This window comes from Haloarcula sp. 1CSR25-25, assembly GCF_032027985.1.
Lineage (GTDB): Archaea > Halobacteriota > Halobacteria > Halobacteriales > Haloarculaceae > Haloarcula.
This window is the reverse complement of the sequence record NZ_JAHYBW010000003.1, coordinates 107269-215655: the sequence shown is the minus strand read 5'-3', so window position 1 is coordinate 215655 and position 108387 is coordinate 107269. Positions and strand designations below refer to the sequence as shown.

Genomic DNA, 108387 nt, shown 5'->3' with positions numbered 1-108387 from the left:
GCGACGCCGGGTCGATTTCCTGGACAGAGGCCAACAACCAGGTCATCAACGGCGAGGCGGCGTTCCTCCACCAGGGCGACTGGGCGGCCGGAACGTACATCACGAACGACCTCACCTACGGCGAGGAGTGGGACCACGTCACGTTCCCGGGAACCGACGGCTACTACGCGCTCAACATGGACTCGTTCCCGTATCCGGTCAACAACCCGTCGCCGGAAGCGACCACGCTGTGGTGTCAGTTCGTCGGCACGGCCGAGGCACAGGAGATATTCAATCCGATGAAGGGGTCGATTCCGCCACGCACCGACGTGAGCACCGACCCGTTCAACGACTTCTCGAAGGACCAGATCTCGGACTTCCAGGACAGTTCGGCCCAGCCGCCGTCCGTCGCACACGGACTCGCTGCGCCGCCGGCGGTCAAGTCCTCGCTCGAATCTGCAATCTCGTCGCTGAACTCCGGTGCGGAACCATCGGACGTCGTCTCCCAGATGTCAAGCGCCTACCAGTAACGCGACGACCCCCGAAGTTTTTTCGCCGTGATGACACCAACGAGCGGAGCGCTCGCTGGGTCACACCTGTTGTAACGGAGCGAAGCTTCTTGTGATATAACCTCATGAGTAGCCTGTCAAATGTCCTGAAACTATCGCCCCAGTACAGTGCCGAAGTTCTTAGTACTCGACTCGCAAACGGCCCCATATGTCTAGTGACGACTTGGAAGCATCGCTCGAGCAGGTGATTGCGCGGTTCAATCTCGGCGAGTACGAGATTTCAGCCTATCTAGCCGTGCTGCAACACGGTGAGCTGACAGCGTCGGAGATATCGGAGAACACGGACATTCCACAGCCCCGGGTGTACGATACGGTTCGGAGCCTCAGCGACGTCGGGCTCGTCGAACTCAAGGAGTCCCGTCCGATGAAGGTCCTGGCTATCGACCCGCGGGAGGCGTTCGAGGGGATTCAGGACTCGCTTGATGACCTCGTCGACGAGCTGTCTTCGCGCTACACAGCACCCGCACGGGAGCCCGAAGCCGTCTCGCTCGTCAAATCCCGGCCGACGATACTCCGGTACCTGGAGGACATCATCGAGACGGCCGAGTACGAGCTGACCCTGTCGCTGACCCCGGCCCTGTTAGAGCGGTTCGAGGACAGGCTCGCAACCCGGAAGAAGTCCGGAATCGCTATCGAGATTCTCATCTCGCCGGGCGTGGACGCCCCCGACCCGGCGCGGTTCGACTACGAATCCATCGCGACTACGGTGAAGGCCCGTCGCGGTATCACGACGCCGGTCGTCGCTGTCGCCGACGGGAACTACTCGATGTACGCGACCCGCGAGAGCATCCGCGGCGACACGGACCGGTACGGGGTCATCTTCAACCGCTCGGAACTCGGGTTTCTGGTGTCCGGGTTCCTCAACACGGTGCTGTGGACGACGGCCGAAACGATTGCCAGCGACGGGGATGGACTGCCGTTTCCGCGCCGGTATGGGACGATCCGGCGGTGTATCTCCGATTTGGTGACCTTAGACGGGGAGTTCTACGCGACTATCGAGGGGCGGGACGTGGAAACGGGCGACCACCGGGTCGTCGAGGGCAAAGTGGACCAGGCGTCGTTCAGTTCGAACCGCGAGGTCGCGACGCTGGTCGTCGAGACGGCCGAGGGGCCGGTCGAGGTCGGCGGGCAAGTCGCTGCGTTCGAGGACATAGAGGCGTACGAAATCCGCATCGGGACGGACGGACCGCCGGAGAACTGATACGGGCACATCTGGATGAGTAGACAGCGGAGACAATGAGCACCGTGGGCGGGCAACCCACGGTGATTGCATGACCCTACGGGCTGGCGAATTATGTCAGAGGCACGATATCGCCGGGCCCGAACGTGGCAACTCCACAGGACCGACGTGCTCCGTCGCGTTCAGCGGGGACGTGGTCGTAGGTGGACAGCAATGGTGTATCCGGTGTGAGAGATAAAAAAGATGAACACATTGTCTGCAATAATATCCAATCTGTGGAAGAGTAATACAGATTACGAAGAGTATTCCATTACAAATGGAAACTGATATGTGCGCGAGAGATGACCCACAGGTCATAGGGACAGTATGGGCGTGAAATCTGTTATTCAGTACGTTCGGACGTCATCCGTCCGGACGGACATCATCGGCTCGCTGTGTCCCGGAACCAAGCCCACAGACGAACTGCTGTCGGCGGTCGACGCGAGCGAGTCGGCTATCTACGATGCGCTCTCGAATCTCGAAGGCCGTGGCCTGCTCACCTCGACGGACGACGGCTGGGGACTCACCGGCACCGGCCGTCTCGTCGCGGACACGATTCACCGCCAGCGAAGCCTTGAGGACCTCTTCGCCATCGACACCCAGTACTGGGAGCGCCACGATACGTCAGTGCTCCCACAGCCGTTGCGATGTCGCCTCCGGGAACTTGACGAGTACACGGTCGTCCGGGGCACCCAGACCGACATCAACCGGCCTGTCCGTGAAGTCGTCACCCGCGTCGAGAGCGTTCCGAACTGCGATGTCGTCTCGCCGGTCTATCACCCAGAGTACGAGGCGGCGATGCCCGACAACGCCGAGTCGAGGCTGATAGTGAGCTGTGCCGTCATCGACGAACTGCTCGACTCGGGTTCCGTTTCGGTCGACACGGCCCAGTACGAGGAAACTGCCGTCCGCGTCACCCCGATCCCGTACGCGCTCGCCGTCGCCGACGACTGGATGATACTGACGCTGCCGGAACTAGACGGGTCCTGGCCGTCGGCGAAAATCGTGTCCGAGACGGACGGCGCTATCTCGTGGGCGCGGGACCTGTTTACGCGGCTCTGGGCCGACGCGACCCCGCTGAAAACCTATCTCGCTGACATCTAATTTTGGCAAACCTAAACATTCAAGAACCGTCGGTACTGACCGATGAGCAATGGCAATTCAGGGTCCACGCGTCGACGAATCGGACGATTACACGTTCGACGACCTCGCGGTCGTCATGGGGACGTACAACGAGGAAGCAGCGATCGGGACCGTCCTCGACGATATCGATGCAGTGACCGACGGGCGCGCCGAAGTCGTCTGCGTCGACGGGTCCAGCGACCGGACGCCGGAGATCGCCCGCGAGCACGGCGCGACGGTTATCGAGCAGGAGCCACAGGGGTACGGTGTGGCGGTCCGCGAGGCCGTGCTGACGCCGGACCGCCCGGTCGTCGTCACGACGGACTGTGACGACACGTATCCGATGGAGCGCCTGCCCGATTTCCTCGCGGAGATAAACGACGGGGCCGACGTCGTCAGCGGTGACCGACTGTACTACGGGGCCGACCAGATGTCGGCCATGAACAAACTGGGCAACGAGCTGTTCGCCCTGCTCGCGAGCGTGCTCATGGGCAAGCGCGTCCACGACACGACCACGGGGATGCGCGCCTACCGCCGCGAGGTGCTCCAGAAGATCGTCTGGACCGAGAACACCGGGCTCTCGGCCGAACTGCTCATGCGACCGGTGATGCGTGGCTACGACGTCCGCGAGCGCCCCATCGAGTACGACGAGCGGAAAGGCGAGACGAAACTCGACCCGTTCTCGGGCGGGGCGGCCATCGCCAAATCCATCGTCCGGGTCGCCCTCGAAGAGCGGTTCCGGTAGCGCCCGAGATCCGAAGCGAGCGGCCCTATCGTCCGTTTGGCGGCTGCTGATAGCTACTCGTTCCGCCGGGGTGACCCTGCGGGTTCTCGATGCCGACGAGTTCGCCGCCAGTCGGTGAACTGTACAGCGCAAACAGGAGGTCGTTCACGAGGTAGTAGCGCACGCGGTGCCGTGGGTCGCCGTGTGGGTCCGGGTCGCTGGCGTGGACGCCCATTCCCCGAAGCGTTTCTTCCCGTGTCGCACCGTCTAGCGCCGCGAAGTCGGTGTCTTCCCACTCTCGGGTGTACGCGTCCAGGTCCGCAACGGCAGCCGCCATCTCCGCCGCTCGCTCGGGGTCGGCCTCGGTGCGCCCGGCGAGGTAGCTGTCGACGAACTCCCCGACACCGGCCACCTCGCTCGGATAGACGATGTCGGCGACGGCCAGGTACGTCTCGCGCTCGTGCTCGCCGAACGCCGGTTCGGTGGCGTCGGTGCCGTCCTCGCTACTCTCGACCGGTTCGTCCCCGGACCGGTCCCAGGTGAGCGCCGCCGCGCCGCCGGCGACGGTGACCCCAGCTGCGCCGAGTGCTTTCAGTGCGTCGCGTCTGGTGAGTTCGTGGTCAGTCATCGGTGAGTCTCAGGTATCTTCGGCCGTGGTGGTCGCGTTCATGGTGATTCCCTCGCGGTGCGTGCCCGGGACGTAAGCCGCTTCGCCGCCACAGCGGCGCTGGTCCTTGCAGACTTCGAGCCGCGGCGTCAGCGTCCGGACGCCCTCGTCTGTCTGGTCCACCGGGAGCTCTGCCCGGTACTCGAACCCCGCGCCGGTGCCGTAATCGACGAACATAATAAGCGTCACCGTCCCCTCGTCCGGTGTCGGCACGCTGACCTGGTCCTCGACGCCGTCACCGGTGAGCCGCGTCCGGTTCCGGTCCGTCGAGAGCTGTAAATCCAGCCGGTCGGTCCCGGTGACGGTCGCGTAGTCGTTCTCGCCCTCGCTGGTGAGCCGGATCGAGACCAGGGCGGCCTGCTCCGGGACCGACGCCGACACGTCCGTCCGGACCGTCCCGCCCTCGGCGACCGACACCGGCTGGAGCCGCGGCTCGACGGGCAGCCCCAGATACGGGACCCACTCACCGCGGAACACGTAGCGGTAGTACGTCCGGTCGGGGTAGGCGTCGAGTACCTCGAACTGGCGGTGTTGCATCGCGTAGACGGTGTCGCCGTCGAAGCCGGGGTCGTTGCGGACCGACTGGAACGGGTGGTTGAGCCAGTCGCCATAGGGCGTCGGGAGCAAGACGAGACTGTTCTCGAGGTCACGCTCCTCGAACGGTTCGTAGGCCTGTTCGAGCTGCTGGGTCACCTCGTAGTTGTCCGAAATCGGCTCGGCCGCCACCGTGACGGCCGCGCCGCCACCCACCGCCGCGCCACAGAGCGCCACGGCGAGCAGGACCGGACGGAGCCGGTCGGCGCTGACCCGTTCGGTGACCAGCCGGCGCGTCCACCGGGCGACCGCGACGACGCCGACGGCACCGAAGGCCGTCAGCGGGACGAGCATGTCGACGTGGTAGAACGGGCCCAGGAAGGCGACCAGACCGTCGGTCGGGTCCGAGAGGTCCCCGAGCATGTTCACGGTGCCCCAGAAGTAGCCGTTCCCGAGCGGGACCGACAGCAAGACGCCGGCCAGCGCCGCCTGACGGCCGTCCAGCCCCCGGCGCGCGACGGTCCCGAGTCCGACGGCGGCGGCCACCGTCCCCAGTGGGCCGGCGACGACCCACTGCGTGAGGAGTTTCCGGAGGAGTTCGGCGTTCGCGTCCAGCGACATCGCCGGCGTGAACACCCGAGAGTAGCCCAGAATCTCCCGACGCCCGAAGCCCGGCCCGTCCTGCGGGGCGAACACCTCGTACGGGAAGAGCAGGGGAGAGCCGGTGACGAGGCGGTTGTACGCGAGCGTCGCGGCGACGCCGGCGAGCCCGCCGGCCGCGGTCAGCGACAGTCGCTTGAACCGCGCCGGATCGCGCGTCCGGAGCGTCCACAGCGCGTGGAGGATAAACGGCGTCGCAAACAGCACCGCCGTGTACGGCCGCGCGAAGAAGGCGACGCCGATAGAGAGCCCGGCACCAGCCGCAGTCCTGTGGCTTCCGGTCCGGTCGGCGTGGAGATACGCCGCGGCGAACCCGAGGTTCCACAGCGTCGCCGGCACGTACGAGAGAAACACCGAGGCCTCGACGAGAAACAGCGGCGACCCGAGCATGAGGACGGTCGCCACCACGCCCGTCCGGGCGTCGAAGGCCTCGCGGACGGTGTGGTAGGTCAGCGCCAGCACGCCGGTCGCAATCAGCCCGAGCGCGACGCGGTACCCGCCCAGCAGTTTCCCGACGGCGAACATCGCCGCCGGAACCGGGGCGTACTTCGGATACAGGCGCTCGCCGTCGGCCACGAAGAACCACGGCCGGAACGTCTCCTCGACCGGCGGGTACATGAACAGTTGCCCCTCCAGCAACATCGCGGCCTGCTGGAGGTAGACGCCCTCGTCGTGGTTGGTCGTGTGATGGGGGAAGACGACGTGGGCGAGCGTGAAGACGACGAGCCCGCCGAGCAGCGCCACCAGTCCCGCCTGTACCCCTGGCCGGCGCAGGCGGCTCATTCCGTCGGATACCAGGCCAGGTCGTGGTCCGCGACCAGGTCGACCTCGACGGGCTGGCCCGGCTCGAACGTCTCGACGTGGTTGTGCATGCAGTGGACGACGTCGCCGCTGTGGAGTTCGACCCGGTAGACGAACGAGGGGCCGTTGTACTGGCGGTGGACGACGTAGCCGTCGGCCTTGGACTCGTTTGTCGGCATCGCCTGCAGGTCGTCGGGCCGGACGAGTACGTCCACCATCGCACCGTTGTACGCCTCGACCGGCCCGTTCAGCAGGTCCACATCGAACGAGCCGAGTCCGGTCTCGATGCGGTCGGTGGTCACCCGGGCCGAGAGGAAACTCGCCTGTCCGAGGAAGCTCGCCACGAAGCGGCTCTCGGGGTTCTCGAACACCTCGGCGGGGTCGCCGATCTGGGCGATGGTCCCGTCGTTCATGATGGCGACGCGGTCGCTTATCGACAGCGCCTCCTCCTGGTCGTGGGTCACCGAGATGGCGGTGACGCCGGCCCGCTTGAGGATCTTACGGACCTCCTCGCGCATCTCGACGCGCAGGCGCACGTCCAGGTTCGAGAACGGCTCGTCGAGCAGGAGGACGTCCGGCTCCGGGGCCAGCGAGCGGGCGAGCGCGACGCGTTGCTGCTGTCCGCCCGAGAGCTGACTCGGCATCTTGTCGTGGTGGGCCGCCAGGTCGACCAGTTCGAGCAGTTCGTCGACCCGCTCCGCGACAGCGTCTTCGGCCATCTCGGTCAGGCCGAACGCGATGTTCTCGGCGACGGTGAGATGTGGGAACAGGGCGTAGTCCTGGAAGACGATGCCGACGTTGCGCTCCTCGGGCTTGCGGAACGAGGAGCCGTCGGCGATGACCTCGTCGGCGATGGAGATCTGCCCGTCGGAGGGGCGTTCCAGCCCGGCAATCATCCGGAGCGTCGTCGTCTTCCCACACCCCGAGGGACCGAGCAGCGTCAGCAGCTCCCCGTCTTTCACGTCGAGCGAGAGGTTCTCGACGGCGACCTCGTGCCCGTAGTCCTTGGAGACGGCGTCCAGTTGCAGGACAGTGCGGTTCGGGTTCGCTACCGCCGCGTCCACGTCGTCGAAGTCCGATGTTTGCTGTGTGCGTGTTTGTCGAGACATTAGCTTGTGTCCTCCCGTCGAAGAATGACCAGCATTGAGAGTCCGGAGAGGCCGACGAGCACGAGGGCCGGGACCGCCGCCTGTCCGTAGTAGCCGGCACCCTGGACGAGCCAGATGTACGTGACGAAGGTTTCGAAGCCCGTCGGGCGTAACATCAGCGTTGCCGGCAATTCCTTCATGGTCGTCAGGAACACCAGCGCGGCCCCGGCGGCGATACCCGGCGCGACGAGCGGTAAGACGACTTTCCGGAACGCCGAGAGCGGGTGATAGCCAAGCGACCGCGCCGCTTCGATGTACTGTGGGTCGACCTGGAGAATCGATGACTCGGTCGTCCCGACGGCCTGCGGGAGGAACCGAATCACGTAGGCAAACACCAGCAGGATGACGCTCTGGTACAGGAAGGGGACGTACCGGAGCCCCAGGTACACAAGCGCCAGGCCGAGGACGACGCCGGGGACGGCGTAGCCGACGTACGTGGCCCGCTCGGGGAGCGACGAGACGCCCGACGTGCCCCGTGCGGCGAGGTACGCGATCGGGAGCGCCGCCACGACGCAGATAGCGGCCGCGGCGGCGGCCAGCCCGACCGAGTTCCAGGCGTAGGACGCCTCGAACGCGAAGCCCCCGCTGCTGTAGCCTGTCCCGGAGCGGAGGAGCCACTGGAGCAGGATGCCGACCGGAAGCACCAGACACAGCGACGCGATGGCACCGCAAAACAACAGCGCCGGCGCCTTCCAGTAGCCGAGCCTGATGAGGCCCGGCCGGCGCGACCCGCTGCTGACGTAGGCGCCGTCACGGCCGGCGCTGAGGCGGGACTCGACGGCGAGGATGCCGAGCGCCATCACGAGCAACAGCATCGAGAGCACGGAGGCGTAGTCCAGTCGGCGGGCACCGAACTCGTTGTAGATCATCCGCGTGAACACGTCGTACTGCATGATTGCCGGCGTCCCGAAGTCCGAAAGCGCGTACAGCGCCACCAGCAGCGCGCCGGCGGCGATGCCCGGTGCAATCTGTGGCAGCGTGACGCGGCGGAACGCCTCCCAGCGGGTGTGGTTCAGCGTCCGGGCGGCCTCGACGACGGTCCCGTCGAACGACAGCAGGGACGCGCGCGTAGTCAGAAACACGTACGGGTACGTAAACAGCGTCAGCACGAGTATCGCACCGTGTAAACCGTAAATCGTCGGTATCTGCTCGACGCCGAGCGGCGAGAGCAGGTCCGCGAGCTCACCGCGGGGGCCAAAGGCCGAGACGAACGCGAAGGCCCCGATGTAGCTCGGGACGACCAGCGGCAGCGCGGACGTGATCGTCCAGAACCGCTTGAACGGCAGGTCGGTCTGGGCGGTGAGGATAGCGAGCGGGACGCCGATGAGAATCGACGCGGCGGTGACGCCGGTCACCAGCGCGAGGGTGTTCAGCGTCACCGAGACGGTCGTGTCGCTGGTCAGCAGTTCGACCGCACGCGCGAACTCGATCTCGCCCGCCCGGAGAAACACCCACACCAGCGGCGCCAGTAACAGCAGCGAGATGGCAAGCGAGACCACTGCGAGCAGCGTGTGCGGAGACGAGTCTCGCTCCGACGTCGTCGCCTGCTCCCGGAGCCGCTCGTAGCGGTCTCTCGTGCCCATATTAGAGGACGCCTGCGTCCCGAAGTAGGTCAACGGTTCCGGCCACGTCGGCCAGTTCGGTCAGGTTGATGTCCGGCGGGTTCAGCTCGTCGATGCGCGGCAGGTCGCCGACCGGTGCGACGCCCGGAATCATGGGATACGCGAACGTCCGGGTGGCGAAGAACTCCTGGGCCTCCGCCGAGAGGACGTGCCGGACGAAGTTCGCTGCCAGTTCCGCGTTGTCGGTCCCGTCGATGATTTCCAGGCCCGAGACGTTGACGAGCGCGCCGGCGTCGCCCTCGGTGAACGCGAGGCCGATAGGCGCGTTCTCCCGGGCGGACTGGACCCGAAGCGTGTAGTAGTGGTTGGCGAAGCCGGCGGTGAGTTCACCGTCGGCGCAGGCGTTCGAGACGCGGAACTCGTCAGCGTAGGTCTCGATGCCGTGGTCCTGCATCGCCTGGAGCCACGCCCGCGTCTCGTCGTCGCCGCGGATGAGCCGCATCGCGGTGACAAAGGACTGGAACGCGCCGTAACTGGGGGCCCAGCCCATGCTGTTTCCGAGCGCCGCCGTCTCGGGGAACTCCCGGACCGTCGACGGGATGTCGGACTCGGATATCTGGTTCGTGTTGTACGGAATCGCCCGGGCGCGGCCGGCGATGCCCACCCAGCGGCCTTCGCTGTCCTGGTACGCCTCGGGGACTGTCGAAAGGGCTTCTTCGGGGAGGCTCGCGGTCGCGCCGGCGTTTGCCACCGCGCCGAGCGAACCGGCGTCGATGGACATGAACACGTCGGCGGGACTGGCGCCGGCCTCGTTTTCCTCGATGATGGTGTTCGCGAGGTCGCTGGAGGCTTCGAGCCGGTGGTTCGCCGAGAAGTCCGGGTACAACTGTTCGAATAGATTGATGAGGTCGAGGTAGAGGCCGCCCTCGCCACCGCCGAGATACAGCGTCAGTTCGCCGCTGAGGTCCGGCAGTTCCTCGATGGAGGTCCCGCCGGGGGCGTCCCGCTGTGCCACCAGTGGGCCGGAGCCACGGAAGTCGGACAGTGAAATCTGTCCGGCTCCAGCACCAGCCCCGCTGTCGCTTCCCCCGTCACTGCCGGCGCCACCGCTGAGAAGACCGGAGCAGCCTGCCATCGCTGTCGCGGCCGTTGCGCCGCCGAGAGCGAGGAAGCGACGACGCGAATGCGGTACGTTGCGTCCTGTCGTGTCGTTAGAATCACTCATTGTTTGATTTAGGGTTGCCTAAACAACTTAGGCCTTTCTAGTCGTCGGCGGCTGCGGGAACCTGTCCCGTCGTGGCGGCCTCCAGTTCGTCGAGACAGCCCAGCCAGTCGAGCATGAACTCGCCGCAGTAGTTGAGGAAGGCACCGTTTTCCCAGTCGCTGAAATCGCCGTCGGCCATCGCCGCCGCGATGGCCTCGAACACCTCGGCGTAGGAGTCGGCGTCCGAGCCGGCGTCGTCCACGATCTCCCAGACGTGCTCGTTGAGTTCCAGCCCGTGGACCTCGTTGGTCAGGTCCGAGAACGTCGAGCGGGGGGCCTTGTTGTGCTCACACAGCGGGTCGCCGTTGTATATCTGCTTGCCCAGCACGTCACAGGCCCGCTTGAGGACGACGCCCGACCAGATGTCGTCGAAGCGGCCCACGTCCCACTCGTTGTCGTCCATCGGGAGCTGGTAGAACGCCGGGATGACCTCGCGGCGGAAGGCGAGGTTCATCGAGCAGACGGTGAGGTACTGGCCCTCGGCGGCGACGAAGTCATCGCCGAAGTCCTCGGCAGTAGTGCGGGTCTGGGCCTGGCCCCGGAGGTCGCCGTCCATCAGGATGCGGACGGCGTCGAGGTCCGGTACGTTCGTCCACAGGCCCTGCGAGGCGACCACGTCGTCGACCTCGGTGGTCTCGGTCTCGACCGTCTCGTCCATCGCGGCGTAGGGGTATCCACGCGGGTAGAGGCCGTGGTCGTCCTCGTTCTGATAGAGGACGTTGACCCACTGCTCGTCGGAGCGGACCGTCTCGACCTCGCCCTCGTAGGCGAGATTCTCCATGTGCGTGCCGAAGAAGTCCGCGTCCTCGTGGGGGAGCGTGTCGTCGTCGATGAACACGCCGTACTCGTAGCCGTTGGCCCACATGTAGAGGAGGCCAAACGACGTCTGGGCGTGGCTCGCCTCGGGGATGAGATGCGAATACTCGCTCGCGCCGTGGTTCTCGAACCACGCCTCGCGGCCGGCCCCGTCGTAGACGGCCCCGTCGACGCCCTCCTCGTCGAGCATCCGTTCCATCGCGTCGGTGTCACAGAAGTCCTCGGTGATGAGCACCACGAACAACCGGTCAAGGTCGAATCCGTGTTCCCGGGCGTTCTCGAAGTACGAGCGCATGCACTCGTGGTTTCGAATCGTCGGCACCATCACGCAGATGTCGGCTGTCATGTACTGCCTCCACCTCTTTAGGCCATCCTAAAAAATTTGGCGTTCTCCGTCTTATTTCCCTCGTGAATCCTTTTCCATACTGTCATTTTCTGTGAAGGTGGATTGTCATTATATTTTAAATCTGGTATTTAATGTTGTATTAGGAGAACTGTTAATTGGCTGTGCTTTGCCAGATAAGGTGATGAGCGTACGAAGCAACAGGGCTCCCCTCAACTACAAATGAACCTGGATAATCAGACCTGTGTCGTCACCGGGTCCTCGCGCGGTATCGGCCGCGGAATCGCCAAAGACCTCGGTGCCCACGGGGCCAACGTCGTTGTCAACTACCGTTCCTCGGAGGCGGAAGCCCGTGCCGTCGTCGAGGACGTCCGCGAAAGCGGCGGCACCGCTATCGCGGCACAGGCCGACGTGGCGAAGCTAGACGAGGTCCGGGCGATGCGTGAGAAGGTGGCCGACGAGTTCGGACCCACGGACGTGCTCGTCAACAACGCCGGAATCACCATCGACAAGAAGTTCGAGAACATGACCCGGGAGGACTGGGAGACGGTTATCGACGTCAATCTCGGCGGCGTGTTCAACGGGACGAAGGCTTTCTACGACGACATCCGCGAGTCCGACCACGGCCGACTGATAAATATCTCAAGCGTTGTGGGCCAGCAGGGCAACATCGGACAGGCCAACTACGCGACGACGAAGTCGGGCCTGTTCGGCTTTACCCGGACGCTCGCGCTCGAACTGGCACACACGGGCTCGACCGCGAACTGCGTCGCGCCGGGGTTCGTCAAGACGGACATGCTGGATGAGGTGCCCGAACGCGTCCAGGAGAAGATTCTGCGGGAGATTCCACTCGACCGGTTCGCACGCGTCGAGGACATCGCCGGCATCGTCAGGTTCGTCGCCAGCGAAGAATCGAGTTACATGACGGGACAGGTACTCGGCGTCAACGGCGGCATGGAGTGGTAACATGAGTCAACAGGAAGAACCAGAAGACGAGACCGAGACACCTGACGCGGTCGAGGAGTTGCGACAGAAACGGGCCGCGGCAGAACTCGGTGGCGGCGAGGCCCGTATCGAAGCACAACACGAGAAGGGCAAGATGACCGCCCGCGAGCGCATCGACTTCCTCGTCGACGACGGCACGTTCAACGAGGTCGACCCGTTCGTCGAGCACCGGTCGACGAACTTCGGCATGGAGGAGAAGCGCTTCGCCGGCGACGCGGTCGTCACCGGTTACGGGTCGGTCGACGGCCGGAAGGTGTTCCTGTTCGCCCACGACTTCACCGTGCTTGGCGGGTCAGTCGGCGAGGTCGTCGCCGACAAGATCTGCAAAGTGATGGACAGGGCCATCGAGAACGGCGTCCCGGTCATCGGACTCAACGACTCCGGCGGCGCACGTATCCAGGAGGGCGTCGACTCGCTGGTCGGGTTCGCCAAGATATTCGAGCGCAACACGAAGGCCAGCGGACTCATCCCCCAAATATCCGCGATTATGGGGCCGTGCGCGGGCGGGGCCACCTACAGTCCGGCGCTGACCGATTTCACCTTCATGGTGCAAGACACCAGCCACATGTTCATCACCGGGCCGGACGTCATCGAGACGGTGACCGGCGAACAGGTGTCGAAAGAGGAACTCGGCGGCGCGGGCTCCCACTCCACCAAATCCGGCGTCGCTCACTTTTCGTACCCTTCAGAGGAGGAGGCCCTGGAGAACATCCGCCGCCTCCTGTCGTATCTCCCGGCGAACAACATGGAGGACCCGCCGCGGGTCAAGCCCTGGGACGACCCCGACAGGGAACTGCCCGGCGTGACCGACATCGTCCCGTCGGCGCCGCGCAAGCCCTACGACATGACGAAGGTCATCGACGCCATCGTAGACGAGGACTCCTTTTTCGAGGTGCACGGCAACTGGGCGCGCAACGTCGTCGTTGGCTTCTCGCGGATGGACGGCCAGTCGGTCGGCGTCGTCGCCAACCAGCCTCGCGTGAGCGCGGGGACGCTCGACATCGATGCGGCGGAGAAGGCGGCCCGGTTCGTCCGGTTCTGTGACTCCTTTAACATCCCCATCCTCACGCTCGTCGACGTGCCCGGGTTCATGCCCGGCACCGACCAGGAGCACAACGGCATCATCCGCCGGGGGGCGAAGCTGATCTACGCCTACGCCGAGGCGACGGTGCCGCTGCTGTCTGTCGTCGTGCGGAAGGCCTACGGCGGCGCGTACATCGTCATGTCCTCGAAGTTCCTGGGCAGCGACGTGAACTACGCCTGGCCCGGCTCGGAGATGGCGGTGCTGGGCCCGCGGGGAGCGGTCAACATCCTCTATCGGAAGGACATCGCGAACGCAGACGACCCGGACGCCAGGCGGCAGGAGCTGATGGACGAGTTCCGCGACGAGTTCGCCAACCCGTACGGGCCGGCGAAACGGGGCTACCTCGACGACGTCATCGAGCCGAAGGACACGCGCAAGCGGCTCATCCAGGACCTTGACCTCCTGCAGCGCAAGCGCGAGGACACCCCGCCGAAAGACCACGGCAACATCCCACTGTAAGATGGCGACACGCGACACGTCAGCGCCGAACGCGGAGACAGCCCCCGCCGCTGACAGCACAGAACCCGAGGAGCTGTCGCTGTCGGTCCCGGCCGACGCCTCACAGGCCGAGGCGGCAGCTATCACCACCGCGGTCGGCGCTCACCTAACCGACCGCAAGCGGGCCGCGGTGGCACCGTCACAGCGTCCCACGGTCGAGTACGCCGACGAGTGGACGCTGGCCGGACGGCTGGCGAGTGTCGGGAAACGCCGCCGCCCGGACAACGTCGAACGGGGCGAGGAGTGGAAGGCGGCGGCGCGGGCGCGGTACTAGCCGTCGGTGAACTCCTGCAGTACTTCGAGGTCGCGGGCGGTTCGCATGAACTCCGACAGTGGGCGCTCGGTCCCGCAGTCGTCACAGACGAACTGCGTCTCCGGGGCCGAGAGGTCGGACACGCGCTCTTCCCAGTCAGCTGAACACGCCGGACATCGCAGTTGTAGCCAGGCCTCCTGCATATCCGGGTGTGATTAGCACACACAGATATATCTTGTGTGGATTTTCAGTCCCGGAGACTGTGGTACCGGTCGCCGGTTCGAGATGTTTTGGCCCGCCTAAATATGGGAAGATTTAAATTAATTAGGCGAGCCTAAACCGACGTGAACCGACGAGAGTACATCGTCGCGACCGGCGTCGGGCTGGCAGGCGTCGTCGCCGGCTGTTCAGGCCAGTCAGACCCCGAACGCGGCGGCGACGGCGCGACTGACGACACGACGGAGTCGACCGCAACAGCGACCACGGAGTCGACGGACTCGGCCTATGCCGTCTCGATGGAGCCGGTGGGCGAGGTCTCCTTCGAGTCAGTGCCAGAGGTCTGGGTCGCTAACAACGGGAGCTGGGCCGATATGGGAGTTGCGCTCGGCCTCGACCCACCGGAAGGGGTCTGGTTGCCGTCGCGGTATCACACCCAGTACTACGACGAGATTCCGGGCGTCAGCGTCGACGGTAGTTCGATCCGGGAACTGTGGGGCGACAGCGGCGTCGGCAAGGAGCAGTTCTACGAGATGGACGCCGACGTCCACGTCATGGACCCGAACTTCCTGACGAGTCGGGGGTCCTGGGACCAGTCCGATATCGACGAAATCGAGTCCCGGATCGCCCCGTTTTTCGGTAACAGCATCTTCTCGACCGGCTACGAGTGGCACGACTACACCTACTATTCGCTGTACGAAGCCTTCGAGAAACTATCCCAGGCGTTCCGGCGGACTGACCGCTTCGACGCGTTCCAGGCGCTCCACGAGGAGTTCCAGACGACCCTGGAGGACGTCGTTCCGGACTCGGCGTCCGAACGGCCGGAAGTAGCCATCGTGTGGGCCGGCAGTGACGAGCCCACCAGCTTCTCGCCGTACCTCATCGAGGACGGGACCAGCTTCAAGCAGTGGCGGGACCTGCGGGTGCACGACGCGTTCGCGGAGACCGGCGTCAGGGACTTCCACTCCGATCGGAGCGAGGTGGACTTCGAGACCCTGCTGGACATCGATCCGGAGTACCTGCTCCTGCGCGGACATGAGAACAAGGCGCAGGCGGAGTTCGAGGACACGGTCGTCCGCTCCCTCGAAGCGGACTCGACCGGACGGGAACTGACGGCGGTACAGAACGGGAACGTGTACCGCGGTGGCTCGCTGTACCAGGGCCCGATAACGAACCTGGTCCTCACGGACCGGGCGACGTCGCAGGTGTACGGCGTCGACCGGGACCTGTTCGACCGCCAGCGCGTCGCCGATATCGTCGCCGGGGACCTGTAGGTGACCATGGTCGGACGAACACTCGCGGACATCCGTGACAGGCTCTCGGCACTCGGCGTCGCTGTCGGCCCGTACCGCGTCGTGAGCGCACGGACGGGCACGCCGCCGTTCCCGGTGGCGGGGATGCAGTTCCCGGACCGCGAGACGGCCGCCGAAGCGGCCAGCGTGGCGACGGCCTACCGGAGTGCGCTCCGGCGCTATGACCCACGTGTCACCGTTCACGGCCTCATCGTCTGTGAAGCGCCGTGGGGGACCGACGCCGTCGGGACTGGGGCCTCGTCACTCCCGGAGTACTGTCACGCTGTCGCCGGGGCGCTGTTCGAGGCGCTGTCGGGCCGCCATCGGTCCGTCGAGCGAGCAGTCATCGACAGCTACCTCGACGCGGCCGAGGAGACCGAGGACCGCGAGCGACTCTGTCTGGCGATGCTCGAAAGCATGGCCGAGGCGCTCGCGGACCACCTCGACCCGGCGGTACAGGCGGACACGCTCCGGGAAGCCGCCGGACAGCTACCGGGAAAGCCAAGCGGGCCCGAACCGGTCCGGGACGCCCTCTCCGACCTCGAAGCGGCGGGTCTGGTCGACGAGACGGCAATCGACCCCGCAGCCGCCGACGTTGGCCGTCGTCCGAGATATATCACATTACGGAACTATCGCCCGACGCTGTCGGCCCTCCGCTGTCCGGTGTTGCCGATCGCCGTCGAGCTGTTGCGACGGACGGGAATCACGCCACAGATGGCAGACGGGGAGCGGACTGCGGACGGCTGGCGGCTGCTCGTCTCACTGGCCGGCGACCGGCCCGCCGAGGGAATGTCGGTCGTCACGACGACTGCCTGAACATTCCGCTCGTTCTATAGGTCAGACCGTAATACATACACGATACCCCTGTGACGGCACAGGTATGGGAGTCGCAGTAATCGGCGCGTCCATGACGAAATTCGGGCAACGCGACGCCTGGATCCGCGAGTTACTCTCGCAGGCCGGCGAGGAGTGTCTCACGGACGCCGGCGTCGCGTCCAAGGAGGTAGAGCACCTGTACGTCTCGAACATGGCAAGCGGGGAGTTCGAGGGTCAGACGGGAATCATGAACATGCTCGCTCACGACCTGGGCGTGCTCCCGGCCTACAGCGAGCGGGTCGACCAGACCTCGTCCTCGGGGGGGGCCGGTATCTACGAGGCCTGGCAATCGGTCGCCAGCGGTGCCAGCGAGATGACGCTGCTGGTCGGCGGCGAGAAGATGACCCACAAGACGACGGGCCAGGCGACCGACATCATCGCCTCGATTTCCCACCCCGACGAGTACAAACACGGCGTGACGCTCCCGTCGTTTGCCGGGATGACCGCCCGACACTATCTGGAGCGGTTCGACGCCCCGCGGGAATCGCTCGCTCGGGTCGCGGTCAAGAACCACAGGAACGGCGTGGACAACCCCAAGGCGCAGTTCCAGAAGGAGATTACGATGGAGACGGCGCTTGAGTCGCCCATCATCGCGGACCCGCTGCGGCTGTATGACTTCTGTCCGATTACGGACGGCAGCGCCGCGCTCATGTTCACGACAGAAGAACGAGCCAGGGAGATAAGCGACGAGTACGCCCTCGTCTCCGGCATCGGCGGGGCGACCGACACCCACGTCGTCCACGAGCGCGACGACCCGACGGTCATGGGCGGGGTCGTCGAGTCGAGCGAGCAGGCCTACGAGATGGCCGGCCTCGGCCCGGACGACCTCGACGTGGCCGAGCTACACGACATGTTCACTATTCTGGAGTTCCTCCAGCTGGAAGGCATCGGGGTCGCCGAACAGGGAACGGCCTGGGAGTTAGCGATGGAGGGCGCGACTGCCAAGGACGGCGAGTTGCCGATCAACACCTCCGGTGGCCTCAAGTCCAAGGGCCATCCGCTGGGGGCAAGCGGCGTCGCTCAGGGCGTCGAGATCTACGAACAGCTCGTCGGTGGGGCCGGGCCGCGGCAGGTCGAGGCCGACACCGCACTGGCGTGTAACGTCGGCGGGTTCGGAAACTGTGTCATCACCACCATCATGGAGGCCGCAGAATGACGCTGGAAGCCGGACTGTGCCCGAACGGTCACGTCTCGTACCCCACGCACCCCCGCTGTCCGGAGTGTGGCGAACCACAGGAGGAGACCTTCGACCTCTCGGAGAGGACCGGCGAGGTCGTCACCTGGACCCATTCGACGGCGACGCCGCCGGGCGTTCGCCAGCCCAACACGCTGGCTATCGTCGAGTTCGACATCACGGACGTCTCCGGTGCGAGCGACGAGTTCGTCCGCGCGCTCGGACAGGTGACAACGGACGATGTCCAAACCGGCGACACAGTCGAACCCGTCTACGTCGAGGAGCTCCGGGACCCCGACGTGGGTATCAAGGTACCCGAGAGCCAGGACTGGGACGGCTACCGCTGGGACCCGGTCTGATCAGCTCTCCCCGCCCTGTCTGGTGATGCGGCCCTCCGTCGTCGGCGAAATCGTCCCCTGTGCTTCGATGGTCTTTATCACGAGGTCGGAGAGGAGCGCTCCCTCGTTCGACGAGACGAGGACGGTTGCGTCACTGAGCATGCTGTAGCCGTCGCCGCCCCCGGAGACGAAGTCGTTGGTTGCGAGCGTGTACGTCGCTTCCGGGTCGATCGGGTCGCCACCGGCAGTCGCCTCGACGATTCGGTCACCGCCCTCCGCGGTCGGGTCGTAGGTGTAGGTGATACCGCTCACCTGCGGGAACCGCCCGGCCCCCTCCTCGACGCGGCTGACGCCGTTTTCCAGCGCCGCGAGCAGTGTCTCGCCGGTGACCTCCAGTTCGACCACGTTGTTCGGGAACGGGAGGATGTCGACGACGACGCGGCGCGTAATCTCGACCGGATTGTCCTCGCTCGCGTCCTCGAAGTACAGCCTGTCGGTCCGAATACCGCCGCCGTTCATCAGCGCAGTGTCGGCCTCGACGTCGGCCCGAATCGTATCAGCGACGAAGTTCCCCATGTTCGACTCGCGTGCCCGGACGACTGACTGCCTGGTGTCGAGCGGCTGGGTGGTTTCCCCGATGACGACGTCGAGTTGCCGTTCCAGCTGCGTCTCGTAGTGGTTCTGGACGAGTTTGACGAACGGGTCCGTTCCGGCGGACGACGCGCCGACGTCGTGCAGTGCGAACTCGTGGCCCGTGACGCCGTCTCCGTCGATACCGAGCGCCAACTCCCCGATGTACTCGTACTCGTCGCCGACGAACGAGAGGACGGTGTCGTTGACCACCGCCGGCTCTTCGAGTACCGACGCGGCGTGGTCCCCGATGATGGCGTCGACACCGTCGACGTCCTCTGCAACGGTTCGAGCGGTTTCGCCGGCGAGATGGGAGAGCACGATGGTCGCGTCAGCGCCGTCGGACTGCATCCGCTCTGTCACGTCCTGCAGCGCCGACGCCGGCTCCAGTACCTCGGTGTTCTCCCCGATAGAGGTTATCGCGGGAGCTTCCGGCGTTATCAGACCGGTGATACCCAGCGTCGCGTCCCCGACGTCGGTGAGGACGTACTGCTGTGCGCCCTGGTCGGCGGCGAACACGTCCCCGTCCTCGCGGACGTTTGCACTGACCCACGTGAACAGACTGTCGGACACCCGCTCGCGGAGGGTCTCCGGCCCCATGTCGAAGTCGTGGTTGCCATACGTATCGAAGTCCAGCCCGCCGGCGTTGAACGTCGACACGACGTGTCGCCCGTCGAACACCGCAGACAGGACCGACGACGCCAGGTCGTCACCGTTGCCGACCCGGAGCGTGGTGTCCGCGCTCTCGGTGATATCGTTCATCAGCCCGAAGTAGCGGGAGACGCTCAGGTCCGGAGCGGAGGCGTTGGTGAACCGCCCGTGGACGTGGGTGTCGTGGAGGAACGTGACAGTGGTTCCGTCGGTCTGGAGCGCGCCGCTGGCGGTCGCTGAGCCGACTGCGAGGCTGCCGAGGATGGACGCACCGGTTCCGAGCAGGTCGCGACGTGTCACCTGATATGTCATATCAGTAAAACATATCTGTTGAACAGAACTTGATGGTTTGTGTCGCGGCAATTGTACAGGTGGGGCTAGAGAGGCGGTTCGCGGTGCGCTGACGGTCTATGCGGTTGAGACAGTTGTCGAAGAGGTGTCCGGCACAGTCCCCGTCTCGGCGAGTTCCGCGATGCATTCCCCCACGGATTCCGTACGGCCCGCGTCGGCGAAGGGGGCGACCTGCACGAGGTCGCCGTCCTCGTAGACCGCGAGACAGACGGCCGGCATGACGAGTTCCCGGCGCTTCTCGCCCGTCGTGGAGCTGTAACAGAGCCGGGTGTCGAAAAACGGCGCGAGGCAGACACCGGCCTCGCGGGCCCAGTCCGCGAACTCGTTGTACAGGTCCCGTTCGGCCCCGTTCCCGGGTCCCTGCAGCGGGACGCGTTTCTCCCATTCGACTGTCTCGACGCCGTCGAGTACGTCACGGCACACCAGCTCCTGTAGCTCACATTCGATAGCGTTGCAGTGCTTCTGTGACGGCGCAGGGAGGTCAGACCGGACGAACAGGGTCGCCCGACGACCGCCCGGAGCGGTAGAGCTGGACATCGGTACCCGTATCTAGACCTGTTCAATAATAAATCATTATGTTTGATATAACATAACTTTCACACCGCACTGGAGTTCTTTACTCCTCGTCGTTCCCGTCCCCGTTTTCGTTGTCGGCGTCGCTCGTGTCAGAACCGTTGATATCGTCCTTAATCGACCGTAACTCGGCATCTACGTCCACGGGAACGTCAGTAACCTGGTCGGGTTCGGCGTCCGCACTTGCCGCTGTTTCATCAGTCAGCCTATCCTGTATCTGTCGTCGTAATTGTTGGGCTTCCTGAATGAGTTCGCGGGCCTCCTCGTCTTCGGGTGTCCCTTCGACAGCCTGCTGGAGGTCCGTCAGCGCTCCGTCGAGACGGGAGAGCGTGGCCCGGCTCAGGTCACTCGCACGCTGTCGCACTTCATTGGAGGCGGAGCCGGTTGCAGTCGGCCGCCCCTCGGCCATGCGGAGAGCACGCCTGAGAATCTTCAGCGCCTCGATGTTGGTCTTCAGGACGAGAATGATAGCGGGAATCGTCACGTCGCTGGTGAACCGAAGGAGCTCACCGGGCGTGGGCGGCCGCGGCAGGCCGCTGTCGGTCGTGGGCTCGACCTCCGTCTCTAGCTCCTGTAGCGTCGTGACGAGGTCCGTAATCAGGGCGGTAAGGTCGTCGTCCGAACTCATGTCTCTCTCTTGTCGCCTCGGGTACTAAAGGCCGCGCCGTCCCGGCGGACCTTTCGACTCCGTTGTCGGAGCAGGGCCCGTGTCCACGGATGATTAGGCTTACCAAAACTCTTTTAGCTTTAGGGGTGCCTAACTCAGGTAATGCCATCACAGACGGACGATGCCGAGACCTCCGAGGACCGCCCGGACGTTGCAGCACTGGACAGCGGTGCTGACAGGACCGTGTTCACCGAAGACGGAAACCGCGACGGCTGGATTTCGACCGACATAACTGTCGACCTCCGACGGTAGTCCGTTCGCCCGCCCCCGCATCGCCCCCTTTTCGGTTCTTCAACTACTTTCTTCTGGAACGGTTCACATCACGCTGTTTGCAAGGTAGCGACGCTACCGAACCCGGAAAAACTGAGAGAGAGTGCGGTACAGCGAGTCAGTCCAGCACGAGCGTGTCGTCTTCGAGGTAGTGCTCGATGTGGTGGGCGTCTTCCTCGGTCTGGACGATGATTTCACGCAGGATCTGTGCCGTGGCGTGGTCACCGAGGTTCTCCGCGAGGTCGATGTGGTCACGGAGCGACTCGATGATGTCGCCGTACATCTCGAGGTCGTTTTCGAGCGACGTCCGGATGTCGTACACGTCCTGGCCTTCCGGCTCGACCGACGCGTGCTCTTCCTGTGCCTTGCCGCCGGCGACGGGTGTGCCACCGAGGGCCTGGGCCCGCTCTGCGAGTTCGTCGGCTGCCTCTTCGGCGTGGCCGGCGGCGTCGCCGAGGAACAGGTGGAGGTCGCGGAACTCGGCGCCCTCGACGTTCCAGTGGTGCTTCTTGACCTGATGATACAGTGTGTACGTGTCAGCCAGGTCCTGATTCAGCGCGTTGATTACCTGCTCGGACTTCTCCGTATCGAGACGGAGTTCGTTCTCTTCGACGGCTCCGAACTCGCGTCGCACGTGCTCTTGAGTTGCCATAGTCATCTCATTGTACACATGGGAGCCACTTAAAGATTGTTTTGTGAAAATTTGTTTTCGGGAACCCAAAAAAATATATTCTAAGATAGAACAGCCGATTACCTGAGCGGAAATATTCTCCGCTATTGACAATCGTAACTCCGGCCGATTCTCCGGCGCCTGATATAAAAAGGAACGGGCGCTACGACGGGGAGGGTCGGGAAGCGACAAGCGCGACGGCGTCCGCGTCGATGTCGCTGCTGTCGACGGCTGTTTCGCGGAGGACCTGCTCCTGGTGGACTGCGACCACTGCCGCGAGCAGGTAGTCGTCGATGCCGAGATGTGCGCCGTACTCCTGCCAGACGGATTCTCTGACAGCCATGAAGAACGTCTCGGGCGTGCGATGCAACACTGCGTCGTCGAACCGCTTTCGCCACTCGTAGACGAGGTCCTCGACGCCCGGGTTCTCACGCATCGTTCGCTGGTGGTCGGCGAGCGCGGACCGCAACTGTTCCTCGTCGACGCTGTTCGTCCCCGCAACCGCGCGGATCACTTCGTCGTCAAACGGTGCCAGAAGCGTTGCTTCGTCCATCGGAAGCGGCTACGGCGGTGACGGACAAAAACGTCGCCACACCGAAACTGCGGTAATGAATCGTCTATATTCCCGCCCGCTGGGAGTTCCCCACAGCTATATTCCGACGCCACTGTAACCTTCGAATAGAGGCATGGGACGATTATCGACGTTATTTGCGCCGGAACGTGTCGCAGTGGTCGGGGCGACCGATTCGGAGGGGTCAGTCGGTCACGCGGTCACCACGAACCTGCTCGATTCGTTTACAGGGGAGGTCGTGGCCGTAAACCCGAACAAAGAGACAGTGCTTGGATTGCCGTGTTACGACAACCTCATCGACCTGGAAGACCCCGCGTCGGTCGACGTGGCCGTCGTCGTCGTGCCGCCGACGGTGGCGGTCGAGGTCATCGAGAACGCCGGGGAAGCGGGTATCGAGAACGTCGTCGTCATCACCGCCGGGTTCGGTGAGACCGGCAGCGACGGGGCCGAGCGCGAGCGGCGACTCCGCGAGGCGGCCCGCGAGTACGACCTGAATCTGGTCGGACCGAACAGCCTCGGCGTGATGTCGACCCCCGTCGGGCTCAACGCCACCTTCGGCAACGAGATGGCCAGTGACGGCGCCATCTCATTTATGAGCCAGTCGGGTGCGTTCATCACCGCCGTGCTGGACTGGGCCGCCGAGCGCGACGTCGGCTTCAAGGACATCGTGTCGCTGGGCAACAAGGCGGTGCTGGACGAGAGCGACTTCGTCGCCGAGTGGGGCGACGACCCCGGCACCGACGTCATTCTGGGCTATCTGGAGGATATCAACGACGGGTCCTCGTTCGTCCAGACAGCCCGGGAGGTCACACAGGAGACACCGATCGTGCTCGTCAAATCCGGCCGCACGGACGCGGGTGCGAGCGCGGCGGCCTCCCACACCGGTGCGATGGCCGGTTCGGAGCGGGCCTACGAAGCTGGCCTCGACAAGGCCGGAACGCTCCGCGTCGAGTCCGTCCAGGAACTGTTCGACTACGCACAGATTCTCGCCGGCCAGCCGCTCCCGGAGGGTGACGAGATCGCCATCGTCACCAACGCCGGCGGTCCCGGCGTGATGACGACCGACGCCGTCGGCGACTCGGGCCTGAAACTCGCCCAGTTCGGCGACGAGACGTTCTCCCGACTCCGCGAGGAGATGCCCGAGGAGGCCAACATCTACAACCCGGTCGACATCATCGGGGACGCCCCGGCGGAACGCTTCGAGACCGCGCTCGAAACGGTACTGGCGGACGACAGCGTCTCGATGGCCGTCGTCGTCGCCTGTCCGACGGCAGTGCTTTCCTTCGAGGAGCTCTCGGAGCGCGTCGTCGAACAGCAGGAGCGGTTCGGGAAACCCGTCGCGGCGACGCTGATGGGCGGGAAGTCAGTCGACGCCGGTGCGACGGTCTTGAGCGAGGCGGGCGTCCCGAACTACTTCGACCCGGCCCGCGCCGTTGGCAGTCTGGACGCTCTCAGACGCTACCGGGAGATCAAGGCGACCGAGTACGACGAGCCCACGACGTTCGACGTGGACCGCGAGCGGGCCCGCGAGGTGCTCGAATCCGGCGCCCGACGCGGGTCGAACCGGCTCGGCGTGGAAGCGATGGAACTGCTCGACGCCTACGGGATTCCGACGCCACAGGGCGAGGTCGTCTCCTCGCCCGTCGAAGCGGAGGCCGTCGCCGAGGAGATAGGCGACGACATAGTCATGAAAATCATCAGCCCGGACATCCTGCACAAGTCCGACATCGGCGGTGTCGAGGTCGGTGTCTCCATCGAGGACGTACGCGACACCTACGAGGACCTCGTCGTCAGGGCACGCAACTACCAGTCGGACGCGACGATTCTCGGCGTCCAGGTCCAGGAGATGGTCGACTTAGACAGCGGCGTCGAGACGATACTCGGGATGAACCGCGACCCGCAGTTCGGACCGCTGCTGTTGTTCGGTCTCGGCGGCATCTTCGTCGAGGTACTCGAAGACAACACGGTAAGCGTCGCCCCGGTCAGCGAGAGCGAGGCAGAGGGGATGCTCGACGATATCGACTCCGCGCCGCTGTTGCGCGGTGCCAGGGGCCGCGACCCCGTCGACGAGGCCACGCTGGTCGAGACCATCCAGCGGCTCTCGCAACTCGTCACTGACTTCCCCGCTATCGTCGAACTGGACATCAACCCCCTCGTCGCGACGCCCGACGGGGTGCAGGCGGTCGACCTGCGGCTGACCCTCGACCAGGAGCAACTATGACCGACACGAACACGCTACTCGTCACGTCAACGGAGGAAGGTATCGGCAAGACGGCAATCACGCTCGCGCTGGCGACCCGCGCCCACGACGCGGGCTACAGTGCCGGCTACATGAAACCGAAGGGGACGCGGCTCCGGAGCGCGGTCGGCAAGACACGGGACGAGGACCCGATGCTCGCCCGCGAACTGCTCGGCCTGGAGACCGACCTCCACGAGATGGAGCCCATCGTCTACTCCCCGACGTTCATCCAGGAGGCTATCCGCGGGCGCGAGGACCCCGACGAGCTCCGCGAGCGACTGCAGGAGAGCATCGAGACGTGTTCGGACGGGACCGACCTGCTCCTCGTCGAAGGGGCAAGCGACCTGGCGACCGGCAGTATCGTCGACCTCACGGACATCGACATCGCGGAACTGCTCGACGCCCGCGTGTTGCTCGTCACCGGGTACGACACGCCCAGTGACACGGACCAGATCCTGTCTGCGGCCCGGGCGATCGGCGACCGACTCGACGGCGTCCTGTTCAACGGCGTCACCGACGCGACGGTGGACGAACTCGCCGACGACGTGGTTCCGTTCCTCGAAAGCGAGGGGATTCCGGTCCACGGGATTTTGCCGCGAGACCGCTCGCTCGCCGGTGTCACCGTCGCCGACCTCGCGCGGAGTCTCGGCGCGGACATCCTCACCGGTGACGCCAACACCGACGTGCACGTCGAGCGGTTCAGCGTCGGCGCGATGAGCGGCAGCAGCGCACTCGAACGCTTCCGGCGGACGCGTGATGCCATCGTCGTGACCGGCGGCGACCGCTCGGAGGTCCAGACCGCGGCCCTCGAAGCGTCCGGCATCAAGGCGCTCCTTCTCACGGGTGGGTTCCAGCCTGCCAGTGCAGTCATCGGCCGGGCGGCCGAGAAAAACATTCCAGTGCTGTCAGTTCAATCGGACACGCGGACGACGATAGACAGAGTCGAGGAAGTCCTCCGCACCGGTCAGACGCGCAACGAGGCGACAGTCGACCGTATGCGGACGCTACTTGACGACGGCGTCGATATCGAGGCTCTCCTGTCAATAGAATTATAACACCGTCGTTTCGGCTGGGCGTTAGTCCGTTCCTAACGGAACACGAGCCCTTACAACGACGAAATCTCCAAATGAAACATGCCTTACTATTTTAGTGATTGATAGAGTAGTAACCCATGGAGCCTTACTGGCTCCGTAGTGTCACACGACGGGGGTTTGCCCCCGTTCCATCCCCTTGGTTCGGCTCTCTATCGACAGCTACCGCTCGACAGCCGGGCCTAAAATCGACACCGGGAGGTTCGTACTGACCCCGTCGACCACGCTGTCGGGCGACTCGGTGTCAAGCGGCGGGACGGGCCAGACGGCGCAGTCGGTCATTCGCTGGATGACTGCTGGATTCGTCCGTTCGGCGGTCGTCGCGCCCTCGTACTCGTTTACAACGACGCCGACGACGGGTACCCCCTGTCGGCGGAGCGCCCGGACAGTCAGCGCCGTATGGTTGAGCGTCCCCAGGCCCGAGCGGGCGACGACCAGAGCCGGAAGACCCACATCCGCGACGAGGTCGATGACCTCTCGACCGTCCGCGAGCGGGACGCGCAGGCCGCCGATTCCCTCGACGACAGCCGCCTCGCTCGTCGCCACGATATCGGTGACGCCGTCACGGATCTGCTCGTAGGAGAGCCTGACGTCGTCGTCCGATTCCCTCGCGGCCACTTCTGGGGCCAGCGGTGGCGACAACCGCTTCAGACAGACCGCGGCGTCCGCCGTACCACAGACGCCCTCGACGAACGCCGCGTCGTCGTCCGGCGGATACCCGGTCTGGCAGGGCTTGACGGCGACAGCCTCCGTCCCTTCCTCCCGCAGCCAGGCCGTCAGCCCGGCGGTCACGACCGTCTTGCCGACGCCGGTGTCGGTGCCGACGACGAAGACGCCGTCCTCAGCGATGCGGTCGGTCCCTCGCTCAGGGCCAGAGCCCGGCGTCGTATCACTCACAGCACGCCCACCTCCTCGCCGGCGGTTCGGAAGGCGTCGAGACACTGTGCGATGTCCTCGGCGGTGTGGGTCGCCGTCGGCGCGACCCGGATGCGGGCCGTGCCCTCCGGCACCGTCGGCGGTCTGATAGCCGGGGCGACGACGCCGTGGTCGCGCAATCGGTCGGCCAGTTCGAGGGCGTCCCCCCGGTCACCGACGACGACCGGGAGTATCTGTGTCTCGCCAAGCACCTCGTAGCCCATCGCCTCCAGGCCGTCCCGGAGCGTTGCGACGGTGTCCCAGAGTGCCGCCGCGCGGTCGGTTTCGCGGGCGACCCGTAGCGCCTCGCGGGCCGCCGCGGCGCTGGGCGGCGACAGCCCGGTCGAGAAGACGAACGACCGCGCGGCGTTCAACAGGTACTCCACGAGCGCCTCGTCGCCGGCGACGTAGCCGCCCTGACTCGCCAGGGCCTTCGAGAGGGTGCCCAGCTGCACGTCGACGCGGTCGCTCAGCCCCTCGCGCTGGACGAGGCCACCGCCGCCCTCGCCGAACAGCCCCGTCGCGTGTGCCTCGTCGACCATCAGCCACGCCCCGAACTCGTCGGCGACGTCACAGATGGCCGACAGCGGCGCGACATCCCCGTCCATCGAGAACACGGAGTCGGTGACGACGAGCCACCGCTCGTCCTCGTCCGCGCCGGCCGCTCGCCGTTCCATCTTCGCCCGCAAGTCGTCGGATTCGCAGTGGTCGTAGACGACCGTCTCGCTCGCCCCGACCCGGCAGCCGTCGATTATCGACGCGTGGTTCAGTTCGTCCGAAAAGACGACGTCGGGGGCCAGCGCGTCGATGGTCCCGATGTTGGCCGCGTAGCCCGACGAGAACACCAGGGCTCGCTCGGTCCCCTTGCAGGCCGCGAGGTCGCGCTCTAGCCCGCGGTGGACCCGCGTGTCGCCGGTGACCAGGCGCGAGGCCCCCGCGCCGGTGCCGACGGTCCGTGCGCCCAGTTCGGCCGCACACTGGACCCGGCCGTCGTCGGCCAGTCCGAGGTAGTTGTTCGAGGCGAAGACGACGGCCTCCTGGCCGAACTCCGCCGGGCCGCCTTTCGGGTCGTCGGCGAAGCGGGTCCGCGCCGAGACGGATTCGGCGACCTCCAGATGGCGGCGCAGGTCCTTCGCTTCGCGCTGTTCGAGTCTGCCGTCCAGATCGAAGCCGTGAGACATGAAAGACAGACCGTCTCAGAAGCCGGGCATGAGATCGGCGGGGCCGAACACGCCGTAGTGGCCGGCGCGGTTGTTGCGGACGCCGGCTTTCAGGTAGCCAAGCGCCGGGCCGTTGACGTTCGCTTCCATGCTCGTCGCGTCGTCCAGTTCGAAGGTGTTCGTCCCCCTCTCCCCGTCGAAGGTCCTGCCCGTCACGCTGACCGTCGTCGTGGTGGGTTTCTCGTCGGAGCGAACGTCGAGGACGCCGCCGACGTGGACGTCCTCTGCGTCGCAGACACCGGCCCGCTCGAGGAGTACGTCGTCGGCGTGTTCCATGTCGTGGAACTCCAGCACGCCGTCGTGTTCGTCGATGAGCGCCTCGATTTCTGCTTCGCTCATCTCTCGGGCCCGTTCGATGTCGTAGCCGTCGAGGTGGGCGATGTCCTCCCGGACGGTTCCGCGGTTGTCCTCGTAGCCGGACTTGAGGCCGACGCCCCACCAGATCTCGACCTCCTCGACCTCGACGAAGGACTGGGCGGCCAGCGCGGCCGCGCCTGTCAGGAACCCCGGCGTCGCGCCGGCCCCGCAGACGAACGTGATGCCGGACGCTTTCAGCAGGTCCTCGCGGTCGTCGAGCATGCCGATGACGCGGGAGCGTTTGAGCACGTCGATCATCACGCCCTCGTAGTCGGCCGCGGCGAAGTGCTCTGCCACGCGCGGGATGAAGTCGTGTTCGAGGTTCGGCAGCGCCAGCAGGACGGCGTCGACGGCGTCGCTCTCGGCGATTATATCGTCGATGGGCGTCTCCGAAGGTTCGCCCTGCTCGCTGGCGACGACGCCGGCCCCTTCCCCGTGCTGTTTGACGCCGCCGCCCTCGACAGCGGCCGCGCCGCCGTCCGAGGCGTAGTCGTCCGTGGGTGTCGCGGGCGTCGACCCGGACGCGTCGTCGGGGCCGCTTTGCGGCCCGCTCGCGATGTTGCCCTCCGTCGCCTCCAGCAGTTCGTCCACGTCCAGTCCGTCGTGGTCGATAGCCACGCCGTTGCGGTCACAGGCCGCGACAGCCGTGAGGCCGTCCTTGTGTCGTGACACGTCGAGCGTCCGCCGTCCGATACCACCGGTTCCGAGCACTGCAAAGCGTATGTCGTCCATTGTCAGTCGTCGGAGTTGAGCTCTGATTTGGTCTGTGCTGTCCCTGCCGCCGTCTCGGTCTCCGTCCCGTCGGCCGCGCGCTCTTTGACCGCTTCGGGGTCGAACTCGTTGGCCTCGGTGTTGGGTTCAAGCCCGGCCGCGTCCATGATTTCGAGGTCGTCGGCCGCCGACTGGCCCTCTGTGGTGAGGTAATCCCCGGTGAGGATGCCGTCCGCGCCGGCCTCCAGAGCGGCTACCTGCCCGTCCGTGTCGAGGTTGACCTCGCGTCCGCCGGTCAGGCGCACGCGGGACTCGGGGTGGAGCAGGCGGTACACCGCGATGGTCTTGATAACTTCCTCGGTCGTGATGTCGGGCAGCCCCTGTTCGGCCAGGGGGGTTCCCGCGACCGGGTTCAGGATGTTGACCGGGAGCGAGGAGATGCCGATGTCCTGCAGGGCCATCGCCGCGTCGACCCTGTCGGTCGGCGATTCGCCCATCCCGAGGATGACGCCGGCACAGAGGTCCATGCCGGCCTCTTTGGCGACCCGGAGCGTCTCGACCCGCTTCTCGAAGGTGTGGGTCTGGACGATCTCCGGGAAGTACCGCGGCGATGTCTCGATGTTGTGGTTGTAGTGGTTCAGCCCCTCGTCGGCCAGAATCGCCGCTTCCGCTTCCGTGAGGATGCCGAGGCTGGCGTCGACCTCAACGTCTGTCTCGTCACGGACGAGGCGGATGGCTTCCAGTACCTCGTCCCACTCCTCGGGGCGGTTCTCCTTCGAGACGCCCTTCTCGGCGACGACGATACCAAACCGCTGTGCGCCGTCGCGTTCGGCGCGCTTTGCGGCCTCAAGTATCTTCTCGGGGCCGAGAAAACCGTAGTTGTCGATGCCGGTGTCGAAGTGGACCGACTGGGCACAGAAGCCACAGTCCTCCGCGCAGTTCCCTGCTTTGGCGTTTACGATCGAACACGCGTCGACGGTATCGTCGCCCAGTTGCGTGCGCACGTAGTCGGCCCCGGCCGCCAGGGCGTCGACCGGCTGTGCGATGAGTGCCAGTCCGTCCCGGCGGTCGAGGCGCTCGCCGTCCAGCACCCGAGCGACGGCGTCGTCTACCGTTCGGTTGCCCGTCTCGTAAACCACACTCTGGCTGTCGGTTGACGGTTTGATAAAGATTCGGGTGGGGCCGGCAACAGGCGTGTCAGTCACGGGGGTACCGTTTTACCGGGTCCGGTGTTACGTGTTCGCATGGCTGGTTCGACGGAGACGGCAAGCGAACACGCCGCCGAAGACGGTCACGAACACCGGAGTCGGTGGCCGCTGATCGCTGCAATCGGTGCCGCATCGCTGTATCTGGGTGTCGGATTGGTGTTTGTGGGGCTCGACCTGGTCCCGGCCGCAGTGCCGCTCGTGCTGGGCGTGCTGGGTGCGGGCGGACTCGTCGCCGGACTCGCCGGCTGGGCCAACGAGGCGTTCATCGCGGAGTACCTCCAGCGTCGGGCGGACGCCGGGCCGGAGCTGTACACCACGACGATGGTCCTGTTTCTCGTCTCCGACGTGGCGACGTTCTCCGCCGGCTTCGTCTACTACGCGTTCATCCGGGCCGGGTCGTGGCCGCCGGCCCACCTCCCGCCGCTGCTTGGTTCGCTCGTGGTCGTCAACACGGCGTTGCTGCTCGCCTCCAGTGTGACGCTCCACTACGGGCACGAGGCACTCGAAGGCGGGAACCGGCGGCGGTTCCTCGGCCTGCTCGGGGCGACGCTCGGACTCGGCGTCGTCTTCCTCGCCGGACAGGTGTACGAGTACTACGAGTTCGTCTCCGTGGAGGGCTTTGGCATCGGCTCGGGCGCGTTCGGGAGCGCGTTCTACGGCCTGACCGGCCTCCACGGCCTCCACGTCGCGCTCGGCGTCCTGCTGCTCGCCATCGCATTCGGGCGCGCGCTTCGGGGCCATTACACGCCCGAACGGGACACTGCTATCCGGACCACGTCGCTGTACTGGCACTTCGTCGACCTGGTGTGGGTGTTCCTCGTCGTCGTCCTGTACGTGGGCGCTGCGCTCTGAACCCACGGCCGGGGGCATGGGACCGCTAGTTCGACCGGCCGGCCCGCTGTTCCAGGCGCACCAGCCGCCGATACAGCGGCGGGGCCAGGACGCCGAGGAACCCGAGCGCGATTGCGAACACCCCGAGCGGGAACTGTAGCGGCGCGGCCGCGAAGCAGGTGTTCTCGGCGACGAGGGTCACGTAGTACTGGTCGCCCTCGTAGGTCACGATAGCCCCGCGGCGGAAACTGTCGGCGTTGGGCACGTCACCCACGACCTGCTCCTCACCGACCGGGTCGTCGACCGCCTCCTGAAACGCCTCCCGCTCGGCCGCCGAGAGGTCTTCGAAGGTCAACTGCGGGAGCCGCGGTCCGGGCTCGTCCCCGCCAAAGCGCTCGGCCGTCTCCTCCGGGCCTTCCACGCCGATGGTCGGGTTCCCGCAGTTCTCCAGGCTCGGCTCGATGAGCGCGTACCCGCCGGGCACGGCGCCGGCGATGCCGACCGCGATGAGGAGAACGCCGACGAAGGGCGCGACGTACTGGAAGACGAACGAGTCAGACCCGGCGCTCATCCGTCAGGTTCCTCCTGTGCGGTTGCGGAGCGTCTCGTCGGATTTGAGATACTGGAAGGTCACGGTCAGCCCGACGCCGTACGCCCAGTGGGAGACGAGCACGAAGGTGAGATACCCGACGAACGCGAGCCCGCTCTGGCCGGTGTAGAAGGCGATAGCGAACCCGGTGGATATCAGCGTCGCGAACACCAGCCCGGTCTCGAACAGCAGGCGACCGGGGAGGTAGTCGGAGAAGGCAAGGAACAGGAGCGGCCAGGTGACGGTGCCCCCAACGAGGAACAGGACCGCGCCGATGGCCGGGCTCGCGGGCAGACCGACCAGTTCGGCTATCTCACCGAAGGAAACCGGGTCGAGGACGCCGACGAGTATCGCCGTGATGAGCCCGCCGGACATCAGGACTGTGCCGACGAACCCGCCGGCCGCGGCCATCCAGGCGTTCCGGGAGACGGTCTGGGCGACGGTGCCGACGCCGCCGGCCAGCCCGGTCGGCTCCCCCTCCGGCGCGTAGGAGCGTCGCGTCGTCTCGGGTTCGGCCGGCTCCACGTCGTATTTGTCTATCATACGCTGTTCGAACCACTGCCACTCGCGGGTGAACTGGTTCGTCGCCTTCAGGCCCCACGGGTCAGTCGTCGTCACGGGCGTGCCCTGCCAGTAGGAGACGAGCATGTTGTACAGCCACAGCAGCGCACTCAGGCCGATGATGTAGCCGCCCACGGTCGCGATCTGCTGGGCGAGCTGGTACTCCGGCGGGTAGATGGCCTGTCGTCGCGGGAGCCCCAGCCCGCCGATGACCAGCAGTGTCATGAACGTCACGAACGAGCCAAAGACGATGAGCACGGACTGGAATTTCGCCAGCCGTGTGTCGTACCACCGGCCCGTGATGAGCGGGTACCAGTAGTAGCTCGCGGCGATCATCAGGAACGGGATGATGCCGACGACGATGAGGTGGAAGTGCCCTACGACGTAGTAGGTCCCGTGATAGAGGATGTCAATCGGGATGACGGCGAGGAACACGCCGGTGACGCCGCCGATGATGAACGTCCCGATGCCACCGGCACAGAGGATAAACGGCGCGGTCAGGCGGATGTTCCCCTCCCACATCGTCGTGATCCAGTTGAACACCTTGATGGCGCTCGGGACGGCGATGGCGATGGAGACGGCCATAAAGGAGAGTTTGACCCGCGGGTCCGCGCTCGTGGTGAACATGTGATGCGCCCAGACGCCAAAGGAGAGGACGCCAAGCCCCAGCGTCGAGTAGACGATGAACTGGTAGCCAAAGAGCTTGCGGCCGACGAACTTCGGCAAGATGAGGCTCATCAGCCCCGTCGCCGGGAGAAAGAGGATGTACACTTCAGGGTGGCCCCAGAACCAGAACAGGTGCTGCCAGAGGATGGCACCGCCGCCCTCCGTCGCGAAGAAGGCCGTTTCGAGGTTCCGGTCGAGGAGAAGCATCACGAGCGCGCTCCCCAGCAGCGGGAACGCGAACAGCGCAATCCCGCTCGTGATGAGCATGTTCCACGAGAAGATGTCGAGGTTGGCCCAGGTGACGCCCTCGCCGCGCTCGTAAACCACAGTCGAGATGAAGTTGATGGCACCGACCGTGGTAGCGATGCCGCTCAGATGCAGGCCGAGCAACAGCAGGTCTATCTGCGGATTCGGTTGCTGGACCGACAGCGGGGCGTACAGCGTCCAGCCGACGCTCACCTCGCGCATCGTGAGGAAGAACCGGATGGCGTCCGCCGGGAGGACCAGATTCAGGACCTGGCCGAGCACCTGAATCATGAGTCCCATCCGGACCAGAATCAGCGCCGGCGGCAGGAGCCAGAACCCGATGGCGTTGACTCGCGGGAACGCCATGTCGTCGGCCCCGATAAGCAGCGGCAGGACGTAGTTCCCGATACCGAAGAACACGGGCAGGACGAAGAATATCAGCATCGTCAGGCCGTGGGTGGTAAACAGCGCGTTGTACGTCTCCGGCGTCCAGATGTCCGCCGGCGGCGTCAGCAGTTCCGTCCGGAGCATCATCGCGTCGACGCCGCCCCACAGGCCAGCGGCGGTGCCGAAGAAGATGTACAGCAGCCCGATGTCCCGGTGGTCCGTCGTCGTCAGCCAGCGGTACACCTCGGATTGGACCCGACCGATTTCGAACTCGATTTCCTCCCGCGTCGTGTATCCGCCGTCGCTCTCGGGTCGAGCCTTCCGCCGTTCCCAGACCCACACGACAAGCACCGACAGCGCCAGCACGGCCAGGGCAGTCCCCTCGACGATAGCCCTGTTCAGCATCTGTGTGTAACCGGTCGTGCCGGAACGAATGCTCGTGTCGTCATGCTATACGTTACCAACCACTGACACGCCCACGCTCATAAAACTACGCTGGGAACCCGGTGCCTGTAGCGGTCATCGGCTGACTGTCGCGGGTTTGGGAAAGTTATTTGACATGCCACTTGTTACAGTGTGACAATGCGTCTCAGACGACGCCTCGTTCGGGCGTGTCTCCTCGTGGTCGGGCTCTCGCTGTTGGCCACGCCAGCCGCGGCACAGTCGCTCAACAGGGCGGCTATCGACGAACTCAACGCGCAGCTCCTGTATGTCGCCCTGCCGCTGACGCTGTTCGTCGAGCTCACGCTCGTGTACGCCATCTACCGGTTCCGGAACAACGACGACCCGCGGCCGACGGTCGACGACCCGGCGCTAGAGGTGACCTGGACGGCCGCGACGGGCGCGATACTCGTCTTCGTCGGCATCTCGGCGTTCGTGGTGATGGCCAACCCCTACATCACACCCGCGGCGGCCGAGGCAACCGCCGACGGGGACGCCTTCGCGGACGATACGGAGATCGACGTGCTCGCCTACCAGTGGGGCTGGGAGTTCTCCTACGCCGAGGCCAACGTCACGACGGAAGAACAGCTGGTGCTCCCGGCCGACGAGAACGTCACGTTCAGGCTGCGGACGACGGACGTGATTCACGCCATCTACATCCCGCAACTGGGCGTCAAACAGGACATCTTCCCCGGCCGGACGATGACGGCCCGCACGCACGCGACCGAACCCGGGAAGTACCGGCTGTACTGCGCCGAGATGTGCGGGGCCGGCCACAGCAAGATGAACGCCACCGTGGTCGTCAAGAACCAGTCCGCGTACGACGCCTGGGTCGAGAATCAGACGTCCACGGCCGGGTAAGGGGGTGTCTCGCGGCGAAGGGTCAGTACAGGTCGTCGAGTTCGGCCTCGGTGTGGCTGTGAGAGTCGGCCGGGAACTCGCCGGATTCGACGGCGTCTATGTACTCGTCGACGGCGTCGGCGACTTCCCCACGAACGTCGCCGAACTGCTCGGCGAAGGGCGGGCTGGACTCGGAGAGACCGACCACGTCGGTGAACACGAGCACCTGGCCGTCGCAGTCGCCACCGGCACCGATACCGACCGTCGGGATGTCGACGGCCTCGGTGACCTGGGCGGCGAGGTTGGCCGGGATGTGTTCGAGCACCAGCGCGAACGCGCCGGCGGCCTCGTGTTCGAGCGCGAGGTCGAGGATCTCTTCGGCCTCCTCGCGCCCGGTCGCCTGTCTGGTGTAGCCGGTCTGGTTTACGCTCTGGGGCGTGAGCCCGAGATGGGCCATCGTCGGGATACCTAGGTCCGTCAGCCGCTCGGTCAGCTCGACCGTGTGTGGCCCGGATTCGAGCTTGACCGCGTTCGCGCCCTCCTCTTTCAGCATCCGCCCGCAGTTCCGTATGCTCTCGCTGTCGTCCGCGCCGAAGGAGAGAAACGGCATGTCGGCGACGACCAGGGCGTCGTCCGCGCCGCGCGCGACCGCTCCGACCCGTGAGGCCACCTCGTCGAGTGTGACCGGGAGCGTGTCGTCGTGGCCGAGGACGGCGTTCCCCATGCTGTCGCCGACGAGAATGACGTCGACACCGGTGTCGTCGACGATGCTCGCAGTTACAGCGTCGTACGCAGTCAACATCGTGATCGGCTCCTCGCCAGCCATCGCCTGCAGGTCCCGGACCGTTGGCATATCCGAGCGGGGGCGCGCCTGCACCTTACCTGTTCGGATTATATCGAAACCGCAAGGCGCTTGCCGACCCTGGTTGTAACGACGGCTGTGCCAACAGTCGAGAAGACGAACCCGGACGGCGTGGACTTCGGGTGGGTGATGCAGGTCACGTTCGTGACGACGATCCTCGTCGGCTCGCCGCTCGTTGTGCTTGCCTCGACCGCGGTCACACTCACGACATGGACCGCGCGGGCGATGTTCGCGGTCCGCGTCGGCGCGCTCGTCTGGTTCCTGACGGCCGTCTGTGTCTACCTCTACGCGCGATACCGGGCCTGATCGAACTCGCTCGCCCACTCGAAGGTCATTCCGGCCCGCTGGGCGGCCGTCGCGTCGCTCTCTGAATCGCCGACGAACACGGTCGCTTCGGGGTCGACGCCGATCTCTTCGGTAATCGTCAACAGGCCCTCCGGGTCCGGCTTCGAGGACGCAACGGTGTCCCGGCCGACGACTGGGCCGACGTAGCTCTCAAGGTCATGGACCGCCAGGGCTGTCCGACACGCCACCTCGGCGTTGAGCGAGCAGACGCCGACGGGAACGCTGTGTGGGAGCCCGTCGGCAAGCGGCAACCATTCTGAATCGTGTGCCCCGGTCCGCTCGTGGTCGGTTATCGTCGCTTCGACAGCGTCGCGGTGGCCGGTCTCAGAAGACAGGGTCAGCATCTCCCACAGGTCGCAGTTCTCGGGGTCGACGTCTCGGTCACGTAGAACCGCCGCGACTTCGCTGGCTACTCTGTCCCAGTCGACAGCCAACCTGACGAGCGTCCCGTCGAGGTCGTAGATGACGGCGTCGTGTGTCACACTCCGTGATAGGGCCGACGCCCGCAAAACCGCTTCGCCCCGTCTCACTCCAGTAAGTCCCGTGCGATGATGTTCTGCTGGATCTCGCTGGTCCCCTCGTAGATGGTCGTCACCTTCGCGTCGCGGTAGAACCGCTCGACGGCGTAGTCAGTGGTGTAGCCGTACCCGCCGTGGATCTGGAGCGCCTCGTTGGCCACGTCGACCGCCGTCTCGCTCGCGAAGTACTTCGCCATGCTCGCCGTCGCTCTCGCCCGCTCCCCGCGCTCCAGTTGCTGTGCGGCGTCCCACGTCAACAGCCGCGCCGCCTGCACGTTCGTCGCCATGTCCGCGAGCTTGTGCCGAATCGTCTGGAACTCGCTTATCGGCCGGTCGAACTGCTCGCGCTCCCCGGCGTAGTCCAGCGCCTCGTCGAGGGCTGACTGTGCGAGTCCGACGGCCTGGGCAGCGATGGCGACCCGGCCGGTGGTGAGAATCGACAGCGCCGCGGCCAGTCCCTCGCCTTCCTCGGTCAGCCGGTAGCGCTCGGGGACGCGGACGCCGTCGAACTGGAGCGCGGTCGTATCGCTCGCCCGCAGCCCGAGCTTGTCCTCCTTGTCCCCGACGGTGAGCCCATCGGCGTCTTTCGGAACGAGGAACTGCGTTATCGAATCCGGGTCCTCGGGGTCGGTCTTCGCGAAGACGATGACGACCCCGGCCCGCTCGCCGTTGGTAATCCACTGTTTCTCGCCACCGATGACGTACTCGTCGCCGTCGCGGGTGGCGGTGGTCGCCATCTCCCGGGGGTTCGACCCGGCCTGTGGCTCCGAGAGCGCGAACGCGCCCACCGGGCGGCCATCGACCATTTCGGGGAGCCAGTCCTCCTGGACCGCCGCGGAGCCGAACTGTGCGATACACGAGGTCGCCAGACAGTGGACCGAAAGCGCCGTCGCGACCGCGAGGGAGCCGTACGCGAGTTCCTCGTTGACCAGCGCGTACGTCGTCTCCTCCGCGTCGAAGCCGCCGTGTTCGGTCGGCGTCGTCAGCCCGGTAATGTCGATGTCCGCCAGCCCGTCCCAGCAGTCCTCGGGGAAGGCCTGCTCGCGGTCGGCATCGCCGGCGCTCGGACGGATATCCTCGATGGCGAACTCCCGGACGGTGTCGCGGATGGCGCGCTGCTCGGCGGAGAGGTCCATACCGACCGTTACGTCGGAGTCGGCAAAATATTCGGGGTCAGCTGGACTCGACGAGCTCGATGTCGAGGTACTGTTCCAGCGCCTTGATCGTCGAGCCGCCGACGTTCGCCTGCGTCGCGCGCCCCTGCTCGACAGCGAGGATGTCCGCTTCCTCCAGATCGAGTTCCGCGGCCAGTTCGCCCGTCTGGAGCCCCGCGTCCTGGCGCGCCTCTGTCACACGCTTGCCGTACTTGCTGACCAGATACGGGAGCTGGTCGTCGTCGTAGTCGGCGCCGTCCTCCCAGTGGGAGGCGTCGGCCGCCTGTGCGTCCTGTATCTTCGCCGCGTTCTGTGCGGCCTTGCGCTTGCGGTTCTGTTCGTCGCGCGAGCTGTCACTGCCCGTCGTTTGCTCGTTTTCCCCGTGGTCACGCGCACAGCTGTCACACACCTGCAGGGTCGCACCAGCGACGTTAGCGGTCCGGAGGTCGCCGCCGTCGCTACCGCAGAGCTCACAGCTCCCGCCGGCGCTGTCGCCGCCACTGCCGGTCGAGTATTTGGCCATGCCCCCCGTAGCGGTTTCGTGATATTTCAAACGTCCGGTTCGAGAGAGTGACACACCCTCCCGGGGCGCGCCCAAACGAAAGCGCTTTTATTGACCCACCGGGAACGGTTGAATGCACTAAGCAAGAGCGCGTGGGTAGCCAAGCCAGGCCAACGGCGCAGCGTTGAGGGCGCTGTCCCGTAGGGGTCCGCCGGTTCGAATCCGGTCCCACGCATTTCTACCGAGCGTGAACCTATCGTGAGCGCTCTGTAAACCGAACGGAGCGAATTCGAACCACGGGAGTCACAGCGGCCGAGTAACGCGAGGCCGCCCGTCTCTATTCGGTTCGAATCCGGTCCCGCGCGTTTTGCGGCAAACAGCCCGTGAGAGCCGTGATTCCGACCCTCGAGATTTCCCCGTTACTGCCCGCAAAACCACGAGCAGACACCGAAACGACTCTCTGAGGGTCACGAGATTACTGGTCGGGTTTGGGTACGTCTGACACAGAGCAAGGACGAAATGTAATAAATATCTTTCCTACCCAAATTTTAAAGTAATTATGATTATATACATTGCACGTCATGTCTGATAAGACCAGCCGTGATAGATCGACCAAGCGTCGTCAGTTCATCGCATCCGTCGGTGCGGCCGGGGTTCTCGGCCTCGCCGGGTGCAGTGGTGACGGTGGCGACGGCGGCGGTGGTGGTGGTGACGGGAATAGTGGCGACGGCGGCGATGGTGAAACCATGGACGACGGTGGTGACGGCGGCGATGGTGGAACCACTGACAGCGGTAGTAGTGGTGGTGGCACGATCACACTCGGCGCGCTCAATCCCTTCAGCGGTGGGCTCGGATGGATCGGCGGGAACGCCCGGCGCGGCTATAACACGGCGCTACACCAGATCAACGACAACAGCGATGGCGTCCTCGACGGGATGACGATCGAAATGAACGAACAGGACAGCCAGACCAATCCGCAGGAAGCCCTCAGCGGCTTCGAGACGCTCGCCGCGAACGACGACATCCCCGGTATCGTCGGTCCGTCCAGCTCTACGGTGCCGAACCTCGTCCAGCCGGTCCAGGACGCGGAGATCCCGTTGATCACAATCATGGCCGGGACGATCCAGCTCGACGATGTCGGCGGCGAGTGGTTCTGGCGGAACGTCCCGAGCGACGGAGTCGGCGGTCGTGCCGCCGCACGGTACAGCTACGAAGAACTCGGCCACGAGACAATGGCACTGGCGTTCAAAGACGACCGCGGATCACAGAGCTTCTCGCTGGCGGTCGGGGAGTTCTTCGAGAACCTCGGCGGAGAGGTCGTCAACGAAACCCCCCTCGCGCTCGAGACCGATTCCTACCGGAGCGAGATCCAGACGTTGATCGACGCGGATCCGGACATCGTCCAGATGACGGCCGGGACCGAGATCAGCTCGCTGTTTATCAACAACTACACCGAACTCGGTGCGGGTGAGGAGTTCAACCTCACCCTGTCGAACGACGTCCTCACAGCGGACTTCATCGAGACCGTCGGCGCTGACGTCATCGAGGGGATGGTCGGTCAGGCGCCCGCCCCGGGGCCGTCCTACGAGCAGTTCGCAGAGGCCCACCAGGAAGTGACCGACAGCGCTCCCGGAACGTTCGGTGCGAACGCGTACGACGCGGTCAACCAGTTTGCTCTCGCGTGGGAGGCACACGGTGCCGTCGAGCGCCAAGCGATCCCGGCCCAGCTCAGGAACATCTCCAACCCGCCGGGGACGAAGGTGTCGACGTTCGCCGAGGGGAAACAGGAACTGGCGAACGGCAACGACATCAACTACGACGGCGCGGGTAACCCGCAGGACTTCGACGACAACGGGAACGTCCTCGGTCCGTTCCAGGCGCTGCAGGCCATAGACGGGGAATGGACGCCACAGACAACCTACTCCGCTGAGGAACTGGCCGAGTAAGCTCGGGTATCCTCGGGGGCGACCCCACCACGTCGCGGTGGCGCCGTAGCGTCGAGCTGCGGCGGTCCCGCGCAGGCGAGCGCAACATCTCCTCGCCCGAACCAGCCGCAGGTAGTCTATCCGGCCGGAGTTGCCGGGCAGAACGAAACATCACAATTAATAAATAGAGACAATATGGAACGTGTACCACAGTACCGGAACCCAGAGGCAACTGAGAGGGTATCGGGTGTATCCACCGAACCACGGGTGAGCAGTACGAAACTGCAGAGAGTGACTTCGAGTATGGCTATCAACAGACACGAACGGACGGAGGCTGTATAGCATGGCTGTGTCGTTCTCCCTGATCATGGTTACGCTGATTATCATCGGGATCTACGCGATTCTGGCAATCGGCATGAACATGCACTGGGGGGATACGGGCCTATTGAACTTCGCACACGCCGGCTTCTTCGCGGTGGGGGCGTACACGTCGGCGATTCTGACGACGCCGGTGGGCGACGCCGGATTGCTCGCCAGTCGGACAGTGGGGTTCGACTTCCCGATCGTCGTCGGGATGATCGCCGCACCGATTACAGCAGGGCTGTTCGGACTCCTTCTGGGCGTCACGAGCATCCGACTTGAAGGGGACTACCTCGCGATTGTCACGCTCGCCGGAGCGGAGACGGCGCGGCTGATAATCTCGAACGAGGCGTGGCTCACCAGCGGGGAACAGACGCTGAAGAACATTCCACGGCCGCTCGATGGGAGTCTGCCCGCAGTAGTTCCCTACGACGTGTTCTACTTCGGGCTCGTTCTCCTCGTGTTGCTCGGGAGCTACGCGCTGTTCAGACACTTCGCGAACGCGCCGTTTGGCCGTGTCCTCCACGCGATCCGCGAGGACGAGGACGTCCCGAAGGCCCTGGGGAAAGACACCGGCCGGTTCAAGCTCAAATCCTTCGCGCTCGGTGCCGCTATCGCCGGATTGGGCGGTTCGCTCTGGGCACACTACGTCTACGCGATCCAGCCGACCATGTTCCTGCCCAATCTCACGTTCTCGATCTGGGCGATGGTCATCATCGGCGGTGCCGGGAGCTACATCGGCGCGATAGCCGGTGCCGTCATCGTCACCGGGATCCGACAGATAACCCGGTTCCTGCCGGGGGACATCCCGCTCGGGAACGAACTGCCGTACCTCCGGCTGATCGTCATCGGGGTGCTTCTCATCGGCGTGCTGTACTACCGGCCCTACGGGATGTTCGGAAACAAGGAGCGCTCGCTTGCTGGCATGAGCGGAGGCGGTGACTGACGATGGTCATCGATCCACAGTTCATCTGGAACGGGCTGGTCGTCGGCAGTCTGATTGCGCTTGGCGGACTAGGGCTGACACTTCTGTTCGGACTGCTGAACTTCATCAACATCGCCTACGGCGACTACATGGCGTTTGGCGCGTACTTCGCGCTCGCAGCGAACGTCGGGTTAGGCCTCCCGATTGTCGTCTCTGTACTGATCGGTGCAGTCGGGGGTGGCATACTCGCGGTCGCCGTCCACAAATTCATTTTCAGCAAGTTCATGGACCGCGACCCCATCGTACTGCTTGTCGTCTCGATCGGGATGGCCTTCATCCTCAGAAACGTGATACGCATCTTCTGGTCGACGGACCCGCAGTACTACGCCGTTCCGGTCGAAGAGGGGCCGTCGTTCCTCGGCGTCACGTTCCTGCCGGAACAGGTGGCTATCATCGCGATGAGCCTCGTCGTTCTCGGCCTTCTGTTCCTGCTGCTTCACCGGACCCGTATCGGTATTGCGATGCGGGCGGCGTCTGACGACACCGACCTCGCACGACTTCGGGGAATCGACACCAAACGGCTGGTGATCTACATCTCGCTGGTCGGGGGAATCATCGCCGCGTTCGCGGGCATCATGCTCGGTCTGGACTCGAACCTGCGGCCGAACATGGGGTTCATCGCGCTCATTCCTATTTTCGCCGCGGTAATCCTCGGCGGAATCGGCGACCCGACCGGAGCCGTCATCGGCGGCTACGTCATCGGGATCGGACAGGAAGTGAGCGTGGCCTTCATCCCCTCGGAGTACAAGCCCGTCGTGGGTCTCGTCCTGTTGATTATCGGATTGCTCACCCGGCCAGACGGACTGTTCGGAGAGGCCACACGATGAGCGACAGTGTGCCCATTCTGGAGACGGAAAACGTCACCAGGAGTTTCGGCGGACTCGTCGCCGTCGATAACGTTTCCGTCTCACTCAGGCAAGGGGAGATCACCGGCCTCATCGGGCCAAACGGCGCCGGAAAGAGTACGCTGTTCAATCTGGTGAGCGGCTTCCTCGACCCCGACGACGGGACGGTGATGCTCAAGGGCCAAGACGTGACCGAACTCCGGCCCGACGAGCGCGCCGAGCGCGGCCTGATCCGGACCTTCCAGATTACCCGGGAGCTGTCCGGGATGACGGTGATGAACAACATGTTGCTCGCAGCACAGGACAACCCCGGCGAGCGGATCGTTCCGCTTTTGACCAAACTCGGGGCGGCCAGGGAGTACGAGAACGAGCAACGCGAGCGCGCCGAGGAACTGCTCAAGTACCTGGAACTCTGGGAGCTGCGCGACGAGTACGCGGGCAACCTCTCGGGCGGGCAGCGGAAGCTACTCGAACTCGGCCGGTCGCTGATGTCCGACCCCGACGTGTTGCTTCTGGACGAGCCGATGGCCGGTGTCAATCCGGACCTCACCGACCACCTCCTCGACCGGATCATGGAACTGCGCGACGAGGAAAACAGGACGTTCCTCATCGTCGAACACGACATCGATACGATTATGTCCATCTCCGATACCGTTATCGGGATGCACAACGGCCAGGTCCTCGTTCAAGGGGAGCCGGAGGTCGTCCAGCAGGACGAGCAACTGCTCGAAGCGTACCTCGGAGGTGAGGTATGACGCTACTCGAAGTGTCCGGCCTCGAGAGCGGGTACGGCGACCTGATGATCGTCCACGACGTCGACCTCGAGGTCGCGAGCGACGAGATGGTCTCGATTATCGGGCCCAACGGCGCCGGGAAATCGACGTTTCTGAAGAGCATCGTCGGTCTGCTCAACATCAAGTCCGGATCGATCAGGCTCGACGGGAAGGACATCACCGGACTCCCCCCTGAGGAGGTGATCTACGAGGGGATCTGTCACGTCCCACAGACGGACAACATATTCCCCAACCTGACCGTCCTCGAAAACCTCAAGATGGGTGCGTGGGCGCTCGAGGACAGCGGCCTCGAGGTCGGCTTCGAGGAGCGCGTCCAGGAGGTCTACGACCGGTTCCCCGTACTCGAAGAGCGGCCGGACCAGACGGCCGGAACGCTCTCGGGCGGCCAACAGCAGATGGTCGCCATGGGTGCGGCGCTGATGCTCGATCCGGAGCTGCTGATCCTCGATGAGCCCTCGGCCGGCCTCGCGCCCCAGCTCGTCGACGATGTCTTCGAGAAAATCGTCGACATCAACGAATCGGGGACAGCGATACTCATGGTCGAACAGAACGCCCGACGGGCGCTCCGGGAGTCCGACCGCGGCGTGGTCCTCGACCAGGGCGAGAACCGGTTCGAGGGAACCGCCGAATCGCTGCTCGACAGCGACGAGGTCGCGGAGCTGTACCTGGGCACGCAGTAGCGGCCCCTGCACTCGTACAGCCGCGCGTTCCCTCGCTACGTTTCGACCCCCGGAAGGTGGGTAAACGGTTCAGATCCGGTCGCGCGCAGTTCTGGACTCGTAAGCCATGGGGCGGGGGAATCTGTCGTCTCCGTCGTTCTGATTCTCACAGTGCAGGAATCCCAGCGGCCGCTTATATGGAGCGTCCGCGTCGTACTAGACGAGGGACCGACGATGTCAGTGTCCGACCCACTCCGTGACTCGTCTGCTCGCCCCGCACGATCGACTCGCTTCGACTATGCGGTTGACGACGCGGACAATCCGTCAGAGCTCACCGTCTTTAGCGATCGGGACGACGAGCTCCGGACCCACTGGATTTCGGTCGACATCGACCACGCCGTCGCGCTCGACGAGATGCAGTGAGCGAGGCGTGGACTCTCAGGGCGTCTGTCTCGTGGTCTGTGACAATGTAACCGACGGAAAACGGTCTTGAAGCGTTCTCCGAAGTAGGTTTGCGTGGGTGCAGTCCCATTGAATGCACCTGCACTCTGAGAGTGCGCGGGACCGGATTCGAACCGAAGGAAGACTCGTTTCACTCGTCTTCCAGGGTTCGGAATCCGCTGGCGATTCTGCTGCTCGCGTGGTGCTCGCAGCAAGAATGCGCGGGACCGGATTCGAACCGGCGGACCCCTACGGGATAGCGTCCTAAGCGCTACGCCTTTGGCCTGGCTCGGCAACCCGCGCGCACCAGTCGGTATCCACGTTGGCATCAAGAACCCTTCGCTTGCGGGCGAGGAAGGTTTAGGTAGGGCGGGAGACAACGGATCTGTATGTACCGCGCCAGCGACCGAATCGAGCACGACGAGTGGCTCTCGGACATCGAGGCGGCGTCGGACAGGCTCGACCTCGGCACAGAGGCGCGGTCTCACGCGGTCGACCTGTTCCTCTCGACGGTTCCGGCGGAGGACCGGTCGAAGCAGGCGACGATGGCGGCCAGCGTGTACGTCGGTGCACTGGTCGCCGGCGAGGAGCGGTCCCAGTCCGCGGTCGCCGAGGCGACGGGCGTCTCTCGGCTGACGGTACAGCAGCGCTGGAAGGACCTGCTGGAGACGGCCGGCCTGGAAGCGCCGGGCTGGTAGTTACGAGATGTTTTCGCGGCCGGTGCGGTTCGGCGTCAGGTTCCCGTGTTCGTCGATTTCGCCCTTGACGATGCGGGTCGAAGAGATGATGTCGCCGTCCTCGGCGTGGACGTGCGGAACGACCTCGATTTCGAGCGGCTCGTGGCCCCGTTCCTCACGGATTTCGTTGATTCGGCGGCCACCGGTTTCTGTCTCGGGAGAGACGACGAGCGCGTCGAACTGCGGCTCCGTGGCGATACCGGTCGGCTCGGCGAGTTCCCTGACGTCCCACTCGCGATTCTGATCGACGGCGAGCGTCGCGAGCTCGTCGGCGAGTCGGGATTTCCGTTCGCTGAACGACCGAACGTGGCGCTGGTCGTGGCGCGTCTTCGGCGCGAGTTCGTCGCTGGTGAGGCCGACCGTTACGTCCCCGAGTTCGAACGCGCGTTCGAACAGCGCGCGGTGTCCGTCGTGAATCGGGTCGAACGTTCCCCCCAGCGCGACATTCATATCCCGGGCAACGGCGCGGGTAGGTTTAGTAATATCGACTCGCGAAACGGTTCGCTGGAGCCGGTTTTGGCTACACGTCGGCGTCGTCTTCGCCGTCCTCGGAGTCGCCCGCCTCGTCGCCAGGTTCGTCGCTCGCATCGGTGTCGGTCGCGTCGTCGTTCGCGTCCTCGACCGAAATCGTCACGGGCTCGTTGTGGGGGTCCAGGGTCGTCTCCCCGCCGATGTGGTCGTCGAGGTTGAACACCGTGTTCAGCTCCGACTGGATGTCACCGACGATAGTGTTGACGAGGTCGCTCGGCGAGATAGCGCTGTACTCGTAGGGGTTGTTGCCCGCGCCGTCGCTCTCACGCTTTTGCCGGGTGACGACTTCCTCCTCGGTCAGCGCGGCCAGGGCCTCGCGGACCGTGCTCGGATAGAGGCCGGTCCCCTCGGCGATCTCCTCGCTGGTGCTGTCGGGATGCTGTCGCAGGTGGACGTAGATCCGCGCTCGCGTCTCCGTATCGAGCACCCACGCCAGCAGGTCGACGATTCCCTCGTCGAACTGCTCGACCGCGCGGTCTGCCTCCTGTTCGATCCGTTCACGGACATCGCCTGTGTCCTCGGGCTCGTCGTGGTCGTTGTCGTCTGCAGACATGCGTTGTCTCTGTGAGGACAAAAGCTACAGCTGGATAAAAACCCTTGGCACCGACGCCCCTGTCGCGACGCAGTGCCAATCGGCCGGTCCCGTCCCGAAATCAGGACAGCCGCAGTGAATCCGCAAGCGCCACGACCCCCTCCTCCGTTCGGAGCCGGCGCTGTCGTTCGGCCCCGCTTTCGCGGTCGTACAGCTCCCACAGCCCGTCGACACCCAGGCGGTCGCACTCCATCTCGACCAGTTCCTCGACCGAGCGCGTCGTCGAGAGGTCACGGGACAGCAGTTCCACAGACTGGCCGTGGCGAATCGCGCGCCACTTGTTCTCGTCGAGGAACTCCCGGCGGAGCCGCCGGCCGGACTCCCCGTCCTCGTAGCGCTCGGCGAGGTCCACGACGAGTTCGTGGACGTACTCGACGAAGGCCAGCACTCTGTCGGGGTCGGCCTGCCCGTCCGGGGCGCGCACCTCGACGGTGCCGTGACCGGAGTGGGGCCGCACGTCGAACCAGAGTTCGCCCCGGTCGTCGATACTGCCCGTTTCGAGCATCCGCCGCTCGTAGGCCTCGAAGGCGTCGTAGTCGTCGAACGCCGTCGGCATCCCGGTGTTTGGCAGGGCCTCGAATATCTTCCCGCGGGCGGACTGCAGCCCGGTGTCGAAGCCGTTCCAGTACGGCGAGTTCGCCGACAGCGCAAGCATCAGGGGGAGATGCCAGCGGAGTTCGTTCGCCACCCAGACGGCCTTGTCGGCGTCGTCCACGCCGACGTGGACGTGCAGGCCGGCCGTGGTGTTGCGGTGCTGTGGGTACTGTATCCGGTCTAGCTGTGACCTGTATCGGGGCTTCTCGGCGTGTTCGAGTTCGCGCCACTTCGCCAGCGGGTGCAGGCCCGCGGCGGCGATACCGAACCCGTTGGCTTCGGCGTGGGCCACCAGCGCGTCCCGGACCGACCGGAGGTGTTCACCGGCGTTGGCCGGGTCGTCGATACGCGGCGTCTGTGTCTCGATAACGCATTTGAACAGTTCGTGGTCGAGCCGGCCGTCGAGAACCGCCGGCGGCTCCGTTTCGTAGACGAGTTCGTCCGTGCCAGATGTCGGGCGACCGAACTCGTCGACGACGTAGAACTCTTCTTCGATGCCCAGCGTCCCCATCCGGGTGAAATGCTCGGCAGAACCCGTCGCGTCCATTAATCAGCACATCGGAATCGACCTGCTAAAGCCTTCCGTCCCCGCCCGCTCGACCCGCACAACTGTATTCTCTTGGGCGCTTCCGACACAGCGTCCGAGCCGCAAGCAATTCCGGTTACTCCTCCCGGGGCCGGGCAACGACACCGAGGTGGTCCTCGTGGAACGGGTCCAGACGCGCGGTCTCAAGCAACTCGTACGCCGAGCCGAGTTCCGCACGCACGCTGTCGAACACGGTTTCGGGCTCGGCAGTTACGTCCTCGCTTCTGGCTTTGATAGCCGCGAGGAGCCGCCCGTCGTCGGCCAGGAACCGTCTGTTGAGCGCTGCGACTCGGGCCTGGCCTCTGGTCGCCACGTCCTGAACGATAACGTCGACCGGTTCGACGACGTGGGCGTAGCTCTCGGGCTTGCGCGCGTCCTTGAGCAGCGGGAAGAGGTTTTGCCGGCTCTCGGCGGCGTCCAGCAGTTCCCGCACTGGCCGGGGCGCGAACTCGACGGCGTAGGTCGGCCCGCTGAAATCCGCTACGTGGCTCACGGTCGTCCCGGCCGCTGCGCCCAGATAGAGGACGGTCTCGCCGCCCTCCAGTCCGATGTCCATCCCGCCTTCGAGCATCGCGCCGAGCTTCGAGCGGTGAGGGTCCCACCGTCGCCAGTCGCCGTCCGTCCGCTCGCCGTACACCGGCTGCCCCTGCGTGGCGAGGCTCGTCTCGCCGTCGAAGTCGTGTCGCTCGACGCCTGCCGGGAGTGTCATTCGTCGCCCTCCTCGGCGCGGGCCCGAATCCGCTCGATGCGCTCGTCGAGTTCCGCCTGCAGTTCCGGCCGGCGGTCGCCGCTGTAGTGGTCGATACGGGCGGCGATAGAGAGCTTCCCGGCCAGCGCTCGCGCGGCCGACCCGCGGTCCGCCCGGCGGGTCCCGCGCACGTACTCGTGGGTGAAGATGACGCCGTGTTTCGGCGACGGCGCGTTCCCCTTGAGGTGGGCGAACAGCGCGTCCTCCGCGCCGAGGACCTGCACCGTCCCGCTCGGTTTCTTCGCCAGCGCTTCGAGGCCGCCGGCCAGTGAGATCAGGCGGGCCGCAAGCACCGGCCCGGCCAGCATCGAGAGGTTCGGCGCGACGGCGGGCGCGGTCCGCTCGATGTACGCTCGGAGCGAGTCCGCCTCGTCGGCCAACTCGGCCGTCTGCTCGGCGAGCGACCGGAGCGCCTGGTCGCCCTCGTCCTCGTCGTCCCGGTCGGTCAGCGAGCGGGCGTACTCGACGCCGCTCCCGCTGTCGCCGTGTCGGCTCCCGCCCCACTCGGCGACCCGCTCGGCGAGTTCGTTGGCCGTCCGCTCGCAGTCGGCCATCGCCCGGACCGCGTGGACGAGCTGCTGGTCGTCAGCGCCCTCCCGTTCGGCGACCGCCGCGCTGGTGGCCGCCATCGTCACCTCGTGCAGGCGGTCGTAGTAGTCCGCGTCGTCGTCTGCGAACCCCGCCTCGACGGCCTGCTGTGGCCAGTCCTCCGGCGTGTCGGCTCGTCCGGCCGCTATCCGTTCGACAGCGGCAGCGTCGTCGTCCGGGTCCAGCCCGGCGAACCACCCGTTGCTCATAGCCGTGTGTGCACGCCCGACGCGAAAAAGTGACGCGGTTAGCGTCTCGACGCCCTGCCGGGACTCACTGTGCTCGAAACAGTCCCAGTCCGGCCTCAGCGCATCCCCGGCGGCGGGCCGCGGTCCCGCGGGTCGTCGTCATCGTCCTCCTCTTCGAGGTCGATACCGGCCTCCTTGCGGCGGCGAATCACTGCCTGCAGCTGTCGGTAGTAGTACAGCGTTCCCACGACGCCGATAGTGACGGCGATGGCCGACAGGCCGCCGAACAGCCACAGGTCACGGTCGAGGTAGTACCGGACGATGATCTGGTCGGAGGTCACCTCGTCCCAGCGGATGACCTGCTGGCCGTCGACGGTTGCTGACTCGTACCCACCCGGGCTGATTCGCGAGAGGAACGGGATGCCGGCCCCGGTGTCGGGCGGGAGCACGACCGTGTACGAGCCGTCCTCGACGAGCGTCGGGGAGCCAAAGCGCTTCCCGGTTCGGCCGACGGAATACCCCACCTTCCCGGAGACGTTTCCGGGGAAGGAGACGGTGGTTCGCTGGCGGCTCTCCGAGGCACTCAGCGAGGAGTTGGCGGCGCTGACGACCGTCCCGTTGTCGTATCTGAACCGCAACGCACTGATGGGGACACTCCGCTCGCGGCCCAGGCCGTCGACGGTGTACACGTCGAACGTCGACTCGTTTTCGACGGCGTAGACGGCGGTGTATTTCGACTCCTCGATGACTATCGTCCCGTCGGCAGAGGTGTTCCAGTCGTAGCTCGCGTTCTCGTTCAGCCGCTCGGGGTCGACCTCTTCGGAGCCGAAGAAGCCGGTACAGCCCGAGAGGGCGACCAGTGCGAGAACGGCGACAAGCAGGAGGTGGCGGCGTTTCATAGCTCGAAAGTCAGGGCACGATTGCCAGCAGCTCCGACGGCATGTACTGCCCGATGTCGGCGAGCAGCCCCGGCGGGTCGGTGTCCGGGTTGCAGATGATGCTCTGTTCTAAAAGGCCGATGCGTTCCACGGTGACGATGTCCTGGGCGTGGCCGGCGCGGTTGACCGTCGCGCGCGCTTCCGAGCGCGTGACGCTGTTGGCGTTGATGCGGCCGTTGCCGCGGGTCCACTCGTAGAGGCGGTCCTGCTCGACTTCGGCGAGACGAGCCGGGTCACCGGCGACGAAACGGAGCGGGAGATGTTGGACCAGTCCGAACCGTTTCCGGATCTGGCTGGGCGACCCCTGTCCGAGCCCGAGCTGGTCGGCTGGAATCCGGACCGTCTGCCCGAATCCGACATCGAGAACGAACCCGTCCTCGTCCCAGCTGTCGAGTGTCCCGACGTACGTCTCCCCGTCCTCGTGGTCGGCGACCATCTCGCCGAACTCCTCGCGGAGGAGGTTCTTCGCGACGGTCGCGTCCGGGCCGTCGACGGTCACCGACGGGAACTCGTCGTCCCGGAGACCGATGTCGTAGGCCACGTCGAGGTCGCCGAGTTCGTTGCCGACCATCGAGCGCAGCCCGTCGAGCGTACGGTCCCGGGCGTCGCCGGCGACGTACACTTTTGTACCGAGAACGACCATCAGGCTTCCACGTCCACGTCGGCGTTCAGTTCGTCTCTGAGCTCGTCGATGCGGTTCTCCATCGCGGTGACAAGACGGGTGTTCTCCATCGCCTCGACCTGGTTCCCGCATTCGGGACACTCGAAGCCGAACTCCATCGCCTCGCCGAACTCGAAGCGGATGCCGCAGTGTTCACAGAGGTAGAACTCGTTTTCCCGCTCGTACTCGCGGCGCTCTTCGAGGCCGTCGAGCAGGCGGTGCATCTCCTCCTGTAACTGTTCTGGGATCTGCTCGTACTGGAACGTCCAGAGGTACGTGAGCCACCCGGAGTCCTCGTCGCGGAGCCGACGATACGTCGCGAGGTCGTTCTCGTAGAGGATAAACAGCGCTCTGCGCACGTCGTTGAGTTCGAGCCCGAGCTCCTCGGCCAGTTCCTCGTCGGTCACTTCGCCGTCCGGCGGCGCGGCGGCGACCGGCATCCCTTTCGGTCCGACCAGCTCGTGGAGGTACTTCTGTATGACGGGGTCCTCCAAGAGTTCCTCAAAAGCCATTACCCGCACATCCGGGAGTCATGTGGTTAAAACCATCGGGTCGTCCTCTCTCGAACGGTGACCGACGGGGCCGGGACCATGGTGACACCGGGACGCACTCGATATGCTTCCCCGGGGCGCCAACCGAAACAGAGAGCAGCCGCTTTCCCGGGTGCAATCACCGCCGAAAACCGTAGCCACGTCACAAGCCGGTCTATTCGATTCGCTCGACCGGGGTCCGACAGGAGGAACAGGTCTCTTTGTCGATAGCGACGAAGACGGACTCACAGGACGGGCACTCGTAGAGATTCGACTCCGGTTCGTCGGCCTCCCCGTCGTCCCCGCTACCGCCGGGAGCGCCGGCCCGAACTCGTTTGTCAGCCAGCGTTCCAGCCTCTGGTCCGTCGTCCGACTGTCGCTTCCCACCCGAGAGGACATCCGATACGGATTTTTTGATCTTGTCTATCATCGAGAGTTGTTACGACATACTAATCAGTTGGATTGGTTTAATGGCTGTGATTTTTCAAGCAGCGACAACTCCGAGTGATGGTCCAGGCGACGACGCCCAGGGGCGGTCAGAGGTCGTCGAGCGGTCGCGGCGACGCCTGCCTGTACTCGATGACATCGAACCCCTCGTACGACTCCCGGGACAGCTCTGTCCATTCCGCACCCATGTCCGGGAAGTAGCGGTCCCCCTCGTTGCGCTCGTGGATGCGGCTGAGGAAGACCCGACCGGCGAACGGGAGAAACAGGTCGTACACCGCCTCACCGCCGATGACGTAGGTTACAGGCGGCGAACCGCTCGCTCCAGTGTCGTCGCCGGCGAAGGCCTCGGTCGCCCCGGCGCGGGCGGCGGCGTCGACCGCGATCCGCGGGGTCGTGGCGTACTCGACCGTTTTCGAGTTGGTGCTCCGGCTGTCGTCGCTCGTCAGGACGACAGTGTAACAGTCCGGGATGGGCTCCATCGACTCGAACGTCCGGCGGCCGAGGATTATCGGGTGGCCGGCGATGCGCTCCTTGTACTGGCGCACGTCCTCGGGGTAGTGCCAGGGGACGCCGCCGTCCAGCCCGATGACGTTGTTCTCGTCGGCGGCAACGACGAGCACCAGTTCGGTGTCGGGTAGCCCCGTCATCTATATCCCAGCGCCTCCAGTCGGTCGTCGAGGTCGCCGGCGAACTGCGTGTCGGACGCGTCCTCGAACTCCGTGTAGCCCGAAAGCGGCGTGGCGATGTCCACGTCAGCGTACCGGCCGCTGTCGAAGTGGTCACGGACGACGGCCGCGTCGATGTCGCTGTCCTCGGCCGTGCCGACACGGCCCTGTCGGACGGACTCGTGGGCGCTGTCGCCCCACGCCGCCCGCTTCCGGACCTCGTCGCCGGGCCGGTCGTGATAGACGAGTCGGGCGTGTTTTGCGAACGGCGCGGCGTCGCCACAGATTCGTTCCGCCTCCTCGCACATCGCCGGGCCGATGGGGGACTGGGACGCGACGACGGTCCCGCTCGGCGGGGCGAATGCCGGACCGTCCGTGCGGCCCTCATCGAGCGCAATCTCGCGGACGGCGTCGGGGAACCGGCTGAGCGTCGCCAGGTCGGTGACGCGATGTCCACTCCGCTGGCCGGGGGCGCGAACGACGAGCGGGACGTGGTACATGGCGTCGTGAGTGCCGATACGGTGGCTGACAGCCGGCGGTTCCTCCGGAATCGCCGTCGGTTCGCCGAAGCCCTCGCCGTGGTCGCCGGCGAAGACGACCAGTGTGTCCTCGAGCACGCCCTGCTCGTCCAGTCCGCGGATCAGGGCCTCGAAGACGGCGTCAGCCTGCCGGACCGCGCCGTCGTATATCTGTTCGAGAATGCCGGCGAAGCCAAGCGAGAGGTTCCCCGAGAGGAACTCCCAGTGCCACTTGAACCCCATCGACTCCTGGAGTTCGCGGGAGCGCTCGTCGCTCCACTCGTCGTACTCGGCGAGCGGTTCGTACGGGCGGTGGGTGTCCATCAGATTGATGCAGGCGGCCCACTCGCTCTCCCGGCTGTCGACCCACTCCAGCGTCCGGTCGGCGTACCAGAAGCCGTTGGGCCAGTCGCCAAGCGAGCCGTTCGTCTCGTAGGCCGAGTCGTACTGCTCGGGCGAACCGACGGCCGTCTGAAACACCTCGTCGAGCCCCGACTCGTGGTCGGTCAGGAACGGATTGTCGGAGAAAAGCGCCGTGTCATAGCCCGCTCCGGCCAGTTCCTCGAAGATGGTGTGGCCGGCGTCGAGTTTCGCCGTGTGGTCGACGCCGTGTTCGTGCGTTTCCCAGCCCGTGAAGGTGCTGACGTGGCTGGGGACGGTCCAGTTGCTCGGGCTGCGGGCCTGCGTGTACACCGTCGCCTCCTCGGCGAAGGCATCGAGGAAAGGCGTCGTCCCCCGGCGATAGCCCAGGACGGAGGTGTTCCGGGCGCGGAGACTGTCAGCGACGACGAGCAACACGTTGTGACGCGACATCTGAGCCACACTTAGCGTCGAGGGATAAAAGGCCCGCGGCACAACTGCGTGGGTATCACTCCTCGTCGGGGTCGACGACCCGCTTGCCGGTCTCCTGTGGGACGACCACCCTGTCGGGGTTCTCCCACTCGCGGTCCAGTTCCCGGCCCTCGAAGAGGCGGTCGAGAAAGACGGCCAGGGAGGCGACCTCGGAGTGTGGCTGGTTGGTGACACCGACGTTCCAGTCGGCGTGTTCGTACACTTCGAATGGGACCTTCTCCGCGCCGACGACGACCAGCAGCGGCCCCTCGGCGTGGGCCTCGCGGACGTCGGCCTCGACATCCTGGAGTGGCTCCCCGTACATCGTCAGGTGGACGACGCGACCCTCGAAGTCGCGGATGAGCCGCTTTGGCTCCTCCGTCGAGGCCACGTCGAAGGGGCCGCCGAACCGGTCGGTGATGTCGATGACGGTGTCGGCCTGGTTGCGGGCGGCGTTGGCCAGCACGACCTTGTCGGCTCCGAGCGCGCGAGCGGTCAGCCCCACGTGGGTCGTCATCCGCTCGTCCCGGCCGGGACGGTGGCCCAGTCGGAGCACCGTCACCCGCGGCGAGCCCTTCATCCGTCGCTCCGTGCGTCCTCGATAGCTGACCTGACCGGCTCGTAGGCGATCTCGCTCCACTCGACGGGTTCGTCGTCGACGAACACGGTCGGCGTCCCCTGGACGCCGCGGTCGATACCGGCCTCGCGGTCGCTCGAGACCGTCGGGCGGTACAGTTCCCCCGTCGCCGCCGCCCGGACCGTCTCGCCGTCGACGTCCAGGCCCTCCGTCAGGTCGGCGTAGGTGTCCGGTCCCAGCTGGTTCTGGTTGGCGAACAGGCGCTTGGAGTAGGTGAAGAAGGCTTCCGCACCACTGTTGTCCTGGACGGCACGGGCAGCGCTTGCGGCCTGCCACGAGACGGTCTCGTCGACCGGAATCGGGAAGTCGTAGAACTCGTAGCGGACGGTTCCATCAGTGAGGTAGTCCTCCCGGACCTGTGGGAAGACGGACTCTGCGTAGGTCGCACAGTGCGGGCAGGCGTAGTCCTCGTACACCGCGACTGTTACGTCGGCCTCGGGGTCGCCCGCGACCGGCGTCGAGAGCGGCTGCCCCGGGAGGGGCGTCGCCGTCTCCGTCTGTCCGGCCGGTTCCGACTGCGAGCTGCCACCGGAACAGCCGGCGATTGCGCCGACGGTGCCGACGGTGGCCGCAAGCAGCCCGCGACGGGTGAATCGAGTCATAGCTGCTTCTCACAGGGGAAGCTATAAAACGACGTTGTCATCCGGGACATGCCTACCGGTCCCACCGGAATCAGCCGACATCACAACGTTTTTTCTCGCATAGGAAGCATCGCAACCATGGACGTATCAGAGAAGCGAATAGTCGTCACCGGCGGGGCGGGCTTCATCGGGTCGCATCTGGTCGACCGCCTCGCTCCGACCAACGACGTGACCGTCGTCGACAACGAATCTAACGGGCGCTCCGAGTGGGTCCACGAGGACGCGACCTACCGTGGCGGTGACCTCACCGACCCCGCAGTCGTCGCCGAGACTATCACGGACGATGTCGACCTCGTCGTCCACCTGGCGGCGTCGAAACTGGTCGATACGGACACGCCTCGGCGGCAGTTCGAGGACAACAGCGACATCACGTACAACGTCCTCGAACGGATGCAGGAGGCCGGCGTCGAGAACCTCGTGTTTACGTCGTCATCTACTGTATACGGCGAGGCCCCGCGGCCGACACCGGAGGACTACGCGCCCCTTGAGCCCATCAGCGTCTACGGCGCGACGAAACTCGCCGAGGAGTCGCTCGTCTCGACGTACGCCCACAGCCACGACATCCAGTCGTGGGTGTTCCGGTTCGCCAATATCGTCGGGCCACGGCTGCGCGGCGCGGTCATCCCGGACTTCATCGAGAAACTCACCGAGGACCCGTCGACGCTGACGATTCTCGGCGACGGCCGCCAGGAGAAGTCCTACATGCACATCTCCGAGTGCATCGACGCGATGCTGTTCGCCGTCGAACACGCCGATAAGGACCACAACGTGTTCAATCTCGGCACGCGGACGACCACGTCAGTCGACCGCATCGCCAGCATCGTCGCCGACGAGATGGACATCGACCCCGAGTACGAGTACACCGGCGGCGACCGCGGCTGGACCGGCGACGTACCGCGGATGCGCCTCTCCGTCGAGAAGCTCTCGGCGCTGGGCTGGGAGCCCGACCAGTCGAGCGACGACGCCGTGCGGCAGTCGACCCGCGAACTGCTCGAAGAGCTTTAGAGGGGACTCAGGCCGGATACGTGCCGGTCAGTTCCGCTTTCTCCACGACGTGGCCGCTGGCCGCGTCGTACACGTCGTCCTTGTCCGCTGCCGGAGAGAGGTCCAGCGTCGTATCCAGCGCGTACAGGAGGAACCGGTACGTGTGCTCCCGGTCCGGCGGGTTCGGACCGCCCCAGCCCACCTCGCCGAAGTCGTTCTGCCCCTCCGTGGCCGCGTCGGGCTCCCATCCCTCCGGAATCCGCCCGATATCCGACGGGATGTCCCAGACGACCCAGTGGTCCCAGACCTTACCCGCCGGTTCCTCTGCGTCGGGGTCGTCGACGATGAGGAGGAGCGACGATGCGTCCGGCGGGACGTTCTCGACCTCCAGTGGCGGGTTCGTGTTCGCCGCCGAGTAGCCGTGTTCCTCGGGGATGCGGTCGCCGTCGTCGAACGCCGGGCTCCGGAGTCGTAGGTCTGCCATATGCGAATATATGACAGCCAAGCACAAAAACGGCGTCCCGGCAGCCATTTGCGGCTCCGCGCCGAACCGCTGGACGTGCAGGTCGTGGGCTATCGCGCGCGGGTGGACGAACACGCCGCGCTCCTGTTGGCCGAGGACGGGAGCGTTACCACCGAGCGACTGGACCCGGGCACGGAACTCTCCTACACGCTCGGCCAGCGCCACTGCGCGGGCGCAGTAGACGGTGAGCGACACGTTCGTTGCGACAACGACCCCGCGCCGCACTGCCCGGAACACACCGATATCTGGCCGTGTGCCCGCTGTACCGGGGACTGCACCAAGCCGCTCGACACCTGCGACGAGGAACACGCGGTGTATCTGGCGGCGTTCGCGCCGGATACCGTCAAGGTCGGCGTCACCCGCTCCTGGCGGCTGGAGACGCGACTCCGCGAGCAGGGCGCCGACAGGGCCGCCCACCTCCGGACCGTCGCCGACGGCCGTATCGCCCGCCAGGTCGAGGCCGACATCGCCGCCGAGCTGGGCGACCGCGTCAGAGTGCCGACGAAGGTAGCGGGACTCGACCAGTCCGTCGACACCGACTGGTGGGCGTCGCTGTGTCAGCGCTACGACCCGCTTGTGACCTACGAGTTCGAGTACGACCTGGCCCTCTCGGACCGTCCGATGGCCGAAATCCTGGCGACGGGGACCGTCCGGGGGACGAAGGGGCGGGTCGCCGTGCTGGAGAACAACGGCAGCGTCTACGCCGTCGACCTCAGACGGCTCGTGGGCTATGAACTCTCGGACGGCGGGACCGACCGCGACCTCCAGTCGAGTCTCGGCGCGTTCGGGTAGCTCGTACAACCGGTGACGCCGTAATCCGCGCTTGACCGTACAGAAGACATTTACTGGCGGCTGCTGGTCATTCCCGTGTGCGACGTGAAACCCTCCTGACCGGTGGCGTGGTCGTGGTCGTTCTGGCCATGCTCATCGGTGCAACAGCGGTCCCCGGCGCGCTCTCCGAACCCGAGGACGACGTTCGCGAGAGCTATCTCGACCTCCGCGAAACGACCATCGAACCGGCCGCCGTCGACGGCCAGACGGTGACGCTCTCCATCGACGCCCGGCTCTCTCACCGCGGCGGCACCGCCGAGAACGTCACCGTGGAGACGCGGGCCATCGACGCGGACACCGGCCTCGTCGCGACGACGACGCGACGGACAGTCGGAGAGATCGACGGGGAACGAGAGGTATCGGTGCGGTCGAACATCACGGTGGAGCGAGCGGGCGGGTACCGGATCGACACCATCGTCTACGAGAACGGCGAGCGTGTCGCCACCGGCCGACAGTCGGTCCAGAACGTCGACGCGCTCACGCCGGCGTACGCCCGGAGTACCGTATCGTTCCAGCGGTTCGAGAACGCCGGCGTCCCGCTGGATTCGATTACCTATCGGATCGACGACGTCTCGGACAACCGGACGACGGTGAACGTCTCGGTGTACGTCACAAACGCCGGCAACGACCCCTCCGATGACCTGTCACTTCGACTCCGAGCGCGGCAGGCTGACTCGAACGTCATCGCCGACGAGTCGACCGTGCGGGTCGGTCAGATTCGCCCCGGCCGGACGGAAATCGTCAGAACCCGACTGACGGTGCCTGACGGGTACAACTACTGGCTCGACGGCATGCTGCTCGCCGACGGCGTCATCGTCGGGACGGAGAGTTCCCCGGCGAACCTCCATCCGACGGAGCGCCTCCGGGAGAACGAAACCCGACAGGACGTCGGCTTCCAGTCCAGCGACTTCGAGCGGGACCGGCCCGAGGGCCAGGAGATGGAAGAGCCACAGCAGACGATGGCCGCGGAAGGCCCCGGCTTCACCGCGCTGGTCGGGCTGGTTGCGGTCCTCGCAAGCGGCCTCCTCATCGCACGGAGACAGACCAATGAGTGACACCTCCACCACCGACACAGCGGCACAGGACACAGAGACGGGCCCCGGCGACGCCGTCGACGAGTCGGACGACAACACGGGGCCGGCGATAGCGGTCTACGCGCAGTGGGCAGTGTTCGCAATCCTCACGCTCGTGGCGCTCATCGCGACGCTGCAGTTCTACTTCTCCGCGTCGTCGGCGATCGACACGTTCGTCACCGACAGGTACCGGCCGCTGTTCAAGGCCGCGTTCAACCTCGCCGTGGTGCTCGTCTGTGGGCTCGGCCTCTCGGTGCTGGTCCGACGGCTCGTCTGAACCAGCCGCCGGCTATATCAGGTACCCACAGTCGGCGTTTCAGTAATCCGAGGGTTCAGGGTCGTGTCAACCATACGTCAAACAGTATCCACATGACCCGACGACTCGCGACGCGGCGACGGTTCCTGGCGAGTTGCAGCGCAATCACTGGCGTCGGTCTGGCCGGCTGTACCGGTGGTGACGGCTCGGCTGAAACCGACTCGACGCCGACACCTACCGACGCCGATGGCGGTGCTGGACCCGCGACGACAACAGACGAACCGACGGCGACCGAGACAGACACGCCGGAGCCTGCGGCCGTCGAGACTGTGGTCTCGGTCGGCGGCGACCGCGTGCCCGAGAACATGGCGTTCGGTCCCGAGGGCGACCTGTACTTCGGTATCACGGCCGGCGAGGTTCGGCGTATTCCTGCGGACCAGACCGGAGCGACGGGGCTCGCCCTCGAAGACACAGAGCAGGTCGCGACCCTGCCCGCCGCCATCGGCGTCGAGGCGGCACCCGATGGAACGGTGTACGTCGCCGTCGCCACACAGGACGAGCGGGCGGGCGTCTGGGAGGTCCCGCCCGACGGCGAAGCGACCCAGCTCGTTGAGATCGGCGGGTTCCCGAACGACATCCACTACGACGCCGACCGGGAGCGCCTGCTGGTGACCGAGTCCCGGAACGGCGTGGTCTACGCGGTCACGACCGGCGGCGAGCGGTCGACCTGGCTGGACGACGACCGCCTGGCGACGGAGAGTTTCGGCGCGAACGGGGTCACCCGCGACGCCGACGGCGACATCTACGTCGCAGTGACCCGCGCCCCCGAAGAAACCGGCCGCCTGCTCCGTGTCCCGGTCGAGTCGGATGGGGCCGCCGGCGAGCCGTCGATGTTCTTCGAGGGCGGTGCGATATTCGGTGCCGACGGGATTACCAGCCGGGACGGCGACATCTACGTCGCGGCCAACAGCCAGAACCGCGTCGTCCGAGTGACTGCGGATGGAGCCACGGACACCGTCGCGACTGGAGCCGACGGTCTCGTGTTCCCCTCGGACGTGCTCTTCGGGCCCGGCGACGGGGGCGAGTCCCTGTTCATCTGCAACTTCGCGAACCAGTCACCCGAGGACGGCGCGATTCTCCGGACCAGCGTTCCTCGTTGACGGACCGCGTTGACGGGGTCACAGCGGGCTGTCTCCGGACGACAACCCTTTTCAGCGGCCCAACCAAATCCGGTGGTATGGCAGACGACGAACCTGAAAACGCTGACGAATCGGCTGATGCGACCGAGGAAGGCGGCGAAGAGAAGTCCTTCCGCGAGCGGGTCGAGGAGATCCGACAGCAGCGCGCCGAGGAGCGAGAAGAGGGCGAGGGCGACGGCGAGGAGATGAGCCGCGAGGAGCGCATGGAAGAGATGATGGGCGGTGGCGGCGGCCCCGGCGGGATGGGCGGGGGCAATCCCTTCGCACAGATGATGGGCGGCATGATGGGCGGCGGCCCCGGCGGCCCCGGTCCGGGCGGCCCCGGCGGCATGGGCGGCGGCCCGCCAGGGCAGCACGAGGAATCGGGCGGCAGCGACAACGAGGAACTGACCCGCGAAATGCGAAAGCTCCGGGACGAAGTCCACGACGTGCGACGCTCGCTCGACCGCATCGCCGACGCGCTCGAAGACTAACGGACGCCGTCGTACTGACGTTTTCGAGGACAACGGCGCAGAGACATCTCACGCCGTCGACTGGTGGTCGCTCGACACGGAACGGCGGTAAGCGGAGGCCGGCTCCGCCCCCGGCGGACTCCCCCGACGGACGCTACGTATCGTGAAACGAGACGCCGGTAATCTCGAACCGCGCGCCGCCGTCGGCGCTGCCTCCGAGGCTGATCTCCCAGCCGTGTGCCGCCGCGACCTCCCGAGCGATACTGAGCCCGAACCCGGTCCCCTCCGCCGCCGTCGAGTAGCCGGCCTCGAACACCGCGTCCCGGTCGTCGTCGGGGATGCCGGGGCCGTCGTCGGCGACGTAGAACCCGTCGTCCAGTTCCCCGACCGTCACGGTCACGTCCTCGCCGCCGTGCTCGATTGCGTTCCGAACGAGATTCTCGAATAACTGCGACAGACGGCTCTCGCTGGCCAGGACAGTCCGGTCGATGTCGGTGACGAGCGTGGCAGCCGCCGTCTCGACGTTCGACCAGCAGTCGGCCACGAGCGGCGCGAGCGCGACCGGTTCGCGGTCGGTCACGGTCTCACCGTCCCGTGCCAGGGTGAGCAGGTCCGTTATCAGCGTGTCCATCCGTTCGTGGGCCCGCCCGACAGCCGCCAGATGCTCGCTTTCGCAGTCCTCGCGTGCCAGTTCCAGCCGTCCGTTGGCGACGTTCAGTGGATTCCGCAGGTCGTGGGAGACGACGCTGGTAAACGCTTCGAGCCGGTCGTTGTGCTGTTCGAGTTCACGCTCGCGGTCGCGTAACTGTTCGGTCCCCTCGACCTGTTTGAGCGCGCTGGTGACGTTTCCGGCCAGAATCTCTCCGAGGGCGACGTCACGCTGGTCGAACGCCGCGGCCGTCTCCGAACCGGCCAGCAGGATGCCGTACTCGCCGAGCGGGAGGTATAGCTCGCTTTTGATCGGCGTGTCCGGGTTGTAGATGTCCGGGTCGGTACGGACGTCATCGACGGCGAGCGACTCGCCGGACTCGTAGACGCGCCAGGCGATGCTGTCTCCGGGGGTGAACGTCGGCGGGTCGCCGATCAAATCGTATATCGCGTCGGAGACGGCGACCGGTTCCAGGCTCCGGTCGGCATCGTCGAGAAGGTGTATCGTGCTCGCTTCGAGGCCGAGCACGGTGCGGGCCGTCTCGACGCCGATTTCGGCGACCTCCTCGCGCGTCTCTGCCCGGGTCAGGTCCTGCATCGACGCGCTGAGAGCTTCGAGACGGCGTTCGTGGTCCTTCCGCTCGGTAACGTCCTGCTGGAACCCGACGTAGTTGACGACCGTTCCGCTATCGTCGCGGACGGGGGCGATAGACACCTGATTCCAGAACACGGTTCCGTCCTTCCGGTAGTTCCGGAGCTCCACCGAGACGGGTTCCTCCGCGTCGATTGCCGTCCGCATCGTATCGACCGGCTCGGACTCGGTCGCTTCGCCCTGGAGGAACCGGCAGTTCCGGCCGCTGACCTCCGGCTCCGTGTAGCCGGTCAGCTCCAGAAACCGCCTGTTCGCGTAGGTGATCGGGTTGTCATCCCGTGTGGGGTCGGTGATCGTGACACCGATTGGTGCCTCGTCCATCGCGCGTTTGTTCCGGAAGCGCTCTCGTTCCCCGCCCTCCCGATCCGAGATTTCCCGGACCGTACAGACCAGTTCACCGCGGTCGGTCAACGCGAGCACGTGGTCTTCGGTGAACGTGCTCCCGTCGGCACGGAGTCCGGTCGTCGTCCCGGTCCAGTATCCGGTTTCCTCGACAGTCGGGACGATCTCTTCGTAGATCCGCGGGATATCCGCCTCCCGATACAGCAGTTCCCAGTGGTTCCCGCACAGCTCGGCCGGATCGTAGCCATAGAGGTCCGCGTACGCTTCGTTGACAAAGATGAACCGCCCCTTCTCGTCGAGGATGCTGATTCCCTCCTGTGCGGTCTCGATGGCGTCGAGTTGTCGGTCGCGTTCGCGTTTCACACGCTGGGACTCCACAGCGTTCGTGATTCTGTTCGCGAGCACCGCGTACTGGTCGGTGCCGCGGCCTTTCTGCAGGTAGTCGGTGACGCCGGCCGAAATCGCGTCGCTGGCTATCTCTTCTGAGCCCTTGCCAGTGTAGAGGATGAAAGGGAGGGTGTCATATTCCTCGCGGACGGCTTCGAGGAACTGGATGCCGTTCTGCTCGGGCATGTCGTAGTCGGAGACGACACAGTCGATGTCGGTTTCGACCAGGATGTCCAGCCCCGCCGTGGCGCTGGTCGCGGTCTGGACGTCCAACCGGTCGTCCTCGCGTTCGAGAAACGACGCGGTCATGTCGGCAAACCCCGGCTCGTCGTCGACGTGGAGAACACGCATCGAATCAGCGGTGGGACTCATAACTCGACTCGTTACTCTCGCATCACGGTACGGCGACTTAATAGATGGGCCAGCAGCGCCAAGCCAGCTGCCGATGTCGGTGCGGAAAACGCAGCTATCGGGCGGTCCGGCTTTCGGTACGGCCTGGCGATGGGTCCGATATGTGGTGTGTCGTGCGATTACCCCTGGCCGACCATCTCGTCCTCGTCCTCCCACTCACGTTCGCGGAGTTCGTACTTCTGGACCTTCCCAGTCGCTGTCGTGGGCAGTTCCTCGACGAACTCCACGCGACGGACGATCTTGTAGGTCGCCAGGTTCTCTCGGGTGAAGTTCCGGAGGTCCTCGGCCGTCACGCCCGGGTTGTCGGGGTCACCGGACTCCGGGACGACGAAGGCCTTCGGGGTCTCTCCCCACTCGTCGCTCGGCGCCGGGATGACAGCCACGTCGGAAACGGCGTCGTGATCGTAGAGCGTGTCCTCCAGTTCGATGCTGGAGATGTTCTCGCCGCCGGAGATGATGATGTCTTTCTTGCGGTCGCGGATGGCGACCATGCCGTTCTCGTCGACCGTCGCCAGGTCGCCCATGTGGTAGTAGCCCTCGACGCGGTCCGAGAACGCCTCCTCCGTCTGCTCGGGCTTGTTCCAGTAGCGGTCCATCACCTGGTTGCCGCGGACGACGACTTCCCCCAGCGTCTCGTCGTCGTGTGGCACGTCGTTGCCGTCCTCGTCGACGACCCGGATGTCAGTCCCGAGGAAGCCGAGTCCCTGGCGTTTCTTGACGCTGAACCTGGCGTCGCTGTCGTCGTCGAAGAAGCGGCGAGCGTCGGACGTCGTGACGAGCGGGCCGGTTTCAGTCGCGCCGTAGACGTGTTTCAGATACCAGCCGAAGTCGTCTTCGACGGTCCGGATGATAGCCTCCGGTGGCGCGCTGCCGGCCGTCGCGATGCGCACGTCGTTTGCGCCTGTCGTCTCTATCTCCCCGTCTTGGCTCGCATAGCGGTCCGACAGGATGTTCAGCACCGTCGGCGCGCCACAGAGATAGGACACGTCCTCTGTCCTGATAGCGTCGAAGATGCCCTCGGCGTCGACGCCGCGGGTACAGACGTGTTTCGCGCCCATCCCGGTGACCGAGAAGATGTGACCCCAGCCGTTGACGTGGAACATCGGCAGCGTCCAGAGGTAGATGTCGTCGTCCGTGAGTTCCTGATGGAGCGCGGTGAGGTAGGAATGCAGTGTCTCGGTTCGATGGGTCCGACAGACGCCCTTCGGGTCGCCGGTCGTCCCCGACGTGTAGTTGATGGTGATGATGTCGTCCTCGTCCATCTCGGGGCGCTCGTAGTCGGTCCCCGCCTCCTCGATGATCTCGTCGAAGGATTCCCAGTCACCGTCGACGGCGTCCGTGTCGTTGGTCACGAAGGTTTCGGTGGGAACTTCGTCGCGGATCGCCTCGATCTTCTCGGCGTACTCGTAGTCCGCGAAGACGGCGTCGACTTCGGCGTCCGAGAGGATATACGCGAAATCGTCAGGAACAAGCCGGTAGTTCAGCGGCGTGTGGACCGCACCCAGTTGCATTATCCCGTAGGCCGCTTCGAGGTGATAGTGCGTGTTAGGGTCCAGAACAGCCACCCGGTCCCCCTTCTCGATGCCACGGGCAGCAAGCGCCGCCGAGAACCCGTCGGCTCGCTCGCCGAACTCGTTGTACGTGAACCGCTCACCGGTCGTGGCGACAATCGCCTCTTTGTCCCCGTAGTACTCCCGTGCACGGTCGAGAAAATCCGTGGTCAGCAGTGGCTTATGCATCTCAAGCTACCGTATGGTTAATTATGATAAAGTGGTTGTGATACTCCCCGTATGTTGCTGTCACGCGAACGGGTCATATTTTGGGTATCCGTCGAACCACAGCCGCTTTGAGGATAGCGTCCCCAGTTCTCGCCAATGAGTACAGCGACGGCGGACATCTCGAAGCGGCGGGCGTGGGTGATGGCCGCGCGGCCACAGACACTGCCTGCCGGGGCCGCGCCGGTCATCGTCGGGATGGGGTTGGCAGTCCACGCCGGCGTTTTCGCCCCGTTGCCGGCGGTCGCAGCGCTGGTGGGCGCGCTGCTCATCCAGGTCGGAACGAACTTCGCGAACGACTACTACGACGCGGTGAAGGGGGCCGACACCGACGAACGCCAGGGGTTCACCCGCGTGACCGCCGGCGGCCTCATCGACGCCGACGAAGTCAAGCGGGCGATGATCGCCACCTACGGCCTCGCCGTCATCGTCGGCGTCTATCTCGTCGCCGTCGGTGGCCTCCCCATCGTCGTCGTCGGCCTCTCGGGTATCGCCGCCGGGGTTCTGTACACCGGGGGGCCGTTCCCCTACGGGTACCGCGGCCTGGGCGACCTGTTCGTGTTCGTCTACTTCGGCCTCGTCGCCGTCACTGGAACCTACTACGTACAGGCCGTCGCGAGCGCCGGCTCTCTCGGCACGTTCCCGATGACGCTTCCGCCGGGGTCGGTCACCGCCGCGGCCATCACGGCGAGTCTCCCCGCGGCCGGGTTGTCGACCGCGATTCTCGTCGTCAACAACATCCGCGACCGTGAGACGGACCGCGCCGCGGGCAAGAAGACGCTGGCCGTCTATCTTGGCTACGGGTGGAGCCGCGTCGAGTTCCTGTTGATGGTCGGGATGGCCTACGTCGTCCCGGTCGTGTTCGCTCTCGACAGCCAGTACGGGCTGCCCGCGCTGGCCCCGCTGCTTACGCTGCCGCTGGCGGCGACTGTCTCGAAGACGGTCCTCACGCGGACCGGCGGCGAAGCACTGAATCCGACGCTCGAACGGGTCGGCCAGACGCTGTTCGCCCATTCGGTCCTGTTCGCGCTGGGGCTCGCTGTCCCACAGCTACTATGAACGTCGACCCGTTCTCGCTCCCGCTGTCGAGTCCGCTCGCCACCGCTCGCGGGACCATCAGCCGGCGCTCGGGGTTCGTCGTCCGCTACGACCACCGCGGGGAGGCCGGCGTCGGCGAAGCCACGCCGCTCCCGGGCTGGACGGAGTCCGTCGAGGACTGCCGGAGCGGGCTGGCCGACGCGGCCGCTGTCGCAGCCGACGGCGGTCACACCGACGTCCTCCTGTCGCTGGACGCCGCCTCGGTCCCGGCCGCCCGCCACGGCTTCGCGACCGCGCTGCTGGACGCCGACGCCAGGGCCGACGGCGTGCCGCTGTACCGGTGGTTCGAGTCCGACAGACACTGTGACAGCGTGCCGGTCAACGCGACGGTCGGCGACGGGTCGCCGGCCGAGACAGCCGACGCCGTCGAGCGGGCGGTCGAGGCCGGCTACGACTGCTGCAAGCTCAAAGTCGGGACGCGAACCGTCGACGAGGACGTCGAGCGCGTCCGGACCGTCCGCGAGCGCGTGGGCGACGAGGTGACCCTGCGGGCCGACGCCAACGGCGCGTGGTCCCGCGACCAGGCCGGGGACGCCTTCGACCGGCTCGCACCGCTTGCCGTGGCCTACGTCGAGCAGCCCCTCCCCGCCGACGACCTCGCCGGGCACGCCGCGCTTCGAGGCACCGACGTCGACGTCGCGCTCGACGAGTCGCTCGTCGGTCGCCGGGTCGACAGCGTGCTCGACGCCGACGCGGCCGACGTGTTGATACTGAAGCCGATGGTGCTGGGCGGCCCCGGCAACGCCCACACGCTGGCGCTCCGGGCCCGCGAGCAGGGCGTCGAGCCTGTCGTCACCACGACCATCGACGGCGTCGTCGCCCGCCTCGCGGCGCTGCACGTCGCCGCCGCGGTTCCCGACATCGGGGCCTGCGGCCTGGCGACCGGTGACAGACTCGCTGCCGACCTCGCCCCGGACCCGACGACGGTGACCGACGGCGCGATGTCGGTCCCGCAGTCGACCGGCCTCGGTATCGACCCGGCAGAGGTGCGGACCGATGCGTGACCCCGTCGACTGGCCGACGAAGGACCTCGTCGCCTGCCGCGCCAACGCGACGCCCGACCGGACGGCGTTGGTCGCGGCGGAGTCGGGGACGGCGGTCACCTACCGGGAGCTCGACGCCGCTGTCGACGCGGTGGCTGCCGAACTGGACCGACGAATTGACGCCCCGGACGCCACCGTCGCGACGCTCCTGCCGACGCGGCCGGCGGTCGGGACGCTCCTGTTTGCGACGATGCGACTCGGGGCGACACTCGCGCCGCTGAACGTCGAACTCGACGCGGAGACGCTCCGGGCGCAGCGCTCGACGGTCGAGGCTGACCTGCTCGTCTGTGGGGACACCACTGCCTCACTGGCGGCCGACGTCGGCGGCTGCCCCGTCGTTTCGGTCGAGGAGGAGCTGTCAGCGGCTGCTGTCGCCGACGGGACAGCGGGAAGCGGCTCGGCTGCCGAGGGAGACGTGACTCCGGCGGCTCTCTCCCGGACGGACACACAGCTCGTCATCTTCACCTCGGGGACTACCAGCGAGCCGAAAGGCGTCCGGCTGACCATCGGCAATCTCGTCGCCAGCGCCGTCGCCTCCTCCTACCGCCTCGGCGTCCTGCCCACTGACCGCTGGCTGGTCTGTCTGCCGACCTACCACATGGGCGGGCTGGCCCCGTTCGTCCGGAGCGCGCTGTACGGCACCGCGGCCGTCGTACAGCGCTCGTTCGACGCCGAAGCGACACAGCGGGTCATCGCCGACCGGTCGGTGACGGGCGTCTCGCTGGTGCCGACGATGCTCTCGCGCCTGCTGGACGCGGGCTGGGAACCGCCGTCTGCGGTTCGCTTCGTCCTGCTCGGCGGCGGGCCGGCGGGCGAGGCGCTCATCGAGCGGTGTCGGGAGCGGGACGTGCCGGTCTGTCCGACCTACGGCATGACCGAGACGGCCTCCCAGATAGCGACGGCGCGGCCGGAAACGGCCTTCGAGCACGCCGGCACCGTCGGCCAGCCGCTCGTGTTCACCGACGTGACGGTCGTCGATGACGTGGGGCCCTGTGGCCCCGGCGAGCGCGGCGAGATAGTCGTCGACGGCCCCACGGTGACGCCGGGCTATCTGAGCGGCGACGGCGCGGCGTTCGGCGACCACGGGTTTCGGACCGGCGACATCGGCTACCGGGACGCGGACGGGCACCTCTGGGTCGAGGGTCGCGTCGACGACCGCATCGTGACCGGCGGGGAGAACGTCGACGCGAGCACGGTCGCCGCGGTGATTCAGGACTATCCCACGGTCGAGGACGCGGCCGTGGTTGGCCTGCCCGACGAGGAGTGGGGACAGCGGGTCGCCGCGCTGGTCGTCGGGGACGTGACGCCCGCGGCCGTCCGCGAGTACTGCGCCGAGCGGCTCGCGGCCTACGAGGTCCCGAAGACGGTTCGGGTCGCCGATTCGCTCCCGCGGACGCCGTCGGGGACCGTCGACCGCGAGGCCGTCCGGTCGCGTCTCTCGGCGGACGACTCCGGCACCGAACGGTCCGAGTGATGTCCCCGCGAGCCAAGCCGTTTTGCCCGTCGGTGACCTACGGACTCCCGTGTGTACAATCGTCCTCGCGTGGCAGGTCTTCGACGGCACGCCGGTCGCGGTCGCGGCGAACCGCGACGAGCGACTCGACAGGCCATCGCAACCGCCACAGCAACGCCACTGGGGGAGTCGCGTCGTCGCGCCGGCCGACGAAGAAGCAGACGGGACGTGGATCGGCTACAACGACCACGGCCTGCTGGCGGCGGTGACCAACCGCTGGGTCGACGCCGACCTGGCCGGCGAGCGCTCGCGCGGGCTCCTCGTCCGGGACGCGCTGAGTCACGAGAGCGCGGAGTCCGCTGCACGCGCCGTCGAACGAGCCACCAGAGACGCAGAGTACGACGGGTTCAACCTCCTGCTGGCCGACGAGAACGCCGCCGTCCTGCTAGAGTGGGACGGCCAGCTCGCAGTCCGGAACTTCCAGCCCGGCGTCCACGTCGTCGTCAACGTCGGCGCGGACGGCGACTACCGGATTCCCGCCCACCGACCCGACGCCGGCGAGGAGCAGGCGACCAGCGCGACGCGGTTGCGCGAGGCGCTGGTCCCGGAACCGGGCGAATCCGTCGACGAATGGATCGACCGCGCGGGCGACACTATCAGCGACCACGAGTACGGCGTCTGCGTCCACGGCGACGGCTTCGGCACGCGGTCGTCGTCGCTCATCACGCTGGGTGCCGACAGGGAGTACCGGTACGCGGACGGGCCACCGTGCCGGACGCCCTACCGCCCGGTCGAAGGTCAGATTTAAGCGGCCGACTCACGGTGTACACAATACATGAGTTCAGCAGCGTCGGAGGCGGACCTTTCTGACGGCGAGCGGGCCGGGCTCGAACTGATTCGGGAGTCCGGCGGCATCCACCAGAGCGACTTCTGGAAGGAACTCGATGTCTCCTCGCGCAAGGGGAGTCGCATCGTCGAGTCCCTGTTCGAGAAGGACCTCATCCAGCGCGAGGAGACGGTGTACGAGGGGCACAACACCTATTACCTGACGCCCGCGGCCCGGGACCTGGACTTCTCGCTTCTGATGGCCGGTGACCAGCTCTCGCCCTTTATCGGCGACGAAGAGGTCGACCCCCACGACGATACCTTCTCGCAGTGGGTCATGACGCTGGCCTACGAGGACTGAGCGCCGCGGACGGCATCGTCTCGTGACTGCCCGTGTCCTAGTAGTGCCACGGCACGTCGTCGAAGTCCGGGTCGCGCCCCTCGTTGAACGCGTCACGGCCCTCCTGTGCCTCGTCGGTCATGTACGCCAGCCGCGTCGCCTCGCCGGCGAACACCTGCTGGCCGACCATCCCATCCGAATCGAGGTTGAAAGCGTATTTGAGCATCCGCATCGCCGTCGGTGACTTCTCGTTTATTCGCTCGGCCCACTCGACGGCGGTGTCCTCCAGGTCTTCGTGGGGCACGACGTCGTTGACCATGCCCATGTCGGCGGCCTCGTCGGCGTCGTAGGTCTTGCCGAGGAAGAACACCTCCCGGGCCTTCTTCTGGCCGACCTGTCGGGCGAGATACGCCGAGCCGAAGCCGCCGTCGAAACTGCCCACGTCGGGGTCCGTCTGGAGGAACTTCGCGTGCTCCTCGCTGGCGAGCGTGAGGTCACAGACGACGTGTAGTGAGTGGCCGCCGCCGACGGCCCACCCCGGGACGACGGCGACGACGGGTTTGGGGATGTGGCGTATCTGGCGCTGGACTTCGAGGATGTGGAGGCGACCGACGTTGTCGGGAGCGTCGTCTGCCACACCGTCGCTGGCCTCTGTGTCTTCGGTCTCGCTGTACTCGTAGCCACTTTCACCACGAATACTCTGGTCTCCGCCCGAACAGAACGCCCAGCCGCCGTCCTTCTCGGAGGGACCGTTGCCGGTGATGATGACACAGCCCACATCGGTCAGTCGCTTGGCGTGGTCCAGTGCCGTCGAGAGTTCATCGACCGTCTCGGGCCGGAAGGCGTTGCGCTTCTCCGGCCGGTCGAAGGCGATGCGGACCGCGCCCGTGTCGGTCGAGCGGTGATAGGTGATATCGGTGAAGTCGAACCGGTCGACGGCCGTCCACCGCTCCGGGTCGAATAGCTCAGAGACCATACCGTGGCTCGGGACGGCCCTCGCAAAAAGATTCCTCGTATCCACACGGGAGCAAACGCTTTGGTGTCGCGGGCGTGAACCGTCTAGCGATGCCCTCCAGGTCGAACAACAGAGCGGCGATGGCGCTGCTCGCCGCCCTCTCCGTGGCCATCGTCCTGTACAGCCTGCTAATCGTCCAACAGATACTCCTGGGGCTGCTCGTCGGGGTCGTCCCCTGGCTTGTGTACCTGCTCGTGCGGTTCGTCTTCACGCTCGAACGGGTCGCGACGGCGCTGGAACGACTTGCCACGGCCCAGGAGGCGCCGTCCGACCGCGGTACGGAGACCGACGGAGGCGTCGAGAACAGTGACCGAACGCGGTAGCTGGCAGCTTCCGTCGATCACTCGCCGGCAGGTGCTACGGCCGGCATGACAGAGTCGTTCTACGAGGTCCTGGGCGTTCCGACGGACGCCTCCACGGCGGCCATCGAAGCGGCGTACCGGGAGCGGATGAAGGAGACCCACCCCGACGTGAGCGACGCGGCCGACGCCGGCGAGGCCACACAGCGGCTCATCGAGGCCCGCGACGTGCTCACCGACGAAGCCGAGCGGGCGCGGTACGACCGACTGGGCCACGACGCCTACGTCGCCGGCGACAGTGACGCGGGGGAGGACGGCGACAGTGACGCGGCCGCAGCGGCGCGACGCGCGGGCTACGACGGGTCTGCGTCGGCGACCGACCGGACTGAATCCAGTACTGGCCGGCGCACGTCCCGGGCCAACGCTCGGGGGCGGGCACGACGCGAACAGGCCGCCAGAGAACGCGTCGCCGAGGAGGGTGGCGGGCGCTCGGGCGCCGACGGCGATACCACCTCCACCGACGACCGGTCGACCGGGGCGACCAGCGAGAGGGCGACCGCGTCGGAGTCAGAGTCGACCTGGCACTCCGGCGCCACCGCGACCAGCGGCTTCAGCGACCGCTCCGGCGGCGCCTGGAGTTCGTCGTCTTCGTACGCCGTCCGCCAGACCGACACCCTCGCGGGCGGGCCGCTCCTCGCGATGCCGACCGGCCGCGAGCTGACGCTGCTTGCCATCACCTTCGCCCTCTACCCGGTGATGCTGTTCAGCGCGCTGCTCCCGGCGTTCCCGCTGTGGGTGAACCTGACAATCGGGGTCTGTACCCTCTTCGTGGTCGGCTATCTCCAGTCCGAACCCACGGTCGCAATAATGGTGTTCGGGAGCTGGAGCCTGGCGACGACGGCGGCGTTGTTCGCACTGAACGTCAGCGCGTTCTCGCTCGTCGGGGCGCTCGCCCTGTCGGGAACGTGGCTCCCGTTCGGACTGTCACTGTTGACCTCGGCCGTGTTGCGGCTCTGAAATATCAGTCGCTCGCGAGAGCCTCGGCGACAGCTTCGGCAAGCCGGTCTCTGACCGCGTGGCTGTCGGCCGCGTCGAACTGGACCTCGATGACCTGCGTCCCGTCGGTCCGGACCGACTCGGCGAACCGCTCGCGGAACTCCCGGCGGTCGGCCACCCGCTCGAACTCCAGCGCATAGAGCGCTTCCGTCGGCGCGAAATCGAGGCCGTGTGGCGTCCGGAACTGCTCCTCGAAGGTGGGGTGGTCCTCGATGGGCAGCATGTGGAAGATACCGCCGCCGTCGTTGTTTATCAGGACGACCGTCGCGTCCACGTCACAGCGCCCCAGGGCGAGGAGGCCGTTCATGTCGTGGTAGTACGCCAGGTCGCCGGTGACGAGGACGAGCGGGTCTGCCGTCGCGCTCCCGGCCCCGAGCGCCGTCGAGGTGATGCCGTCGATACCGCTGGCCCCGCGGTTGCCCAGCACGGTCAGGTCGGCGTCCCGTGGCCGGCCGAAGCGGTCCACGTCCCGTATCGGCATGCTGTTCGAGACGAACAGCGTGGCCGGGTCGGGGGCCAGCGCAGCCACGTCCGCGAGAACGCCGCCCTCCCAGTAGGTGTCGGCGACGGTTTCGGCAACGGCGTCCCAGTGGACTCGTTCCGCCGTGGCGAACTGCTCGCGCCACGACTCCGTCACGCCACCCAGCGGCTCCGCCGCGAGCGCATCCGCGGTGGCGTCGGGGTCAGCAACGAGCAGGTCCGTTGCGGTGAACTCGGCCTCCGACCAGCCGCCGGTCGGGTCGACGAGGACCTGCCGGCAGTCGGCGTCCCGGAGGTAGTGACGGAGCGGCTTCGAAGTCGGCGACGCGCCGACGCGGAGGACTACATCGGGGTCGCCCCACGCATCGGTGCTGTCGCTTCCGAGATAGCCGTCGTAGCCGCCACAGACCGGGACGTCGAGGCGGTCGACGTGCGGGCCGAACCGCAGGTCAGAGAGCGGGTCCGCAAGGACGGGGAAGCCGGTCGCCGACGCAAGCCGCTCCAGCGAGGCCGCGCCGAGCCCGTCATCGGCCGGGCCAGTGACAATGAGGCCCCGTTCAGCGGCCCGGAGCGAGTCTCGAACGCGGCGCACCGTTCGCTCGTCCGGCGCGGCGACGCCCTCGTTCGTCGCGACGAACGGGCCGTCGCGGCCGGCTTCGGCCGCGTCGTCGCCGCCCGCCCAGTCGGCCGGGACGCCCGCCGGGTCGTCGTCGGGCATCGGCGTCGGTTCCAGCGGCTTCCGGAACCGGCAGTTCAGGTGGACCGGTCCGGGGTCGGTTCCGGTGCTCTTCGCGAGCGCGCGGGCCGCCGTGGTCCGGAGCATCCGCACCTTCCGCGGTTCGGCCTCGGGCTCGGGCATGTCCCGATACCAGCGGACGGCGTCGCCGTAGAGCTTCTCCTGGTCGACGGTCTGGTTCGCCCCGCTGTCGATGAGTTCCGGCGGTCGGTCCGCCGTCAACATGAGCAGCGGGACGCCCGACTGGTTCGCCTCGATGACCGCCGGGTGGTAGTTCGCCGCCGCCGTCCCCGACGTACAGACCAGCGGCGTCGGTTCGCCGGTCCGACGGGCGCGTCCAAGCGCGAAGAAGGCCGCCGACCGCTCGTCGAGATGCGAGAACACCTCGATGTCGGGCTGTTCGGCGAAGGCGATCGTCAGCGGCGTCGAGCGACTGCCCGGCGAGAGACACACCGCGTCGACGCCGCCAGCGGCGAGTTCGGCGACCAGCGTCTCCGCCCACAGCGTGTTGACGTTCGGTGGGGTCATTCCAGCTCGTCCAGTATCGGCCGGTACTTGAGCTGGACCTCGTCCCACTCGCGGTCGGGGTCGCTGTCCGCGACGATGCCCGCGCCCGCAAAGAGGGTCGCCGCACGCTCCGTGGCGACGGCCGAACGGATACCGACGGCGAAAGTCCCGTTGCCGGCGGCGTCGACCCATCCGATCGGTGCGGCGTACCAGCCACGGTCGAACGCCTCCGTCTCCCGGATGGTCCGCAGCGCCGCGTCCGGGGGCAGGCCGCCCACGGCCGGCGTCGGGTGCAGCGCCTCGACAAGCGAGAGGACGTGCTCGTCGTCGTCGAGTTCGGCCGTAATCGACGTCCGGAGGTGCTGGACCGTGGCGAGCCGACGGACGGTCCGCTCGCCGATGCGGACCGTCGAGGCAAAGGGCTCCAGCTGGTCCCGTATCGCGTCGGCGACGAGCTTCTGCTCGTGGCGGTCCTTCTCGCTGTCTAGGAGTTCGGCGGCGAGCCACTCGTCCTCGGCGGGCGTGTCGCCCCGCCCCGTCGAGCCGGCCAGCGCCTCCGTGCGGACCGTCCGTCCGCGGACCGAGACCAGCCGCTCCGGCGTGGCCCCGAAGAAGGTGCCGCCATCGTCGGGCGACAGCATGAAGCGGTAGCAGTCGGGGTAGGTCCGGGACAGCCGAGCCATCACGTCGGGGACCGACAGCTCCGCGTCCAGTGTGACACTGAGGCTCTGGGCGAGCACGACCTTCTGGAGGTCGCCGCGCTCGATGCTGGAGACGGCGGCCGCCACCTGCTGGCGCCAGCCGTCCTGTGTGGGCGTGCGCTCCCGGTGTGAGATTCCCGGCCGGGCGCCCGGCACGCTCTCGGAGTCCGCGACCAGCCGGTCGCGCCACTCCTCCAGCAACGCCTCCGCCTCCGTCGCGGCATCGGGTCCCGTCGCGACCGTCGTGAGCCAGGCGTCGTCGTCTCTCGCAGTCACCTGTATCTCGGGGAGGAAAAACGCCGCACTGGGAAACCCGTCCCACGGGGAGTCGGCCCCCTCGTGGGTCCCGTTGTGGAAGGCGAACCCGCCGAACGCTCGCGGACGCGCGACGCTCGGGATGTCGTCGGGGACCGAACAGTCCTCGAACAGCGCTTCGAGCGCTGTCCGCACGTCGCCGAACCGCGACTGCCCGTCGGCAGTCACGGTCGCCGCGCTCCCGCGGGCCGCGATTGACTCTGTACCGGCCGCCCAGAAGACCCGGGGGCGAGCGTCCGATTCGAGTACCGCTCGCACCGGTGCATCGTCGAGGCGACACCCGCGTGCGACGACCGTTGTCTCACCAACCGTCGTCTCGTCACCACGCAGTGGTTCCATCAGCCACGTCTTAGGATTCCGCACCTTTGAGCCTAACTATACGCTCGATTCTGCACGGGAGGGACCGACCGGACCGTCAGCGCGAATCGGCCGCTCTCGTCCCGTTCTGACCGTGATGTAACGCGGGGCGGACTATTCCCCTTCGGGGAAATTAATCTCACAGTTCCCGAACTTCGTCTCCCCGTTCTACAATTGTAATTCTGCAATCTACGAACACACCCCCGTCAAGTTTAAATAGGGCATAGTCGAAGCCCCCTATGTTGCGATGCCCAAGGTAGAGATCAATATCCCGGAACACCTGGAGATGCAGATCGCGCAGCTCGTCGAGAAAGGCGAGTTCCTCAACCGCGAGGAAGCCATCGAGGACCTCCTGTCGACCGGGCTCAAGGCGTACAAAACCTCCGGACCACAGGACGAAGACGAGGAGCCAGGGTTCGAAGAAGACGGCATGATGGGTCACGACGACGAGTACGTCTTCTGAAAATGCAGGCGTGAGTGTCTGGTATCCCTTCTCAAGCAATTCTTATGCACGTGCCGCCACGTAGCTGTAGCCATGCACAAAGACGAGCTTCTCGAGCTACACGAGCAGATGGTGACGATTATGCAGTACTTCCGCGACGACATGGACTCGGTCGACCCCGACCTGTTCGACGCCTACCAGGAACTCGACGTGCGGCCCTCCGACGTGCACAAATCGAAGAGCGAACACAAACACGCCGTGTTCGTGCTCGGGAACTCCCTGGCGACGGCGATGAGCGAAGACGAGTTCTCCGATGCGGGCCGGGTCAGCAAGCGGATGAAGGAACTGGCCGAGGACGCCGAGCGGAAACTGTAGGCACGACGCTGTCTAGCCCCCCTCTTTCTCGTCTTTATTTTCTGTGGGTCTCCTTCCGCGACTACGGTCGCTCGCCGTCGAGTTCGATGAACAGCGCCGGGTCCGTGCGGAACTTCAGGACGTTGTGGACCACGGAGTTCCGGACGTTCTGAATCACGTCGCCGTGTTCCTTGTAGAAGTCGTGTATCCAGCGCGATTCGGCCGTCCGACTCGGGAACATCATCACTGACTTCCACTGATACTCGCCGTCGGAGAGGAAGTAAAACAGCGTGTGCCGGTCGTCGCGGATGGCGACCATCGCGTCGTGCCAGGAGTCGGCGAAATGTTCGGGGTTGAACTTGAACTCGAACAGCGCGAAGTTGAACAGGTCCTCGTTCGGGACAATCGTCTCCCGGAAGACGCCCTCCTCGCGCATCCCACGGATCGATTCGCTGACGGTCACGTGAGACACGTCGATGTCGTACTCGGACTCGAGCAGGTCAGCGAGTTCACGTGAGGACCGCTGGGGGTCCGCCGAGAGCTCGCGCAGAATGTACATGTCCCGCTCGCTGAACTCCCAGTCCGGAGCGTCGTCGGTCATGCTGTGTCCGCCCTCCTGGTGAGGGGGTGAGCGCGGTCAGTCGTGGTTCCGGTGGCCGGTCGATTCGGTGAGGTCATAGCTGGCGTGTGTCCTCGGTTAGCGGGCGGGTAGTGAGTCAGTCCTGACGCGGGCCTCGGTAATCAGTTCACCGGCCCTGGAACTCGGGGTCACGTTTCTCGACGAACGCGGTCGCGCCCTCTTCGTGGTCCTCGGTCGTGAAGGCGACGCCCTGCGCGGTGGCCTCGTTTTCGAGCGCCTGCTCGAGCGAACTGTCCAGACTGCGGTTGACGAGGCGCTTGGCGTGGCCGAGCGCGACTGTCGGCCCCGAGGCGATGTCCGCGACGAGCGCCGAAACCTCCGACTCGAACGTCTCCGCGTCGAACACTCGCGTGAACAGGCCGAGTTCCGCAGCCGAACGAGCGTCAAGCAGTTCGCCGGTGAACAGGAGTTCCTTGGCCTTGTTCGGCCCGACGATGCGCGGGAGGAAGTAGGAGACCCCGGAATCACTGGCCAGGCCGACCCGCCGGAAGCCAAAGCCGATCTGTCCGTCGGTGCTCGCGACCTGCAGGTCACAGGCCAGCGCGAGCCCGGCCCCGGCACCGAAGGCGGGGCCGTCTATCTTCGCAACGACCGGGAGGGGGCAGCTGTGGACGGTCCGGATGGCCTCGTGGAGTGCCGAAACCACCAGCTCGACCCGCTTCGCCGGCGGCTGGTCGCCGGTGACACCCTCCAGCATCGCATCGATATCGCCGCCGGCACAGAACGCGGGGCCTGCGCCCTCCAGGACGACACATCGGGCGTCGCTCTCGACGAGCGACTCGAACTGGGCCGTGAGCGTCTCGGCCGTCCCCTTCGACAGGGCGTTTCTCGCCGCCGGTCGGTTCAGCGTCACTGTGGCCACGTCTCCCTCCGTCGACACCGTCACGCTCGCGTCTTCCATGCGTGTGCCCTCTCCGGGCAGAAGGATAACAGTGGTGTCCGTCACCGCCTGACAGACCAACATCGTTGGGCAGTACCTTTTGGCCGGGCTGGCACGTGCACTAGGTATGCGCCTGCACTGGCATCGCCGCGACCTCAGGGCGGCGGACAACGCCGGCCTCGCCGCGGCGACTCCGTCCGACCCCGTCGTCCCGGTGTTCGTCTTCGACAGGGACGTCCTCGACCACGCCGGCCCGCCGCGCGTCGCGTTCATGCTGGACGCCCTCGCTCGACTCCGCGAGCGGTACCGCGACCGCGGAAGCGACCTCGTCGTCGCCGAGGGCGACCCCACGTCCGTCCTGCCGGAACTGGCAGCCAAGTACGGCGCGGACAAAGTCACGTGGGGGAAAGACTACTCCGGGCTCGCACGCGAACGTGACGCCGCCGTTCGGCAGGCGCTGGACGACGCGGACGTTGCTCGCGAGGCCGTCCAGAACGCCGTGTTGCACGAACCGGGCGAGATAACGACGAACGACGGCGAGCCCTACAGCGTGTTCACCTACTTCGGCCGGAAGTGGCACGACCGCGAGAAGGCGGCCCCCTACGACCCCCCGTCAGCCGACGTGCTGGCAGACGTCGACGGCGACCCGCTTCCGACGCTTACCGACCTCGGCTTCACGGAGCCGGAAGCGGACGTGCCCGCGGCAGGGACCGGCGAAGCACGTGCCCTGCTCGATGACTTCCTCGAGGAGAGCGTCTACGAGTACGAGCAGCGCCGGGACTTCCCGGCGGAGGAGTGTACCTCCCGGCTCTCGGCCCACCTGAAGTTCGGGACAATCGGTATCCGGGAGGTGTACGACCGCACCCAGGACGCCAAGGAGGGGACCGGCGGCGACCGTCGGGATTCGGTGCGGGAGTTCCAGTCCCAGCTGGCCTGGCGGGAGTTCTACACGCAGGTGCTGTTTGCCCACCCCAACGTCGTCTCGGGGAACTACAAGTCCTACGAGAACCCCATCGAGTGGGAGAACGACGAGGACCTGTTGCAGGCCTGGAAGGACGGCGAGACTGGCTATCCCATCGTCGACGCCGGGATGCGACAGCTCCGTGCGGAGGCGTACATGCACAACCGCGTCCGGATGATCGTCGCCTCCTTTCTCACCAAGGACCTGCTCATCGACTGGCGCCACGGCTACGAGTGGTTCCGGGAGAAACTGGTCGACCACGACACGGCCAACGACAACGGCGGCTGGCAGTGGGCGGCTTCCACGGGGACCGACGCCCAGCCGTACTTCCGCATCTTCAATCCGATGACGCAAGGCGAGGACTACGACCCGGACGCCGAGTACATCAAAGCGTACGTCCCGGAACTGCGGGACGCTGCACCCGAGGTTATCCACGAGTGGAACGACTGCTCGCTCACGCAGCGGCGCAACGCCGCACCGGCGTATCCGGACCCGGTCGTCGACCACAGCGAGCGCCGCGAGCAGGCCCTGTCGATGTTCGAGCGGGCGAGGGGAGACGAGTAGGGCGGCGTCATTCTGTTTCGCTGTACTCTCCTGACCGCTTACACACGAGGCGGGGCCGCTGGGTATCGTCACTACAAGGGACAGTCGCGGCCCCGTCCCGCTGTCCATGCAGGGTGGTAACGAATGGCTCCTAAACGTTTAACAGGCAGCCGCGCGACATTATTGACGGAGGCGTTTTCATATGCCCGAACATTCCGAACCCGAACTGCCACCGCTCCCGTACGACTACGACGCACTGGAGCCACACATCTCCGAGCAGGTGCTCACCTGGCACCACGACACCCACCATCAGGGGTACGTAAACGGCCTCGAAGCTGCCGAGAAGACGCTCGCCGAGAACCGCGAGGCCGGCGACTTCGGCTCGAGCGCCGGCGCGATGGGTAACGTGACTCACAACGGCTGTGGTCACTACCTGCACACGCTGTTCTGGGAGAACATGGACCCCAACGGCGGCGGTGAGCCGGAGGGCGACCTCCGCGACCGCATCGAGGAGGACTTCGGTTCCTACGAGGGCTGGAAAGGCGAGTTCAAGGCCGCCGCCTCAGCCGCCGGCGGCTGGGCGCTGCTCGTGTACGACCCCGTTGCCAAGCAGCTTCGCAACGTCCCGGTCGACAAGCACGACCAGGGCGCGCTCTGGGGCTCCCATCCCGTCCTCGCACTCGACGTCTGGGAGCACTCCTACTACTACGACTACGGCCCCGCCCGCGGTGACTTCATCGACGCCTTCTTCGAGGTCGTCGACTGGGACAAGGCCGCCGAAGAGTACGAGAAGTCGGTCGGTCACTTCGAGTAAGGGGCAGCACTCGACGTTTTTTTGCGGCCGTGCTGATGCTCCGAGAGCCGCCTGAGTCGATAGGGTCTGTGCCGTCGCCGACGTCTGCGAGCGACGACAGAAACATCGCTGTGACCGTATCAGACTACGGGACAACAGCGGTACTGGAGGATATAGTTTTATAAGAGGCGAATCAGTGGTAACTGTTATGAGTCGCGATACCAGTCGACGAACGTTCCTGAAGCGCACTGGGGCGGTAAGCACTGTCGGTCTGCTCGGTGGGTTGGCAGGCTGTTCAACTGAACAGACCGACGGCGGCGGTGGCGACGGCGGCGACGGCGGCGACGGCGGCGATGGCGGCGACGGCGACGGCGGGATGACCGGAACCGAGACCGAGTCCGGTCCCCAGTCGCCGGACGTCCTGATGGTCGTCGGCTACCCACAGAGCGGCGTCCAACTGTTCAAGGACTTCTACGCCGACTACGGCGACGACGCCGCCGACGTCCTGGTCACCGACGGGCTACAGGACGGCGAACTGCCGAGCAACGTCGGCAACGACATGTCGAACGTCCGGGGCACGGCCCCGTCGGCGGCCGGTCCGGGCGTCGAAACGTTCAACGAACTGTTCACCTCCGAGTTCGATTACGACGAGGCCGGCGTGTTCACGTCACAGGCCTACGACGCGACGGCGGTCCAGATTCTCGCGAACGTGCTGGCCGGGGAGAACAGCGGGCAGGCGGTCCGAGACCACATGCGCGTCGTCGCCAACCCGGGCGGCGACTCGTACGGTCCCTCCGAGTTGCCAGCGGCCGTCGAAGCGGCCGCCGCAGGCGAGAACATCCAGTACGAGGGCGCTTCGAGCGCCGTCAACTTCGACAGCAACGGGGACATGGCCTCGGCGCAGTACCAGGTCTTTGGCTTCCAGGACGGCGGTGGCATCGAGTCGCTCAGCACTGTCGATTTCAGCGCCGGCGACGACATCCCCCAGCCGGAGCCGAGCGGTTCCGGAAGCGACGCCGGCCGGACGATCCGGTTCGGTGTGCTGATGCCCGAGACCGGCGACCTCGGTCCGCTCGGCAGGCCCATCCGTGACGGAGCGTTGCTCCCGGCCCTGCAACTCCAAGACGAGGTCGATTTCGAGTTCGATTACCAGGTCGGTGACACCCAGACCCAGGCACAGGCGGGCATCGACGCGGCCAACTCCCTGGTCAGCGCGGGCTATCCGTCGATTACCGGTGCTGCCAGCTCCGAAACGACGATACAGGTCGCCAGGAACGTGCTCATCGACAGCGGCGTCGTCGGCTGTTCGCCGGCGTCCACGTCGCCCACGATTACCAACCTCGAGGACGACGACTACATCTACCGCACCCCGCCGAGTGACGCGCTGCAGGGCCAGGTCCTGGCGCAGGTCGGGATGTCCGAAATGGGTGCACAGACTGCCTCGACGCTGTACGTGAACAACAGCTACGGCCAGGCGCTCCAGGAGGCGTTCGCTACCGCGTTCGAGAACGAGGGCGGCACCATCGTCAACCAGGTCGGCTTCGAGCAACAGCAGTCCTCCTACACGTCCGAAATCAACAGCGCGATGAACCAGTAACGGGGCCGCCGGCGTCGATTCGGTTCCCGGTTACCCGCCCAGGAAGTCCTGCCGGACCTGCTCGTCGTTGAGCAGGACCGTGCCCTCGTCCTCGTAGCGGTTCTGCCCCTGCACGAGAACGTAGCCGCGGTCACACCGTCTGAGCGCTTCCTTGGCGTTTTGCTCGACCATCAGCACGGCCGTCCCGTCGTCGTTGATGCGGTCGATGCGGTCGAACATGTCCTCGACCAGGTCGGGAGCGAGCCCGGCAGAGGGTTCATCCAGCAACAGCAGGTCGGGGTCGAGCATCAGCGCCCGGCCCATTGCGAGCATCTGCTGTTGGCCGCCCGACAGCGTCCCCGCGGACTGGTCGGACCGCTCCCGGAGGATGGGGAACCGCTCGTACACCGCTTCGATGCGGTCCTCCGGGACTTCGTCGAGGATATACGCGCCCATCTCGAGGTTTTCGCGCACGCTCAGCGAGCCGAACACGTTTCCGGTCTGTGGGACGTAGCTGATTCCCTCGTAGATTATCTCGTCGGGACTGCGCTGGCTGATGTCTGTCCCGTCGAAGACGACCTCGCCGCCCATGTACGTCGTCAGGCCGAAGACGGACTTCATCACCGTCGATTTCCCGGCCCCGTTCGGGCCGACGATGACGACGTACTCGCCGTCCGCGACGTCCATGTGAATGTCGCTGAGCACCTGCAGGTCGCCGTAGCCGGCGTCGAGGTTCCGAATCGCGAGCAGGCGCTCGGTCGGGTCCGGCAGGGTGACCGTCTCTGACTCCGTCGCCCGCTGGCTCATACGTCACCTCCCAGATACGCCTCCAGTACCCGCTCGTCGGACTTGATTGTCTCTGCGTCCCCTTCGGCGAGAACGCTCCCCTGGTGCATGACGATGATGTGTTCGCAGTTGTTCATGATGACGTCCATGTCGTGTTCGACCAGCAGGAAGGTCAGCCCCTCTTCCCGGCGGAGCCTGTGGATTCGCTCCAGCAGCTTCTCCTCCAGCGTCGGGTTGACGCCGGCAAGCGGTTCGTCCAGCAGAATCATCTCGGGGTCGGTCATCAGGACCCGTGCCATCTCCAGCAGTTTCCGCTGGCCGCCCGAGAGATTGCCGGCATTCTCGTGAGCGAGGTGGTCTATCTCGAAGAACTCCAGTGTCTCCCACGCGCGGTCGCGGACCTTCTCCTCGTCTCTGATGACGTCGCCGCGAAGCCCCGGGGTCACCGACCGGATGACCGACTCCCCGACCTGTCCGCCCGGTGCGAGCATCACGTTCTCCAGGACGGTCATGTCGGACAGTTCGCGGGCAATCTGGAACGTCCGGACCAGCCCGCGGTTCGCGAGCGTGTACGGCGCGAGCCCGGTGACGGCCTGTCCGTCGAAGGTGACCCGACCGCCGGTCGGCTCGTGGATGCCCGTGATGCAGTTGAACGTCGTCGACTTGCCGGCCCCGTTCGGACCGATGAGGCCGGTGAGCGACCCCTCTGCCACGGAGAAGGTGGCCCCATCGACCGCCACGACGCCGCCGAACGCCTTGCGGAGGCCGTCGACTTCCAGCAGCGGCGACTCGATAGCGTCGCTCGTGACGGCTGTCTCCTGTCGCTGTGCGGCGTCGGGTTCACTCATCGCTCTCACCTCCGGACCCGGACTGTGGCCTGTCGAGGCTCACGCTCGTCGCGGGTTCGTTCCGGTGGCCGAGCAGCCCGTCGGGCTGGTTCTGGATGATGTATATCAACACGACGCCGATGAGGACGAACCGGAGCGTGCTGACGTTGCTGACGGTGTATGCGAGAAGAGGGAGCGGGTCCAGCGACGCGAGTCCGGCGACCGCGTCAACGATGTTGCCGGGTGCGCGGGTGCCCCCCAGCGAGACGTTCTCACCGAGTCGGGCCGGCAGGTAAAACAGCAGTCCCGAGAACGTCGCCGCGCCGATGATGCTCCCGGTGTTGGACCCGGAGCCGCCGATGATAAGCGCCGCGAACACGTAGAACGTTATCGTCGGCCTGAACTGCTGTGGGCTGATGTAGCCTGCCTGTCCGCGGAACAGGACTCCGGCCAGCCCCATCAGTGCGCAGCCGATCATGAACGTCTTGATCTTGAACAGGCGGGTGTCTTTGCCCAGAGACTGGGTCACGGTCTCGTCCTCGCGGATCGCCTTCAGCACGCGGCCGAACGGTGAGTTCGTAATGCGGGCGAGCACCCAGTAGCTCACGGCCACGACCAGCAGAAGAACGAGCCCGTAGGTGAGATTCGCCAGGTTCGGCCCGGAGACGCCGACGCCCTCTGCAGCAGTCACGAGCGGCTGGCCGACGCCGTTGACGAGCCCCGACGCCACTTCGTTTGCGGACTTGAACGAGATACCGGTCGCGCCACCGGTTCCGATCGGCACCCCGACCAGCGAAACCTCGGCGAGGCCGTCCCAGTTGACGACGAGTCGGATGATCTCCGAGAACGCGACTGTCACGATGGCGAGGTAGTCGGCTTTCAGTCGGAGCGCCGGCAGGGCCGCGAGACCGCCGATGATGGCGGCCATCGTCATGCCGCCGACGAGACCGACCCACAGCGGGAGGTCCAGCCCCGGGACCGCTCCGGCGGCCGGGTCGGTCGGCGCGGTAAGAATCGCCGTGGTGTACGCGCCGACGGCCATGAATCCCGCAATGCCGATGTTGAACAGACCGGTGTACCCCCACTGGAGGTTCAGCGCCAGCGCGAGAATCGCGTAGCCGCCGATGAGCACGGTCACGCTACCGATGAAGCCGACGGCGAGGTTCGCCCACTGCGCGCCGCCGACGGCGATGGCCAGCACGAGCATGACGGCCCAGATGATGGCGATAAAGCCGACGACCAGTCCCACGTCCGGGAGCGCGTCGAGGCGGTCCCTGACGGTGTCGGCGGCGCTCACGCCGTCGACACCCCCCCGAAGATACCGGACGGGCGCAACAGCAAGACGACGATGAGCACCAGGAACGCGGAGGCCCGCGTCAGCCCGGACGGCAGCCAGATCAGGGCCAGGCTGTCGACCAGCCCGATGAGGACCCCGCCGGCCATCGCCCCGTATATCGAACCGATGCCGCCGACGATGACCGCGGCGAAGATGAGCAGGAGTAGAATCCAGCCGAAGTTGAAGGCGATCGTGCCGCTTTCAAGTACAAGCAGGTAGCCGCCGATGCCCGCCAGGCTGCCGCCGAGAATCCAGGTGAGCCGAATCACGCGTTCGGTCGGAATCCCTGTCACGCGCGCGAGGTCCTCGTTGTCGGCCATCGCCCGCATCGCCTTGCCGAGCTTGGTCCGCTGCAACAGCAGGTGGACACCCAGCATCAACAGGAGCGACACCACCAGCAGCGTGATCTCGTTGTCGGTGACGGAAACCGTCGAGAGAACCGTCACCCGGAGGCCGCCGCTGGCGACTCCGCTCGTCTGCGTTCCGAAGACGAAGGCGATGAGATATCGCAGCGCGAGTGCGACACCGATAGACGCGATCAGCAGAGAGATGTTGTCCGTATCGCGCATCGGGCGGTAGGTGAGGCGGTCGACGAGCAACACGACAGCGATCGACCCGACGCCGGCGACGACAAGCCCGAGAAGCACCGGGAGAAACGTCGAAACGGTGCTCAGCTGTCGGCCCGAGTTGAGCATGAACAGGTCGGCGATCGGGGCCCCGGTCCCGAGGCCGGCGGCGATGTACGCGGCGACCCATCCCAGAAACGCCCCGGCAGTCACCGTGTCCCCGTGTGCGAAGTTCGCGAAATCGAGGATGCTGTAGGTCATCGAGAGACCGATGCCGGCCAGTCCCACCGCCAGCCCGACGAGCAGGCCGTCCACCACCATCGAGAGCAACGAGCCCACGGTCAGAGAGCCACCCAGCAGCCTGGTCCCGAAAAAGAACACGGTTGTCCCAGCGAGCTTTGCGACCAGATCCAGCAAGAGGAAGCCGCTTATCGCGGCCACCACTACTGCTCCCGGTCGGTCACCCAACACCACGCGACCGTCTCTTGCGAACTCAGCAATTCCCATAGGTTACCGTTCGTTGGACCCTCCTCTCTAAATAACCCTCCGGAAATTCCTGCGAAACAGCGGTGTAGAAGCCAAAATACCGGTGTAGGAACAGGAACCGCCCCGTCCATGGTCAGCTGTCGACTGATCGAACAGTGGCTACACCAGATACGGAGCCGCGCTCGGATGCGCACCTGCAGCGGCGGTAATCGTGACGGCGAACCAGCGAACGACGGGCCATCGGCCGGCCATCGGCCGGCCTCGGCCATCAGCTATCTGAAGCATCCGTGCCCCGAGAAATCACCGGACATCGGCCGGATACTGGCGTAGAACGGTGCTATTCATAGCGCTTTTATGCGGTCCATCGATGATATACGACAGATGGAACGCCTGGTCGTCGCCAGTCTGGTTCTGGTTCTCCTGCTGGGAAGCGGTGCCGCGCCGCTGGCGGTGGCACAGCCGACCGACGAGAGCGTCGGCGTCCAGACGCCCGACAGGTTCGACCGGACGACGTTCCAGGTCACACTGTACCAGAACGGGTCCGCGAAGTGGGCACTCGTCCACAGGACCCCGCTCGCGAACGACACCGAACAACAGCAGTTCGAGGAGTTCGCCGAGGACTTCGAGCAGTCAGAGCAGCCGCTGTACCAGAACTTCGTCGAGCAGTCGACGCTGTTGACACAGTACGGGACGGACGCCACCGGCCGGAACATGAGCGCGACCGACTACGACCGGTCGGCGACGGTCGACCCGCTCCAGAACACCGGAACGGTGCGGATGTCGTTCCGCTGGCGCAACTTCGCCGCCGTCGAGGGCGACTCGGTCGTCGTCAGCGACGTGTTCGACGGCGGGTTCTACATCGGGCCGAGCCAGTCGTTCGTCTTCGAGCGCGGCCCCGACCTGGGGTTCACCGATGTCCGGCCGGCCCCGGACTCACAGAGCGCCCCCGACTCGCTGGAAAACAGCGAGAGCGTCACCTGGAACGGCGAGCAGTCGTTCAACGACCGCCGGCCCTACGTGGAACTGCGACCGCGCGAAACCGGCGATAGCGCCCGGACAGAAAGTCAAACCACACCGGCCGCTGACGCGCCCGACGGCGGGTCGTCGTGGCTACTCCCGGCCGCTGTCGTCGTGCTCGTCGTCGCCGGCGGTGTGGCCGCCTGGCGGTCCGGCGCGCTGGGACGGACACTGGGCCCCGACGACGACGAACCGCCGGCTTCGACGCCGTCGGCCCCCGCGGACACGGAGCAGTCGCCGACGGCTCCGCCGGGCGACGCGGCGTCGGCGGCCGACACGCCCGACGAACCGGCCGTCCCCGACGAGGAACTGCTCACCGACAGCGACCGCGTCCGCAAACTGCTTGAGGAGAACGGCGGCCGGATGAAACAGGTCGACATCGTCGACAGCACCGACTGGTCGAAGTCCAAGGTGAGCATGCTCCTCTCGGATATGGAGGACGAGGGGGACATCTCGAAGCTCAGAGTCGGCCGCGAGAACATCATCAGCCTCGCCGGTCAGGAGCCCGACGCCGCGGGGTCGCCGTTCGACGACGAGTGAGAAACCAACACAGGGCGGGGCCGAAACGCAATGATTATACGTATCTCCTCGCTACGAACTTGTGTACGCTCCGTTGGTGTAGTCCGGCCAATCATATCACCCTCTCACGGTGATGACTAGGGTTCAAATCCCTGACGGAGCATTTCTCTCCGATCCGACGTGACGCCGACTCCCGAGTCCGGTGACCGACAGTATTTGTGTCTGCCAGTCCAACCGGGGGGTATGCGCGTCGCGGTAGTCACCGTCGGAGACGAACTGCTCAGTGGCGAGACGGTCAACACGAACGCCGCGTGGTTAGGACGACAGCTCGCGGAGCGCGGCGTCACGGTTGCCCGAACGACGGTCGTCCCCGACGAGGTCGAGGACATCGCCCGCGTGGTCAACGAGTACCACGCGGAGTTCGACGCCGTCATCGTCACCGGCGGCCTGGGACCGACTCACGACGACAAGACCATCGAGGCCGTCGCGGCGGCGTTCGGCCGGGACGTCGTCGAGAGCGAGGAGGCCATCGCGTGGCTGGAAGAACACGGCGGCTACACGCGAGAGGACCTGACCGACGGCACCGGCGAGGTTCCTGAAGGGTCCCGCGTCCTGCCCAACCACGAGGGCGTCGCGCCCGGGTGTGTGGTCGAGAACTGTTACGTCCTGCCGGGCGTGCCGGCCGAGATGAAGCGGATGTTCGAGGAGGTCGCGGGGGAGTTCGCCGGCCAGCAGCGCTACGTTCGCACTGTCGACGCCGCCGAGCCCGAGAGCGCGCTGCTCGACCGACTGGCGGAGGTACAGGAACAGTTCCCGATCAAGGTGGGGAGCTATCCAGGCGAACACGTGACCGTCCGGTTCGAGGGGACGGAGGAGAAACTGGTCGAGGAAGCGGCCGCGTGGTTCAGCGAGCGCGTCGAGTCACCGACGGCTGAGTGACTACCGGTAGAGGTAGTTCAGCCAGAGAAACGTCAGGAGCAGGCCACCGAGCGTGATGGCCGCGCCGGATGCGCTGATGATCCCTGTCTGAACGCCGGACTGGAGTACAACTGACATAGCAGTGGCTTCAGTGCGGGGTGGCTTGAAAGGCACGCTCCCGGGCCGCTTTTGCCGCGGGGTCCCGTAGGTGAGTCGAATGCGACGAATCGCTGTCGTGGTCAACCCCATCGCCGGCATGGGCGGCCGCGTCGGCCTCAAGGGCACTGACGGGAAAGTCGAGGAGGCGCGCCGACGCGGCGCGGAGCAACGCGCACCGGGTCGGGCGCGGACAGCGCTGGCGTCACTGGCCGAGGTGGGGACGGACGTGGAGCTACTCACGTACGGCGAGCCGATGGGGGCGGGAGTCGCTCGCGAGGCGGGGTTCGATCCGACGGTCGTTGGCGCTCCGGCGAGCGCCGACGAGACCACCAGCGAGGACACACGGGATGCGGTCCGTGCGTTCGTCGAGGCGGATGCGGACGTGATTCTGTTCGTCGGCGGCGACGGCACGGCCGTAGACGTCGCGACGACCCTCGACGAACTCGATTCGGAGGTCCCGATTCTGGGCGTCCCGGCCGGCGTCAAGGTGTACTCCTCCGTGTTCGGCGTGTCCCCGCGCGCGGCCGGGCGCATCGTGGCCCGGTTCTCGGAGACGGAGCGCGCGGAGGTCAACGACATCGACGAGGACGCCTTCAGGGGCGGGGAGGTCGTCACGGAACTGCGGGCCGTCGCCACAGTCCCCGTCGCCGACCAGCGCCAGTCGGCAAAGCAACTGGGCGGCGGGAGCGTCGAGTCCCTCGCCGAGAGCGTTGCCGACGCCGTCGACCCGGGCGTCACGTACGTCCTCGGCCCGGGGAGCACTGTCGGCGCTATCAAGCAACACCTGGGGTTCGACGGGACGACGCTGGGCGTGGACGTGTGGCGAGACGGCGAGGTGCTGGCCCGGGACGCCGCCGAGTCGGACATCCTCGACGCCCTCGGGGACCGGAACGTCATCGTCGTCTCGCCCATCGGCGGGCAGGGGTTCGTGTTCGGCCGGGGGAACCAGCAGCTATCGCCGGCGGTCATCAGGCGGTGTGACCTCGAAGTCGTCGCCTCCCGCCGGAAGCTGGACGGCATCGGGACGCTCCGCGTCGACACCGGCGACCCGGAACTGGACGCGGAACTGCGTGGGTGGATACGGGTCCGCGTCGGCCGGCACGAGCGCAGGCTCGTCGAAGTCGTCTGATGCCTCGTCAGCCGAGCGGGCAAGCCATGATATATCGGCTCCGGTATTTTATCATGTATAGTCAAGATTAAGGTATCTCACGCCCCACAAAGGACATATGGAAACCCGGAAAGTCCAGCGATTGGGACCGTCGACACTCGCCATGACGCTGCCGGCTGAGTGGGCCAGTGCACACGACGTCGAAAAGGGCGACGAGGTGTCGCTGCGGATGGGCGGCAAAGGCACGCTGACAGTCATGCCCGAGTCCGTCCAGACCGAGGAGTCAGAGGCTATCATCCACGCCGAGAACCTCGACGCCGACTCCGTCGAGCGGGCTATCGTTGCCCAGTACGTGCTCGGCCGGCGCGTCATCCACGTCGAAGCCCCCGAGGGCGAGACGCTGGAATCATCTCACATCAACGCCGTCTACAACGCCGAAACCCAGTTGATGGGCCTCGGCGTCATCGAGGAGACGCCGGACAGAATCGCGATTCGCTGTTCCGTCGACCCGGAGGACTTCACGCTCGATAACCTCCTCGAACGGCTGGAATCCACCGGCTCGACGATGCGAAACGAGGCGGTGAAATCACTCGCCCACGGCAACCCCGACCTCGCCCAGCGGGCGCTCAACCGCGAACGGCAGGCGAACAAGATATTCGTCCTCCTGTTGCGGCTCATCTTCACGGCCTACCAGAACCCCAACCTCGCGCGGGCGATCGGCCTCAACGACGGCTTCCCGCTCATCGGCTACCGCTCTATCGCGAAGAACCTCGAGCTGACGGCGGACAACGCCGAGGACATCGCCGAGATCGCACTGGAGACGGAGGACCACTCCCTCAACGTCGACAGTTCGACGATGCGCCGCATCCGGGAGTTCACCGACCAGGTCAACGACATCACCGAACTGGCGGTCCAGGCGGCCGTCGACCGCAACTACGACACCGCGATTCAGGTCCGGGAGCTCTACAAGGACATCGGCGACAAGGAACACGAGATTCTCGACGACCTGCCCGAGATGGACAACGAGGCGCTGCTGGAAGTGCGTGAAGTGCTCGTCAGCCTCCAGCAGACGGCCGAGTTCGCGGTTCGAAGCGCCGAGATCGCGACGAACCTCGCGCTCAACGAGGAGTCAGAGCACACGACCATCGAATAGACGGGGCCTGCTACCCGAGAAGGCCGCCGTCGTCTGTATCGGTTTCAGTCGGCGTCGGCGTAGCCGCGTCGGTCTCCGTCGCTGTTGCTCCGCCGTCAAGCAGACTATCATCCGTCGCTGTGTCCCCGCCATCCAGTAGGCCGTCGTCCGTTCGGGTTTCCGTCGGTGTCGCCGTCGGCGTTGCAGTCGACTCCTCGGCTGTCGAACTACCGGCCCCCTCGTCGGCGCCGTCAGCAGTCCCGTCACCGGTCGGGTACTGCGCCTTGTTGCCGAAGATGTCCGTCTCTATTTCCTGCTGGTAGTCGATGGAATCCAGGTCGACCCGGAACTGCTCGCCGCCGCCCTTGACCACGAGATAGAAGTCGATGTAGAGGTCCGTCCGCTGGTTGCGCTGGAGGTGAGTTACCCACCACCGGTCCAGGTTCTCGTTCTGGATGGCGGTGTTCGCTTCGAGCGTCGTCTCCTCGCCGGCATCGAGTACGTAGCCGCGGTCGGTCTCGCCTTCCCCGACCGTGACGTCGTTCATCCGGATGGTGTAGCCGACCGTGGTGATCGTGTAGGGATACGGCTTGGGGTTGTACACGTCGAACGCGAGGTTCAGCGGCGTCTCGGACCGGGTGAGGTTATCCCGGTCCCACGCGCCGCGGGTCTCGTTGATGTAGAGCACGGGGTCCGAGACGAGCGGCTGCCCTGCCTCGACGGGGCGCGTCTCGGTGGAGTTGAACTGGCTGAGGAGGTCCGTCTCGATGGTTCGTTCCTGGCTAAACGACACTGACCGGCCGCCGAGTGTCGAGGAGGTGACGGTGGCGTCGATACCCACCGTCGTCGTCTCGCCGTTGTCGATGTGGGTGACCCACCACGGCGGGATACGGTCGTTTCGCATCTCGGTGCTGAACTGCAGCGTCGAGTTACCGGTGTCCAGACCGACGCCCTGCCTGTCGCCCTGTGCCATCTCCACGCCGTTCATCGAGACGGTGTAATTGAGTCCGACGCCGCCCAGCTGGACGCCGACGGGGTTCGGATTGGTCACAGTCAGGTCCGTCGCCACAGTGGTCGTCCGGTTCGAGATGTCCGCGAAGTGGTTGTCCACGGACGCGACGCCTGGCGTGCCCAGCACGCCGAGTGCGACACTGCCCCCGGCGACCGCGACGACCGCGACGACCAGTACACCAGCTACTTTCAACCGACCCATAGTTGCACAGCTATCTGCCACGGGTCGGTATATGTCCTGTGGCTCCAGCCCGAATGAACTAAGTGGGCAACACCGAAAGCGTGGGACATGAGTTCCAAGGCGTCAAAGAGCGACATGGGGACGGGCCTGGCCCTTCTGTTCGGGCTCGTCGCGGTCGGCGCGTCCGTGTTCACAGCAACCAACAGCTACAACTACGCGGTTCTGCACGCACAGGAGCTTGAGACCGGCAACCTGCTCGTGACCTCCGGCGGCGCGTTCGGGCTCGCGATGCTGGCCGCGGCCGTGGCTATCGTGGCGATTCACGCCTACGACGCCTGACGCCCGGTATCAACCGCGGGACTGTGAAGGGAACCGTTAAAAACGCTGAGACCGTATCTCTGGTATGGCCGATTACAGCGAGGAAGACCGACGCATTCTCGAATATCTCCGGGACAGCGTCTCGCGTGGGGAGAGCTACTTCCGCGCGAAGAACATCGCTAAACAGCTCGGCCTCTCGTCGAAGCAAGTGGGAGCGCGGCTCCCACGCTTAGCTGAGGAGGCCGACGAAGTCGAGATCGAGAAGTGGGGACGGGCGCGGTCGACGACCTGGCGCGTCACGACGACAGGATAGCCGTCGTCGGGTTTTACGCACTGCGACAATCGGTGGATTCATCGGCCAGTAGTCCCCAGTACCTCCCATGACTGTCCGGGTCGAACGAACGATGACTGTGCCGGCCACACCGGAGCGTGTCTGGGAATTCATCACCGACCCGGACAAACGGGCCCGGCCGATTAGCGTCGTCACCGACTGGGAGGTTATCGACGACACGCACGCGAACTGGTCCATCAAGCTCCCGATTCCGGTCGTCAACCAGACGATGACGGTAAAGACCGAGGACGTCGAACAGCGCCGCCCGGAGTACGCCCGCTTCGTCGGTCGCTCGAAAGTGATGACCGTCCAGGGCGAACACGAACTCGAAGAGACGGCCGACAGCGGCACGAAGCTGACGAACCGGTTCATCGTCGACGGCAAGCTCCCGGGCGTCGAGCGGTTCTTCAAGCGGAACCTCGACGACGAGATGCAGAACCTCGAACAGGCGCTGCGGGACGACCTCGAAGTCGAAGCATGAGGGTCACGCTCGCCCAGATAGACGTGTCCTCGGACTCGGTGGCCGAGAACGTCGGCCGCGCGGCGACCGCCATCAGGGATGCGGCCGCGGACGGCGCGGACCTCGTCGTGCTCCCGGAACTGTTCAACGTCGGCTACTTCGCGTTCGACCGCTACGCCCGGGAGGCGGAGGGGCTGGACGGCGAGACGCTCACCCAAGTTCGCAGCGTCGCCGCGGACCACGACGTGGCAGTGCTGGCCGGAAGCGTCGTCGAGGACCTGGCGGCGAGCGCCGACAGCGGGTTCGACGTACCCGCGGCCGAGGGGCTTGCCAACACCGCCGTGTTCTTCGACCGCGACGGGGAGCGCCGGGCAGTGTACCGCAAGCAGCACCTGTTCGGTTACGACTCCGCGGAGTCCCGACTGCTCGAGCCGGGCGAGACGGTTCCGACCGTCGACTTCGAGGGATTCACCGTCGGTATCACCACCTGCTATGACCTCCGGTTCCCGGAGCTGTACCGTCATCTCGTCGACAGAGGGGTGACGCTGACACTGGTTCCGAGTGCGTGGCCCTATCCGCGCGTCGAACACTGGAAGCTGTTCGGCCGCGCCCGCGCCGTCGAAAACCAGCTGTACGTCGCCGCGGCGAACGGCGTCGGGGAGTTCGAGGACGCGGAACTGCTGGGTCGGTCGACGGTGTACGACCCGTGGGGCACGACGCTCGCCAGCGCCGACGACGACCCGGCACTGGTGACCGCGACTCTCGACCCCGCCCGCGTCGACCAGGTCCGCGAGGAGTTCCCGGCGCTTGCGGACCGCCGGACGGACTGGTCGTAACTGCAATCGCCCTTTTACAAAAAACGGTTTTTGAGCGTCCGCCGTCGTTATGCCGCTCTCAGGACGAGTACGTCCCGTATGGCTTCGCGAGTCAGGGTCCTCGCTGTCGTCGCCCTCCTCCTGCTGGCCGGCTGTGCCGGCATGGGTGGGAGCGGCGATGCGAGCGAGGCACAGGGCGGCGGTGACGGCGCACAGATGTCAAGCGGCGGCGACGGCGGGTCGAGCCAGCCCGTCGAAGCTGATTCCGGGGTGGACGCCGGCGACAGCGGGACCGTCAGGGCCGGCACGGCGGCGGCCGACCGGGCCATCATCCGCAACGGGCGGATGGTCGTCGAGGTGACGAACTACTCGACGACGGCCGACGCAATCGCCGCCCGGGCGCGCGCGTCGGGCGGATATGTGAGCGACTCCAACCGCCAGCTCCACCGCGACGACGACGAAACCTGGTACACCGGCTACATCGTCGTCAGAGTGCCCAGCGAGGAGTACGAACCGATGCAGTCGATGGTGAGCGAGCAGGGGACGGTCCGCTCCGAGGAGACGACGACGAAGGACGTGACCGACCAGCTGGTCGACCTCGAAGCGCGGCTGACCAACCTCCGGGAACGCCGCGACCGACTGCGGACCTTCTACCAGCGGGCAAACAGCACGGCGGAACTGCTCCGCATCGAGGAGGAGCTGTCGTCGGTCCAGCGCGACATCGAGCGACTGCAGGCCCAGAAGCGCTCGCTCGAACAGCGGGTGGCCTATTCGACGCTACGTGTCGAGATTCACGAGCCAGCGCCGGAGCCGTCGGCCCAGCAGGTGCCGTACCACGAGCGGTCGCTGGTCTCGGCGTTCCTCTCGTCGGTAACCGACGTGTACGTGTTCACTCGCGGCCTGCTCGTGACCGCCGCGAGTCTCGCGCCGTGGCTCGTCGTTCTGGCCGTCCCAGTCGTCGGCGGTCGGCGGCTTCTCCGTGGCCGGTCGCTCCCACTGGTGAGTCGACGCGGTGGGTCCGAATCCGCCCCAGAAGGCGAGGACAGCGGGGATGGCGGCGACGACGCACAGCAGGAACCCACTGACGAACCCGACACGGAGTCACGCGACGACGACGCGTAGCCGGGCCCCGACACCGGGCCTTTTTTGAGTGTGCACTTGCTACGAGTAGCTGCCGGCAAGGCGCTTTTCACGTCGATGCCGGCGCTAACGCCCGTCTCGCTGCTCGGCCACTCGGCGTCGCTCGTCCGCCAAGGCTGTCCGGACAGCCTTTTCACTCCTCTCCCGGAGTCGCGCTTTCGCCTCTCCTCGCCTTTCCGACGAAATCAACGGGAATCCTTCGCAGGGGCAGTCGTAGCGAAACCGGACGAACAGTTACAGCAAGCCACGCAGTCCGGGACTACCGCTTTCGTTCCCGCTCCAGCGCTTCCCGGAAGTGTTCGGGCGTAATTTCCACTTCGCCGGCGTTCTCGGTGGCCTCTTCCGGCCCGTAGGCGGACGCTATCTCCCGGATAGCCAGCATCGACGCCTCGCGGACGACGGCCTCAAGCTCTGCGCCGGAGAAGCCGTCGGTCTCTTCGGCGAGGGCCTCGATAGCGACGTCCTCGGCGAGTGGCTTCCCGGCGGTGTGGACGGCCAGAATCTCCTCGCGGGCCGCCCGGTCGGGGTTCGGGACCTCGACGTGCTGTTCGAGCCGACCCGGCCGCAACAGCGCGTCGTCGATCATGTCCCGGCGGTTGGTCGCGGCCAGCACGACCAGATTGGGGTTCTCGGTGATGCCGTCAAGTTCCGCGAGCAGTTGCGAGACGACCCGTTCGGTGACCTCGTTGCCCTGGCCGCGGTGGCTGGCGATGGCGTCGATCTCGTCCAGGAAGATGATGCTCGGCGCGGTCTGGCGGGCGCGTTCGAACAGCTCACGCACCGCTTCCTCGCTCTCGCCGACGTAGCGGTCCATGATCTCGGGGCCGGCGACGTGGATGAAGTTCACGTCGCTCTCGCCGGCGACGGCCCGGGCGAGCAGGGTTTTGCCGGTCCCCGGCGGGCCATACAGGAGGATGCCACTCGGCGGGTCGGTGTTGGTCGCGGTGAACAGCTCCCCGTACGACAGCGGCCACTCGATGGTCTCGGTCAGGGTCTGTTTGACCTCGGACAGCCCACCCACGTCGTCGAAGGTGGCCGACGGCGACTCGGCGACGTACTCCCGCATCGCGCTGGGGTCGACCGTGGCGAGTGCGGTCTCGAAGTCCTCGCGGTGGACGTCGCCGTCGTCGCGGTCGGCCCGGAGCGCGGCCATCGCGGCCTCGGTCGTCAGCGAGGCGAGGTCCGCCCCCACGAAGCCGTGTGTCTGTGCGGCAATGCGGTCGAGGTCGACGTCCTCGTGCAGCGGCATGTCCCGCGTGGTGACGTCCAGAATCTCGCGGCGGCCGTGCTCGCCGGGGACACCGATCTCGATCTCGCGGTCGAAACGGCCGCCGCGGCGCAGCGCGGGGTCGATGGCGTCGACGCGGTTCGTCGCGCCGATGACGACGACGCGGCCCCGGTCTTCGAGGCCGTCCATCAGCGTGAGCAACTGGGCGACGACGCGGTTCTCCATGTCGGCGTCCTCGTCGCGGGAGCCGGCGATGGAGTCGATCTCGTCGACGAAGAGGATTGACGGCGCGTTCGCTTCCGCCTTCTCGAAGGCCTCGCGAAGGCGCTCCTCGCTTTCGCCCTTGTACTTCGAGACGATTTCCGGACCGGAGATGGTGTCGAAGTACGCGTCGACCTCGTTGGCGACGGCCCGCGCGATGAGGGTCTTCCCCGTTCCGGGCGGGCCATGGAGCAACACGCCGCTGGGCGGGTCGATACCCAGGCGGCGGAACTCCTCGGGTTCCGTGAGGGGCATCTCTATCATCTCGCGGATGCGGTCCAGTTCCTCGTCGAGGCCACCGATGTCCTCGTAGCTTACACCCGAGTCCGTCTCGGCAGTCGGCGCGTTCGCGGCTGTCGCATCGCCGGCCGTCGACCGGCTCGCGTCGCCGCCGTCGAGGCCTGGCAGCACAGTCACTGCCGTCGTGCCGGTGACGCGAACCGGTCCGGACGGGGCGGTTTTACGGACGAGGAAGGTACCTAACCCCTCGATGTGGGTCCGCTCGTCGGCCTGGATGATCTGGTCGACCAGCCGCTTCCCGACGAGGCTCTCGTAGTCCTCGCTGCCCGGTATCGGTTCGACCGGCTGGACGGCTATCTCGGTGGCCTCGGAGACCGAGCCGCTGGTCACCGTGACCGTATCGCCGATGTTGACGCCGGCGTTTGCCCGGGTGTCTGAATCGATGCGGACGAACGAGCCGTCGTCGTCAGCCGGCCAGACCTTCACGACGGTCACGTCGTCGCCCTCGATGATGACTGGCGACCCGCTCAACACCCCTAGTTCGGTCCGTGCGGACTCCGGCAGTCGTGCGATGCCGCGCCCGGCGTCGCGCTTGTTCGCACCCTCGACGGTGAGTTCGACACCGGCGTCTCTGGACCCGCTCATGCCGTCTTCTTGCAATCCGACTCCCTTGAGGGTTCCCGTTGTGTCGCGGGAAAATAATATACGGGCGGCCATTCGAGTCTCTGGTATGGTTGTCCAGACCGAGCGAGACGACATTACGTGGTACAAGTGCGAGACTTGTGGCCTGATGTTCGACGACCAGAGCGACGCCCGCCAGCACGAGGAGAACTGCGACGACGAGGACCCGTCCTACATCCAGTAGCGGGCCTCGACGGCGCGGTCACGCGTCTCCCGAACCGCCGCGCTCACGCCTCGACGATTTCGAAGCTCCGCTCGCCGAGCTCGTCCTCCTCGAAGACGAACACCCGACCGTTCGTCACGTCGTAGTCGACTTCGACTTGCGTCCGCATCTGCCTGTCCCGGACCGTGACCCCCGGGAACAGTTCGTCTTCCTCCCCGTCGTCGAGGATGACCCGGCCGACCCCCGTCTCTTCGAGGATATCGTCGTGGGTACGGAGGTCGTTGACGTACACGAGGATGCCCGACGTCTCCGTCTCGTCGGTTATCAGGACGTGTGTGTCCTTGCCCGGAGCTGTCTGGATACTCCCCTCGACCGCCGTCGGGACGCCGTGATAGAACGCCTGACGGCCGTCGAGGTACTCCACGACGACGCCGTCCTCGGTCAGTTCGACCGAGACGGTGTCCGGTGCGATGTCCGACCGGTTGCTCATACCACTCGTTCCGGCGGCGCGCTCAAAAGTGCCGCGTTGTCCGCTTCGACCCGGGAGGCTTCGATACCATGTGTCGGACAGCACTCTCGGGCGGGGTGCGAAAGGGACTAGTGACTCGCCTGTCTCCGTCTCAACATGACGAAGACCCTCGTCGTCGGACTCGACGGAGCGAGCTGGGAACTGCTCGACCCGTGGATAGCGGCCGGCGAGCTCCCGAACCTGGCCGCCTTGCGGGACACCGGAACCTGGGCGGGGACGCGGAGCTGTCTCCCGCCCGTGACCTTCCCGAACTGGAAGTGCTACTCCTCGGGCAAGGACCCCGGCGGGTTCGGCGTCTTCTGGTTCGAGAACGTCGACCTCGCCGCGGGCGAGATCAACGTGATGAACGGCGGCGACTACGACACCGCCGAGCTGTGGGACTACCTCAACGACGAGGGGCAGTCGGCCGGCGTCGTCAACATGCCGACGATGTACCCTCCGCGGGACATCGACGAGCTCGTCGTCGCCGGCGGCCCGGACGCCGTCGAGGGCGAGTACCGGTCTATCAGCTCCGGGTACACCTCGCCGCCTGAGCTGGCCGGGGAACTCGAAGACCGGTTCGACTACAGCGTCCACCCGGACCCGCTGTTGTCCTCCAACGACGAGCGCGGCGCGGAGGTCGAGGCCATCCTGGACCTGCTGGAGACGCGCTTCGAGGTGGCGACGCATCTCATGGACGAGCGGGACCTCGATTTCGTCCACGTGACACTGTTCTACCTGAACGTCCTCCATCACTTCTTCTGGGACGACGAGCCGAGCCTGCGTGCGTGGCGACTGGTCGACGAGTGGGTCGGCCGGCTCGACGACCGCGAGGACCTGAACCTCGTACTGATGTCAGACCACGGCTGTGACGCCACCCAGACCGAGTTCTACATCAACGAGTGGCTGGCCGAGAACGGCTATCAGGTCCGGGACACGAGCGTCGACGCCGTGCTCACCCGGGTCGGACTCGACCGTGAGAACCTGCTTGCGGTCGCAAAGCGGGCCGGGCTGGTGGATACGCTCGCCCGTGTCGTTCCCGAATCCATCCAGCAGCTGGTCCCGCAACGGGACGGCGTCAAGCGGGACCGCAAGCTCGAAGCCATCGACCTGGAACAGACGAAGGTCGTCGCGAGCGGGCAGGGGCCGGTGTACATCAACCCCCGGTTCGACGTGGAATCGGTCCGTGAGTCGCTCATGGCCGACCTCCGCGAGGTCGAGGACGAACACGGGCCGCTGTTCACCGACGTCTACCGGGGCGAGGAGGTGTACCACGGCCCCTACGTCGACGCCGGCCCCGAGGTAGTCGTCGACCAGCGCCCGGGCGTCCACGTCAACGACGGCATCGGCGGCGGGACCGTCCAGAGCGGTCCCGACCGCTGGGCGGCCGAGAACACGCCCTACGGCATCTTCGTCGCCAGCGGACCGGACTTCCAGCCACAGGGCGAACTCGACAGAATCAGCATCCTCGACATCGCGCCGACGGTGCTGGCCGCCCACGGCTGTGCCGTCCCGACTGACATGCGCGGCGAGGTGCTCCCGGTGTTTTCCGACGACCCCGCCGTCGGCGAACGTGCGCCACTCAGTATCGAGGAGGCCCTCGGAAGCGACGACGGCGACGCCGTCGAGGACCGGCTGAAACAGCTGGGATACATGGAGTAACCCCGTCTGTGATAGCGATTGGGTTCGAATGAGTGAACCCAATGGGATAAGTAGCCGCTCCCGATAGAGACCGGTATGGTTAGCATCGATCTGAACAACAGCCAGCGAACGATGCTTACGACGCTGGTAAACAAGTATCAACAGACCGGTGAGGCGGTCACCGGTGAGACAATCGCGGAGGAAATCGACCGCAACCCCGGGACGGTACGGAACCAGATGCAGAGTCTGACGTCGCTGGGGCTCGTCGAAGGGATTCCCGGGCCCACGGGCGGATACAAGCCGACGTCCAACGCCTTCGACGCGATCGACCGCCAGCAGATAGACGAGGCCGAGAGCGTCACCGTCGCCCACGACTACGATCGGGTCGACGTCACCGTCGAGGAAATCAACTTCACGAACGTCCACGACCCGGAGAAGTGCCGGGCCCGGTTCCACCTCCAGAGCTCGGTGCAGGGCTTCAGCGAAGGCCAGGCGGTCATCCTCGGGCCGACGCCCATCTCGAAGCTCGTCGTCGCCGGGACAGTCGTCGCAGTCGACGAATCGAACAGCGAAATCCTCCTCGACGTCGCGAAAATCGAAGCGCCCGTCGAAGCGCCGAACAAATAAGCCGTCCGTGCGGCCACGCAGGGTGATATAGCCGCTTCAGGGGGTGGCGGTTCAGGGGTCCACTCGGTCGATCCACAGCGTCGGCGTCTCTATTTCGTCTTCGGTGGGCAGGGTGTCCGGTGAGTCCCAGACACGCCCGGCCGCAGCGACGCCGCGGGCGTCTGCTACCGTGTCGAAGAAGGCCTTCCCGCGTTCGTACTGCTGGCGTTTCATCCCGAGACCGAGCAGCCGGCGCATGAGCGACGCGATGGGGCCACGTCCCTGTCGGCGCTCGTCGACTTTCCGCCGCAGGTCGTCGTATTCGTCGTCGAAGGCGCGGTCCATCAGCAGTTCCGCGTACCCCTCGACGGCGGTCATCGTCGTATCGAGTTCGCCGAGCGTCGCGCGGTCGATGTTGCCGTCGGTGAGGTTCTCGATGGCGTCCTCCATCGCCGTTTCGAGGTGGTCAGAGAGCCACGGGGCCGCGCCGAACTCCGCCGCGTGGGTGACCTCGTGGAAGGCTATCCAGCGGCGAAAGCGGTCCCGCTCGACGTTCAACTGGTCGGCGACCCGGTGGATGTTGGGGCGAACGAAATACAGCGCGTGAGCGTCGTTGTCGGCGAGCAGGACGGGGTCGTACTGGCCCAGGACGTTGTTCCCCAGAAACGACAGCGCAACGGCCATCGAACCGGTGTTGACCACGCGGGCGATGCCGGGGATGTACTCGGCCTGCTGTTCGACCGGCTCCATCACGCGGCTGAACGTGGCCACGTTGGCGTCGATCCAGTGGTGGCGGTTCTGGATCTCGACTGTCTCGGGCAGGTCGAAGGCGAGCTGGCCGACCTCCCGGACGCGGTTTCTGGCGTCCCGGACGTCGGTCGCGTAGCCGTCGCGCTCGGGCGTCCCGACGGTGAGGTCGCCAGTGTCCGTGGCGGCCTTCGCGGCGTCGGCGACGGCGCTCCAGTCGATGGGGCCGTCGCCGGTCGCGCCGGCGACAGCCTGAACGCTGTGGTATAGTCCCATACGTCTGAAATGAGGCGGGAGAAAATAGGCCTTCTCCCTGTCAAACCGACCACCGGCGTTCGGTTCCAGGCTTGCAAAACCGCAGGAGAGAGTCCCTTACAGGTCTCCGTCGCTGTCGTCATCGGCGTCGGACCCGCCGAGATACAGGCGCAGGACGACGGCGACGACCACGACGACACCGAGCAGTACGAGCGCGAGACGACCGACGCTGGGGCCACCGCCGGCTGCCTCGTCGGTTTCGTCGCCCGAGTCGTCCGTTCCGGCCCGCGACCACCGCGATTTGCTCGCCGATTCGTCGTCGTCAGAACTGAACGGGGCGTTGGCGGTGAACTCCGCGCCGTCGAGATGCAGTTCGAGGAGGGTGAATTTGGCCATGATGTCAGTTCGACGCCGCGACTCTTAGCCGTGGCGGTACCAGCGCCGTATCGGTGCGGTCCCCGGACCGCGCGCCGGCCGCTGTTTTCATCAGTAATGGGCGACTACTCCGCGTATGGACACACGACGACGCGAGTTCCTGGAATCGCTTCTGACGACGCCCGGCCCCTCGGGGTACGAGGCCGACAGCCAGCGGGTGTGGCTCGACTACGTCAGCGAGTTCGCCGACGAGGTCCGGACGGACGATTACGGGAACGCCGTCGCGAAAGTCGAGGGCGGCGACACGACCGTCGCGCTCGCGGGTCATGGCGACGAGATCGGGTTCATCGTCCGGAACCTCACCGACGACGGGTTCGTCAAACTGGGCCGTATCGGCGGCTCGGACAAGACCGTCTCGCGCGGGCAACACGTCACCATCCACACGGCCGACGGCCCCGTCTCCGGCGTCGTGGGACAGACCGCGATCCACCTCCGGGACCCGGAGGAGGACTCCGTCCCGGAGATTGCCGAACAGTACGTCGACGTGGGGGCCGAGGACGGCGACGAGGTGGAGTCGCTCGTCGACCGCGGCGACCCGGTGACGTTCGTCCAGACGCTGAGCGAACTGGAGAACGGCCGCCTCGCTGCGCGGGGGATGGACAACCGCATCGGCATCTGGGCGGCCGCCGAAGGGCTTCGACGCGTGGCGGAGACCGGCACGGACGCGACGGTGTACGCCGTCTCTACGGTCCAGGAGGAGGTCGGCGTACAGGGGGCGAAGATGGTCGGGTTCGACCTCGCACCGGACGTCGCTATCGCCGCTGACGTGACCCACGCGACAGACTCGCCGGACTCGCCAGGGAAGGCCGCTACGGGTGTCGAACTCGGTGCGGGACCGGTCGTCGCCCGCGGGAGCGCGAACCATCCTGTCGTCGTCGATGCCCTCCGTGAGACGAGCGAGGCAGCGGACATCGACATCCAGTTGCAGGCGACAGGTATTCGGACCGGAACGGACGCAGACGCGTTCTACACCTCGCGAGGCGGCATCCCGTCGGCCAACGTCGGTCTGCCGAATCGCTACATGCACACCCCGGTCGAAGTCATCGACCCCGACGACCTCGACGCGCTCGCGGACCTGCTGGCCGGCTTCGCCGGCCGAGCGGCCGAAAACGCGCCGTTCACCGTGGACGTGTAGCCGCCAGCAATCATGTCAACCAATCACCAGCCTTCACATCAAACGGTACGTTTAAGCGGCCATCACTATCCAAACCGTACATGAGTGGACGACCGCTGGATGTACTCGAAGCGTCCCTTGGTGAGACAGTCACCGTGCAGCTGAAGGGTGGCGAGATATTCGAGGGGGAGCTGGCGGGGTACGACCAGCACATGAACCTCGTCGTCGAGGAGGAAGACACAACGATTATACGCGGCGATAACGTCGTCTCAATTACTCCATGACTGGCGCAGGAACTCCGAGTCAGGGCAAGAAAAACACCACGACACACACGAAGTGTCGACGGTGTGGCGAAAAGTCGTATCACACGAAAAAGAAGGTCTGCTCGTCGTGCGGTTTCGGCAAGTCGGCCAAGCGACGTGACTACGAGTGGCAGTCGAAAGCGGGCGAATAACACACTCACCACAAATGCACGAGAAGTGCGGCGTTGTTGGCATCTCTTTGGAGGACCGTGACGCCGCCCGACCACTCTACTACTCCTTGTACGCGCTCCAGCACCGCGGCCAGGAATCGGCCGGCATCGTCACCCACGACGGGTTCCAGCAACACAGCCACGTCGAGATGGGGCTCGTCGGTGACGCCTTCGACCCCGGCGACCTGGAATCGCTCAACGGGTCGAACGGCATCGGTCACGTCCGGTACCCGACCGCGGGGAGCGTCAACGCCTGCTGTGCCCAGCCCTTTTCGGTCTCGTTCAAGTCGGGGTCGCTGGGCCTGTCTCACAACGGGAACCTCGTCAACGCCGACGAGATCGGCGACGAACTGGCCGACCTCGGCCACGCCTTCACGTCCGACGGCGATACCGAGGTCATCGCCCACGACCTCGCGCGTAATCTCCTAGAGGAGGACCTGGTTCGGGCTGTCAAGCGGACGATGAACCGCATCCACGGGTCGTACTCGCTGACCATCATGCACGACGAGACGGTGCTCGGCGTCCGCGACCCACAGGGGAACCGCCCGCTGTGTATCGGAGAGCTCGAGGACGGCTACGTCCTCGCCTCCGAATCGGCAGCCATCGACACCCTCGACGGCGAGCTGATCCGGGACGTCAAGCCCGGCGAACTCGTCGTCCTGTACGCCGACGGGACCGGCTTCGACACCTACCAGCTCGTCGAGGCGGAGAACACGGCCAACTGCTTCTTCGAACACGTCTACTTCGCGCGACCGGACTCGACCATCGACGAGAACCTCGTCTACGAGGTCCGACGCGAACTGGGCCGGAAACTCTGGGAGGAGTCCGGCGTCGAATCGGACGTGGTGTTGCCGGTTCCAGACTCCGGGCGCGCGTTCGCCTCCGGATACGCCGAGGCCGCACAGGACGACGGTTCGGACATCGAGTTCGCCGAGGGACTGATGAAAAACCGCTACGTCGGCCGCACCTTCATCATGCCGACACAGGACGAACGCGAGCGGGCCGTCCGACTGAAGCTCAACCCGATAAAGTCCACAATCGAGGGCAAACGCGTCACTATCATCGACGACTCTATCGTCCGCGGGACCACCTCGACGCAACTGATTCAGCTGCTGAAAGACGCCGGTGCCAAAGAGGTCCACGTCCGCATCGGCGCGCCGCCAATCGTCGCCCCCTGTTACATGGGTATCGACATGGCCTCCCGCGACGAACTCATCGCCGGGGACCAGTCGGTCGAGGAGATCCGCGACGAAATCGAGGCGGACTCGCTGTCGTATCTCTCTATCGACGCCATCGCGGAGACGCTTGACAAGAGCCGCACGGACCTCTGTCTCGGCTGTGTCACGGGGGAGTACCCCTACGACATCGACGGCGAGGCGACGGACCGCGACGTCGTCCGCCCGAATATCGGGACGCCGTCGAGTCCGGCCGACGACTGACAGCGCGGAATATTCACACGTCGCTTGACAGCTACCACACCAGGTACAGCATCGCGTACACGACGATACCCATCGAGAAGGAAATCAGCCACAGCCCCGCAGCCAGCTTCCCGGCCCGCGGGTGGTTCGTCGACGGCAGCTCCGAGACGGGGTACGTGTAGGCCAGCAGCAGGACGTAGTACACCGCCGGGATAGCGACGATAGCGAGCAGGATGTGCACGGCGAGAAACGGGAAGTAGAAGTAGGTCTCGACGACCGACGGGCCGGCAAAATCCGTCGGCCCCACCAGCGTTATCCGGTAGAGGTACAGGACGAGAAACAGGGCGAACAGGCCAAACGAGGAGAGCATCAGCTTGCGGTGCCGGGCGACGTCCCCGCGGCGAATCGCCCGGACGCCGCCGACGATAGTGCCGATAGCGAGGGCGCTGATGACAGCGTTGGCGTGTGGGATGGCCCCGAGAACGGTCGCGGGAGCGGCGGGCAGAACCGACCGGGGAATCGCTCCGAGAACGGCCCCGAACACGAGTGCGAGCGACACGACCGTCAACAGGCCAGTGAGTGCTGGCACGCGATACCGAGCCTGGAGATCCATACCCCGTCTGCGGACTGGACGTAAAATACGGTTTCGAGTCACGTACGGCGAATCGGGTCGCTACCTGGCGTTCGCTGTGGGCCGTTGGACGCCGGTCACGTCCAGGCGGACGGGTAGTGGCGGGAAACGCGGCTCCGTCGGGGTAGACACAATCCAGACGCCGGAACTACGCCTGCAACACGGAAAAAACAGCAGCGGTGTGCCGACCGTCGCTACTGGAAGGTGCGACTGGCCGTGCTCTCTTCAGTGACGTCGGGTTCGGCCCGGTCGAAGCGCTGCTCGATCTCGTCGTAGCGCTCGCGGGTCTCCTCGGTGACGCTGGGGCCGACTTCCTCGAGCGCGTGCTCGAAGTGGTCCATCGTCACGCGGACGTTGCTGACGCTGTCGCCGATCTCCTCGGGGTCCACGCTGTTGATGAACTCCCGGGTCGCGGCCATCGAGGCCTCGCGGGCGACCGCTTCGATGTCCGCGCCGACGTAGCCGTCCGTGCGGCTGGCCAGGTCGTCGAGGTCGACGCCGTCGGCCAGCGGCTTGTTCCGGGTGTGGACCTGGAAGATGGCACGCCGGGCCTCCTCGTCCGGGACGGGCACGTGGACGTGCCTGTCGAGCCGACCGGGGCGCAGGAGCGCGTCGTCGATGAGGTCCGGACGGTTCGTGGTCGCGACGACCACGACGTTCTCCATGTCCTCGATGCCGTCCAGTTCCGTCAGGAGCTGGGAGACGACCCGTTCGCCGACACCGGAGTCGGTCGTGCCGCCGCCACGCTCCCCGGCGATGGAGTCGATCTCGTCGAAGAACACCACGGTCGGGGCGTTCTCGCGGGCCTTGCTGAACACTTCGCGGACGCCCTTCTCGGACTCACCGACGAACTTGTTCAGGAGTTCCGGCCCCTTCACGGAGATGAAGTTGGACTGGGCCTCGTTGGCGACGGCCTTGGCAAGCAGCGTCTTCCCGGTGCCGGGCGGGCCGTACATCAGCACGCCCTTGGCGGCTTCGAGGTCCATCGACTCGAAGACGTCCTCGTACTCCAGGGGCCACTGGATGGTCTCCCGGAGCCGCTCTTTGGTGTCTTCGAGGCCACCGACGGAGTCCCAGGTGACATCCGGGACTTCGACGAAGACTTCTCGCAGCGCAGAGGGCTCGATGCCCTTCATCGCCTCGCGGAAGTCCGTGTCGCTGATCTCCAGCCGTTCCAGCACCTCGGCGTCGATCTCGTCGGATTCGAGGTCGAGCTCGGGGCGGATGCGCCGCAGGGCGTTCATTGCGCTCTCTTTCGTGAGGGAGGCGAGGTCAGCCCCGACGAAACCGTGCGTGTTCTCGGCGTAGTTCTCGATATCGATCTCCTCGGAGAGGGGCATCCCGCGGGTGTGGACCTGCAGGATCTCCTTGCGGCCCTCCTTGTCCGGAACGCCGATCTCGATCTCGCGGTCGAAGCGGCCGCCGCGGCGCAGTGCGGGGTCGATGGCGTCGACGCGGTTCGTCGCGCCGATGACGATGACCTGTCCGCGCTCTTCGAGCCCGTCCATCAGGCTGAGCAGCTGGGCGACGACGCGGCGTTCCACGTCGCCCTGGGTCTCGCCGCGCTTCGGGGCGATGGAGTCGATCTCGTCGATGAAGACGATGGCGGGGGCGTTCTCCGAGGCCTCGTCGAAGACCTCACGGAGTTGCTCCTCGCTCTCGCCGTAGTACTTCGACATGATCTCCGGCCCGGAAATGGTGGTGAAGTACGCGTCGATCTCGTTGGCAACGGCCTTGGCCATCAGCGTCTTCCCGGTGCCGGGTGGGCCATGGAGCAGGACGCCCTTCGGCGGCTCGATGCCGAGCTGCTGGAACAGCTCTGGGTGGCGCATCGGCAGCTCGATCATCTCGCGGACCTGTTCGAGCTCTCGGTCGAGGCCGCCGATGTCCTCGTAGGTCACGTCGGGCGTGTCGCTCGCTTCGGGCGCGCCCTCGCCGCTGTGGACCTGCTCGGCGGGCATCTCGCTGACCTGGATGTCCGTGGAGTCGGTCACGACGACGGTCCCGGAGGGATCGGTCTCTGCGATTTTCACCGGGATCTTCTGGCCGGACATAGAGGAGAGCGGGCCGAGTCCGAAGCTCACCGGAACGGTCTGGCCCTGCGTGACGGCCTGGCCGCTGAGGTTGTTGCGAATCATCGGCCCGACGTTCCCCCGAACCCGGAGGTTCTGGGGCAGCGCGACGGTGACCGCGGTCGCGGGGTTGACGTCGGCCTTTTCGATGTTTACGTGGTCGTCGATACCGACGTTGGCTTCCTGTCGGAGCTGGCCGTCGATACGGACGATGCCCTTCCCCCCGTCTTCGGGGTAGCCGGGCCAGACGCGGGCGACCGCGCGGCTGTCCTGTTTCCCTTGGAGAACGATGTAGTCGCCGTTCTCGAGTTCGAGTTCGTCCATCGCGGCCCGGTCGATAGCCGCGAGGCCACGGCCGGCGTCTTTCTGTTTGAGTGGTTTGACAGTAAGTCTCATCAGTTATCTCCCTCGTTCTCTGACAGTTCGATAGTGAGAACCCCGTGATTCATAAACGCTCGTGCGTCGTCGGGGATCTCCTGTTCGTGCTGTTGGCCGTCGGCGACGACGATGACAGTCCCGTCGACCACATCGACACTCGCATCGGCAGCGGGTCCCACGTCCGCCGCGAGAACGACGCTGTCGTCGTACTCGAATCGGCGGAGGGGCGTCTCGTCGAACAACTGCTGTTCTGAAGTCATGCTAACTCAAGGTAAGTGTGATAAGTATATAAACTTATCGCTGAAATACGCTGTACGGCGGGAAAATAAGGATAGTTGCTTGAATGCGGTTCACATCCCTACTGAGCGCTCCAACGTTTTATCCACACCGCTTGCGAACGGTGGTGCATGGAGTGGGTCAGTGATAGCGGACGAGTCACGGCGTACAGGCAGACGCGACCCGGGGCCTCTGGACCGACCGCGCTGTATGTCCACGGCAGCGGCGCGACACACCGCGTGTGGGGTCACCAGTACGCGTCGTCGGGGCCGACCCAGCCCGCCGTCGCGCTGGACCTGTCAGGCCACGGGGATTCGGACGACATCAGCGCCGGAGCCGGGACCGAGGCACTCGATGCGTACGCGGACGACGTGGTGGCTGTGGGGCGGGAGACGGACGCGGACGTGCTGGTCGGGAATTCGCTGGGCGGGGCCATCGCCCAGTGGGTCGCGCTGGAACGGGACTGGACGCCCCAAGCGGTGGTGTTGCTGGGAACCGGCCCTGAACTCCCAGTGTTCGAAGGGCTGCAGGAATGGCTCGCGAACGACTGGGACCGAGCCGTCGAGTTCCTGCACGAACGGGACCGCCTGTTCCACGACACCGACCACGAGGCCGTGTCCCGCTCCCGCGAACAGATGGAGGCAGTCGGACAGGCGGTGACCCGCCGCGATTTCATGACGTGTGACGGGTTCGACGTGCGCGACCGGCTGGGCGAGATTGACGTGCCTGTGCTGGCTGTCTGTGGCGAACACGACAAACTGACCCCGCGGGCGTATCACGAGACACTGGCCCGAGAGGTCCCCGACGGAGAGGTGTCGTTCGTCCCCGACGCTGCCCATCTCGCGATGGTCGAACAGCCCGAGATGTTCAACGATGTCCTGGCGGAGTTCATCGAGGACACGGTCTGAACGGGTCTCCGCCCCTAGAGCGGGCTACTCTCCGGGATAGACCCACGGTCCGAGCGCGAAAAACAGCAGGGCGATGGCAAGCATCGCTCGTGGCCCAGCCCGGAAGAAGGCCGTCGGCGCAACGACGGCTACCGCCTGTACCACACCCATCGGGATGGCGTGTTTCGGCCCCGGCTTGGGGTAGTCGAAGGGCGCAATCATCGCCAGCGAGAGGCCGAGCGCGCCGACACTCAGCACGAGCGGGTCCGTGACGCCGCTCAGATACGCCGTCGCGATGATGATGCTCCCGAGGGTGTTCGGCATGCCCGGCCGCTCGTCGGGTGAATCGAAGTACGTCGAGTAGAAGGCTGTCCGGACGATTGAACAGACGACGTACGCGGAGGCGAGCAACGCGAGGCCGACAAACACGGCCGGATGGGCGGCCTCGATACCGCCGTAGGCGTCCGTCAACAGCACGTACAGAAAGAGGCTCGGTGTCGCACCGAACGACACCACGTCAGTTACGGAGTCGAGCAGCGGGCCGACCGCCGAACTGTCGCCGTTCCGGGCGACGATACCATCGATCGCGTCCGCGATGACCGCCAGCAGAATGAGCCGAGCGGCCAGGTGGGGGTCGGTGAAGGCGATGGCTCCGGCGACGAACCC

Annotated in this window: 115 protein-coding genes and 3 tRNA genes (2 of these 118 cut by a window edge); 61 read left to right on the top strand and 57 right to left on the bottom strand. The window is 65.9% G+C overall.

Annotated features, from left to right (window positions below):
- From KZ498_RS10960 to KZ498_RS10945, 4 genes are all read left to right on the top strand, one after another.
- On the top strand, nt 1-509 hold the 3' portion of the coding sequence (locus KZ498_RS10960; RefSeq protein ID WP_312618839.1) for an ABC transporter substrate-binding protein. Its footprint begins 874 nt before the window's first position; only the last 509 of its 1383 coding nucleotides appear in the window; its start codon lies off the left edge, out of view; its stop codon occupies nt 507-509.
- Between the two features lie 187 nt (nt 510-696).
- On the top strand, nt 697-1749 hold the full coding sequence (trmB, locus tag KZ498_RS10955) for an HTH-type sugar sensing transcriptional regulator TrmB (protein ID WP_312618837.1): 1053 nt from the start codon (nt 697-699) through the stop codon (nt 1747-1749).
- A gap of 345 nt (nt 1750-2094) precedes the next feature.
- A complete protein-coding gene (locus tag KZ498_RS10950; protein ID WP_312618836.1) occupies nt 2095-2871 on the top strand; it encodes a transcriptional regulator FilR1 domain-containing protein in 777 nt (258 codons plus the stop codon).
- A 49-nt stretch (nt 2872-2920) separates the two neighbouring features.
- Nucleotides 2921-3634 carry a dolichyl-phosphate hexose transferase gene (locus KZ498_RS10945; RefSeq protein WP_312618835.1) on the top strand — a complete coding sequence of 238 codons (714 nt, stop codon included), beginning with the start codon at nt 2921-2923 and terminating at the stop codon, nt 3632-3634.
- A 25-nt stretch (nt 3635-3659) separates the two neighbouring features.
- Here KZ498_RS10945 and KZ498_RS10940 read toward each other — a convergent pair whose 3' ends face one another.
- From KZ498_RS10940 to KZ498_RS10915, 6 genes are read right to left on the bottom strand one after another with little or no spacing between them, the layout of a single operon-like run.
- Entirely contained in the window at nt 3660-4241 is a 582-nt protein-coding gene (locus KZ498_RS10940) for a gluconate 2-dehydrogenase subunit 3 family protein (RefSeq protein ID WP_312618834.1), read from the bottom strand.
- A 9-nt stretch (nt 4242-4250) separates the two neighbouring features.
- Nucleotides 4251-6257: a glycosyltransferase family 39 protein gene (locus KZ498_RS10935; protein ID WP_312618833.1), complete on the bottom strand. Its 2007-nt coding sequence runs from the start codon at nt 6255-6257 to the stop codon at nt 4251-4253.
- Nucleotides 6254-7384, bottom strand: a complete 1131-nt coding sequence (locus tag KZ498_RS10930; RefSeq protein WP_312618832.1) for an ABC transporter ATP-binding protein — start codon at nt 7382-7384, stop codon at nt 6254-6256. Before KZ498_RS10930 ends, KZ498_RS10935 begins: the two co-directional genes overlap by 4 nt.
- Entirely contained in the window at nt 7384-9006 is a 1623-nt protein-coding gene (locus tag KZ498_RS10925) for an iron ABC transporter permease (RefSeq protein ID WP_312618831.1), read from the bottom strand. Before KZ498_RS10925 ends, KZ498_RS10930 begins: the two co-directional genes overlap by 1 nt.
- Nucleotide 9007: 1 nt before the next feature.
- Entirely contained in the window at nt 9008-10210 is a 1203-nt protein-coding gene (locus tag KZ498_RS10920; protein ID WP_312618830.1) for an extracellular solute-binding protein, read from the bottom strand.
- 37 nt (nt 10211-10247) lie between these two features.
- Nucleotides 10248-11411, bottom strand: coding sequence for an alpha-1 4-glucan-protein synthase (locus KZ498_RS10915; RefSeq protein WP_312618829.1), 1164 nt, complete (start codon nt 11409-11411; stop codon nt 10248-10250).
- 219 nt (nt 11412-11630) lie between these two features.
- On the opposite strand from KZ498_RS10915, the gene KZ498_RS10910 reads away from it, so the two are divergent.
- The 3 genes from KZ498_RS10910 to KZ498_RS10900 are packed head-to-tail and all read left to right on the top strand — an operon-like array spanning nt 11631 to nt 14269.
- Nucleotides 11631-12374 (top strand): beta-ketoacyl-ACP reductase, encoded by a 744-nt coding sequence (locus tag KZ498_RS10910; RefSeq protein WP_312618828.1) that lies wholly within the window; start codon nt 11631-11633, stop codon nt 12372-12374.
- 1 nt (nt 12375) lies between these two features.
- On the top strand, nt 12376-13956 hold the full coding sequence (locus KZ498_RS10905; RefSeq protein ID WP_312618827.1) for an acyl-CoA carboxylase subunit beta: 1581 nt from the start codon (nt 12376-12378) through the stop codon (nt 13954-13956).
- A gap of 1 nt (nt 13957) precedes the next feature.
- Nucleotides 13958-14269 carry a hypothetical protein gene (locus KZ498_RS10900; protein WP_312618826.1) on the top strand — a complete coding sequence of 104 codons (312 nt, stop codon included), beginning with the start codon at nt 13958-13960 and terminating at the stop codon, nt 14267-14269.
- Here the strand turns inward: KZ498_RS10900 and KZ498_RS10895 are convergent.
- The gene (locus KZ498_RS10895) at nt 14266-14451 is read right to left on the bottom strand and encodes a hypothetical protein (RefSeq protein ID WP_312618825.1); all 186 of its coding nucleotides are present in this window, start codon (nt 14449-14451) and stop codon (nt 14266-14268) included. The two genes, KZ498_RS10900 and KZ498_RS10895, sit on opposite strands and share 4 nt — an antisense overlap.
- Nucleotides 14452-14592: 141 nt before the next feature.
- Between KZ498_RS10895 and KZ498_RS10890 the strand changes: the two genes are divergently transcribed.
- The 4 genes from KZ498_RS10890 (at nt 14593) to KZ498_RS10875 (ending at nt 18165) form a co-directional block, all read left to right on the top strand.
- Nucleotides 14593-15738: an ABC transporter substrate-binding protein gene (locus tag KZ498_RS10890; RefSeq protein ID WP_312618824.1), complete on the top strand. Its 1146-nt coding sequence runs from the start codon at nt 14593-14595 to the stop codon at nt 15736-15738.
- Nucleotides 15739-15744: 6 nt separating this feature from the next.
- A complete protein-coding gene (locus KZ498_RS10885) occupies nt 15745-16572 on the top strand; it encodes a hypothetical protein (RefSeq protein ID WP_312618823.1) in 828 nt (275 codons plus the stop codon).
- 64 nt (nt 16573-16636) lie between these two features.
- Nucleotides 16637-17788: a thiolase C-terminal domain-containing protein gene (locus KZ498_RS10880; protein WP_312618822.1), complete on the top strand. Its 1152-nt coding sequence runs from the start codon at nt 16637-16639 to the stop codon at nt 17786-17788.
- Nucleotides 17785-18165, top strand: a complete 381-nt coding sequence (locus tag KZ498_RS10875; RefSeq protein WP_312618821.1) for a nucleic acid-binding protein — start codon at nt 17785-17787, stop codon at nt 18163-18165. Before KZ498_RS10880 ends, KZ498_RS10875 begins: the two co-directional genes overlap by 4 nt.
- On the opposite strand, the gene KZ498_RS10870 is transcribed toward KZ498_RS10875, so the two are convergent.
- The 3 genes from KZ498_RS10870 to KZ498_RS10860 all read right to left on the bottom strand — a co-directional run bounded on the left by KZ498_RS10870 (nt 18166) and on the right by KZ498_RS10860 (nt 20977).
- A complete protein-coding gene (locus KZ498_RS10870; protein WP_312618820.1) occupies nt 18166-19737 on the bottom strand; it encodes a 5'-nucleotidase C-terminal domain-containing protein in 1572 nt (523 codons plus the stop codon).
- A gap of 96 nt (nt 19738-19833) precedes the next feature.
- Nucleotides 19834-20313 (bottom strand): HTH domain-containing protein, encoded by a 480-nt coding sequence (locus KZ498_RS10865; protein WP_312618819.1) that lies wholly within the window; start codon nt 20311-20313, stop codon nt 19834-19836.
- A 79-nt stretch (nt 20314-20392) separates the two neighbouring features.
- Nucleotides 20393-20977 (bottom strand): hypothetical protein, encoded by a 585-nt coding sequence (locus KZ498_RS10860; protein ID WP_312618818.1) that lies wholly within the window; start codon nt 20975-20977, stop codon nt 20393-20395.
- A gap of 141 nt (nt 20978-21118) precedes the next feature.
- Here KZ498_RS10860 and KZ498_RS10855 point away from each other — a divergent pair, with 141 nt between their 5' ends.
- The gene (locus tag KZ498_RS10855; RefSeq protein ID WP_312618817.1) at nt 21119-21268 is read left to right on the top strand and encodes a hypothetical protein; all 150 of its coding nucleotides are present in this window, start codon (nt 21119-21121) and stop codon (nt 21266-21268) included.
- Between the two features lie 136 nt (nt 21269-21404).
- On the opposite strand, the gene dpsA is transcribed toward KZ498_RS10855, so the two are convergent.
- Both dpsA and KZ498_RS10845 read right to left on the bottom strand, forming a co-directional pair.
- Nucleotides 21405-21938 (bottom strand): DNA starvation/stationary phase protection protein DpsA, encoded by a 534-nt coding sequence (gene dpsA, locus KZ498_RS10850; protein WP_312618816.1) that lies wholly within the window; start codon nt 21936-21938, stop codon nt 21405-21407.
- A gap of 181 nt (nt 21939-22119) precedes the next feature.
- On the bottom strand, nt 22120-22509 hold the full coding sequence (locus KZ498_RS10845) for a hypothetical protein (protein ID WP_312618814.1): 390 nt from the start codon (nt 22507-22509) through the stop codon (nt 22120-22122).
- A 133-nt stretch (nt 22510-22642) separates the two neighbouring features.
- Here KZ498_RS10845 and acs point away from each other — a divergent pair, with 133 nt between their 5' ends.
- Both acs and KZ498_RS10835 read left to right on the top strand, forming a co-directional pair.
- Entirely contained in the window at nt 22643-24748 is a 2106-nt protein-coding gene (acs, locus tag KZ498_RS10840) for an acetate--CoA ligase alpha subunit (protein WP_312618812.1), read from the top strand.
- Complete coding sequence (locus tag KZ498_RS10835) at nt 24745-25821, top strand: phosphotransacetylase family protein (RefSeq protein WP_312618810.1); 1077 nt, start codon at nt 24745-24747, stop codon at nt 25819-25821. Before acs ends, KZ498_RS10835 begins: the two co-directional genes overlap by 4 nt.
- Nucleotides 25822-26019: 198 nt before the next feature.
- On the opposite strand, the gene bioD is transcribed toward KZ498_RS10835, so the two are convergent.
- From bioD to bioB, 4 genes are read right to left on the bottom strand one after another with little or no spacing between them, the layout of a single operon-like run.
- Complete coding sequence (gene bioD / locus KZ498_RS10830) at nt 26020-26754, bottom strand: dethiobiotin synthase (protein ID WP_312618809.1); 735 nt, start codon at nt 26752-26754, stop codon at nt 26020-26022.
- The gene (locus KZ498_RS10825) at nt 26751-27953 is read right to left on the bottom strand and encodes an 8-amino-7-oxononanoate synthase (protein ID WP_312618807.1); all 1203 of its coding nucleotides are present in this window, start codon (nt 27951-27953) and stop codon (nt 26751-26753) included. Before KZ498_RS10825 ends, bioD begins: the two co-directional genes overlap by 4 nt.
- 15 nt (nt 27954-27968) lie before the next feature.
- On the bottom strand, nt 27969-29081 hold the full coding sequence (locus KZ498_RS10820; RefSeq protein ID WP_312618805.1) for a transcriptional regulator: 1113 nt from the start codon (nt 29079-29081) through the stop codon (nt 27969-27971).
- A 2-nt stretch (nt 29082-29083) separates the two neighbouring features.
- On the bottom strand, nt 29084-30199 hold the full coding sequence (gene bioB, locus KZ498_RS10815) for a biotin synthase BioB (protein ID WP_312618804.1): 1116 nt from the start codon (nt 30197-30199) through the stop codon (nt 29084-29086).
- A gap of 105 nt (nt 30200-30304) precedes the next feature.
- Between bioB and KZ498_RS10810 the strand changes: the two genes are divergently transcribed.
- Nucleotides 30305-31120 (top strand): cytochrome c oxidase subunit 3, encoded by an 816-nt coding sequence (locus KZ498_RS10810; protein ID WP_312618802.1) that lies wholly within the window; start codon nt 30305-30307, stop codon nt 31118-31120.
- Nucleotides 31121-31145: 25 nt separating this feature from the next.
- Here KZ498_RS10810 and KZ498_RS10805 read toward each other — a convergent pair whose 3' ends face one another.
- A complete protein-coding gene (locus tag KZ498_RS10805) occupies nt 31146-31670 on the bottom strand; it encodes a hypothetical protein (protein ID WP_312618800.1) in 525 nt (174 codons plus the stop codon).
- A gap of 3 nt (nt 31671-31673) precedes the next feature.
- Entirely contained in the window at nt 31674-33953 is a 2280-nt protein-coding gene (locus tag KZ498_RS10800; protein ID WP_312618799.1) for a DUF6789 family protein, read from the bottom strand.
- A gap of 177 nt (nt 33954-34130) precedes the next feature.
- Here KZ498_RS10800 and coxB point away from each other — a divergent pair, with 177 nt between their 5' ends.
- Nucleotides 34131-34850 carry a cytochrome c oxidase subunit II gene (coxB, locus tag KZ498_RS10795; RefSeq protein ID WP_312618797.1) on the top strand — a complete coding sequence of 240 codons (720 nt, stop codon included), beginning with the start codon at nt 34131-34133 and terminating at the stop codon, nt 34848-34850.
- 22 nt (nt 34851-34872) lie between these two features.
- Here the strand turns inward: coxB and panB are convergent, their stop codons facing one another.
- The gene (gene panB / locus KZ498_RS10790; protein WP_312618795.1) at nt 34873-35682 is read right to left on the bottom strand and encodes a 3-methyl-2-oxobutanoate hydroxymethyltransferase; all 810 of its coding nucleotides are present in this window, start codon (nt 35680-35682) and stop codon (nt 34873-34875) included.
- 87 nt (nt 35683-35769) lie between these two features.
- Here panB and KZ498_RS10785 point away from each other — a divergent pair, with 87 nt between their 5' ends.
- Complete coding sequence (locus tag KZ498_RS10785) at nt 35770-35997, top strand: DUF5822 domain-containing protein (protein WP_312618793.1); 228 nt, start codon at nt 35770-35772, stop codon at nt 35995-35997.
- On the opposite strand, the gene KZ498_RS10780 is transcribed toward KZ498_RS10785, so the two are convergent.
- From KZ498_RS10780 to KZ498_RS10770, 3 genes are read right to left on the bottom strand one after another with little or no spacing between them, the layout of a single operon-like run.
- Nucleotides 35976-36518, bottom strand: a complete 543-nt coding sequence (locus KZ498_RS10780) for an HAD family hydrolase (protein WP_312618791.1) — start codon at nt 36516-36518, stop codon at nt 35976-35978. The genes KZ498_RS10785 and KZ498_RS10780 overlap by 22 nt on opposite strands.
- Before the next feature lie 44 nt (nt 36519-36562).
- Complete coding sequence (locus KZ498_RS10775; protein ID WP_312618789.1) at nt 36563-37690, bottom strand: acyl-CoA dehydrogenase family protein; 1128 nt, start codon at nt 37688-37690, stop codon at nt 36563-36565.
- A gap of 37 nt (nt 37691-37727) precedes the next feature.
- Nucleotides 37728-38231: a multiprotein-bridging factor 1 family protein gene (locus tag KZ498_RS10770; protein ID WP_312618787.1), complete on the bottom strand. Its 504-nt coding sequence runs from the start codon at nt 38229-38231 to the stop codon at nt 37728-37730.
- Nucleotides 38232-38360: 129 nt separating this feature from the next.
- On the opposite strand from KZ498_RS10770, the gene KZ498_RS10765 reads away from it, so the two are divergent.
- The 7 genes from KZ498_RS10765 to KZ498_RS10735 all read left to right on the top strand — a co-directional run bounded on the left by KZ498_RS10765 (nt 38361) and on the right by KZ498_RS10735 (nt 44201).
- Nucleotides 38361-38445, top strand: a tRNA-Leu gene (locus tag KZ498_RS10765).
- Between the two features lie 346 nt (nt 38446-38791).
- Nucleotides 38792-40156: an ABC transporter substrate-binding protein gene (locus KZ498_RS10760; protein WP_312618785.1), complete on the top strand. Its 1365-nt coding sequence runs from the start codon at nt 38792-38794 to the stop codon at nt 40154-40156.
- A gap of 322 nt (nt 40157-40478) precedes the next feature.
- Nucleotides 40479-41441: a branched-chain amino acid ABC transporter permease gene (locus tag KZ498_RS10755; RefSeq protein ID WP_312618783.1), complete on the top strand. Its 963-nt coding sequence runs from the start codon at nt 40479-40481 to the stop codon at nt 41439-41441.
- 2 nt (nt 41442-41443) lie between these two features.
- Nucleotides 41444-42307 carry a branched-chain amino acid ABC transporter permease gene (locus KZ498_RS10750; protein WP_312618781.1) on the top strand — a complete coding sequence of 288 codons (864 nt, stop codon included), beginning with the start codon at nt 41444-41446 and terminating at the stop codon, nt 42305-42307.
- Entirely contained in the window at nt 42304-43080 is a 777-nt protein-coding gene (locus KZ498_RS10745; RefSeq protein WP_312618779.1) for an ABC transporter ATP-binding protein, read from the top strand. The genes KZ498_RS10750 and KZ498_RS10745 overlap by 4 nt, the downstream gene beginning before the upstream one ends.
- The gene (locus tag KZ498_RS10740) at nt 43077-43799 is read left to right on the top strand and encodes an ABC transporter ATP-binding protein (protein WP_312618778.1); all 723 of its coding nucleotides are present in this window, start codon (nt 43077-43079) and stop codon (nt 43797-43799) included. The genes KZ498_RS10745 and KZ498_RS10740 overlap by 4 nt, the downstream gene beginning before the upstream one ends.
- A 213-nt stretch (nt 43800-44012) precedes the next feature.
- Nucleotides 44013-44201, top strand: a complete 189-nt coding sequence (locus KZ498_RS10735; RefSeq protein WP_312618776.1) for a hypothetical protein — start codon at nt 44013-44015, stop codon at nt 44199-44201.
- A gap of 236 nt (nt 44202-44437) precedes the next feature.
- On the opposite strand, the gene KZ498_RS10730 is transcribed toward KZ498_RS10735, so the two are convergent.
- A tRNA-Leu gene (locus tag KZ498_RS10730) sits at nt 44438-44522 on the bottom strand.
- 86 nt (nt 44523-44608) lie between these two features.
- Between KZ498_RS10730 and KZ498_RS10725 the strand changes: the two genes are divergently transcribed.
- Nucleotides 44609-44917: a transcription initiation factor IIB family protein gene (locus KZ498_RS10725; RefSeq protein ID WP_312618774.1), complete on the top strand. Its 309-nt coding sequence runs from the start codon at nt 44609-44611 to the stop codon at nt 44915-44917.
- On the opposite strand, the gene KZ498_RS10720 is transcribed toward KZ498_RS10725, so the two are convergent.
- The 13 genes from KZ498_RS10720 to KZ498_RS10660 form a co-directional block, all read right to left on the bottom strand.
- Nucleotides 44918-45406, bottom strand: coding sequence for a phosphopantetheine adenylyltransferase (locus tag KZ498_RS10720; RefSeq protein WP_312618772.1), 489 nt, complete (start codon nt 45404-45406; stop codon nt 44918-44920).
- A gap of 70 nt (nt 45407-45476) precedes the next feature.
- Nucleotides 45477-46040 (bottom strand): winged helix-turn-helix domain-containing protein, encoded by a 564-nt coding sequence (locus KZ498_RS10715; protein WP_312618770.1) that lies wholly within the window; start codon nt 46038-46040, stop codon nt 45477-45479.
- A 100-nt stretch (nt 46041-46140) separates the two neighbouring features.
- Nucleotides 46141-47220: a glutamate--cysteine ligase gene (locus KZ498_RS10710; RefSeq protein WP_312618768.1), complete on the bottom strand. Its 1080-nt coding sequence runs from the start codon at nt 47218-47220 to the stop codon at nt 46141-46143.
- 115 nt (nt 47221-47335) lie between these two features.
- Nucleotides 47336-47968 carry a fibrillarin-like rRNA/tRNA 2'-O-methyltransferase gene (locus KZ498_RS10705; RefSeq protein WP_312618766.1) on the bottom strand — a complete coding sequence of 211 codons (633 nt, stop codon included), beginning with the start codon at nt 47966-47968 and terminating at the stop codon, nt 47336-47338.
- Nucleotides 47965-48804: an NOP5/NOP56 family protein gene (locus tag KZ498_RS10700; RefSeq protein ID WP_312618764.1), complete on the bottom strand. Its 840-nt coding sequence runs from the start codon at nt 48802-48804 to the stop codon at nt 47965-47967. The genes KZ498_RS10705 and KZ498_RS10700 overlap by 4 nt, the downstream gene beginning before the upstream one ends.
- Nucleotides 48805-48899: 95 nt before the next feature.
- A complete protein-coding gene (locus KZ498_RS10695) occupies nt 48900-49682 on the bottom strand; it encodes a DUF5803 family protein (RefSeq protein WP_312618763.1) in 783 nt (260 codons plus the stop codon).
- A 10-nt stretch (nt 49683-49692) separates the two neighbouring features.
- On the bottom strand, nt 49693-50364 hold the full coding sequence (locus KZ498_RS10690; protein WP_312618761.1) for a DUF2110 family protein: 672 nt from the start codon (nt 50362-50364) through the stop codon (nt 49693-49695).
- Nucleotides 50364-50894, bottom strand: coding sequence for a transcription factor E (tfe, locus tag KZ498_RS10685; protein WP_312618759.1), 531 nt, complete (start codon nt 50892-50894; stop codon nt 50364-50366). The genes KZ498_RS10690 and tfe overlap by 1 nt, the downstream gene beginning before the upstream one ends.
- Nucleotides 50895-51087: 193 nt before the next feature.
- Entirely contained in the window at nt 51088-51342 is a 255-nt protein-coding gene (locus KZ498_RS10680; RefSeq protein WP_312618757.1) for a hypothetical protein, read from the bottom strand.
- Between the two features lie 106 nt (nt 51343-51448).
- A complete protein-coding gene (locus tag KZ498_RS10675) occupies nt 51449-52006 on the bottom strand; it encodes a dihydrofolate reductase (RefSeq protein WP_312618756.1) in 558 nt (185 codons plus the stop codon).
- Nucleotides 52003-53355 (bottom strand): sulfatase, encoded by a 1353-nt coding sequence (locus KZ498_RS10670; RefSeq protein ID WP_312618755.1) that lies wholly within the window; start codon nt 53353-53355, stop codon nt 52003-52005. Before KZ498_RS10670 ends, KZ498_RS10675 begins: the two co-directional genes overlap by 4 nt.
- 55 nt (nt 53356-53410) lie before the next feature.
- Entirely contained in the window at nt 53411-53953 is a 543-nt protein-coding gene (locus KZ498_RS10665; RefSeq protein ID WP_312618754.1) for a tRNA (cytidine(56)-2'-O)-methyltransferase, read from the bottom strand.
- Nucleotides 53950-54612, bottom strand: a complete 663-nt coding sequence (locus tag KZ498_RS10660) for a thioredoxin domain-containing protein (protein WP_312618753.1) — start codon at nt 54610-54612, stop codon at nt 53950-53952. The genes KZ498_RS10665 and KZ498_RS10660 overlap by 4 nt, the downstream gene beginning before the upstream one ends.
- Before the next feature lie 117 nt (nt 54613-54729).
- Between KZ498_RS10660 and KZ498_RS10655 the strand changes: the two genes are divergently transcribed.
- Complete coding sequence (locus KZ498_RS10655) at nt 54730-55656, top strand: NAD-dependent epimerase/dehydratase family protein (RefSeq protein ID WP_312618752.1); 927 nt, start codon at nt 54730-54732, stop codon at nt 55654-55656.
- Nucleotides 55657-55663: 7 nt separating this feature from the next.
- On the opposite strand, the gene KZ498_RS10650 is transcribed toward KZ498_RS10655, so the two are convergent.
- Nucleotides 55664-56119, bottom strand: a complete 456-nt coding sequence (locus tag KZ498_RS10650; protein ID WP_312618751.1) for a YbhB/YbcL family Raf kinase inhibitor-like protein — start codon at nt 56117-56119, stop codon at nt 55664-55666.
- Nucleotides 56120-56167: 48 nt separating this feature from the next.
- On the opposite strand from KZ498_RS10650, the gene KZ498_RS10645 reads away from it, so the two are divergent.
- From KZ498_RS10645 to KZ498_RS10625, 5 genes are all read left to right on the top strand, one after another.
- A complete protein-coding gene (locus KZ498_RS10645; protein WP_312618750.1) occupies nt 56168-56950 on the top strand; it encodes a DUF2797 domain-containing protein in 783 nt (260 codons plus the stop codon).
- A gap of 77 nt (nt 56951-57027) precedes the next feature.
- The gene (locus KZ498_RS10640) at nt 57028-58044 is read left to right on the top strand and encodes a PGF-CTERM sorting domain-containing protein (protein ID WP_312618749.1); all 1017 of its coding nucleotides are present in this window, start codon (nt 57028-57030) and stop codon (nt 58042-58044) included.
- The gene (locus KZ498_RS10635) at nt 58037-58339 is read left to right on the top strand and encodes a hypothetical protein (RefSeq protein WP_312618748.1); all 303 of its coding nucleotides are present in this window, start codon (nt 58037-58039) and stop codon (nt 58337-58339) included. The genes KZ498_RS10640 and KZ498_RS10635 overlap by 8 nt, the downstream gene beginning before the upstream one ends.
- A gap of 92 nt (nt 58340-58431) precedes the next feature.
- Complete coding sequence (locus KZ498_RS10630; RefSeq protein ID WP_312618747.1) at nt 58432-59478, top strand: hypothetical protein; 1047 nt, start codon at nt 58432-58434, stop codon at nt 59476-59478.
- Between the two features lie 77 nt (nt 59479-59555).
- The gene (locus KZ498_RS10625) at nt 59556-59990 is read left to right on the top strand and encodes a hypothetical protein (protein ID WP_312618746.1); all 435 of its coding nucleotides are present in this window, start codon (nt 59556-59558) and stop codon (nt 59988-59990) included.
- Between the two features lie 133 nt (nt 59991-60123).
- Here the strand turns inward: KZ498_RS10625 and KZ498_RS10620 are convergent, their stop codons facing one another.
- A complete protein-coding gene (locus KZ498_RS10620; protein ID WP_312618744.1) occupies nt 60124-62370 on the bottom strand; it encodes a PAS domain S-box protein in 2247 nt (748 codons plus the stop codon).
- A 158-nt stretch (nt 62371-62528) separates the two neighbouring features.
- A complete protein-coding gene (locus tag KZ498_RS10615; RefSeq protein WP_312618742.1) occupies nt 62529-64148 on the bottom strand; it encodes a long-chain-fatty-acid--CoA ligase in 1620 nt (539 codons plus the stop codon).
- A gap of 135 nt (nt 64149-64283) precedes the next feature.
- On the opposite strand from KZ498_RS10615, the gene KZ498_RS10610 reads away from it, so the two are divergent.
- The 5 genes from KZ498_RS10610 to KZ498_RS10590 are packed head-to-tail and all read left to right on the top strand — an operon-like array spanning nt 64284 to nt 68964.
- The gene (locus KZ498_RS10610) at nt 64284-65243 is read left to right on the top strand and encodes a 1,4-dihydroxy-2-naphthoate polyprenyltransferase (protein ID WP_312618740.1); all 960 of its coding nucleotides are present in this window, start codon (nt 64284-64286) and stop codon (nt 65241-65243) included.
- Nucleotides 65240-66286, top strand: a complete 1047-nt coding sequence (locus KZ498_RS10605; protein ID WP_312618738.1) for an o-succinylbenzoate synthase — start codon at nt 65240-65242, stop codon at nt 66284-66286. Before KZ498_RS10610 ends, KZ498_RS10605 begins: the two co-directional genes overlap by 4 nt.
- On the top strand, nt 66279-67799 hold the full coding sequence (locus KZ498_RS10600; RefSeq protein ID WP_312618736.1) for an AMP-binding protein: 1521 nt from the start codon (nt 66279-66281) through the stop codon (nt 67797-67799). Before KZ498_RS10605 ends, KZ498_RS10600 begins: the two co-directional genes overlap by 8 nt.
- A gap of 49 nt (nt 67800-67848) precedes the next feature.
- Complete coding sequence (locus KZ498_RS10595) at nt 67849-68586, top strand: NRDE family protein (RefSeq protein ID WP_312618735.1); 738 nt, start codon at nt 67849-67851, stop codon at nt 68584-68586.
- A 27-nt stretch (nt 68587-68613) separates the two neighbouring features.
- Nucleotides 68614-68964, top strand: coding sequence for a hypothetical protein (locus tag KZ498_RS10590; RefSeq protein WP_004517952.1), 351 nt, complete (start codon nt 68614-68616; stop codon nt 68962-68964).
- A gap of 37 nt (nt 68965-69001) precedes the next feature.
- Here the strand turns inward: KZ498_RS10590 and KZ498_RS10585 are convergent, their stop codons facing one another.
- Entirely contained in the window at nt 69002-69919 is a 918-nt protein-coding gene (locus KZ498_RS10585) for a 1,4-dihydroxy-2-naphthoyl-CoA synthase (RefSeq protein WP_312618733.1), read from the bottom strand.
- 89 nt (nt 69920-70008) lie between these two features.
- Here KZ498_RS10585 and KZ498_RS10580 point away from each other — a divergent pair, with 89 nt between their 5' ends.
- A complete protein-coding gene (locus KZ498_RS10580) occupies nt 70009-70281 on the top strand; it encodes a hypothetical protein (protein WP_312618732.1) in 273 nt (90 codons plus the stop codon).
- A gap of 45 nt (nt 70282-70326) precedes the next feature.
- On the top strand, nt 70327-71274 hold the full coding sequence (locus KZ498_RS10575; protein WP_312618730.1) for a DnaJ domain-containing protein: 948 nt from the start codon (nt 70327-70329) through the stop codon (nt 71272-71274).
- Between the two features lie 4 nt (nt 71275-71278).
- Here the strand turns inward: KZ498_RS10575 and menD are convergent, their stop codons facing one another.
- Nucleotides 71279-73057: a 2-succinyl-5-enolpyruvyl-6-hydroxy-3-cyclohexene-1-carboxylic-acid synthase gene (gene menD, locus KZ498_RS10570; protein ID WP_312618728.1), complete on the bottom strand. Its 1779-nt coding sequence runs from the start codon at nt 73055-73057 to the stop codon at nt 71279-71281.
- The gene (locus tag KZ498_RS10565; RefSeq protein ID WP_312618726.1) at nt 73054-74391 is read right to left on the bottom strand and encodes an isochorismate synthase; all 1338 of its coding nucleotides are present in this window, start codon (nt 74389-74391) and stop codon (nt 73054-73056) included. Before KZ498_RS10565 ends, menD begins: the two co-directional genes overlap by 4 nt.
- A 265-nt stretch (nt 74392-74656) precedes the next feature.
- Between KZ498_RS10565 and KZ498_RS10560 the strand changes: the two genes are divergently transcribed.
- Nucleotides 74657-74872: a ribbon-helix-helix domain-containing protein gene (locus tag KZ498_RS10560; protein WP_004517946.1), complete on the top strand. Its 216-nt coding sequence runs from the start codon at nt 74657-74659 to the stop codon at nt 74870-74872.
- A gap of 72 nt (nt 74873-74944) precedes the next feature.
- Entirely contained in the window at nt 74945-75226 is a 282-nt protein-coding gene (locus KZ498_RS10555; RefSeq protein ID WP_312618721.1) for a UPF0058 family protein, read from the top strand.
- Nucleotides 75227-75287: 61 nt separating this feature from the next.
- Here the strand turns inward: KZ498_RS10555 and KZ498_RS10550 are convergent, their stop codons facing one another.
- Together KZ498_RS10550 and KZ498_RS10545 are read right to left on the bottom strand one after the other, a co-directional pair.
- On the bottom strand, nt 75288-75806 hold the full coding sequence (locus KZ498_RS10550; protein WP_312618720.1) for an Lrp/AsnC family transcriptional regulator: 519 nt from the start codon (nt 75804-75806) through the stop codon (nt 75288-75290).
- Nucleotides 75807-75951: 145 nt separating this feature from the next.
- A complete protein-coding gene (locus KZ498_RS10545; RefSeq protein ID WP_312618718.1) occupies nt 75952-76809 on the bottom strand; it encodes an enoyl-CoA hydratase-related protein in 858 nt (285 codons plus the stop codon).
- Between the two features lie 43 nt (nt 76810-76852).
- Here KZ498_RS10545 and KZ498_RS10540 point away from each other — a divergent pair, with 43 nt between their 5' ends.
- The 3 genes from KZ498_RS10540 to KZ498_RS10530 all read left to right on the top strand — a co-directional run bounded on the left by KZ498_RS10540 (nt 76853) and on the right by KZ498_RS10530 (nt 80619).
- On the top strand, nt 76853-78250 hold the full coding sequence (locus KZ498_RS10540) for a deoxyribodipyrimidine photo-lyase (RefSeq protein ID WP_312618716.1): 1398 nt from the start codon (nt 76853-76855) through the stop codon (nt 78248-78250).
- Nucleotides 78251-78431: 181 nt separating this feature from the next.
- Complete coding sequence (gene sod, locus KZ498_RS10535; RefSeq protein ID WP_312618714.1) at nt 78432-79043, top strand: superoxide dismutase; 612 nt, start codon at nt 78432-78434, stop codon at nt 79041-79043.
- A gap of 187 nt (nt 79044-79230) precedes the next feature.
- The gene (locus KZ498_RS10530) at nt 79231-80619 is read left to right on the top strand and encodes an ABC transporter substrate-binding protein (RefSeq protein ID WP_396276117.1); all 1389 of its coding nucleotides are present in this window, start codon (nt 79231-79233) and stop codon (nt 80617-80619) included.
- Between the two features lie 30 nt (nt 80620-80649).
- Here the strand turns inward: KZ498_RS10530 and KZ498_RS10525 are convergent, their stop codons facing one another.
- Genes KZ498_RS10525 through KZ498_RS10510 form a run of 4 tightly spaced genes read right to left on the bottom strand, consistent with a single transcriptional unit; the run spans nt 80650 to nt 84620 of the window.
- Entirely contained in the window at nt 80650-81405 is a 756-nt protein-coding gene (locus KZ498_RS10525; RefSeq protein ID WP_312618712.1) for an ABC transporter ATP-binding protein, read from the bottom strand.
- A complete protein-coding gene (locus KZ498_RS10520) occupies nt 81402-82232 on the bottom strand; it encodes an ABC transporter ATP-binding protein (protein WP_312618710.1) in 831 nt (276 codons plus the stop codon). Before KZ498_RS10520 ends, KZ498_RS10525 begins: the two co-directional genes overlap by 4 nt.
- Nucleotides 82225-83508, bottom strand: a complete 1284-nt coding sequence (locus tag KZ498_RS10515) for a branched-chain amino acid ABC transporter permease (protein WP_312618708.1) — start codon at nt 83506-83508, stop codon at nt 82225-82227. Before KZ498_RS10515 ends, KZ498_RS10520 begins: the two co-directional genes overlap by 8 nt.
- Nucleotides 83505-84620, bottom strand: coding sequence for a branched-chain amino acid ABC transporter permease (locus KZ498_RS10510; RefSeq protein WP_312618706.1), 1116 nt, complete (start codon nt 84618-84620; stop codon nt 83505-83507). Before KZ498_RS10510 ends, KZ498_RS10515 begins: the two co-directional genes overlap by 4 nt.
- Nucleotides 84621-84953: 333 nt before the next feature.
- Between KZ498_RS10510 and KZ498_RS10505 the strand changes: the two genes are divergently transcribed.
- The 5 genes from KZ498_RS10505 to KZ498_RS10485 all read left to right on the top strand — a co-directional run bounded on the left by KZ498_RS10505 (nt 84954) and on the right by KZ498_RS10485 (nt 89473).
- Nucleotides 84954-86156: a hypothetical protein gene (locus KZ498_RS10505; protein WP_312618705.1), complete on the top strand. Its 1203-nt coding sequence runs from the start codon at nt 84954-84956 to the stop codon at nt 86154-86156.
- A 67-nt stretch (nt 86157-86223) separates the two neighbouring features.
- Nucleotides 86224-86298, top strand: a tRNA-Glu gene (locus KZ498_RS10500).
- Nucleotides 86299-86378: 80 nt separating this feature from the next.
- Nucleotides 86379-87074, top strand: a complete 696-nt coding sequence (locus KZ498_RS10495) for a molybdopterin-binding protein (protein ID WP_312618703.1) — start codon at nt 86379-86381, stop codon at nt 87072-87074.
- 196 nt (nt 87075-87270) lie between these two features.
- Entirely contained in the window at nt 87271-88341 is a 1071-nt protein-coding gene (locus KZ498_RS10490; RefSeq protein WP_312618701.1) for an ATP-NAD kinase family protein, read from the top strand.
- 97 nt (nt 88342-88438) lie between these two features.
- Nucleotides 88439-89473 (top strand): phosphate uptake regulator PhoU, encoded by a 1035-nt coding sequence (locus KZ498_RS10485; RefSeq protein ID WP_312618699.1) that lies wholly within the window; start codon nt 88439-88441, stop codon nt 89471-89473.
- A gap of 10 nt (nt 89474-89483) precedes the next feature.
- On the opposite strand, the gene KZ498_RS10480 is transcribed toward KZ498_RS10485, so the two are convergent.
- Nucleotides 89484-90665: an LEA type 2 family protein gene (locus tag KZ498_RS10480; RefSeq protein WP_312618697.1), complete on the bottom strand. Its 1182-nt coding sequence runs from the start codon at nt 90663-90665 to the stop codon at nt 89484-89486.
- Nucleotides 90666-90779: 114 nt separating this feature from the next.
- Between KZ498_RS10480 and KZ498_RS10475 the strand changes: the two genes are divergently transcribed.
- From KZ498_RS10475 to KZ498_RS10455, 5 genes are all read left to right on the top strand, one after another.
- On the top strand, nt 90780-90983 hold the full coding sequence (locus KZ498_RS10475) for a hypothetical protein (RefSeq protein WP_312619315.1): 204 nt from the start codon (nt 90780-90782) through the stop codon (nt 90981-90983).
- Nucleotides 90984-91047: 64 nt separating this feature from the next.
- On the top strand, nt 91048-91275 hold the full coding sequence (locus tag KZ498_RS10470) for a hypothetical protein (RefSeq protein ID WP_312618695.1): 228 nt from the start codon (nt 91048-91050) through the stop codon (nt 91273-91275).
- Between the two features lie 67 nt (nt 91276-91342).
- On the top strand, nt 91343-91774 hold the full coding sequence (locus tag KZ498_RS10465) for an SRPBCC family protein (protein WP_312618693.1): 432 nt from the start codon (nt 91343-91345) through the stop codon (nt 91772-91774).
- Nucleotides 91771-92589 carry a carbon-nitrogen family hydrolase gene (locus KZ498_RS10460; RefSeq protein ID WP_312618691.1) on the top strand — a complete coding sequence of 273 codons (819 nt, stop codon included), beginning with the start codon at nt 91771-91773 and terminating at the stop codon, nt 92587-92589. The genes KZ498_RS10465 and KZ498_RS10460 overlap by 4 nt, the downstream gene beginning before the upstream one ends.
- Before the next feature lie 78 nt (nt 92590-92667).
- Nucleotides 92668-93690, top strand: coding sequence for a DUF4349 domain-containing protein (locus KZ498_RS10455; RefSeq protein ID WP_312618689.1), 1023 nt, complete (start codon nt 92668-92670; stop codon nt 93688-93690).
- 277 nt (nt 93691-93967) lie between these two features.
- On the opposite strand, the gene KZ498_RS10450 is transcribed toward KZ498_RS10455, so the two are convergent.
- On the bottom strand, nt 93968-96082 hold the full coding sequence (locus KZ498_RS10450; protein ID WP_312618687.1) for an AAA family ATPase: 2115 nt from the start codon (nt 96080-96082) through the stop codon (nt 93968-93970).
- A gap of 85 nt (nt 96083-96167) precedes the next feature.
- Here KZ498_RS10450 and KZ498_RS10445 point away from each other — a divergent pair, with 85 nt between their 5' ends.
- Entirely contained in the window at nt 96168-96302 is a 135-nt protein-coding gene (locus tag KZ498_RS10445) for a hypothetical protein (protein ID WP_268812783.1), read from the top strand.
- 43 nt (nt 96303-96345) lie between these two features.
- On the opposite strand, the gene KZ498_RS10440 is transcribed toward KZ498_RS10445, so the two are convergent.
- Nucleotides 96346-96771, bottom strand: a complete 426-nt coding sequence (locus tag KZ498_RS10440) for a DUF5796 family protein (protein WP_312618684.1) — start codon at nt 96769-96771, stop codon at nt 96346-96348.
- Between the two features lie 135 nt (nt 96772-96906).
- Between KZ498_RS10440 and KZ498_RS10435 the strand changes: the two genes are divergently transcribed.
- Together KZ498_RS10435 and KZ498_RS10430 are read left to right on the top strand one after the other, a co-directional pair.
- Entirely contained in the window at nt 96907-98451 is a 1545-nt protein-coding gene (locus tag KZ498_RS10435) for an alkaline phosphatase family protein (RefSeq protein ID WP_312618682.1), read from the top strand.
- Nucleotides 98452-98526: 75 nt separating this feature from the next.
- Complete coding sequence (locus KZ498_RS10430) at nt 98527-99057, top strand: Rrf2 family transcriptional regulator (RefSeq protein ID WP_312618680.1); 531 nt, start codon at nt 98527-98529, stop codon at nt 99055-99057.
- Nucleotides 99058-99108: 51 nt separating this feature from the next.
- Here KZ498_RS10430 and KZ498_RS10425 read toward each other — a convergent pair whose 3' ends face one another.
- Both KZ498_RS10425 and KZ498_RS10420 read right to left on the bottom strand, forming a co-directional pair.
- Nucleotides 99109-100059 (bottom strand): zinc-dependent metalloprotease, encoded by a 951-nt coding sequence (locus KZ498_RS10425; RefSeq protein WP_312618678.1) that lies wholly within the window; start codon nt 100057-100059, stop codon nt 99109-99111.
- 96 nt (nt 100060-100155) lie between these two features.
- Nucleotides 100156-100434, bottom strand: a complete 279-nt coding sequence (locus KZ498_RS10420; protein ID WP_312618676.1) for a hypothetical protein — start codon at nt 100432-100434, stop codon at nt 100156-100158.
- Between the two features lie 115 nt (nt 100435-100549).
- On the opposite strand from KZ498_RS10420, the gene KZ498_RS10415 reads away from it, so the two are divergent.
- The 4 genes from KZ498_RS10415 to purF all read left to right on the top strand — a co-directional run bounded on the left by KZ498_RS10415 (nt 100550) and on the right by purF (nt 103498).
- Nucleotides 100550-101608, top strand: a complete 1059-nt coding sequence (locus KZ498_RS10415; protein ID WP_312618674.1) for a M20/M25/M40 family metallo-hydrolase — start codon at nt 100550-100552, stop codon at nt 101606-101608.
- Nucleotides 101609-101688: 80 nt separating this feature from the next.
- Nucleotides 101689-101871 carry an LSM domain-containing protein gene (locus KZ498_RS10410; protein WP_312618672.1) on the top strand — a complete coding sequence of 61 codons (183 nt, stop codon included), beginning with the start codon at nt 101689-101691 and terminating at the stop codon, nt 101869-101871.
- A complete protein-coding gene (locus KZ498_RS10405; RefSeq protein ID WP_004517916.1) occupies nt 101868-102041 on the top strand; it encodes a 50S ribosomal protein L37e in 174 nt (57 codons plus the stop codon). Before KZ498_RS10410 ends, KZ498_RS10405 begins: the two co-directional genes overlap by 4 nt.
- A 14-nt stretch (nt 102042-102055) precedes the next feature.
- Nucleotides 102056-103498 carry an amidophosphoribosyltransferase gene (purF, locus tag KZ498_RS10400; RefSeq protein WP_312618660.1) on the top strand — a complete coding sequence of 481 codons (1443 nt, stop codon included), beginning with the start codon at nt 102056-102058 and terminating at the stop codon, nt 103496-103498.
- A gap of 31 nt (nt 103499-103529) precedes the next feature.
- Here the strand turns inward: purF and KZ498_RS10395 are convergent, their stop codons facing one another.
- From KZ498_RS10395 to KZ498_RS10385, 3 genes are all read right to left on the bottom strand, one after another.
- Nucleotides 103530-104090: a DUF420 domain-containing protein gene (locus KZ498_RS10395; RefSeq protein ID WP_312618658.1), complete on the bottom strand. Its 561-nt coding sequence runs from the start codon at nt 104088-104090 to the stop codon at nt 103530-103532.
- Between the two features lie 212 nt (nt 104091-104302).
- Nucleotides 104303-106576 carry a CDC48 family AAA ATPase gene (locus tag KZ498_RS10390; RefSeq protein WP_312618657.1) on the bottom strand — a complete coding sequence of 758 codons (2274 nt, stop codon included), beginning with the start codon at nt 106574-106576 and terminating at the stop codon, nt 104303-104305.
- A complete protein-coding gene (locus KZ498_RS10385; RefSeq protein WP_312618656.1) occupies nt 106576-106818 on the bottom strand; it encodes a hypothetical protein in 243 nt (80 codons plus the stop codon). Before KZ498_RS10385 ends, KZ498_RS10390 begins: the two co-directional genes overlap by 1 nt.
- A 147-nt stretch (nt 106819-106965) precedes the next feature.
- On the opposite strand from KZ498_RS10385, the gene KZ498_RS10380 reads away from it, so the two are divergent.
- Nucleotides 106966-107742, top strand: coding sequence for an alpha/beta hydrolase (locus KZ498_RS10380; RefSeq protein ID WP_312618655.1), 777 nt, complete (start codon nt 106966-106968; stop codon nt 107740-107742).
- A 24-nt stretch (nt 107743-107766) separates the two neighbouring features.
- Here the strand turns inward: KZ498_RS10380 and KZ498_RS10375 are convergent, their stop codons facing one another.
- On the bottom strand, nt 107767-108387 hold the 3' portion of the coding sequence (locus KZ498_RS10375; RefSeq protein WP_312618654.1) for a protein sorting system archaetidylserine synthase. Its footprint extends 66 nt past the window's final position; 621 of the gene's 687 nt are visible here — the last part of the coding sequence; its start codon lies off the right edge, out of view — the gene reads right to left on this strand; it ends in the stop codon at nt 107767-107769.

What these genes read in the sequence shown, in the direction of transcription:
- KZ498_RS10900 (WP_312618826.1), top strand. Translation starts at nt 13,958, where the DNA reads ATGGCGACACGCGACACGTCAGCGCCGAACGCGGAGACAGCCCCCGCC.
- KZ498_RS10670 (WP_312618755.1), bottom strand. Translation starts at nt 53,355, where the DNA reads ATGTCGCGTCACAACGTGTTGCTCGTCGTCGCTGACAGTCTCCGCGCC.
- KZ498_RS10885 (WP_312618823.1), top strand. Translation starts at nt 15,745, where the DNA reads ATGGTCGGACGAACACTCGCGGACATCCGTGACAGGCTCTCGGCACTC.
- KZ498_RS10715 (WP_312618770.1), bottom strand. Translation starts at nt 46,040, where the DNA reads ATGTCTGCAGACGACAACGACCACGACGAGCCCGAGGACACAGGCGAT.
- KZ498_RS10775 (WP_312618789.1), bottom strand. Translation starts at nt 37,690, where the DNA reads ATGGACCTCTCCGCCGAGCAGCGCGCCATCCGCGACACCGTCCGGGAG.
- KZ498_RS10865 (WP_312618819.1), bottom strand. Translation starts at nt 20,313, where the DNA reads ATGTCCAGCTCTACCGCTCCGGGCGGTCGTCGGGCGACCCTGTTCGTC.
- KZ498_RS10725 (WP_312618774.1), top strand. Translation starts at nt 44,609, where the DNA reads ATGTACCGCGCCAGCGACCGAATCGAGCACGACGAGTGGCTCTCGGAC.
- KZ498_RS10770 (WP_312618787.1), bottom strand. Translation starts at nt 38,231, where the DNA reads ATGGCCAAATACTCGACCGGCAGTGGCGGCGACAGCGCCGGCGGGAGC.
- KZ498_RS10910 (WP_312618828.1), top strand. Translation starts at nt 11,631, where the DNA reads ATGAACCTGGATAATCAGACCTGTGTCGTCACCGGGTCCTCGCGCGGT.
- KZ498_RS10700 (WP_312618764.1), bottom strand. Translation starts at nt 48,804, where the DNA reads ATGAGCAACGGGTGGTTCGCCGGGCTGGACCCGGACGACGACGCTGCC.
- KZ498_RS10675 (WP_312618756.1), bottom strand. Translation starts at nt 52,006, where the DNA reads ATGACGGGGCTACCCGACACCGAACTGGTGCTCGTCGTTGCCGCCGAC.
- KZ498_RS10600 (WP_312618736.1), top strand. Translation starts at nt 66,279, where the DNA reads ATGCGTGACCCCGTCGACTGGCCGACGAAGGACCTCGTCGCCTGCCGC.
- KZ498_RS10525 (WP_312618712.1), bottom strand. Translation starts at nt 81,405, where the DNA reads ATGAGCCAGCGGGCGACGGAGTCAGAGACGGTCACCCTGCCGGACCCG.
- KZ498_RS10415 (WP_312618674.1), top strand. Translation starts at nt 100,550, where the DNA reads ATGGACACACGACGACGCGAGTTCCTGGAATCGCTTCTGACGACGCCC.
- dpsA (WP_312618816.1), bottom strand. Translation starts at nt 21,938, where the DNA reads ATGGCAACTCAAGAGCACGTGCGACGCGAGTTCGGAGCCGTCGAAGAG.
- KZ498_RS10680 (WP_312618757.1), bottom strand. Translation starts at nt 51,342, where the DNA reads ATGATAGACAAGATCAAAAAATCCGTATCGGATGTCCTCTCGGGTGGG.
- KZ498_RS10395 (WP_312618658.1), bottom strand. Translation starts at nt 104,090, where the DNA reads ATGGATCTCCAGGCTCGGTATCGCGTGCCAGCACTCACTGGCCTGTTG.
- KZ498_RS10560 (WP_004517946.1), top strand. Translation starts at nt 74,657, where the DNA reads ATGCCCAAGGTAGAGATCAATATCCCGGAACACCTGGAGATGCAGATC.
- panB (WP_312618795.1), bottom strand. Translation starts at nt 35,682, where the DNA reads ATGCCAACGGTCCGGGACCTGCAGGCGATGGCTGGCGAGGAGCCGATC.
- KZ498_RS10735 (WP_312618776.1), top strand. Translation starts at nt 44,013, where the DNA reads ATGTCAGTGTCCGACCCACTCCGTGACTCGTCTGCTCGCCCCGCACGA.
- KZ498_RS10430 (WP_312618680.1), top strand. Translation starts at nt 98,527, where the DNA reads ATGGTTAGCATCGATCTGAACAACAGCCAGCGAACGATGCTTACGACG.
- KZ498_RS10510 (WP_312618706.1), bottom strand. Translation starts at nt 84,620, where the DNA reads ATGGGAATTGCTGAGTTCGCAAGAGACGGTCGCGTGGTGTTGGGTGAC.
- KZ498_RS10875 (WP_312618821.1), top strand. Translation starts at nt 17,785, where the DNA reads ATGACGCTGGAAGCCGGACTGTGCCCGAACGGTCACGTCTCGTACCCC.
- KZ498_RS10835 (WP_312618810.1), top strand. Translation starts at nt 24,745, where the DNA reads ATGACCGACACGAACACGCTACTCGTCACGTCAACGGAGGAAGGTATC.
- KZ498_RS10920 (WP_312618830.1), bottom strand. Translation starts at nt 10,210, where the DNA reads ATGAGTGATTCTAACGACACGACAGGACGCAACGTACCGCATTCGCGT.
- KZ498_RS10870 (WP_312618820.1), bottom strand. Translation starts at nt 19,737, where the DNA reads ATGACATATCAGGTGACACGTCGCGACCTGCTCGGAACCGGTGCGTCC.
- KZ498_RS10630 (WP_312618747.1), top strand. Translation starts at nt 58,432, where the DNA reads ATGACCCGACGACTCGCGACGCGGCGACGGTTCCTGGCGAGTTGCAGC.
- KZ498_RS10555 (WP_312618721.1), top strand. Translation starts at nt 74,945, where the DNA reads ATGCACAAAGACGAGCTTCTCGAGCTACACGAGCAGATGGTGACGATT.
- KZ498_RS10565 (WP_312618726.1), bottom strand. Translation starts at nt 74,391, where the DNA reads ATGGAACCACTGCGTGGTGACGAGACGACGGTTGGTGAGACAACGGTC.
- KZ498_RS10505 (WP_312618705.1), top strand. Translation starts at nt 84,954, where the DNA reads ATGCGGTCCATCGATGATATACGACAGATGGAACGCCTGGTCGTCGCC.
- KZ498_RS10925 (WP_312618831.1), bottom strand. Translation starts at nt 9,006, where the DNA reads ATGGGCACGAGAGACCGCTACGAGCGGCTCCGGGAGCAGGCGACGACG.
- trmB (WP_312618837.1), top strand. Translation starts at nt 697, where the DNA reads ATGTCTAGTGACGACTTGGAAGCATCGCTCGAGCAGGTGATTGCGCGG.
- KZ498_RS10490 (WP_312618701.1), top strand. Translation starts at nt 87,271, where the DNA reads ATGCGACGAATCGCTGTCGTGGTCAACCCCATCGCCGGCATGGGCGGC.
- acs (WP_312618812.1), top strand. Translation starts at nt 22,643, where the DNA reads ATGGGACGATTATCGACGTTATTTGCGCCGGAACGTGTCGCAGTGGTC.
- KZ498_RS10755 (WP_312618783.1), top strand. Translation starts at nt 40,479, where the DNA reads ATGGCTGTGTCGTTCTCCCTGATCATGGTTACGCTGATTATCATCGGG.
- KZ498_RS10695 (WP_312618763.1), bottom strand. Translation starts at nt 49,682, where the DNA reads ATGAAACGCCGCCACCTCCTGCTTGTCGCCGTTCTCGCACTGGTCGCC.
- KZ498_RS10940 (WP_312618834.1), bottom strand. Translation starts at nt 4,241, where the DNA reads ATGACTGACCACGAACTCACCAGACGCGACGCACTGAAAGCACTCGGC.
- KZ498_RS10385 (WP_312618656.1), bottom strand. Translation starts at nt 106,818, where the DNA reads ATGACTTCAGAACAGCAGTTGTTCGACGAGACGCCCCTCCGCCGATTC.
- KZ498_RS10860 (WP_312618818.1), bottom strand. Translation starts at nt 20,977, where the DNA reads ATGAGTTCGGACGACGACCTTACCGCCCTGATTACGGACCTCGTCACG.
- KZ498_RS10615 (WP_312618742.1), bottom strand. Translation starts at nt 64,148, where the DNA reads ATGCATAAGCCACTGCTGACCACGGATTTTCTCGACCGTGCACGGGAG.
- KZ498_RS10950 (WP_312618836.1), top strand. Translation starts at nt 2,095, where the DNA reads ATGGGCGTGAAATCTGTTATTCAGTACGTTCGGACGTCATCCGTCCGG.
- KZ498_RS10705 (WP_312618766.1), bottom strand. Translation starts at nt 47,968, where the DNA reads ATGACACTCCCGGCAGGCGTCGAGCGACACGACTTCGACGGCGAGACG.
- KZ498_RS10945 (WP_312618835.1), top strand. Translation starts at nt 2,921, where the DNA reads ATGGCAATTCAGGGTCCACGCGTCGACGAATCGGACGATTACACGTTC.
- KZ498_RS10895 (WP_312618825.1), bottom strand. Translation starts at nt 14,451, where the DNA reads ATGCAGGAGGCCTGGCTACAACTGCGATGTCCGGCGTGTTCAGCTGAC.
- tfe (WP_312618759.1), bottom strand. Translation starts at nt 50,894, where the DNA reads ATGGCTTTTGAGGAACTCTTGGAGGACCCCGTCATACAGAAGTACCTC.
- KZ498_RS10530 (WP_396276117.1), top strand. Translation starts at nt 79,231, where the DNA reads ATGAGTCGCGATACCAGTCGACGAACGTTCCTGAAGCGCACTGGGGCG.
- KZ498_RS10390 (WP_312618657.1), bottom strand. Translation starts at nt 106,576, where the DNA reads ATGAGACTTACTGTCAAACCACTCAAACAGAAAGACGCCGGCCGTGGC.
- KZ498_RS10710 (WP_312618768.1), bottom strand. Translation starts at nt 47,220, where the DNA reads ATGGACGCGACGGGTTCTGCCGAGCATTTCACCCGGATGGGGACGCTG.
- KZ498_RS10425 (WP_312618678.1), bottom strand. Translation starts at nt 100,059, where the DNA reads ATGGGACTATACCACAGCGTTCAGGCTGTCGCCGGCGCGACCGGCGAC.
- menD (WP_312618728.1), bottom strand. Translation starts at nt 73,057, where the DNA reads ATGACCCCACCGAACGTCAACACGCTGTGGGCGGAGACGCTGGTCGCC.
- KZ498_RS10605 (WP_312618738.1), top strand. Translation starts at nt 65,240, where the DNA reads ATGAACGTCGACCCGTTCTCGCTCCCGCTGTCGAGTCCGCTCGCCACC.
- KZ498_RS10740 (WP_312618778.1), top strand. Translation starts at nt 43,077, where the DNA reads ATGACGCTACTCGAAGTGTCCGGCCTCGAGAGCGGGTACGGCGACCTG.
- KZ498_RS10480 (WP_312618697.1), bottom strand. Translation starts at nt 90,665, where the DNA reads ATGGGTCGGTTGAAAGTAGCTGGTGTACTGGTCGTCGCGGTCGTCGCG.
- KZ498_RS10845 (WP_312618814.1), bottom strand. Translation starts at nt 22,509, where the DNA reads ATGGACGAAGCAACGCTTCTGGCACCGTTTGACGACGAAGTGATCCGC.
- KZ498_RS10720 (WP_312618772.1), bottom strand. Translation starts at nt 45,406, where the DNA reads ATGAATGTCGCGCTGGGGGGAACGTTCGACCCGATTCACGACGGACAC.
- KZ498_RS10580 (WP_312618732.1), top strand. Translation starts at nt 70,009, where the DNA reads ATGCCCTCCAGGTCGAACAACAGAGCGGCGATGGCGCTGCTCGCCGCC.
- KZ498_RS10745 (WP_312618779.1), top strand. Translation starts at nt 42,304, where the DNA reads ATGAGCGACAGTGTGCCCATTCTGGAGACGGAAAACGTCACCAGGAGT.
- KZ498_RS10420 (WP_312618676.1), bottom strand. Translation starts at nt 100,434, where the DNA reads ATGGCCAAATTCACCCTCCTCGAACTGCATCTCGACGGCGCGGAGTTC.
- KZ498_RS10935 (WP_312618833.1), bottom strand. Translation starts at nt 6,257, where the DNA reads ATGAGCCGCCTGCGCCGGCCAGGGGTACAGGCGGGACTGGTGGCGCTG.
- KZ498_RS10620 (WP_312618744.1), bottom strand. Translation starts at nt 62,370, where the DNA reads ATGAGTCCCACCGCTGATTCGATGCGTGTTCTCCACGTCGACGACGAG.
- KZ498_RS10540 (WP_312618716.1), top strand. Translation starts at nt 76,853, where the DNA reads ATGCGCCTGCACTGGCATCGCCGCGACCTCAGGGCGGCGGACAACGCC.
- KZ498_RS10550 (WP_312618720.1), bottom strand. Translation starts at nt 75,806, where the DNA reads ATGACCGACGACGCTCCGGACTGGGAGTTCAGCGAGCGGGACATGTAC.
- KZ498_RS10800 (WP_312618799.1), bottom strand. Translation starts at nt 33,953, where the DNA reads ATGCTGAACAGGGCTATCGTCGAGGGGACTGCCCTGGCCGTGCTGGCG.
- KZ498_RS10475 (WP_312619315.1), top strand. Translation starts at nt 90,780, where the DNA reads ATGGGGACGGGCCTGGCCCTTCTGTTCGGGCTCGTCGCGGTCGGCGCG.
- KZ498_RS10405 (WP_004517916.1), top strand. Translation starts at nt 101,868, where the DNA reads ATGACTGGCGCAGGAACTCCGAGTCAGGGCAAGAAAAACACCACGACA.
- KZ498_RS10660 (WP_312618753.1), bottom strand. Translation starts at nt 54,612, where the DNA reads ATGACTCGATTCACCCGTCGCGGGCTGCTTGCGGCCACCGTCGGCACC.
- KZ498_RS10460 (WP_312618691.1), top strand. Translation starts at nt 91,771, where the DNA reads ATGAGGGTCACGCTCGCCCAGATAGACGTGTCCTCGGACTCGGTGGCC.
- KZ498_RS10855 (WP_312618817.1), top strand. Translation starts at nt 21,119, where the DNA reads ATGCCATCACAGACGGACGATGCCGAGACCTCCGAGGACCGCCCGGAC.
- KZ498_RS10905 (WP_312618827.1), top strand. Translation starts at nt 12,376, where the DNA reads ATGAGTCAACAGGAAGAACCAGAAGACGAGACCGAGACACCTGACGCG.
- KZ498_RS10450 (WP_312618687.1), bottom strand. Translation starts at nt 96,082, where the DNA reads ATGAGCGGGTCCAGAGACGCCGGTGTCGAACTCACCGTCGAGGGTGCG.
- purF (WP_312618660.1), top strand. Translation starts at nt 102,056, where the DNA reads ATGCACGAGAAGTGCGGCGTTGTTGGCATCTCTTTGGAGGACCGTGAC.
- KZ498_RS10485 (WP_312618699.1), top strand. Translation starts at nt 88,439, where the DNA reads ATGGAAACCCGGAAAGTCCAGCGATTGGGACCGTCGACACTCGCCATG.
- KZ498_RS10440 (WP_312618684.1), bottom strand. Translation starts at nt 96,771, where the DNA reads ATGAGCAACCGGTCGGACATCGCACCGGACACCGTCTCGGTCGAACTG.
- sod (WP_312618714.1), top strand. Translation starts at nt 78,432, where the DNA reads ATGCCCGAACATTCCGAACCCGAACTGCCACCGCTCCCGTACGACTAC.
- KZ498_RS10690 (WP_312618761.1), bottom strand. Translation starts at nt 50,364, where the DNA reads ATGGTCGTTCTCGGTACAAAAGTGTACGTCGCCGGCGACGCCCGGGAC.
- KZ498_RS10470 (WP_312618695.1), top strand. Translation starts at nt 91,048, where the DNA reads ATGGCCGATTACAGCGAGGAAGACCGACGCATTCTCGAATATCTCCGG.
- KZ498_RS10435 (WP_312618682.1), top strand. Translation starts at nt 96,907, where the DNA reads ATGACGAAGACCCTCGTCGTCGGACTCGACGGAGCGAGCTGGGAACTG.
- KZ498_RS10590 (WP_004517952.1), top strand. Translation starts at nt 68,614, where the DNA reads ATGAGTTCAGCAGCGTCGGAGGCGGACCTTTCTGACGGCGAGCGGGCC.
- KZ498_RS10635 (WP_312618748.1), top strand. Translation starts at nt 58,037, where the DNA reads ATGAGTGACACCTCCACCACCGACACAGCGGCACAGGACACAGAGACG.
- KZ498_RS10655 (WP_312618752.1), top strand. Translation starts at nt 54,730, where the DNA reads ATGGACGTATCAGAGAAGCGAATAGTCGTCACCGGCGGGGCGGGCTTC.
- KZ498_RS10575 (WP_312618730.1), top strand. Translation starts at nt 70,327, where the DNA reads ATGACAGAGTCGTTCTACGAGGTCCTGGGCGTTCCGACGGACGCCTCC.
- KZ498_RS10825 (WP_312618807.1), bottom strand. Translation starts at nt 27,953, where the DNA reads ATGTCTCACGGCTTCGATCTGGACGGCAGACTCGAACAGCGCGAAGCG.
- KZ498_RS10465 (WP_312618693.1), top strand. Translation starts at nt 91,343, where the DNA reads ATGACTGTCCGGGTCGAACGAACGATGACTGTGCCGGCCACACCGGAG.
- KZ498_RS10585 (WP_312618733.1), bottom strand. Translation starts at nt 69,919, where the DNA reads ATGGTCTCTGAGCTATTCGACCCGGAGCGGTGGACGGCCGTCGACCGG.
- coxB (WP_312618797.1), top strand. Translation starts at nt 34,131, where the DNA reads ATGCGTCTCAGACGACGCCTCGTTCGGGCGTGTCTCCTCGTGGTCGGG.
- KZ498_RS10750 (WP_312618781.1), top strand. Translation starts at nt 41,444, where the DNA reads ATGGTCATCGATCCACAGTTCATCTGGAACGGGCTGGTCGTCGGCAGT.
- KZ498_RS10610 (WP_312618740.1), top strand. Translation starts at nt 64,284, where the DNA reads ATGAGTACAGCGACGGCGGACATCTCGAAGCGGCGGGCGTGGGTGATG.
- KZ498_RS10520 (WP_312618710.1), bottom strand. Translation starts at nt 82,232, where the DNA reads ATGAGTGAACCCGACGCCGCACAGCGACAGGAGACAGCCGTCACGAGC.
- KZ498_RS10880 (WP_312618822.1), top strand. Translation starts at nt 16,637, where the DNA reads ATGGGAGTCGCAGTAATCGGCGCGTCCATGACGAAATTCGGGCAACGC.
- KZ498_RS10805 (WP_312618800.1), bottom strand. Translation starts at nt 31,670, where the DNA reads ATGAGCGCCGGGTCTGACTCGTTCGTCTTCCAGTACGTCGCGCCCTTC.
- KZ498_RS10380 (WP_312618655.1), top strand. Translation starts at nt 106,966, where the DNA reads ATGGAGTGGGTCAGTGATAGCGGACGAGTCACGGCGTACAGGCAGACG.
- KZ498_RS10760 (WP_312618785.1), top strand. Translation starts at nt 38,792, where the DNA reads ATGTCTGATAAGACCAGCCGTGATAGATCGACCAAGCGTCGTCAGTTC.
- KZ498_RS10810 (WP_312618802.1), top strand. Translation starts at nt 30,305, where the DNA reads ATGGCTGGTTCGACGGAGACGGCAAGCGAACACGCCGCCGAAGACGGT.
- KZ498_RS10410 (WP_312618672.1), top strand. Translation starts at nt 101,689, where the DNA reads ATGAGTGGACGACCGCTGGATGTACTCGAAGCGTCCCTTGGTGAGACA.
- KZ498_RS10545 (WP_312618718.1), bottom strand. Translation starts at nt 76,809, where the DNA reads ATGTTGGTCTGTCAGGCGGTGACGGACACCACTGTTATCCTTCTGCCC.
- KZ498_RS10650 (WP_312618751.1), bottom strand. Translation starts at nt 56,119, where the DNA reads ATGGCAGACCTACGACTCCGGAGCCCGGCGTTCGACGACGGCGACCGC.
- KZ498_RS10445 (WP_268812783.1), top strand. Translation starts at nt 96,168, where the DNA reads ATGGTTGTCCAGACCGAGCGAGACGACATTACGTGGTACAAGTGCGAG.
- KZ498_RS10915 (WP_312618829.1), bottom strand. Translation starts at nt 11,411, where the DNA reads ATGACAGCCGACATCTGCGTGATGGTGCCGACGATTCGAAACCACGAG.
- KZ498_RS10665 (WP_312618754.1), bottom strand. Translation starts at nt 53,953, where the DNA reads ATGAAGGGCTCGCCGCGGGTGACGGTGCTCCGACTGGGCCACCGTCCC.
- KZ498_RS10930 (WP_312618832.1), bottom strand. Translation starts at nt 7,384, where the DNA reads ATGTCTCGACAAACACGCACACAGCAAACATCGGACTTCGACGACGTG.
- KZ498_RS10820 (WP_312618805.1), bottom strand. Translation starts at nt 29,081, where the DNA reads ATGGACGACATACGCTTTGCAGTGCTCGGAACCGGTGGTATCGGACGG.
- KZ498_RS10625 (WP_312618746.1), top strand. Translation starts at nt 59,556, where the DNA reads ATGGCAGACGACGAACCTGAAAACGCTGACGAATCGGCTGATGCGACC.
- KZ498_RS10495 (WP_312618703.1), top strand. Translation starts at nt 86,379, where the DNA reads ATGCGCGTCGCGGTAGTCACCGTCGGAGACGAACTGCTCAGTGGCGAG.
- KZ498_RS10455 (WP_312618689.1), top strand. Translation starts at nt 92,668, where the DNA reads ATGGCTTCGCGAGTCAGGGTCCTCGCTGTCGTCGCCCTCCTCCTGCTG.